Annotated in this window: 101 protein-coding genes and 4 pseudogenes (1 of these 105 cut by a window edge); 45 read left to right on the top strand and 60 right to left on the bottom strand. The window is 71.3% G+C overall.

Translation table 11 applies throughout. The features are described 5' to 3' along the window. From AB0I68_RS06380 to AB0I68_RS06365, 4 genes and pseudogenes are all read left to right on the top strand, one after another. On the top strand, positions 1–67 hold the final stretch of the coding sequence (locus AB0I68_RS06380; protein ID WP_363176040.1) for a transketolase C-terminal domain-containing protein. It extends 410 nt beyond the left edge of the window; the window shows 67 of its 477 coding nt (coding positions 411–477); its start codon lies off the left edge, out of view; its stop codon occupies positions 65–67. After that, positions 64–1,329 carry a 3-phosphoshikimate 1-carboxyvinyltransferase gene (aroA, locus tag AB0I68_RS06375; protein ID WP_363176039.1) on the top strand — a complete coding sequence of 422 codons (1,266 nt, stop codon included), beginning with the start codon at positions 64–66 and terminating at the stop codon, positions 1,327–1,329. The genes AB0I68_RS06380 and aroA overlap by 4 nt, the downstream gene beginning before the upstream one ends. A gap of 25 nt (positions 1,330–1,354) precedes the next feature. Then, complete coding sequence (locus AB0I68_RS06370) at positions 1,355–2,563, top strand: 3-hydroxybenzoate 6-monooxygenase (RefSeq protein ID WP_363176038.1); 1,209 nt, start codon at positions 1,355–1,357, stop codon at positions 2,561–2,563. A gap of 94 nt (positions 2,564–2,657) precedes the next feature. After that, positions 2,658–2,929, top strand: a pseudogene (locus AB0I68_RS06365) (DUF4291 family protein); the annotation flags it as partial. 47 nt (positions 2,930–2,976) lie between these two features. On the opposite strand, the gene AB0I68_RS06360 reads toward AB0I68_RS06365, so the two are convergent. Beyond that, positions 2,977–3,918 (bottom strand): NADP-dependent oxidoreductase, encoded by a 942-nt coding sequence (locus AB0I68_RS06360; protein ID WP_363176037.1) that lies wholly within the window; start codon positions 3,916–3,918, stop codon positions 2,977–2,979. Positions 3,919–4,036: 118 nt separating this feature from the next. On the opposite strand from AB0I68_RS06360, the gene AB0I68_RS06355 reads away from it, so the two are divergent. Both AB0I68_RS06355 and AB0I68_RS06350 read left to right on the top strand, forming a co-directional pair. After that, a complete protein-coding gene (locus tag AB0I68_RS06355) occupies positions 4,037–5,041 on the top strand; it encodes an aldo/keto reductase (protein ID WP_363176036.1) in 1,005 nt (334 codons plus the stop codon). A gap of 2 nt (positions 5,042–5,043) precedes the next feature. Beyond that, complete coding sequence (locus AB0I68_RS06350) at positions 5,044–5,898, top strand: arylamine N-acetyltransferase (protein ID WP_363176035.1); 855 nt, start codon at positions 5,044–5,046, stop codon at positions 5,896–5,898. A 183-nt stretch (positions 5,899–6,081) separates the two neighbouring features. On the opposite strand, the gene AB0I68_RS06345 is transcribed toward AB0I68_RS06350, so the two are convergent. The 5 genes from AB0I68_RS06345 to AB0I68_RS06325 all read right to left on the bottom strand — a co-directional run bounded on the left by AB0I68_RS06345 (position 6,082) and on the right by AB0I68_RS06325 (position 12,026). Further along, the gene (locus AB0I68_RS06345; protein ID WP_363176034.1) at positions 6,082–6,582 is read right to left on the bottom strand and encodes a hypothetical protein; all 501 of its coding nucleotides are present in this window, start codon (positions 6,580–6,582) and stop codon (positions 6,082–6,084) included. Between the two features lie 176 nt (positions 6,583–6,758). Then, positions 6,759–7,601 carry an arylamine N-acetyltransferase gene (locus AB0I68_RS06340; RefSeq protein ID WP_363176032.1) on the bottom strand — a complete coding sequence of 281 codons (843 nt, stop codon included), beginning with the start codon at positions 7,599–7,601 and terminating at the stop codon, positions 6,759–6,761. Further along, complete coding sequence (locus AB0I68_RS06335) at positions 7,598–9,001, bottom strand: FAD-binding oxidoreductase (protein WP_363176031.1); 1,404 nt, start codon at positions 8,999–9,001, stop codon at positions 7,598–7,600. Before AB0I68_RS06335 ends, AB0I68_RS06340 begins: the two co-directional genes overlap by 4 nt. 29 nt (positions 9,002–9,030) lie before the next feature. Then, positions 9,031–10,245, bottom strand: coding sequence for an MFS transporter (locus tag AB0I68_RS06330; protein ID WP_363176030.1), 1,215 nt, complete (start codon positions 10,243–10,245; stop codon positions 9,031–9,033). Positions 10,246–10,319: 74 nt separating this feature from the next. Next, complete coding sequence (locus AB0I68_RS06325) at positions 10,320–12,026, bottom strand: carboxylesterase family protein (protein WP_363176029.1); 1,707 nt, start codon at positions 12,024–12,026, stop codon at positions 10,320–10,322. 251 nt (positions 12,027–12,277) lie between these two features. On the opposite strand from AB0I68_RS06325, the gene AB0I68_RS06320 reads away from it, so the two are divergent. From AB0I68_RS06320 to AB0I68_RS06305, 4 genes are all read left to right on the top strand, one after another. Then, positions 12,278–13,069: an arylamine N-acetyltransferase gene (locus AB0I68_RS06320; protein ID WP_363176028.1), complete on the top strand. Its 792-nt coding sequence runs from the start codon at positions 12,278–12,280 to the stop codon at positions 13,067–13,069. Positions 13,070–13,176: 107 nt separating this feature from the next. After that, positions 13,177–14,280, top strand: coding sequence for a phenazine antibiotic biosynthesis protein (locus AB0I68_RS06315; RefSeq protein WP_363176027.1), 1,104 nt, complete (start codon positions 13,177–13,179; stop codon positions 14,278–14,280). Next, positions 14,280–15,653 (top strand): aldehyde dehydrogenase family protein, encoded by a 1,374-nt coding sequence (locus AB0I68_RS06310; RefSeq protein WP_363176026.1) that lies wholly within the window; start codon positions 14,280–14,282, stop codon positions 15,651–15,653. The genes AB0I68_RS06315 and AB0I68_RS06310 overlap by 1 nt, the downstream gene beginning before the upstream one ends. Before the next feature lie 171 nt (positions 15,654–15,824). After that, a complete protein-coding gene (locus AB0I68_RS06305) occupies positions 15,825–17,039 on the top strand; it encodes an acyltransferase (protein ID WP_363176025.1) in 1,215 nt (404 codons plus the stop codon). A 128-nt stretch (positions 17,040–17,167) separates the two neighbouring features. Here AB0I68_RS06305 and AB0I68_RS06300 read toward each other — a convergent pair whose 3' ends face one another. The 9 genes from AB0I68_RS06300 to AB0I68_RS06260 all read right to left on the bottom strand — a co-directional run bounded on the left by AB0I68_RS06300 (position 17,168) and on the right by AB0I68_RS06260 (position 30,487). Then, on the bottom strand, positions 17,168–18,388 hold the full coding sequence (locus AB0I68_RS06300) for an FAD-dependent oxidoreductase (protein ID WP_363176024.1): 1,221 nt from the start codon (positions 18,386–18,388) through the stop codon (positions 17,168–17,170). After that, positions 18,385–20,004 (bottom strand): FAD-dependent oxidoreductase, encoded by a 1,620-nt coding sequence (locus tag AB0I68_RS06295; RefSeq protein ID WP_363176022.1) that lies wholly within the window; start codon positions 20,002–20,004, stop codon positions 18,385–18,387. Before AB0I68_RS06295 ends, AB0I68_RS06300 begins: the two co-directional genes overlap by 4 nt. Then, positions 20,001–22,124, bottom strand: coding sequence for a molybdopterin oxidoreductase family protein (locus AB0I68_RS06290; protein WP_363176020.1), 2,124 nt, complete (start codon positions 22,122–22,124; stop codon positions 20,001–20,003). The genes AB0I68_RS06295 and AB0I68_RS06290 overlap by 4 nt, the downstream gene beginning before the upstream one ends. Next, positions 22,117–23,499 carry a nitrate/nitrite transporter gene (locus tag AB0I68_RS06285; RefSeq protein WP_363176019.1) on the bottom strand — a complete coding sequence of 461 codons (1,383 nt, stop codon included), beginning with the start codon at positions 23,497–23,499 and terminating at the stop codon, positions 22,117–22,119. Before AB0I68_RS06285 ends, AB0I68_RS06290 begins: the two co-directional genes overlap by 8 nt. Positions 23,500–23,568: 69 nt before the next feature. Continuing rightward, positions 23,569–25,065, bottom strand: coding sequence for a lyase family protein (locus AB0I68_RS06280; protein ID WP_363176018.1), 1,497 nt, complete (start codon positions 25,063–25,065; stop codon positions 23,569–23,571). Further along, positions 25,062–27,050 (bottom strand): FAD/NAD(P)-binding protein, encoded by a 1,989-nt coding sequence (locus AB0I68_RS06275; protein WP_363176017.1) that lies wholly within the window; start codon positions 27,048–27,050, stop codon positions 25,062–25,064. Before AB0I68_RS06275 ends, AB0I68_RS06280 begins: the two co-directional genes overlap by 4 nt. Further along, positions 27,047–28,252, bottom strand: coding sequence for an FAD-dependent oxidoreductase (locus AB0I68_RS06270; protein ID WP_363176016.1), 1,206 nt, complete (start codon positions 28,250–28,252; stop codon positions 27,047–27,049). Before AB0I68_RS06270 ends, AB0I68_RS06275 begins: the two co-directional genes overlap by 4 nt. Further along, positions 28,252–29,871, bottom strand: coding sequence for an AMP-binding protein (locus tag AB0I68_RS06265; RefSeq protein WP_363176015.1), 1,620 nt, complete (start codon positions 29,869–29,871; stop codon positions 28,252–28,254). Before AB0I68_RS06265 ends, AB0I68_RS06270 begins: the two co-directional genes overlap by 1 nt. 64 nt (positions 29,872–29,935) lie before the next feature. Further along, positions 29,936–30,487 carry an SRPBCC family protein gene (locus AB0I68_RS06260; RefSeq protein WP_363176014.1) on the bottom strand — a complete coding sequence of 184 codons (552 nt, stop codon included), beginning with the start codon at positions 30,485–30,487 and terminating at the stop codon, positions 29,936–29,938. Positions 30,488–30,675: 188 nt separating this feature from the next. Here AB0I68_RS06260 and AB0I68_RS06255 point away from each other — a divergent pair, with 188 nt between their 5' ends. Then, entirely contained in the window at positions 30,676–31,332 is a 657-nt protein-coding gene (locus tag AB0I68_RS06255) for a TetR/AcrR family transcriptional regulator (RefSeq protein ID WP_363176013.1), read from the top strand. A 338-nt stretch (positions 31,333–31,670) separates the two neighbouring features. Continuing rightward, the gene (locus tag AB0I68_RS06250) at positions 31,671–32,201 is read left to right on the top strand and encodes a hypothetical protein (RefSeq protein WP_363176012.1); all 531 of its coding nucleotides are present in this window, start codon (positions 31,671–31,673) and stop codon (positions 32,199–32,201) included. 401 nt (positions 32,202–32,602) lie between these two features. Here AB0I68_RS06250 and AB0I68_RS06245 read toward each other — a convergent pair whose 3' ends face one another. Continuing rightward, entirely contained in the window at positions 32,603–32,809 is a 207-nt protein-coding gene (locus AB0I68_RS06245; protein WP_363176011.1) for a hypothetical protein, read from the bottom strand. A 143-nt stretch (positions 32,810–32,952) separates the two neighbouring features. Then, entirely contained in the window at positions 32,953–33,864 is a 912-nt protein-coding gene (locus AB0I68_RS06240) for a pirin family protein (protein ID WP_363176010.1), read from the bottom strand. 272 nt (positions 33,865–34,136) lie between these two features. Here AB0I68_RS06240 and AB0I68_RS06235 point away from each other — a divergent pair, with 272 nt between their 5' ends. The 8 genes from AB0I68_RS06235 (at position 34,137) to AB0I68_RS06200 (ending at position 43,477) form a co-directional block, all read left to right on the top strand. After that, a complete protein-coding gene (locus AB0I68_RS06235; protein ID WP_363176009.1) occupies positions 34,137–34,715 on the top strand; it encodes an NADPH-dependent FMN reductase in 579 nt (192 codons plus the stop codon). 215 nt (positions 34,716–34,930) lie between these two features. Continuing rightward, positions 34,931–36,001, top strand: coding sequence for an NADPH:quinone reductase (locus AB0I68_RS06230; protein WP_363176008.1), 1,071 nt, complete (start codon positions 34,931–34,933; stop codon positions 35,999–36,001). Between the two features lie 54 nt (positions 36,002–36,055). After that, positions 36,056–37,567, top strand: coding sequence for an MFS transporter (locus tag AB0I68_RS06225; protein ID WP_363176007.1), 1,512 nt, complete (start codon positions 36,056–36,058; stop codon positions 37,565–37,567). A gap of 282 nt (positions 37,568–37,849) precedes the next feature. Further along, positions 37,850–38,920 (top strand): hypothetical protein, encoded by a 1,071-nt coding sequence (locus AB0I68_RS06220; protein ID WP_363176006.1) that lies wholly within the window; start codon positions 37,850–37,852, stop codon positions 38,918–38,920. Between the two features lie 176 nt (positions 38,921–39,096). After that, complete coding sequence (locus AB0I68_RS06215) at positions 39,097–40,995, top strand: C1 family peptidase (RefSeq protein ID WP_363176005.1); 1,899 nt, start codon at positions 39,097–39,099, stop codon at positions 40,993–40,995. 18 nt (positions 40,996–41,013) lie between these two features. Beyond that, on the top strand, positions 41,014–41,343 hold the full coding sequence (locus AB0I68_RS06210) for a protease inhibitor I42 family protein (RefSeq protein ID WP_363176004.1): 330 nt from the start codon (positions 41,014–41,016) through the stop codon (positions 41,341–41,343). Positions 41,344–41,492: 149 nt separating this feature from the next. Next, on the top strand, positions 41,493–42,170 hold the full coding sequence (locus AB0I68_RS06205) for a GntR family transcriptional regulator (protein ID WP_363176003.1): 678 nt from the start codon (positions 41,493–41,495) through the stop codon (positions 42,168–42,170). Continuing rightward, complete coding sequence (locus tag AB0I68_RS06200; RefSeq protein WP_363176002.1) at positions 42,167–43,477, top strand: MFS transporter; 1,311 nt, start codon at positions 42,167–42,169, stop codon at positions 43,475–43,477. Before AB0I68_RS06205 ends, AB0I68_RS06200 begins: the two co-directional genes overlap by 4 nt. A gap of 168 nt (positions 43,478–43,645) precedes the next feature. Here the strand turns inward: AB0I68_RS06200 and AB0I68_RS06195 are convergent, their stop codons facing one another. Together AB0I68_RS06195 and AB0I68_RS06190 are read right to left on the bottom strand one after the other, a co-directional pair. Next, positions 43,646–44,650 (bottom strand): helix-turn-helix domain-containing protein, encoded by a 1,005-nt coding sequence (locus AB0I68_RS06195; protein WP_363176001.1) that lies wholly within the window; start codon positions 44,648–44,650, stop codon positions 43,646–43,648. A gap of 121 nt (positions 44,651–44,771) precedes the next feature. Then, positions 44,772–45,602, bottom strand: coding sequence for a maleylpyruvate isomerase family mycothiol-dependent enzyme (locus AB0I68_RS06190; RefSeq protein WP_363176000.1), 831 nt, complete (start codon positions 45,600–45,602; stop codon positions 44,772–44,774). Positions 45,603–45,751: 149 nt separating this feature from the next. Here AB0I68_RS06190 and AB0I68_RS06185 point away from each other — a divergent pair, with 149 nt between their 5' ends. The 3 genes from AB0I68_RS06185 (at position 45,752) to AB0I68_RS06175 (ending at position 48,090) form a co-directional block, all read left to right on the top strand. Next, positions 45,752–46,531, top strand: coding sequence for a carbon-nitrogen family hydrolase (locus AB0I68_RS06185; protein ID WP_363175999.1), 780 nt, complete (start codon positions 45,752–45,754; stop codon positions 46,529–46,531). A 205-nt stretch (positions 46,532–46,736) separates the two neighbouring features. After that, positions 46,737–47,540, top strand: coding sequence for a hypothetical protein (locus tag AB0I68_RS06180; RefSeq protein WP_363175998.1), 804 nt, complete (start codon positions 46,737–46,739; stop codon positions 47,538–47,540). 28 nt (positions 47,541–47,568) lie between these two features. Next, on the top strand, positions 47,569–48,090 hold the full coding sequence (locus tag AB0I68_RS06175) for a DUF4240 domain-containing protein (RefSeq protein ID WP_363175997.1): 522 nt from the start codon (positions 47,569–47,571) through the stop codon (positions 48,088–48,090). Here the strand turns inward: AB0I68_RS06175 and AB0I68_RS06170 are convergent. Further along, positions 48,087–48,641, bottom strand: a complete 555-nt coding sequence (locus AB0I68_RS06170; protein ID WP_363175996.1) for a Uma2 family endonuclease — start codon at positions 48,639–48,641, stop codon at positions 48,087–48,089. The two genes, AB0I68_RS06175 and AB0I68_RS06170, sit on opposite strands and share 4 nt — an antisense overlap. Before the next feature lie 151 nt (positions 48,642–48,792). On the opposite strand from AB0I68_RS06170, the gene AB0I68_RS06165 reads away from it, so the two are divergent. After that, positions 48,793–50,631 carry an NHL domain-containing thioredoxin family protein gene (locus AB0I68_RS06165; RefSeq protein WP_363175995.1) on the top strand — a complete coding sequence of 613 codons (1,839 nt, stop codon included), beginning with the start codon at positions 48,793–48,795 and terminating at the stop codon, positions 50,629–50,631. A 42-nt stretch (positions 50,632–50,673) separates the two neighbouring features. On the opposite strand, the gene AB0I68_RS06160 is transcribed toward AB0I68_RS06165, so the two are convergent. The 9 genes from AB0I68_RS06160 to AB0I68_RS06120 form a co-directional block, all read right to left on the bottom strand. After that, positions 50,674–51,792, bottom strand: coding sequence for an SMP-30/gluconolactonase/LRE family protein (locus AB0I68_RS06160; protein ID WP_363175994.1), 1,119 nt, complete (start codon positions 51,790–51,792; stop codon positions 50,674–50,676). A 163-nt stretch (positions 51,793–51,955) separates the two neighbouring features. Then, on the bottom strand, positions 51,956–53,248 hold the full coding sequence (locus AB0I68_RS06155; protein WP_363175993.1) for a M18 family aminopeptidase: 1,293 nt from the start codon (positions 53,246–53,248) through the stop codon (positions 51,956–51,958). Positions 53,249–53,349: 101 nt separating this feature from the next. Next, the gene (locus AB0I68_RS06150) at positions 53,350–54,099 is read right to left on the bottom strand and encodes a hypothetical protein (protein WP_363175992.1); all 750 of its coding nucleotides are present in this window, start codon (positions 54,097–54,099) and stop codon (positions 53,350–53,352) included. 415 nt (positions 54,100–54,514) lie between these two features. Further along, positions 54,515–56,341, bottom strand: a complete 1,827-nt coding sequence (locus AB0I68_RS06145) for an acyl-CoA dehydrogenase (RefSeq protein ID WP_363175991.1) — start codon at positions 56,339–56,341, stop codon at positions 54,515–54,517. A gap of 152 nt (positions 56,342–56,493) precedes the next feature. Continuing rightward, positions 56,494–56,934 (bottom strand): hypothetical protein, encoded by a 441-nt coding sequence (locus AB0I68_RS06140; RefSeq protein ID WP_363175990.1) that lies wholly within the window; start codon positions 56,932–56,934, stop codon positions 56,494–56,496. A gap of 61 nt (positions 56,935–56,995) precedes the next feature. Then, a complete protein-coding gene (locus AB0I68_RS06135) occupies positions 56,996–58,765 on the bottom strand; it encodes an alpha/beta hydrolase (protein ID WP_363175989.1) in 1,770 nt (589 codons plus the stop codon). 7 nt (positions 58,766–58,772) lie between these two features. Next, on the bottom strand, positions 58,773–59,216 hold the full coding sequence (locus tag AB0I68_RS06130) for a hypothetical protein (RefSeq protein ID WP_363175988.1): 444 nt from the start codon (positions 59,214–59,216) through the stop codon (positions 58,773–58,775). Positions 59,217–59,281: 65 nt separating this feature from the next. Further along, on the bottom strand, positions 59,282–59,656 hold the full coding sequence (locus tag AB0I68_RS06125) for an ATP-binding protein (RefSeq protein WP_363175987.1): 375 nt from the start codon (positions 59,654–59,656) through the stop codon (positions 59,282–59,284). Next, entirely contained in the window at positions 59,653–59,862 is a 210-nt protein-coding gene (locus AB0I68_RS06120; protein WP_363175986.1) for a hypothetical protein, read from the bottom strand. Before AB0I68_RS06120 ends, AB0I68_RS06125 begins: the two co-directional genes overlap by 4 nt. 122 nt (positions 59,863–59,984) lie before the next feature. Between AB0I68_RS06120 and AB0I68_RS06115 the strand changes: the two genes are divergently transcribed. The 4 genes from AB0I68_RS06115 to AB0I68_RS06100 all read left to right on the top strand — a co-directional run bounded on the left by AB0I68_RS06115 (position 59,985) and on the right by AB0I68_RS06100 (position 62,748). Then, entirely contained in the window at positions 59,985–60,836 is an 852-nt protein-coding gene (locus AB0I68_RS06115) for a helix-turn-helix transcriptional regulator (RefSeq protein ID WP_363175985.1), read from the top strand. Continuing rightward, entirely contained in the window at positions 60,817–61,098 is a 282-nt protein-coding gene (locus tag AB0I68_RS06110; RefSeq protein WP_363175984.1) for a DUF397 domain-containing protein, read from the top strand. Before AB0I68_RS06115 ends, AB0I68_RS06110 begins: the two co-directional genes overlap by 20 nt. A gap of 48 nt (positions 61,099–61,146) precedes the next feature. Further along, positions 61,147–61,611 carry an SseB family protein gene (locus AB0I68_RS06105; RefSeq protein ID WP_363175983.1) on the top strand — a complete coding sequence of 155 codons (465 nt, stop codon included), beginning with the start codon at positions 61,147–61,149 and terminating at the stop codon, positions 61,609–61,611. A 150-nt stretch (positions 61,612–61,761) separates the two neighbouring features. Beyond that, positions 61,762–62,748 (top strand): pirin family protein, encoded by a 987-nt coding sequence (locus tag AB0I68_RS06100; RefSeq protein WP_363175982.1) that lies wholly within the window; start codon positions 61,762–61,764, stop codon positions 62,746–62,748. Positions 62,749–63,004: 256 nt separating this feature from the next. Here the strand turns inward: AB0I68_RS06100 and AB0I68_RS06095 are convergent. Then, positions 63,005–63,369 (bottom strand): annotated as a pseudogene (locus AB0I68_RS06095) (phosphatase); the annotation flags it as partial. Between the two features lie 115 nt (positions 63,370–63,484). Between AB0I68_RS06095 and aspS the strand changes: the two are divergent. Further along, positions 63,485–65,302, top strand: a complete 1,818-nt coding sequence (gene aspS, locus AB0I68_RS06090) for an aspartate--tRNA ligase (protein ID WP_363175981.1) — start codon at positions 63,485–63,487, stop codon at positions 65,300–65,302. A gap of 83 nt (positions 65,303–65,385) precedes the next feature. On the opposite strand, the gene AB0I68_RS06085 is transcribed toward aspS, so the two are convergent. From AB0I68_RS06085 to AB0I68_RS06065, 5 genes are all read right to left on the bottom strand, one after another. Next, positions 65,386–67,146, bottom strand: a complete 1,761-nt coding sequence (locus tag AB0I68_RS06085) for a VWA domain-containing protein (protein WP_363175980.1) — start codon at positions 67,144–67,146, stop codon at positions 65,386–65,388. Positions 67,147–67,562: 416 nt separating this feature from the next. Continuing rightward, complete coding sequence (locus AB0I68_RS06080) at positions 67,563–68,855, bottom strand: HAMP domain-containing sensor histidine kinase (RefSeq protein ID WP_363175979.1); 1,293 nt, start codon at positions 68,853–68,855, stop codon at positions 67,563–67,565. Positions 68,856–68,870: 15 nt separating this feature from the next. Next, positions 68,871–69,590, bottom strand: coding sequence for a hypothetical protein (locus AB0I68_RS06075; protein WP_363175978.1), 720 nt, complete (start codon positions 69,588–69,590; stop codon positions 68,871–68,873). Between the two features lie 91 nt (positions 69,591–69,681). Next, a complete protein-coding gene (locus tag AB0I68_RS06070; RefSeq protein ID WP_363175977.1) occupies positions 69,682–71,679 on the bottom strand; it encodes an FUSC family protein in 1,998 nt (665 codons plus the stop codon). Between the two features lie 109 nt (positions 71,680–71,788). After that, positions 71,789–72,616: a hypothetical protein gene (locus AB0I68_RS06065; RefSeq protein ID WP_363175976.1), complete on the bottom strand. Its 828-nt coding sequence runs from the start codon at positions 72,614–72,616 to the stop codon at positions 71,789–71,791. 257 nt (positions 72,617–72,873) lie between these two features. On the opposite strand from AB0I68_RS06065, the gene AB0I68_RS06060 reads away from it, so the two are divergent. Beyond that, positions 72,874–73,278, top strand: a complete 405-nt coding sequence (locus tag AB0I68_RS06060; protein ID WP_363175975.1) for a hypothetical protein — start codon at positions 72,874–72,876, stop codon at positions 73,276–73,278. Between the two features lie 63 nt (positions 73,279–73,341). Here the strand turns inward: AB0I68_RS06060 and AB0I68_RS06055 are convergent, their stop codons facing one another. The 7 genes from AB0I68_RS06055 to AB0I68_RS06025 all read right to left on the bottom strand — a co-directional run bounded on the left by AB0I68_RS06055 (position 73,342) and on the right by AB0I68_RS06025 (position 76,929). Beyond that, entirely contained in the window at positions 73,342–73,527 is a 186-nt protein-coding gene (locus AB0I68_RS06055; RefSeq protein WP_363175974.1) for a hypothetical protein, read from the bottom strand. Between the two features lie 59 nt (positions 73,528–73,586). Beyond that, positions 73,587–73,970 (bottom strand): hypothetical protein, encoded by a 384-nt coding sequence (locus AB0I68_RS06050; RefSeq protein WP_363175973.1) that lies wholly within the window; start codon positions 73,968–73,970, stop codon positions 73,587–73,589. Positions 73,971–74,111: 141 nt separating this feature from the next. Then, on the bottom strand, positions 74,112–74,693 hold the full coding sequence (locus tag AB0I68_RS06045; protein ID WP_363175972.1) for a class F sortase: 582 nt from the start codon (positions 74,691–74,693) through the stop codon (positions 74,112–74,114). Between the two features lie 295 nt (positions 74,694–74,988). Next, entirely contained in the window at positions 74,989–75,642 is a 654-nt protein-coding gene (locus AB0I68_RS06040; RefSeq protein WP_363175971.1) for a hypothetical protein, read from the bottom strand. 21 nt (positions 75,643–75,663) lie between these two features. Further along, a complete protein-coding gene (locus AB0I68_RS06035; protein ID WP_363175970.1) occupies positions 75,664–75,909 on the bottom strand; it encodes a hypothetical protein in 246 nt (81 codons plus the stop codon). A gap of 21 nt (positions 75,910–75,930) precedes the next feature. After that, the gene (locus AB0I68_RS06030) at positions 75,931–76,686 is read right to left on the bottom strand and encodes a CbtA family protein (RefSeq protein WP_363175969.1); all 756 of its coding nucleotides are present in this window, start codon (positions 76,684–76,686) and stop codon (positions 75,931–75,933) included. A gap of 30 nt (positions 76,687–76,716) precedes the next feature. Further along, on the bottom strand, positions 76,717–76,929 hold the full coding sequence (locus AB0I68_RS06025; RefSeq protein ID WP_363175968.1) for a CbtB-domain containing protein: 213 nt from the start codon (positions 76,927–76,929) through the stop codon (positions 76,717–76,719). A gap of 219 nt (positions 76,930–77,148) precedes the next feature. Between AB0I68_RS06025 and AB0I68_RS06020 the strand changes: the two genes are divergently transcribed. Continuing rightward, positions 77,149–77,610, top strand: coding sequence for a histidine phosphatase family protein (locus AB0I68_RS06020; RefSeq protein ID WP_363175967.1), 462 nt, complete (start codon positions 77,149–77,151; stop codon positions 77,608–77,610). A gap of 90 nt (positions 77,611–77,700) precedes the next feature. On the opposite strand, the gene pucL is transcribed toward AB0I68_RS06020, so the two are convergent. After that, positions 77,701–78,645, bottom strand: a complete 945-nt coding sequence (gene pucL / locus AB0I68_RS06015) for a factor-independent urate hydroxylase (protein ID WP_363175966.1) — start codon at positions 78,643–78,645, stop codon at positions 77,701–77,703. A 287-nt stretch (positions 78,646–78,932) separates the two neighbouring features. Next, positions 78,933–80,285 carry an aspartate aminotransferase family protein gene (locus tag AB0I68_RS06010; RefSeq protein ID WP_363175965.1) on the bottom strand — a complete coding sequence of 451 codons (1,353 nt, stop codon included), beginning with the start codon at positions 80,283–80,285 and terminating at the stop codon, positions 78,933–78,935. A gap of 368 nt (positions 80,286–80,653) precedes the next feature. Here AB0I68_RS06010 and AB0I68_RS06005 point away from each other — a divergent pair, with 368 nt between their 5' ends. The 3 genes from AB0I68_RS06005 (at position 80,654) to AB0I68_RS05995 (ending at position 84,493) form a co-directional block, all read left to right on the top strand. Next, positions 80,654–81,553 carry a sigma-70 family RNA polymerase sigma factor gene (locus AB0I68_RS06005; RefSeq protein WP_363175964.1) on the top strand — a complete coding sequence of 300 codons (900 nt, stop codon included), beginning with the start codon at positions 80,654–80,656 and terminating at the stop codon, positions 81,551–81,553. A gap of 449 nt (positions 81,554–82,002) precedes the next feature. Continuing rightward, positions 82,003–83,511: an APC family permease gene (locus AB0I68_RS06000; protein WP_363175963.1), complete on the top strand. Its 1,509-nt coding sequence runs from the start codon at positions 82,003–82,005 to the stop codon at positions 83,509–83,511. A 37-nt stretch (positions 83,512–83,548) separates the two neighbouring features. Beyond that, positions 83,549–84,493, top strand: a complete 945-nt coding sequence (locus tag AB0I68_RS05995; protein ID WP_363175962.1) for a hypothetical protein — start codon at positions 83,549–83,551, stop codon at positions 84,491–84,493. Between the two features lie 264 nt (positions 84,494–84,757). On the opposite strand, the gene AB0I68_RS05990 is transcribed toward AB0I68_RS05995, so the two are convergent. The 4 genes from AB0I68_RS05990 to AB0I68_RS05975 form a co-directional block, all read right to left on the bottom strand. Beyond that, the gene (locus AB0I68_RS05990) at positions 84,758–85,213 is read right to left on the bottom strand and encodes a helix-turn-helix transcriptional regulator (RefSeq protein WP_363175961.1); all 456 of its coding nucleotides are present in this window, start codon (positions 85,211–85,213) and stop codon (positions 84,758–84,760) included. Positions 85,214–85,244: 31 nt separating this feature from the next. Beyond that, positions 85,245–85,655 (bottom strand): VOC family protein, encoded by a 411-nt coding sequence (locus AB0I68_RS05985; RefSeq protein ID WP_363175960.1) that lies wholly within the window; start codon positions 85,653–85,655, stop codon positions 85,245–85,247. A gap of 153 nt (positions 85,656–85,808) precedes the next feature. Continuing rightward, positions 85,809–86,342, bottom strand: a complete 534-nt coding sequence (locus AB0I68_RS05980; RefSeq protein WP_363175959.1) for a GNAT family N-acetyltransferase — start codon at positions 86,340–86,342, stop codon at positions 85,809–85,811. A 454-nt stretch (positions 86,343–86,796) separates the two neighbouring features. Then, positions 86,797–88,428 carry an FAD-dependent oxidoreductase gene (locus AB0I68_RS05975; protein WP_363175958.1) on the bottom strand — a complete coding sequence of 544 codons (1,632 nt, stop codon included), beginning with the start codon at positions 88,426–88,428 and terminating at the stop codon, positions 86,797–86,799. Positions 88,429–88,476: 48 nt separating this feature from the next. On the opposite strand from AB0I68_RS05975, the gene AB0I68_RS05970 reads away from it, so the two are divergent. Together AB0I68_RS05970 and AB0I68_RS05965 are read left to right on the top strand one after the other, a co-directional pair. After that, a complete protein-coding gene (locus AB0I68_RS05970) occupies positions 88,477–89,148 on the top strand; it encodes a TetR/AcrR family transcriptional regulator (RefSeq protein ID WP_363175957.1) in 672 nt (223 codons plus the stop codon). Between the two features lie 394 nt (positions 89,149–89,542). Next, entirely contained in the window at positions 89,543–90,817 is a 1,275-nt protein-coding gene (locus AB0I68_RS05965) for a PP2C family protein-serine/threonine phosphatase (RefSeq protein ID WP_363175956.1), read from the top strand. A gap of 120 nt (positions 90,818–90,937) precedes the next feature. Here AB0I68_RS05965 and AB0I68_RS05960 read toward each other — a convergent pair whose 3' ends face one another. The 4 genes from AB0I68_RS05960 to AB0I68_RS05945 all read right to left on the bottom strand — a co-directional run bounded on the left by AB0I68_RS05960 (position 90,938) and on the right by AB0I68_RS05945 (position 93,620). Next, on the bottom strand, positions 90,938–91,276 hold the full coding sequence (locus tag AB0I68_RS05960; protein WP_363175955.1) for a MerR family transcriptional regulator: 339 nt from the start codon (positions 91,274–91,276) through the stop codon (positions 90,938–90,940). Between the two features lie 904 nt (positions 91,277–92,180). Further along, the gene (locus tag AB0I68_RS05955; RefSeq protein WP_363175954.1) at positions 92,181–92,627 is read right to left on the bottom strand and encodes a DUF2267 domain-containing protein; all 447 of its coding nucleotides are present in this window, start codon (positions 92,625–92,627) and stop codon (positions 92,181–92,183) included. A 64-nt stretch (positions 92,628–92,691) separates the two neighbouring features. Continuing rightward, positions 92,692–93,087, bottom strand: a complete 396-nt coding sequence (locus tag AB0I68_RS05950; protein ID WP_363175953.1) for a DUF2267 domain-containing protein — start codon at positions 93,085–93,087, stop codon at positions 92,692–92,694. Between the two features lie 98 nt (positions 93,088–93,185). Continuing rightward, positions 93,186–93,620, bottom strand: coding sequence for an Hsp20/alpha crystallin family protein (locus tag AB0I68_RS05945; protein ID WP_363175952.1), 435 nt, complete (start codon positions 93,618–93,620; stop codon positions 93,186–93,188). Between the two features lie 130 nt (positions 93,621–93,750). Between AB0I68_RS05945 and AB0I68_RS05940 the strand changes: the two genes are divergently transcribed. Continuing rightward, positions 93,751–94,419 carry an HSP18 transcriptional regulator gene (locus AB0I68_RS05940; RefSeq protein WP_363175951.1) on the top strand — a complete coding sequence of 223 codons (669 nt, stop codon included), beginning with the start codon at positions 93,751–93,753 and terminating at the stop codon, positions 94,417–94,419. Between the two features lie 247 nt (positions 94,420–94,666). Here the strand turns inward: AB0I68_RS05940 and AB0I68_RS05935 are convergent, their stop codons facing one another. The 8 genes and pseudogenes from AB0I68_RS05935 to AB0I68_RS05900 form a co-directional block, all read right to left on the bottom strand. Next, complete coding sequence (locus tag AB0I68_RS05935; RefSeq protein ID WP_030242128.1) at positions 94,667–94,870, bottom strand: cold-shock protein; 204 nt, start codon at positions 94,868–94,870, stop codon at positions 94,667–94,669. A 247-nt stretch (positions 94,871–95,117) separates the two neighbouring features. Further along, positions 95,118–95,276: pseudogene (locus AB0I68_RS05930) on the bottom strand (MerR family transcriptional regulator); the annotation flags it as partial. Positions 95,277–95,507: 231 nt separating this feature from the next. Further along, the gene (locus AB0I68_RS05925) at positions 95,508–95,819 is read right to left on the bottom strand and encodes an SCO5918 family protein (RefSeq protein ID WP_363175950.1); all 312 of its coding nucleotides are present in this window, start codon (positions 95,817–95,819) and stop codon (positions 95,508–95,510) included. A 52-nt stretch (positions 95,820–95,871) separates the two neighbouring features. Next, positions 95,872–96,276, bottom strand: a complete 405-nt coding sequence (locus AB0I68_RS05920; RefSeq protein ID WP_363175949.1) for a CBS domain-containing protein — start codon at positions 96,274–96,276, stop codon at positions 95,872–95,874. Positions 96,277–96,322: 46 nt separating this feature from the next. Continuing rightward, positions 96,323–97,873, bottom strand: coding sequence for a DEAD/DEAH box helicase (locus tag AB0I68_RS05915; protein WP_363175948.1), 1,551 nt, complete (start codon positions 97,871–97,873; stop codon positions 96,323–96,325). A 309-nt stretch (positions 97,874–98,182) separates the two neighbouring features. Next, positions 98,183–98,386: a cold-shock protein gene (locus AB0I68_RS05910; protein ID WP_363175946.1), complete on the bottom strand. Its 204-nt coding sequence runs from the start codon at positions 98,384–98,386 to the stop codon at positions 98,183–98,185. A gap of 1,029 nt (positions 98,387–99,415) precedes the next feature. After that, on the bottom strand, positions 99,416–99,946 hold the full coding sequence (locus AB0I68_RS05905) for a DUF1772 domain-containing protein (RefSeq protein ID WP_363175945.1): 531 nt from the start codon (positions 99,944–99,946) through the stop codon (positions 99,416–99,418). A gap of 5 nt (positions 99,947–99,951) precedes the next feature. After that, the gene (locus tag AB0I68_RS05900; RefSeq protein WP_363175944.1) at positions 99,952–100,605 is read right to left on the bottom strand and encodes a maleylpyruvate isomerase family mycothiol-dependent enzyme; all 654 of its coding nucleotides are present in this window, start codon (positions 100,603–100,605) and stop codon (positions 99,952–99,954) included. Positions 100,606–100,675: 70 nt separating this feature from the next. Here AB0I68_RS05900 and AB0I68_RS05895 point away from each other — a divergent pair, with 70 nt between their 5' ends. The 8 genes and pseudogenes from AB0I68_RS05895 (at position 100,676) to AB0I68_RS05860 (ending at position 111,927) form a co-directional block, all read left to right on the top strand. Beyond that, complete coding sequence (locus AB0I68_RS05895) at positions 100,676–101,590, top strand: LysR family transcriptional regulator (protein WP_363175943.1); 915 nt, start codon at positions 100,676–100,678, stop codon at positions 101,588–101,590. A 599-nt stretch (positions 101,591–102,189) separates the two neighbouring features. Next, positions 102,190–102,594 carry a hypothetical protein gene (locus AB0I68_RS05890; protein WP_363175942.1) on the top strand — a complete coding sequence of 135 codons (405 nt, stop codon included), beginning with the start codon at positions 102,190–102,192 and terminating at the stop codon, positions 102,592–102,594. A gap of 6 nt (positions 102,595–102,600) precedes the next feature. Continuing rightward, on the top strand, positions 102,601–105,141 hold the full coding sequence (locus AB0I68_RS05885) for an Hsp70 family protein (protein ID WP_363175941.1): 2,541 nt from the start codon (positions 102,601–102,603) through the stop codon (positions 105,139–105,141). Positions 105,142–105,431: 290 nt separating this feature from the next. Then, positions 105,432–105,881 (top strand): helix-turn-helix domain-containing protein, encoded by a 450-nt coding sequence (locus AB0I68_RS05880; RefSeq protein ID WP_363175940.1) that lies wholly within the window; start codon positions 105,432–105,434, stop codon positions 105,879–105,881. Positions 105,882–106,037: 156 nt separating this feature from the next. Further along, positions 106,038–106,487 (top strand): hypothetical protein, encoded by a 450-nt coding sequence (locus tag AB0I68_RS05875; RefSeq protein WP_363176115.1) that lies wholly within the window; start codon positions 106,038–106,040, stop codon positions 106,485–106,487. 819 nt (positions 106,488–107,306) lie between these two features. Further along, positions 107,307–107,675, top strand: a complete 369-nt coding sequence (locus tag AB0I68_RS05870) for a hypothetical protein (protein ID WP_363175939.1) — start codon at positions 107,307–107,309, stop codon at positions 107,673–107,675. 269 nt (positions 107,676–107,944) lie between these two features. Beyond that, positions 107,945–109,657: pseudogene (locus AB0I68_RS05865) on the top strand (DUF6531 domain-containing protein); the annotation flags it as partial. Between the two features lie 122 nt (positions 109,658–109,779). After that, positions 109,780–111,927, top strand: a complete 2,148-nt coding sequence (locus tag AB0I68_RS05860; RefSeq protein WP_363175938.1) for an RHS repeat-associated core domain-containing protein — start codon at positions 109,780–109,782, stop codon at positions 111,925–111,927. Positions 111,928–112,716: the final 789 nt, after the last annotated feature.

Genomic DNA, 112,716 nt, shown 5'->3' with positions numbered 1-112,716 from the left:
CGCCGCGCGGGTCGCCGCCACCGCCCGGGCCGGCCTGGCCCGCGCCGGACACCGGGAGAGCGCGTGAACAGGGCCGTGCCGACCGCCCGGATCCCGGGCTCGAAGAGCATCACCAACCGGGCGCTGCTGCTGGCCGCCGCGGCCGACGGGGTCTCGCTGCTGCGGGCCCCGCTGGTCAGCGAGGACACCGTCGCCTTCCGGGAGGCCCTGGCCGGCTTCGGCGTCCCCGTCGTGGAGGGCGACGACGGCTGGAAGGTCACCGGCAGCGGGCGCGCCCCGGCCGCCGGCGCCGCGGTGTGGTGCGAGGACGCGGGCACCGCGGCCCGGTTCCTGCCGCCGTTCGCGGCGGCCGGCGCCGGCGAGTTCACCTTCGACGGCACCGACCAGCTGCGCGCCCGGCCGCTGCGGCCCCTCGCCGAGGCGCTGGGCCGGCTCGGCGCGGACGCACGGGTCACCGAGCCCGTCGGCGGACTGCCGCTGACCGTCGCCGCCCGGGGCCTGACCGGTGGCGAGCTGACCGTGGACGCCTCGCTCAGCAGCCAGTACCTCACCGGACTGCTGATGGCGGGACCGCTGATGCGGCAGCCGCTGACCGTGCGGAGCGAGGGGCTGGTCAGCCGGCCGTACATCGCCATGACGCAGGCGCTGATGCGCCATTTCGGCGCGTACGTGGACGAGTTCGAGGGCGGCGCGATCCAGGTGCTGCCCAGCGGCTACCGGGCCGCCGAACTCGACATCGAACCCGACGCCTCCACCGCCTCGTACTTCTTCGCGGCGGCCGCCGTCACCGGGACCACCGTCACCGTGCCCGGCCTCGGCCGCGGCAGTGTCCAGGGCGACCTCGGCTTCGTGGAGGTGCTGCGCCGGGCGGGCGCCCGGGTGGAGATCGCCGACGGGGCGACCACCGTCACCGGAACGGGGCCGCTGCGCGGCGGCTTCGCCGTAGACATGGGCGACATCTCCGACACCTTCATGACCCTCGCCGCGGTGGCCCCGCTCGCCGACGCGCCCGTCACCGTGCACGGCATCGGCCACGCGCGGCTCAAGGAGTCCGACCGGATCGCCGCGGTCGAGGAGAACCTGCGGGCCCTCGGGATCCGCACCGAGTCCGGACCGGACTGGCTCACCGTTCACCCGGGCCGCCCCACGGCCGCCCGGATCGCCTGCCGCCGGGACCACCGGATCGCCATGGCGTTCTCGGTACTGGGCCTGCGCGTCCCCGGCATCACGCTCGACGACCCGTCCTGTGTCGGCAAGACCTTCCCCGGCTTCCACGCCGAACTGGAACGGCTCTTCCCGGCCCACCGCTCGGGCACCCACAGTCACTGACAACGAAAGGGATGTGAGAACCCCCATGGCCGACATACTCATCGCCGGCGGTGGCATCGGCGGCCTCGCCGCGGCGCTCGGGCTCGCGAAGCGTGGACACCAGGTCACCGTCCTGGAGCGCAGGGACGTCTTCACCGAGGTCGGCGCGGGCATCCAGCTCGGCCCGAACGCCTTCCACGCGCTCGACCTGCTGGGCGTGGGCCAGGAGGTCCGCGACCGCGCCGTCTTCATCGACGAGCTGCGCTTCATGGACGGCACGACCGGCGAGAAGGTCGCCGCGATGCCGGTGAAGGAGACCTACCGGGTCCGGTTCGGCAACCCGTACGCCGTCGTCCACCGCGTCGACCTGTACCTGCCGCTCCTCGAGGCCGCCCGCCGCCACCCCGGCATCGAGCTGCTGGGCCGCCACCACGTGGTGGCGTACGAGCAGAAGGCGGGCGCGGTCTGCGCCGTCCTCGCCGACGGCCGGCACATCACGGGCGACGCGCTGATCGGGGCGGACGGACTGCACTCCGCGATCCGGCAGCAGATGGTGGGCGACGGGTCCCCGCGGGTCTCCGGGCACACCATCTACCGCTCGGTGATCCCGATGGAGGAGGTGCCCGAGGAGCTGCGGTGGAACACCGTCACCCTGTGGGCCGGCCCGAAGTGGCACTTCGTCCACTACCCGATCGCGGGCGGCGAGCACTTCAACCTGGCCGCGACCCGGGACGACGGCGCCACGGAGGCCGTGGCGGGCGCGCCGGCCGAGCACGGGCACGTGGTGAACTCCTTCCCCGAACTGTCGGGTGCCGCACGCCGGTTGCTGGAGCTGGGCCGGGACTGGAAGTCCTGGGTGCTGTGCGACCGCGACCCGGTCGACCGCTGGACGGAGGGCCGGGTGGCGCTGCTGGGCGACGCCGCGCACCCGATGCTCCAGTACGCCGCGCAGGGCGCCTGCCAGGCCGTCGAGGACGCGGTGCTGCTGAGCGGGCTGCTGGACGACTGCCCGGTCGATTTCGAGCAGCGGCTGGAGAAGTACAACGCGGCGCGGCGCGAGCGGACCGCGCAGGTGCAGCTGGTGGCCCGGGAGATGGGGCGACAGCTCTACCACGCGGCGGGCGACGCGCGGGTCGAGCGCAACGCGATGCTGGCGTCCCTGTCGGCCGACGACATGTACGACAAGGTGGCCTGGCTGCACGGCGCGTACGACTTCGAGGCCGAAGCGGCCGGTCGAGCGGGCGGCGCCGGCTGATCACGCGAGGGGGCACGGACATCCCGTGCCCCCGCCGCGCGGCGCCGGGAAAACGGCTCGCGGCGCGGTCGGGGCGGCGGGCAGGGTGCGGTGCATGCCGCCGCCGTACGAGGTTCGCGCCCACTACGACGCCCGGATGATCCTGGTTTACCAGGCGTACCCGCCCGCCGTGGCGGCCCCTGCCCTGGAGGCCGGCCGGTTCGTGGCGCCGCGCCGTTCTCCTTCCACCGCATGACCTGGATCAAGCCGTCGTTCCTGTGGCTGATGCACCGCGGCAACTGGGCCCGGAAGTCCGGCCGGGAACGCATCCTCGCCGTACGGATCACCCGGGAGGGATGGGAAGAGGCCCTCTCCCGGGCCGTTCTGCCGCACCGCCCGCAAGGGGGCGGTGCGGCGGCGCTGTCCGGGCCGGGTCAGACCGTGAGGACGATCTTGCCGGTGGTGTGGCGGGACTCGCCGAGTTCGTGGGCCTTGCGGACGTCCTGGAGGGGGAAGGTCTCCGCGATCAGGGGGCGCAGCCGGCCCGTGTCCACGAGGGTGGCCAGTTCCTGCAGGACCATGTGGTCGGGGGCCACGTTGACCGTGATGGCGCGGACGCCCGCCGCGGTCGCCTTCGCCGTGATCTCCTCGATCCCGAGGGGGTTCGTCACGCCGATGTAGAGCCCGCCGGGGCGCAGGGTGCGCAGGGAGCGGTCCTCGTACTCGCCGCCGACCAGGTCGAGTACGACGTCCACGTCCCCGACGGCTTCGGTGAAGTCCTGCGCCGTGTAGTCGATCAGCTCGTCCGCGCCCAGCTCGCGCAGGAGCTCGTGCTTGGCCGCGCTGGCCGTGCCGATGACGTACGCGCCGCGGGACTTGGCGATCTGGACGGCCAGGTGACCGACGCCGCCGGCCGCCGCGTGGATCAGCACCCGCTGGCCCGCCTGGATGTCCGCGCCGTCGACAAGGGCCTGCCAGGCGGTCGAGCCGGCGAGCGGCAGGGCGGCCGAGGAGACGTGGTCGAGGCTGCCCGGCTTGCGCGCGAAGTGGCGCGCGGGCGCGGCGACGTACTCCGAGTACCCGGCTGCCTCGTCGGGGAAGGAGGGGAGGCCGAAGACCTCGTCGCCGACCTTGAACCGGTTCTCGCCCGCCGCGACCGCCACGACGGTGCCGGAGACGTCCCAGCCGACGCCGAACGGCGGGGTCATCCACAGTCCGAATGCACGGATCTTCCAGTCGATGGGATTGACGCCGGCGGCGTGGGTCTTTACCAGAATTCCCGCGGCGCCGGGAATGGGGAGCGGGGAATCCGTCAGGTTCAGTACTTCGGTGCCGCCGAGGGAGTCCTGGCGGACCGTACGCATGGTTTCTGTCATGCATTCAATGATCGCAACTCGCGCAGCCGAATCCCCGTCGATATTTGGCCATTCGCGACCTGACAGACGGGCCCGGAATGGTTTTTGCGCCGAAGGCGGCTGCTGAATGCTGGGGTATATGACTCAGCTGCGTTCACTTGGTTCGGCCGGCCCTGAGGTTTCCGCTCTCGGCCTCGGCCTGATGTCCATGTCCGACTTCTACGGCCCTGCCGACCGGGCCGAGGGAGTCGCCACCGCGCACGCCGCCATCGACGCCGGGATCACCCTCCTCGACACCGGCGACTTCTACGGCAGCGGCCACAACGAGCTCCTCCTGCGCGAGGTGCTGCAGAGCCACGACCGCGAGCAGCTCACCCTCAGCGTCAAGTTCGGCGTCCTGCGCGACCCGTCCGGCGGCATCCTCGGCGTCGACTGCCGTCCCGAGGCCGTGAAGAACTCCCTCGCCCAGACCCTGCAGCGGCTCGGCACGGACTACGTGGACGTCTACCGCCCCGCGCGCCTCGACCCGGCGGTGCCGATCGAGGAGACCATCGGCGCCATCAAGGAAATGGTGGAGGCCGGCCACGTCCGGCACATCGGCCTCTCCGAGATCGGCGCGGAGACCCTTCGCCGGGCCTCCGCCGTGCACCCCATCTCCGACCTCCAGATCGAGTACTCGCTGCTCTCCCGCTCCATCGAGGACGAGATCCTGCCGACCGCGCGCGAGCTCGGCACCGCCGTCACCGCGTACGGGGTGCTCGCCCGCGGCCTGCTGTCCGGCCGCTGGAACCACCAGCGCGCCGCCGCCTCCGACGACGGCCGCAGCAACTTCCCGCGTTTCAGCGGCGAGAACCTCGACCGCAACCTGCAGCTGGTCGCGGCCCTGGGCAAGGTGGCCGAGGCCAAGGGCGTCACCACCTCGCAGCTGGCGATCGGCTGGGCCATGGCGCAGGGCGCCGACATCGTCCCCGTCGTCGGCTCCCGCCGCCGCGACCAGCTCACCGAGGCGCTCGGCGCGCTGTCCCTCGAGCTGACCGCCGAGGACGTCGCCGAGATCGAGCGGGCCGTCCCCGCCGAGGAGGTCGCCGGTACGCGCTTCGACGCCGAGGGCATGGCCATGCTCGACAGCGAGAAGAAGGGCTGAGCATGAGGCCCATCGGCAGCGCCGCCCAGTGGCAGGCCGACCGCCTCGACGTCCCGGCGTACCTGGACCGCCTGGGCATCACCGGGCCGCTGGAGCCGGACGCGCAGACCCTGCGCCGGCTGCACCGGGCGCACGCCCTGACCATCCCGTTCGAGAACCTCGACATCCTGCTGGGGCGGGGCATCGACCTCGACGTGGACGCCATGCAGTCCAAGCTCCTGCGCAGCAGGCGCGGCGGGTACTGCTACGAGCACAACATGCTCTTCGCGGTCCTGCTGGAGCGGCTCGGGTACGAGGTCACGCGGCTGTACGCGCGGCCGCTCCTGGACGCGCCCAAGCCGCTGCCCCGGACCCACCTGGTGCTGAGCGTGGCCGTGGGCGAGGAGACGTACCTCGCCGACGTCGGCTTCGGCGACGAGGGCCCGCTGGAGCCGGTCCTCGTCTGCGACGGGATCGTCTGCGACCAGAGCGGCTGGGTGTACCGGCTGGCCCGCGTGGAAGGCACCGACAAGGAGTGGGTGCTCTCGCTGAAGCGGGGCGACGGCTGGTTCCCCCTGTACTGGTACGCCACGGAGGGGCACCACCACATCGACTGCGTGGTGGCGAACTACTTCATCTCCACGCACTCCAGCTCGCCGTTCACCGGCCGCGTCTTCCTGGAGCGGATCGCCGAGGACTGGCGGCTGAACCTCAACCACCGCAAGCTCACGCTGACCCGGGCCGACGGCACCGTCGAGGTCCGGTACGTGGTGGACGGGGAGGTGCGCGAGCTGCTGGCCAAGCAGTTCGAGATCGAGCTGACCGAGGAGGAGAGCGCGGTGGTCGTCGCCGCGCTGCCGGCCCCCGAGTCCTCCTGAGCCCCTGTACGGCCCCCGCGGGGCCCGTGGCGCGCACCCCGCGGCCGGTGCGTACCGCGGGCCCCGTTCCGTATGCCGTGCGGACGTCCGTACGCCACAAAGCCGTACGGGCCCGGCGGGGGTGGCCGGGCCCGTACGGGGGACGCCGAGGGGGCGGAGCGCGGTGCGGGGGGAGTGCGGGGGTCAGCGGGGCTGGACGGCGATGCGGGTGGCCTTGCCGGTGGAGGCGCCGCTGGTGACGAAGGAGCCGTCCAGGTTCTCGATGGCGAAGGCGAAGTCGAAGTTGGCGGTGTTCTTGCCCGTCACCGTGATGTTGGCCTTGAAGGTGATGGTGGAGGCGGCCTTGCCGTCCGCGCCGATCAGGAAGGCGACGTCGGTGTCGGAGTAGGTGCCGCAGCCGGTCTGGCGCCACTCGCCGTGCGAGGCGGTCGTGGTGTTGTTCGGCGAGGTGAAGTTGACGACGCCGGCGGTGGCGGTGGCACTGCCGTAGTAGCTGCCGAGGAAGGTGTCGTGGGTGTTGTCGTCGACGACCTTCCAGCTGCCCGGCAGGGTGTAGCAGCCGCTGCCGCCCTCGACGGCGGCGTTCGCCGAACCCGAGACGGCCGTGGCGGTGGCGAGCGCGGCGATACCCGCGAAAACTCCGGCCTTGATACGGGTGCTCTTGCGCATGTGATTCTCTCCCATGGAATTGGTGTTAATTCCTGCAATTCCTATGATGGCGCGGTGAATTCGGGGGAGGTATGGACCAGGTGTCGATCCGTCAGGTCGGCTCGATGTGGTCGACATGGCAGAAAACCCCCGTGCCGCACGCGAAAACGTGCGGCACGGGGGCCTGATCCTCAGCGGAAGAAAAAGGGAATTCAGTCGATCTGCATGACGATGCGGATCGCCGGGTCGACGTCCGGCTGCTTCGGCATCGCGGCCGGGTCGATGACGAGGCCGAAGTCCTCCTCGTACGCGGCGCGCAGGGCGGCGTCGTCCGCCAGCTCCACCGTCACGGTGCCGTTCTCGTCCGTACGCGTCAGCTCCCGGCCGTTGACGGTGACCCGGCCGGTCTCGTTCTGGATCGAGCAGATCAGATTGTGCAGGAACACCGAGTCCGGCGCCGTGCGGTACCACCACAGGGTCGGGTAGAAGTCCTCGATCCGCACCGGCCGCTCGTCGAGCCGGTACTGGACGTCCCCGTTCAAATGGACCTGGAGGAAGCCCTCCTCCTCCCGGACCACCCGGAAATCGCCGTGCGGGTCCTTCTGGACCTCCGCAGTGCCGGTCTCCAGCGGGAACCGGCTGCTCTTGCCGAAGCCCACGTCGATCAGCCAGTCCCGGTCCTCCAGGTGCACGCGCAGCGCCAGGTGGCACAGCGGGGCGCCGTACTCTCCGCCGAGGAAGACCTGGCCGGCGAGGATCTCCACGGAGAAGCCGAGTGCCTCCAGAAGGTGCCCGAAGGCGGGGTTCAGCTCGTAGCAGCCGCCGCCGCGCCGGCGGGTGACGATCTTCTCGTGGAGGAACTCCCGCTCGAGGCTGAGCTCGGCCCCCTCGACGTGGTAGTCGATGTTCTCGAAGGGCACCGACAGCACGTGGCGCTCCTGGAGGTGCCGCAGGGCGTGGATGTCGGCCTTCTCGGGCCGGCGCGCGCCGATGCGCTCCAGGTACGCGTCCACCATCGCATCGCTGAGCATGGTCTTCGTCTTCTCCTCTGTCATCGGGACCACCCGGTCGGCGGGATGTTGTGGTTCACCCGGAACACGTTCTGCGGGTCGTACGCGTCCTTGACCGCGACGAGCCGGGCGTACGTCGCCTCGTCGTACGCCGAGCGAAGGTGCTCGGGCGTGCTCTCCAGGGCGCTGATGAAGCTGAGGAACGGGCCGCCGATGCGCCACGGTTCCATCGCCTCGATCAGCCGCTCCTGGAACTCCCGTACGTCCTGGATGTGTTCGGGCCAGACCGGCGCCCCCGCGAACAGCGTGTACGCGGTCTCGCGGTGCGGCAGGGCGTTGGGGTGCTCCGGCTGCCGGCCCAGCGCACCGCCCAGGTGGCGCAGCTCGATGCCGGGGCGGACCGCGTCCGCCCCCTCCTTGATCAGCGGCAGCAGGGTGTCGACGGCCGCGTCGTCGAGCTCCCGGATCCGGGTGGAGCGCTCGTAGTACACGAACGGGACGGTCGGGTCCATGTTGATCTCGGCGACCCGGGTGTACGGCATGTCCGCGACGGTGTCGAGGACGGCCGGCGCGATCTCCCGCAGCGGGCGCACGAGCTCCTCGCCTTCCGCGACCGGCCCGTTGAAGGCGATCCGGATGTGCGCGAGGAAGCGGCCGCGGACCGGCTCCGGCAGCACGTCGATGTCGGGGAAGCGCATCACGGCGATGGAGGACTGCATCGCGTCGGGGACGGTCCGCGTCCAGTCGCGCCAGGTGCGCAGGATCTCGTCGATGTGCTCGCCGGGCAGGAACAGGCCGCCGCCGTAGAGCCGGGCGACGGGGAAGAGGCCGATCTCGATGGAGGTGACCACGCCGAAGTTGCCCTTGCCGCCGCGCAGCGCCCAGAACAGGTCCGGGTGCTCCTCGGGGGACACGAACCGCAGTTCGCCGTCCGCGGTGACCAGGTCGATGCTCTTCACGTGGTCGGCGGAGTAGCCGTACGAGCGGCCGAGCGGGCCGAGGCCGCCGCCGAGGGTGTACGACACCACGCCGACGCCGGGGGAGGCGCCGTTGAGCGGGGCCAGGCCGAAGGCCGCGGCCTCCTCGATGACCCGGCTCCACTGGACGCCGGGCTCGATGCGGGCGGTGCGGCCGCGCGGGTCGATCCGTACGCCGTCGAGGTTGCGGGTGTTGATCAGCAGGGCGCCGTCGGCGGGCAGCGCGACGCCGTGCCCGGTGGCCTGGACCGCGACCGCGATGCCGCGGCGGGCGGCGAAGCGCACGGAGGCGAGGATGTCGGCGGTGCCGTCGGCCAGGACCACCGCGGCGGGCCGGGCGTCCGGCAGGATCCGGTTGAAGCCGAGCGCCTCTTCCCTGTACGCGTCGGTGCCGGGCAGCAGCAGCGGCCCGCGCAGCTCGGAGGCGAGCGCGGCGAGGTCGTCGGTGGTGACGGCGGTGGTGGTCACGGAGGAGGTTCCTTTCGCTGACGGGGTGCTCACCGGGCGGTCTTGCCGGCGGTGCGCAGGCTCGGGAGGGTGAGCGCGGTGAGCAGCACCACGACGCCGCCCAGCCAGGCCACGGTGATCAGCTCTACCTGGTCGACGATCAGACCGCCGACGAGCGCGCCGAGCGCGATGGCCAGGTTGAAGACCGAGACCCACAGGGCCGAGGCGGCCTCCATGGCGTCGGGCGCGGACTTGAGCATCCAGGTCTGCAGGCTGACGGAGACACCGCCGAAGGCGAGGCCCCACAGGATCAGCAGGGCGATGCCGCCGGCCTGGCTCTTGCCGAGGAGCGGGAAGAGCAGCATCGAGGCGGCCAGCAGGGCGATGATGACGGCCATGGTGCGGCCCAGGTTCTTCGCGACGGCCGCGCCGGCGACGAAGTTGCCGATGATGCCGGCGACACCGAAGCCCAGCAGCAGGACGCTGATCAGGTCCTCGTCGATGCCGGAGACCTGCTGGAGCATCGGGCTGACGTACGTGTACGCGGCGAGGTGACCGGTGACGATGAGGGCGGTGGCGATGATGCCGGAGCGGACGCCGCGGTTGGCGAACTGACCGATCAGCTCGCGCACGCTGACGGGCCGGGTGGCGGGCAGCGAGGGCAGCAGGACCAGCAGGGCGACGAGGACCGCGAAGGCCAGGACCCCGAGCGTGGCGAAGGCGGTGCGCCAGCCGGCCAGACCGCCGATCAGGGTGCCGGTGGGTACGCCGAGGACGTTGGCGGCGGCGACGCCGCCGAAGATGAGCGCGGTCGCCCGGGGGATCGCCGCAGGCTGCACCAGCCGGAAGGCGAGACCGCCCGCGACGGCCCAGAAACCGCCGATGGTGATGCCGACCAGCACGCGCGAGGCGAGCAGGATCCCGAAGCTGGGCGCGAGGACGGTGACCAGGTTGGCGACCGCCATCACGGTCATCAGGGCGACGAGCAGGAAGCGGCGGTCCATGCGGCCGACGACCACCGGGATCAGCGGCGCGGACAGCGCCGCGACGAGGCCGGGCACGGTCACCATGAGGCCGGCCGTTCCCTCGGAGACGTGCAGGGCGCCGCCGACCGACGTGAGCAGCCCGATGGGCAGCTGCTCGGCGGTGACCAGGGTGAAGATGCCGACGGCGACGGAGACGACGGCCAACCAGCTCTTCAGGGACGTACTTTCCGGCGCCTGCGCCGGTGCGGCGGTCTCGGCGGGTGTTTCGAGTGTTGCCATGACAAGAACCTCATTCGTGTCTCTGGGGGCGGGGGCCGCCCCGCCGGGAGGCGGCAGGGCGGCCGCGGGGCAGGTCAGGTGCGGGGGACCCAGCCGGACTCGTCCCAGAACCGCAGCTGGCGGAGCTTCGAGGTGGTGGCGATCTCCGCGACCTGCTCACCGCCGAGGACCAGCGTGCTGGGGCGCTCGGGATCGAAGACCGGCCATGCGGGTGCACTCCCCCAGCTACCGCTGGGGGTACCCCCAGCACCGGTGGGCACGCCGTCGCGGGCGAAGGCGGCCACCAGGTCCATGAAGGTCTCGGAGACGGCGCGCTCGTGCGGTCCGTCGTGGAACAGCGGTACGGTCTCCGGCACCGGGTAGGTGGCGGAGACCGCCGCGGGGTCGCCGTACGTGCCGAACAGGAACGGCGAGGTCGCCTCGTGCGGGGTGCCGTGGTGGGGCGGCCGTACGGGGTACGCGAACTCCATGACGTACTGCGGCGAGCGGCCGTGGCGGGCGTGCCGTTCGGACAGCCGCATGATCTGGTAGCGGAACAGCGCGTCGCCCCAGATCTCCGTCCACAGCGACAGCGGGTCCTGCGCGAGCCCGTCGGCCTCGGCCGCCTCGCGGTAGGCGGATATGCAGGCGTCGGCGAGCTCGTACGGAACCTTGTCCATTCCCTTCTCCAGTACGCCGCGCACGGCTTCGCGGAGCTCGGCCGCGTCGGCGGGCGGCGGGGTGGGGGTGGGCTGCGGGGGGCAGGGGCCGGTGTAGAACGAGCCCTCGGTGCGGGCGTGGACGGCCAGGACCGGCACCTCGGGGGTGGGCAGTTCGTAGTCGAAGGCGCTCATCCAGCGGCCGTCGACGACAGGGCCGCGGAATTCGCGGCCGCTGCCGACCTCGCGCTCGCCGGGCAGGCCGCCGAACACCTCCTCCCAGGCGCCCATCACGTCGGCCGCGGGGACGTCCCGCAGGCCCGGCACCGTCGTGCCGAGCCGGCGCGCGACGGACTCGTACGCCTGGCGGGAGTCGGCGGGGGACAGCGAGGTGGACGGCTCCCACACGTGGCAGGCGCTGATCGGGACGATGCGGCGGATGATGCCGCGCAGCTCGGGCAGGAGGGCGAGCTGCCAGGTGCTCGCCCCGCCGGCGGAGGTGCCGGCGACGGTGATGTTGCCGGGGTCGCCCCCGAAGGCCGGCGCGTTCTCGTGGACCCAGCGCAGCAGTGCCGCCTGGTCCTGGAGACCCCAGTTGGCGAAGTGGCCGGTGTCCGGGTCGGTGAACTCCTCGTGCAGGCCGAAGCCGAGTGCGCCGAGGCGGTAGTTGAAGGTGACGACGACGAGGTCGCCGCGGTCGGCGAGGCGGGCGCCGTCGTAGACGGGCAGGCTGCCGCCGCCGACCATCCAGCCGCCGCCGTGGATGTAGACCAGCACCGGCTTGGCACCCCCGGCGCCGCCCTCGCCCCCACCCTCGGCGTCGCCGTCCGTGGCGGGCGCGGCGGGTGTGGCGGGCGTCCAGACGTTGGCGTACAGGGAGTCCTCGGCGCTGCCGGGGATGATCGGCTGGAGCGACTCGGGGGCGAAGGCCGTGGCGTCGCGCACCCCGCTCCACGGCGCGGCCGGCCGGGGCGAGGCGAAGCGCAGGTCACCGACCGGCGGCGCGGCGTACGGGATGCCGCGGAAGACGGACAGCCGTCCGGAGCGCTCCCCGGCGATCACGCCGGTGCTGGTGTGCGCGAGCACGGATCCGGCCGCGGCATCGTTTTCTGGCGAAGGGCTGTGGGCGGCAGAGGTGGCCATTGCCGTGTGTTCTCCATCGTCGTCGACGGGCGGTCAGTCACGCCGACTCCACGGCGCCCATTCGAACCGAATGTGCCGCGTCGGATGACTCTGGAGCATCCGATGCTGGTAACCGCGCGAGAACCCCGCAACAAGCGGCAGGGCACTGTGTCAGGTGCCGGATTGTCCGTCAGATCGATTCGGAAACGACCGGTTGCCGTGTATTTTCATTCGGCGTACGCTGCCGGGTTCGAATCGTCAAGGAGAATGCGATGCTGGACGAAGCAGGAGTGGCCGAATACCTCGAGCGGATCGGCGCGAAAAGGCCTGGGAAAGCCGATCTCGAAGGCCTGCGCCACCTTCAGGAACGGCATGTCCTCTCGGTGCCCTTCGAAAACATCGACTACCACCTCGACCGCGAGATCCGCCTCGGCGAGCAGGTTGTCGACAAGATCGTGCGACAGCGGCGCGGGGGCGGCTGCTACGAGGTGAACTCGGCCTTCGCGGTCCTGCTGGACGCCCTCGGGTACCAGGTCGAGATCCTGCCGGGCCGGGTCTACCGGCCGGACGGGCTGGGGCCGGCGATGTGCCATCTCGCGCTGCGGGTGACCCTGGACGAGCCCTGGCTGGTCGACGCCGGATTCGGCCGCAACAGCCGCCACCCGCTCCGCTTCGCCACCGCTGACGTGCAGCGGGACCCGCACGGCGAGTACCGGATCGCGGCAGCCGGGGCCGGCGGGTTCGACGTGGCCCTGGAGGGGGGCCCGCTCTACCGGATCGACGACCGCCCCTGCCGCCTCGAGGACTTCGGGCCCACCCTGTGGTGGTGGCGCAGCAGCCCCGACTCGCCGTTCCTCCAGGAGGTGTTCTGCTCGCTGCCGCTCGCGGACGGCCGGGTCACGCTGAAGGGGAAGCGCCTGGTCAGGGTCGAGGGCGGGGTGCGCACGACCGAGCGGCTGGAGAGCGACGAGGAGGTCCTGGCCGCGTACCGCACCCACTTCGGAATGCTGCTCGACGAACTCCCGCAGACGGCGGCCCACACCGCACCGTCGGGATCCGGCTGACCTGACACAGACAGTTGACGGACTCACCCGAATAACGTGGACCGGCTCCTCTGGCCAGGCGCACGATGCGAAGAGTACGGCGTTACTCCGTACCCGGAAGGAGCATTGTGTCCATCGTTGATCCCTTGCTGGAATTTCCACTCGACACCCAGCCGGACCCCGACGAATTCCTGCGCGCCGCCCTGCGGTGGCATTTCTCCCCGGAAACGGGTTCGCCGTTCTGGCTGGAACGCGCAGGAACTCTCGGGTTCGATCCACTGACCGACATCGGCGGATTCGCCGACCTCGACAAGTTTCCCAATCTCGCCAACGAACTGCGCCACGTACGGGCCGAGGACCTCATACCCCGCGGCTACGGGGAGCACCCCGAGGTCGTGGGCGTCTACGAGAGCGGCGGCACCACCGGCGCCCCCAAGCGCATCGTCCTGCTCCAGGAGTGGCTGGACCGGCTGCTCACCTGGAGCAGCGCCCAGCTGGACCGCCACGGCGTCCCGCAGAACGTGAACTGGCTGGTCGTCGCCCCGACCGGGCCCCACATGGTCGGTGACGTGATCAAGCGGCAGACCGCCTTCCGCGGCGGCCTCGCCTTCACCGTCGACCTCGACCCGCGCTGGGTCAAGAAGCTCATCTCCGACGGCAAGGGCGCCGAGGCCGGCGCGTACGCCGAACACATCGTCGACCAGGTCGCCTTCCTGCTCCAGACCCAGGACATCGGCGTCCTGATGTGCACGCCGCCGGTCCTGGAGCGCCTCGCCCGCCGCGACGACCTCGCCAAGCTGATCGACGAGAAGGTCAAGGCGATCAACTGGGTCGGTACCCAGATGGACGCCGACACCCGCTACCTGTACCGCACCGAGGTCTTCCCCAAGGCCCACCTGTACAGCGGCTACGGCTCGACGATGATCCTCGGCAACGCCAGCGAGCGCCCGGGCCTCTCCGACGACGACCCGTGCATCTACGACCCGTTCTCCCCCCACATGGTCTTCGACGTGGTCGACCCCGGGACCCGCGAGACCGTCCCGTACGGCGAGCGCGGCCAGGTCGTCATGCACCACATCAGCAAGAGCCTGTTCATGCCGAACAACCTGGAGCGCGACTACGCGACCCGCGTGCCCGGCCCCGAGGGCATCTGGCAGCTCGGGGACTCCGTGGCGGACATCGCGCCGGTCCGGGAGTTCGACAACGAGACCGTCATCGAAGGGGTCTATTAATGAGTGCCGGCCTGATCACGCTGGACGCGCTCGGGCCCGCCGGACCGTTCCGCGCGCGCAAGCGCACGACCGTCGCCGATGTCACGGGCCGGCCGGTCGCCGAACTCAGCCTGGTCCCGAAGCTGTTCGTGACCCGCGCGATGGACGCCCTGCGCAAGGCCGATGCGATGCCGGCCGGCGAGCGGACGGCGGCGCTGGCCCGCGCCGGGAGGATCTTCGCCGAGGAGACGATCGACGGGCTGTCGTTCGCCGAGTACGAGCACACGGTCGCCCGCGTCTCCGGTGTGCCCCTCGGCGTCGTGCAGGCCGCGACCGCCGCCATCATCGAGGCGACCGAGCAGTCCCGGTTCGCCGCGTACCAGGCCCGGCCGACCGGCGCGGTGGACGACTGGCGCGCCGAGGAGACCCGCAGCGGCAGCGCCGTGTGGACCCGGCGCGGCGACGTGTTCGCCGTGCACGCCGCGGGCAACCACCCCGGCCCGCACTCGCTGTGGGTCGAGGCCCTCGCCCTCGGCTACCGGGTCGCGGTGCGGCCCTCGCGCCGCGAGCCGTTCACCCCGCACCGGCTGATCTCGGCGCTGCGGGCCGCCGGCTTCGGCAATGACCAGGTCGTGCTGCTGCCCACGGACTACGACGCGGCGGACGAGATCCTGCGCAGCGCCGACTACGGCCTCGTGTACGGCGGCGACGACGTGGTGCGCAAGTACGCGGGCACCAACGTGCTGCCGCAGGGCCCCGGCCGCTCCAAGATGCTGGTCCCGGCCGGTGTCGACTGGCGCGACCACCTCGACACCATCGTGGACTCCATCAGCCACCAGGGCGGTGTGGCCTGTATCAACGCCACCACCGTGCTCGTCGACGGAGACCCGGCGCCGCTCGCGCAGGCCATCGCCGAGCGCCTGGCCACGATCCCCAGCCTGCCCCCGGAGGACGCGAAGGCGGTCCTCGCGGTGCAGCCGGTGGAGGGGGCGCGGGCGATCGAGAAGTTCCTGCTCGCCAAGGCGGCCGGGACCACGGCGCACCTCGGCGGCGACGGCATCGTGGAGGAGCTCGGCGACGGCAGCGCCGTACTGCGCCCGGCCGTGCACCGGCTGGAGCGGCCGGACGCCGAGCAGGCCGGCATCGAACTGCCCTTCCCCTGCGTGTGGGTGGCCCCCTGGTCGCCCGCCGACGGGATCGGGCCGCTGCGCAACTCGCTGGTGCTGACCGCTTTCACCGAGGACGAGGCGCTGATCGACGCGCTGCTCCAGGAGCCCACCATCAGCAACGTCTACCTGGGCGACCACCCGACGTACTGGATCAGGCCGGGCGTTCCGCACGACGGCTACCTCGGCGAGTTCCTGATGCGGACCAAGACCGTCATCCGCGACTGACCACCCGGCGGGTCCGGGCCGCGGCCGCTGTGGTGGCCGCCGCGGCCCGGACCCGCGTACGCACAGGCCGCCCGTTCTTCCCTTCACCCGTCACACCCGTCACCCGTCACCCGTCACCCGTCACCCGTCACCCTCACCGTCGCCCTTCGCCCGAACAGGAGCATTGTTGTCATGTCCATGAATGGAATGGTCGGTTCCAGACCTGTGAGACCGCCGCGGCTCCCCTCGCTGACCGGACTCCGCTTCCCCGCGGCCCTGCTGGTCTTCTTCTTCCACGCCTCCCTCGGAGTGCCGTGGATCCGGCTCTTCGAGGACGACACCGCGAACGACGCGTTCGCGAAGTACGCCTCGCAGGCCGGCGCCCTCGGCGTCACCTTCTTCTTCGTGCTCAGCGGCTTCGTCCTGACCTGGTCGGCCCGCGACCAGGACACGATGCGGGCCTTCTGGCGCCGCCGTTTCGTCAAGATCTACCCGAACTACGTGATCACCTGGGCGCTCGCGCTGCTCACGTTCGCGGCCGTCATGACGAAGCCCTGGCAGGCCGTGGTCAACCTGCTCATGGTGCAGGTGTGGGTGCCGGACTTCGCCACCAACTTCAGCGTGGACCCGCCCAGCTGGTCCCTGGGCGCCGAGGCGATCTTCTACCTCGCCTTCCCGGCGCTGTTCCTGCTCATCAAGAAGATCGACCCGGCGCGGCTGAAGTACTGGATCGGCGGCGTCACCGCGGCCGTCTTCCTCACCCCGACGCTGACCTACGCGGTCATCCCGGGCGGCGGCATGCAGATGCCCGGCGCCGACGGCACCTCGACCGTGCAGTACTGGTTCGCGTACGTCCTGCCGCCCGTCCGGCTGCTCGACTTCGCCCTCGGCATCCTGGTCGCCCGCGCCGTGATGGCGGGCCGCTGGCGCAACATCGGCACGACCTGGTCCGCGCTGCTGCTGGCCGCGAGCTACGCCGTCGCGATGAACGTGGAGCACCTGTACGCCCAGCGCGCGGTCACCCTCGTCCCGATCGTGCTGCTGATCGCGGCCGTCGCCACGCGCGACGCGGAGAACAAGCCGACGCCGTTCAACAACCGGTTCATGATCTGGCTCGGTGAGATCTCCTTCGCCTTCTACCTGCTCCACTACATCGTCCTGGCCTACTCCCGGAAACTGCTCGGGGACCGGCTCTACCCGACCCCGGCCGGCATCGCGCTGATCGCCGCCCAGATCGTCGTCGCGGTGCTGCTGTCCTGGGCCCTGTACGCCTGGGTGGAGGCGCCGATCACGCGCCGCTTCTCCAGCTCGCGGAAGGCCAAGGCCGCGAAGGCCGCGGCGGCCGAGGCCGCCGCCACGGGCGCCGGCTCGTCCGACTCCGAGGGCCGCACCCTCGAGACCGTCTGACACACCGCCGCACTCCACCGCGCTCCACCGTACGGCCGCGCCGTCCCACCGGCGCCCCCGCCGCCGCGGCCCCGCCCTGCGCCGCCCTTCGGGTTCCCGGGACCCCGAAGGGCGGCATCTTCCGTCTCTCAGGCCGCGCCGGCCAGCAGCCGGTGCCCCGCCGCGGGCAGGCCCCGGCCGACGTACGGCCGCAGCTCGCCGTACGCGCCGGCGTCACCGACGAGGATGCCGCCGAGCAGGGTGCGGCAGTCCGCGTCCAGCACGAGCTTCGCGTACGTCCCCGCGGCCTCGTCCAGCCGGCTCAGCTCCACCGCACCCTCGGCGCCCGCATGGGCGTCGCCGAAGCTCGCCACGTCCACGCCGAGCAGCTTGAGCCGGGTGGACAGGTCCGCCTCCCCGAACGGTTCCCCGCCCAGGCCCAGCAGCTGCCGGGCGACGGAGGCCGCCATCCGGTAGCCCGGTGCGGCCAGCCCGTGGCAGCGCCCCGACACGGCCGCGCACTCGCCGATCGCCCAGATCCGCTCGTCCCGCGTCCGGCACAGCTCGTCGACCAGGAACCCGCCGCGTCCGCCCGTGGCCAGGCCCGCCGGTCCCGCGAGTTCGTCCCGCGGCCGCACTCCCGCGGAGAACACCACGACTGCCGCCTCGAGGGCGCTGCCGTCGGCCAGGACCACCGAGGCCACCCTGCCGTCCGGGCCCGCCTCGAGCGCCGCCGTCGCCACACCGCAGTGGATCCGCAGCCCCCGCTCCGCCACGCGCCGCCCGAGGACACCGCCGCCGGCCGCGTCCACCTGCAACGGCATCAGCCGCGGGGCGAGCTCCACCACGTGCGGCTCCATGCCGAGCAGCCGCAGCGCGTTCGCGGCCTCCAGGCCGAGCAGCCCGCCGCCGACCACCACGCCGGGGCGGCCCGGTACGGCGGCGGCGCGGATCGCGTCGAGGTCGCCGAGCGAGCGGTAGCCGAAGCAGCCGGGCAGGTCGCGGCCCGGCACGGGCGGGACGAACGGCCGCGAGCCGGTGGCCAGGACGAGCGCGTCGTACGCGACCACATCGCCGTCGGTGGTGGTCACGGTGCGCGCCGCCCGGTCCACGAAGGCCACGCCGGTGCTCAGCCGCAGCTCCAGCAGCGGGTCGTCCAGGAGGCCGGGCCCGGCCAGGGCGAGGTCCGCCGCGCTCCTGCCGTCGAGGTACGAGGAGAGCGCGACCCGGTCGTACGCGGGGTGCGGCTCCTCCCCGAGGACCACGATCCGCCAGAGCCCGGCGGTGTCCAGGGACCGCAGGTCGGCCACGAGCCGGTGTCCGGCCATGCCGTGCCCGGCGACGACGAGGGTACGAGCGGTATGGGTCATCGGTCCCCACTCCTTCCGGGCGTGCCGCCCTGGTCTTCGGCCGTGCGGGCCGGGTCTTCGGCGGTGCGGGCCGGGACTTCGGGCGTGCGGCCCTGGTCTTCGGCCGTGCGGCCCGGGTCTTCGGCGATGCGGGCCGGGTCTTCGGGCAAGCTGCCCGGGTCCTCGGGCGTGCGGGCCGGGGCCCGGGGCGGGGCGGCCCGGTCGTGCAGTGCCGCGGCCGGGGCGCTCGGGCCCTCGGGCCGGTCCTCGGCGCCCGCCGGGCGCGGGTGGCACAGCGCGCGGACGACGTCCGTGCAGCCCCCGCAGCCGGTGGTGGCCCGGGTCGCCGCGGCGACCTGCGCCACGTCGGCGGCGCCGGCCCGGCAGGCCTCGGTGACGGTGTGCTTGGTGACGTTGTTGCAGCGGCAGACCACCGCGTCGTCGGGGAGCTCGTCGGCCCCCGGCGCGGCCGGTGCGATGCCGAGCAGGAGCTCCAGCCGCCCCGTCGGCACCGGCAGGTCGAGCTGGTAGAGCCGGCTCACGGCGGCGATGGCCCGCGGCAGCCCCAGCAGCACCGCCTCGGTGATCCGCTGCCCGTGCAGGGTGAGCCGGGCGTACCGGCCGCGTGCCGGATCGGCGAACGCGACCACCTCCGCGCCCTCGGGGGCCGGCCCGCCCCGGCCCAGGCGGACGAGGTCGATGCCGGGCACCCGCAGCCGGGTGATCTGCCGGGTGCCGAGGTGGCGTACCGGGGCGCCCGTGAGCTGCCGGGCCAGCGACTCCGCCTGCGCCCAGGCGGGTTCGAGGTGCCCGGCGGCGTCCCCCGGGTGCTCGGCGCAGTCGCCGATGGCGTGGATGTGCGGGTCGTCGGTGCGCAGCAGCCCGTCGACGACCACACCGGTGCGGACGGTGAGACCGGCCCGGCGGGCGAGCCCGGTCTCGGGGACGGCGCCGGTGCACAGCAGCAGGGTGTCGGCGGCGAGGACCCGGCCGTCGTCGAGGGTGAGCTTGCCGGCGCAGTACGCGGCGGCCGTGCGGCCGGTGTGGACCTCGATCCCGAGGCCTTCCAGGCTCCGGGCGAGCAGCGCGCCCGCGGCGGCGTCCAGGTGCCGGTCCAGGAGGTGCGGGCCGCGGTGGACGAGGGCCACCTCGTGCCCCGCCCGGCGCAGCGCGGCGGCCGCCTCGACCGCGAGGGGCCCGCCGCCGACGACGACGGCGGCCCCCCGGGGTTCGGCGGCGCACCGCTCGGCATCGGCGAGGGTCCGCAGCGCCGTTGCACCACCGGCCGGCAGGCCCGGGATGCGGGGGACGGCCGCGCGGGACCCGGTGGCCAGGACCAGCGTGTCGTAGCGGTGCACGAAGCCGTCGTCCCCGTACGCAAGGCGCCGCGCGCGGTCGATCCGGGTCACGGTGACCCCGGTGTGCAGGCGGGTGCCCGCGGGCAGCGCGGGCAGGGCGAGGGCGGTGGCCGGCAGCGTCCCGTCCAGGACGGAGCCCAGCAGCGCCCGGTGGTACGGGGCCTGCGGCTCGGCGCCGAGCACGCTCACGCCGCTCCGGTGTCCGTGGTGGTGCAGCCGCTCCGCGAACCGCTGCGCGGCGGGGCCGCCGCCGACCACCAGCACCTCGCCCGCGCTCACGGCCCCACCTCCGCCGCGGGCTCGGTCACGGGCTCGATCCGCACCGCGCACACCTTGAACTCGGGCATCTTGCTGCGCGGGTCGAGCGCCGCGCTCGTGATCAGGTTGGCCCGGCCCGCCCCGGCGAAGTGGAACGGCAGGAACACCGTGTCCGTCCGCAGCGAGGGGACCAGCCGGACCCGGGCGAGGGTGCTGCCGCGGGCCGAACTGACCCGGGCCGCCCCGCCGTCGACCAGCCCGTACCGCCCGGCCGTGTCGGGGTGCACCTCCACGAAGGCCTCCGGCGCGGCCGCGGCCAGCTCCGGGACCCGGCGGGTCTGCGCACCCGACTGGTACTGGGCGAGCACCCGCCCGGTCGTGGCGTACAGCGGGAACGCGGCATCGGGCGTCTCGGCGCCGTCGCGGTGCTCGACCTCGGCGAACCGGGCCAGCCCGTCCGGGTGGGCGAAGGCGTCGAGGAACAGCCGCGGGGTGCCGGGGTGCGCCGCCGCGCCGTCGGCGGACTGGTTCTCGAGGGGCTGGGGGCACGGCCAGTACAGCGCCTCGCCCGCGTCGAGCCGCTCGTAGCTGATCCCGGAGTAGTCGGCGCGCCCGCCGCGCGAGGCCCGCCGCAGCTCCTCGAAGACCTCGCGCGGCGCGGTCGCGAAGCGGCCTGCGGGCTGGCCGAGCCGGACCGCGAGGCCGTGCAGCACCTCCAGGTCGCTGCGTGCCTCGCCGGGCGGGGACAGCAGCCGCCGGCGGCGCAGCACCCGGCCCTCGAGGTTGGTCATCGTGCCCTCCTCCTCGGCCCACTGGGTCACGGGGAGGACGACGTCCGCCAGCTGCGCGGTCTCGGAGGGTACGAAGTCGGCCACCACCAGCAGGTCCAGGGACTTCAGCCGCTCCCCGATCCGGGCCGCGTGCGGCGCCGAGACCACCGGGTTCGAGCCGAAGACGAGCAGGGCGCGCGGCCCGCCGGCCGTGCCGAGCGCGTCGAGGAGTTCGTACGCGCTGCGGCCCGGGCCCGGCAGCGCGTCGGGCTCCACCCCCCACACCGCGGCGACGTGGGCGCGCGCGGCGGGGTCGGTCAGCATCCGGTAGCCGGGCAGCTGGTCGGCCTTCTGGCCGTGCTCGCGCCCGCCCTGGCCGTTGCCCTGGCCGGTCAGGCAGCCGTAGCCGCTGCCCTCGCGGCCGGGCAGGCCGAGGATGAGGGCGAGGTTGATGAACGCGGCGACCGTGTCGGTGCCCTTGCTGTGCTGCTCGGCGCCGCGCCCGGTCAGTACGTACGCCCGCTCCGCGCCGGCCAGCAGCCGGACCGCCTCGCGCATGTCGGCGACCGGGACGCCGGTGACCCGCTCCACCCGCTCGGGCCACCAGGCGGCGGCCCGCGCCCAGGCGGCGTCGAAGCCGGTGGTGCGCTTGTTCAGGTAGCCCCGGTCCGCGCGGCCCTCGACGACGGCGAGGTGGAACAGGCCGAGGGCGAGGGCGAGGTCGGTGCCGGGCGTCGGCTGGAGGTGCAGGGCGGCGCCCTCGGCGGTGGGGGTGCGCCGCGGGTCGATGACGATCAGGCGCGCCCGGTCGAGGTGGCGCATCAGCGGCGGCATGGTCTCGGCCGGGTTGGCCCCGGCGAGCAGGATCACGTCCGCGTCGCCGAGGTCGGTGACGGGGAACGGCAGGCCCCGGTCGAGCCCGAAGGCCGCCGAGCCGGCGGCCGCCGCCGAGGACATGCAGAACCGGCCGTTGTAGTCGATCTGGCTGGTGCCCAGTGCGACGCGGGCGAACTTGCCGAGCTGGTAGGCCTTTTCGTTGGTGAGCCCGCCCCCGCCGAACACGCCCACCGCGTCGGGTCCGTGCGCGGCGCGGATCTCCCGCAGCCGGGCGGCGATCGTGTCGAGCGCCTCCTCCCAGGTGGCGGGGGCGAGCCGGCCGTCCGCGCCGCGCACCAGGGGCCGGGTGAGCCGCCCCGGGGTGTCCAGCAGCGCGGGCGCCGTCCAGCCCTTCTGGCACAACCCGCCCTGGTTCACCGGGAACGGGGTCGGCTCGACGGCCGTACGGCCCGCGTCGTGCGTGAGCCGCGTACCGCACTGCAGCGCGCAGTACGGGCAGTGGGTGACGACCCCGGATGCGGTGGTCTCAGACACGGGAGGCCCCGGTCCGCACGCGCTCCGGCGCGCTCTCGGCGGCCGGCCGCCTGCGCAGGTAGACCGCCCAGGTGACCAGTACGCACACCAGGTAGAAGCCGAGGAAGGCGACGAAGGCGGGCTCGCCGGATGCGGAGGCGCCGCTGTACGCGCTGCGGAAGACCAGGTTGACCCCGACCCCGCCGAGGGCGCCCACCGCGCCCGCGATGCCGATGACCGCGCCCGACAGCCTGCGGGCCCGGGCGAAGGCGGCCCTCGCGTCGTGGCCGGAGGTGACCGCCTCCTCCGCCTGGCGGGCGAAGACGGCCGGGATCATCTTGTACGTCGAGCCGTTGCCGATGCCGGTCAGCACGAACAGGGCGGTGAACCCGGCGACGAAGAGCCCGTACGAGCCCTGCGCCGAGGCGAGCAGCAGCACTGCGGTGCCCGCCGCCATCGCGCAGAACGTCAGCAGCGTGACCCGGGCCCCGCCCCACCGGTCGGACAGCAGACCGCCCACCGGCCGGAACAGCGAGCCGAGCAGCGGCCCGAGGAAGGTGTACGAGGCGGACTCGAGCGGGGTGGCGCCGAACTGGCTCTGCAGCACCAGCCCGAAGGCGAAGCCGTAGCCGATGAACGAGCCGAAGGTGCCGACGTAGAGGAGCGAGATCCACCAGGTGTGCGGGTTGCGGGCGGCCTCGCGCTGGGCGCCGGGGGCGCTGCGTACGGCCGCGAAGTTGTCCATCTTCAGCGCGGCGAGCAGCGAGGCCGCCACGATGAGGGGGAGGTAGACGGCGATGACGTACGCGGGGTGGGTGCTGCCCGCGGTGGCGATGACGAGCAGGCCGATCAGCTGGATCGCGGCGACCCCGAGGTTCCCGCCGCCCGCGTTGATGCCGAGGGCCCAGCCCTGGAGGCGTTGCGGGAAGAGGGCGGTGATGTTGGTCATCGAGGAGGCGAAGTTGCCGCCGCCGACTCCGCCGGCGGCGCCGATCAGCAGGAACACCCACAGCGGGGTCCCGGGGCGCTGCACGAAGTACAGGGCGGCGAGGGTGGGGACGAGCAGGACGGCCGAGGCGAACGCGGTCCAGTTGCGGCCGCCGAAGCGGGTCACGGCGTAGCTGTAGGGGAGCCGGAGGGCGGCGCCGACCAGGGTGGGGACGACGACGAGCAGGAACTTCTGGGAGGGGGTGAAGCCCAGGCCGATCGCGGGTGACATGAAGAGCACCAGGACCGACCACATGCTCCACACCGAGAAGCCGATGTGCTCGGAGAGGACGGAGAGGATCAGGTTGCGGCGGGCGGTCTGCTTGCCGGAGCGCTGCCAGAACTCCTCGTTCTCGGGGTCCCAGTCCTCGATCCAGCGTCGGGTGGCGGGCCGTGCGGGCGGCGTCATGGCTCCTCGGCTTTCTGTTCGGCGACTGACCCTATGAACTATACAGTTCAGTTCAGTTGACCTCAATGGTCAGTTCGGCCACGTCAGCGCCCGGTCCACCAGCACCCCCGCGCCCCCGGTGTACGTACCGGGATCGCACAGCCGCGCCAGCTCGTCCGTGCTCCGGCGCCCCTTGAACGCGGGCTCCTCGGCGAGCAGTTCGTACAGGGGCCGCCCGCTCTCCTCGGCCGCGGCCGAGACCCGGGTCAGCAGCTGCTTCGCCGCCGCCTTGCCCAACTCCGGTGCGAGCACGGCCGCGATCCGCTCGGAGACCACCTGGCTGCCGGTCAGCAGCAGGTTGGCCCGCATCCGTTCCGGCCGGGCGGTCAGGCCTTCGGCGAGCTCGACCGCGGTGTGGGCGGCGCCGCCGACCAGCCGCAGGGACTCGCGCAGCAGCTGCCATTCGGCGTGCCAGGCCCCGGCCGAGCGCTCGTCCTCCGAGATCAGGCACTGCACGAGCCCGGTGGCGAGGACCGGGACCTGGAGGGCGGCGCTGCGCAGCAGCGTGCTCAGGACCGGATTGCGCTTGTGGGGCATGGCCGAGGAGCTGCCGCGGCCGGCCACGGCGGGCTCGGCGACCTCGGCGACCTCCGTCCGGGCCAGGTTCTGCACGTCGACCGCGATCTTCCCGAGGGCGCCGGCGGTGAAGGCGAGCGCGGCGGCGAGATCGGCGATCGGCGTGCGCAGGACGTGCCAGGGCAGTGCGGGGCGGGCGAGTCCGGTCTCGGCGGCGAAGGCCCCGACCAGGTCGTCCAGGTACGCGCCGGGGTCGAGCGGGCGGTCCGCGCCGTCGATCCGGGCGTATTCGAGGTAGCCGGCCAGCGTTCCGGCCGCGCCGCCGAGCGACACCGGCAGCCCGCCGTCCTGCACCTGGGCCAGGCGCCGGTCGGCGTCCAGGACCAGCCGGCGCCAGCCGGCCGCCTTCAGCCCGAAGGTGGTGGGTACGGCCTGGAGGGCCAGCGTGCGGCCCGCCATCGCCGTGTCCCGGTGCGCGCCGGCCAGCCGGGCCAGGGCCTCGGCGGTGCGGGCCAGATCGGCCCGGATCAGCTTCAGGGTCCGGTCGGCCACCAGCATGGCGCCGGTGTCGAAGATGTCCTGGCTGGTGGAGCCGCGGTGCACGTACTCGGCGGCTCCGGTGCCCTGCGCGTCCTGCTCCGAGACCACCCGGGTCAGCGCCTGCACCAGGCCGACCACCGGGTTCGCGGTCTCCCGGGCGGCCAGGGCCAGGGCCCGCAGATCGAGGTGCTCGGCGCGGGCCGCCCGGGTGATGGCCTCCGCGGCGGCCTCGGGGAGGGTGCCGAGTCCGGCCTGGGCCCGGGCGAGAGCGGCCTCGGCGTCGAGCATGGCCTGGAGCCAGGCCAGGTCGCAGACGGCCTCCTCGGCGGGGGTGCCGGCCCGTACCGGCGACAGCAGCCCCGCGTCGGTGAGCGTGTCCTGCGGCGCCCGGCCCGTACCGGCCGTGCTCGTACCGGCGGTGCTCGTACCGGCCGTGTTCGTACCGGCCGTGTTCGTACCGGCGGTGCTCATACCAGGACCCCGGTGAGGTCGGTCTCGGTCGGCAGCGGCGCGACACCGCTCGGGACCACGCTCGCCGCCGGGAGGGCCAGCACCGAGCGGGCGATGGCATCGGAGTCGCCGAGGGTGACCGAGTCGACGCCCGGGCGGATGCCGGCCGCGGTGACCCAGTGCACGGACTCGGTGGGCACCCCGTACGCGAACCGGCGCGGGTGGGCCCGGCCGCGGGCGTCGAGCAGCCGGTACGGGCGCTCGGTGACGGCGAGGCCGCCCGACTCGTAGCTGGTGCCGTCGGAGCCGGCGATCCGGTACGTGGTGCACTGCTCGGTGTCGAGCAGGTGGCGCAGCAGCGGGTCGTCGGTGCGCCGCAGGTCGGGCTCGGGCAGCCGGGCCTCGATCAGGACGGTGGCGCGGACCGCGGGGCCGGGGACGGTGCGGGACTGGGCGACGAAGGTCGCGTCGTCGCCGGCGGCGGTGTCGACGCGGATCTCGGTCCCCGGACCGGTCAGGACGAGCACCCCGGCGTCGATGAGCGCGATCATCTCCTCGATGCGGGAGGCCGGCGGGCCGATGGAGAGGAAGGCGTTGAGCGGCGTGTACCAGCCTTCCAGGTCGTCGCGGTGCGAATCGCCGTCCAGTCCGCCGTGGTCGACGGCGAGGCGGATCTCGTTGCGCAGGTCGCGCATCACGTCCAGGGCCGCCTTGAGCGGGCCGCTGAGGTTGCCGGCCCTGGCCTCCGCGACGTCCTTGGCCAGGTACGCGACCAGCCAGTCCCGGAACTCCTCGCGGCTGGTGAACTCGCGGTCGCCGTACGGGCGGGAGAGCTTCTCCCAGTCCCAGCGCTGCTCGTCCTCGATGCCGTAGACGTCCAGCAGCGAGCCCCGGTCCTGCGCCGAGTCCAGCGACAGGTACCGCTTGGTGAATCCCTCGCGCTCGGCGCCGCGGCCGCGGGCCTCCAGGAGGGTGCCGTAGTACACGCTCTCCGTCTCGCGGGAGATGAGCGGCCACAGGTCCGCGGAGAAGCTGATGCGCTCGCCGTCCTCGGAGCGGCGGCGCATCTCGGCGATCCGCTGCGGGGTGAGCAGGCGGGGCAGGTAGCGGCCGTACGCGCCCTTCTCGTTCTCGCCGCGGGCGTGGTAGGGGATCCCGCGCCGCGAACTGGCGTACAGCGTGGGCTCGTTGCCGGAGGGCCGGTAGACGAGGCGGCCGTCCTCGGCGCGGACGAAGGTGCCGCCGCGGCCGGCGGTGAAGAGCGCCATGTGGTCGAAGAAGTTCAGGCCGAGCCCGCGCAGCAGGACGTTCTCGCCGGGCTTCACGACGTTCAGGTTCAGGTCCGCCGGGTTGGCGGGCGTGACGTACGTGAGGTGGTGGATCCGGGCGAGGCTCGCCGTCTTCGCCTCGCGGGGGGTCAGCCGGGCCGGTACGTGGCCCTGCGCCATCACGATCGCGTCGAGCGCGTTGAGCCGGGTGCCGTTCTCGAGGCGGACGCCCTGCTGCCCGCCGGTGGTGCCGTGCGTGTCGGCCATGGCCACGGCCCGGGAGCGGTGCACCTCGACGGTGACGTGGGCGGGGGCGCCGCGCACGACCCGCTCGAAGGTGGCGCGCAGGTAGCTGCCGTAGAAGGCGCGGCTGGGGTACGTGTTCGGGCCCAAGCGGCGGGCCTCGGCGACGGTCGCCCCGTCCGCGGCGCCGGACTCGGCGACGCCCTTGGCCCACTCGTACAGGCTCGGGCCCGGCTCGATCGGGCCCTCGGTGCGGACGCTGTCGTCGGTGTAGATGGTGATCTGGGAGGCGACCGTGTTCATCAGCAGGTGCTGGGACTGGTCGGACCGCCAGACCTGGCCGGCGCCCGGCGCCGACGGGTCGACCATGTGGACGGTGACCGCGGAGTGCGAGGGGTTCCCGCGCTCGTTGGCGCACAGGCGCTCCAGGACGGAGAGGCCGCGCGGGCCGGCTCCGATGATGGCCACCTGGTGCTGTCCCTGGTTCTGGTTCATCGCTGCTCTCCGTTCGGGGCGGTGTTCTCGTCGAGGGTGCGGGCGCCGTGCATCCAGGCCACGTAGTCGTGGAGCTGGTCGGGGGAGTACGAGGACAGCTGGTCGTTGCGGGCCGAGGCGGCGGCTCCGGAGGTGTGCCAGAGCTTGATGCTCTCCCGGGCGAGGAGCTGGATCCGGGCGGTGCGCTCGCGCCGCTCGGCGTTGAACTTCACGAAGCGCTCAGGGAGTTCACCGGCGCCGCAGTCGAGCAGGTCGCCCAGGATCACGGCGTCCTCGAGGCCCTGGCAGGCGCCCTGCGCCACGTAGTGGAGCATCGGGTGGGCGGCGTCGCCGAGCAGGGCGACCCGGCCGTCGGTCCAGGTGTCGACCGGGTCCCGGTCGACCAGGACCCAGGACTTCCAGCCCTCGCCGAGGGCGAGCAGGCGCTGCGCGTCCTCACCGAGGGAGGCGAACTCGCGGCGGATGTCGCCCGGGGAGGCGGGGACCCCGGCGAGCGTCTCGGCCGCCTTGTTGTCGCTGCTGGCCGCGAGGTTGAGGTACTTGCCGCCGGCGATCGGGTAGTGCACGAAGTGGCAGTGGGGCCCGGTCCACCAGGTCACCGAGGTGAGGTGGCGCAGCTCCTCGGGGACCTGCTCCATCGGGATGACGGCGCGGTAGACGGTGATCCCGGAGTTGCGGGGTGCGCCGTCGCCGACGAGCTGGGCGCGGATCGCGGAGTGGATGCCGTCGGCGCCGATCAGGGCGTCGCCGGTGATCCGCTTGCCGTCCTCCAGGAGGACCGAGGCGCCGGTCGCGTCCTGCTCGTACCCGACGGCGGTGGCGGCGCTGCGCAGTTCGATGGAGTCGCTGGCCTGGCAGGCTTCGAGCAGCTTGGTGTGCAGCTCGGCGCGGTGGACGACGGCGTACGGGTTGCCGAACCGCTCGCGGTAGCGCTCGGTCAGGTCCATGCTGACCACGTGCCGGCCGGTGACCCCGTCCATGAACCGGAGCTCGTCCATCTGTACGGCGGTGGCGCGGACGGCGTCTCCGAGGCCGAGGCGGTCGAGGGCGTGCAGGCCGTTGGGCGCGAGCTGGATGCCGGCGCCGATCTCGGCGAATTCGGGGGCGCGTTCCAGGACGAGGACCCGGTGTCCCCGGCGGGCGGTGGCGAGGGCGGTGGCCAGCCCGCCGATCCCGCCGCCGACGATGATCAGCTTCGACATCAGACGTTCTCCTCGATGCGGTCGGCGGTAGCGGTGGCGCCGGCGGTGGCGGTTGCGGTGGCGCCGGCGGTGAGCAGCCGGGCGAGCTCCAGCCGCTTGATCTTGGTGGTGGCGGTCTGCGGCAGTTCGGACTGGCGCCACTGGACGGGCTCGGCCATCGGCGGCAGTCCGGCGACGGCGGTCTTCCAGGCCTCGGGGTCGAGGGGCCTGTCGTCCTTGGTGCAGACGACGGGGACGGCGCGGCCGCTCTCGTCGGGGATGATGATGACCTCGGCGAGCTCGTCCAGCCGGGTGAAGAGGGTGTCCTCGGCGGCGAGGGTGGAGCCGAAGCCCTCGATCAGGTCGACCTCGCGGTCGAGCAGGTGCACGCAGCCCCACTTGGTGCGGTAGCCGACGTCGCCCATGCGCCACCAGCCGTCGTTGACCTGCTTGTCGTAACGTTCCTGCTCGCCGAGGTAGGTGACGATCCGGCCGTCGCTCTTGACCTCGATGAAGCCCGGGTTGGTCTCGGAGGGCGGCAGCCCGTTGCGGCTGACGACGCGGACGTCGGTCATGCCGGGGAAGGGCATCCCCACGCAGCGGCCGTCGGCGTCGAGCCCGCGGCGCTTGGAGAAGGAGCGGGCGACGGCCGGGCCGATCTCGCTCTGCCCGTACAGCTGGCCGAAGACCGGGGCCTTGCGCTTCGTCGCCTTGAGCAGCCGCTGCACGGTGCGCGGGTGGATGGCGTCGAAGGTGCTGCTGAAGAGCTTCACGTTCGCCAGGGGCCCGCGGGGGTCGTCGGCCAGTTCCTCCCACTCCATGAAGGAGTTGGGGTGGGCCTCGAGGATGCCGGGGCGCAGCCGGGCGAAGAGGTCGGCGGCCTGCCGGGGGTCGGAGTCGGCGAGGACGACGATCGGGAAGCCGCGGAAGAGGGAGATGGCGAGGGCGGTGATGAGCCGCGAGTGGACGAAGGAGACGTGCATGGCGATGGTCTCGCGGCCCGGTATGAGCGGCTTGGTGATCGCGGCCTGCGGGCGGTAGCGCGCCTGGAGGGTGGCGCCGGTGTGGACGGCGAGCTTGGGGGTGCCGGTGGTGCCGGAGGTGTGCGTGATCAGGGTCGGGTGCTCGGGCGGCATGGTCACGGCGGGGACCCGGGGGACCCCGGCGAGCGAGGCGAGTTCGGTGGCCTCCCGGTAGCTGCCGGAGGTGAGCAGGACCTGCTCGGCCTCCTGGAAGACCGAGGCGGGCAGCTCCGTCTCCAGCTTGTCCTGGTCGGTGAGCAGGTAGGGCTGGTCGGTACGGCGTACGAGTTCGGCGACGGTCTCGCCGTCGAGTTTCGGCGACAGCAGCACCGGGACGGCGCCGATGCGGGCCACCGCGCAGGCCAGCAGGGTGATGTCGAAGCCGTCGGACTTGTAGACGACGACCCGGCGGCCGGGGCGGACCTTCGCGGCCCAGAGCCGGGATGCGAAATCGTCGATCAGGTCGGCGACCTCGGCCACGGTCGCCCGGCGCCCCAGGGCCGGGGCTATGTCCAGGTCGTGATCGAGGATCACGACGTTCGTCGGGTGCTTTCTCGCGGCCCGCTCGAAGAGCGTCCCGAGCCGGATTCCCTTGTTCCCGATGCGCTGCAGAATCATCGCCCAGCCCTTTCCCACGTAAGTTGCAATGACGATCGGTGACGATCAGTGACGAACCGGAAGCTCAGGAGCCGGTACCGGCGAGGCCGGCCTCGATGACGACCTTGATGCGCGCAAGGGTCGCGGCGAGATCGCCGGCCACCTTCTCGCCCCACTCGGCGAAGAACTGCTGCTTGCGGTCCTCGTCCATCTCGGCGGTGATGCCGCGGATCCCCTCGGTGGCGGAGCCCATCCGGAAGTGGTGGGCGAGGAGGCTGCCCTTGCCGTCCGCCTCGATGGAGAAGCCCCAGACGCTGTCCTGCTTCTCGCCGGAGCTGTTGTGCATGGCCCACTGGAAGGTCCGGCCGGGCTCGGCGGCGACGACTTCGGCGAACGTCGTCCACTTGCCGCGTACCACCGGTGCCCAGGAGACGACGTCCTCGCTGCGCTCGTTCTCGCCGCGGAACACCGAGCCGACCGCGCCGGGGGCGCCGGTGGCCCATTCCCCGCCGAGGCACTCGGCGCTCCACTCGCCGCTGCGGGCCAGGTCGCTGACGACGGCGTAGACCTCGGCCGGCGCGGCGGTGACGTGGATCTGGGCTCGCGACCGGAAGAGGGGAGTCTGGGTGTCGCTCATGGATTGACCTCCTATTGCCTGAACTGTCTTCAACTGCTGTCTCGTCTGCTGTCTTCAACTGCGCTGCCCGGCGCCGTGTTTGGCGTCTTCAGCTAGATGAACCATACAGTTCAGTTCAACTGAACGCAACGGTACAGTTCAGTTGAGTCCTAGACTGGGCCCGCACCTTCGAGGAGACAGGGATCGACATGACCGCAAGGATCAGCGCCAACGAAGCACGGCAGGCCGTTCCCACCGGGGCGCGCGCAGCGCGCAAGCGCGAGGCCATCCTGGAGGCGGCGCGCACGGTGTTCCTCCGCGAGGGCTTCGGGGCCGGAGTGGACCAGCTCGCCGCCGAGGCCGGCGTCTCGAAGGTCACCATCTACAACCACTTCGGCAGCAAGGAGAACCTGTTCAACGCCGTGATCGGGCAGACGCTCGACGAGGCTTTGGAGGTGGCCCAGTCGGTGATCCAGGCCAGGCTCGCCGAGTCGGACGACGTCCGCACCGACCTGCTGGAGGCCTGCCGCACCTGGGTCGCGGGCCTCACCACCCCGGAGGTGCTGGCGCTGCGCAACGTGATCGCAGGCGAACGCCACCGCTTCCCGGAACTCGGAGCCACCTGGCAGGAGGAGGGCCCCGGCCGCCAGCACGCGGCCCTGGCCACGGCCCTGCGCCGCCTCGACGACCGCGGCCTCCTGCGCATCCCGGACATGGAACTGGCCGTCCTCCAGCTCTCGGGCCTGGTCCTCTCCCCGCACCTGGTCTACGGCGCCTACGGCACGGCCCTGGACGAGGACCTGGCGGAACGCCTCGTCCAGGGCGGCGTGGACATGTTCCTCCACCAGTACGGCGTGAACCTGTAGGGCCCGCCGTTCGGATCATCCGGTCGTTGAAGGGGCCGCCGACCGGGGAGGCGGCGCGGCACCGATTCCCCCGCCCGGGCTCTCGGAGGGTGTTCCGCGAGAATTCAGCGGCTCTCGTAGCGGTTGAGGGCGGCTTCTCCGGTGCTCGGCTTCACGAGGTGGCCGACGCGCGGTGTGCTGGTGGGCGTTGGCGGACGTCTTCAAAGCGTCGCAAAATGCCTCTAAGCCGTCAATCCCAATGGGAATAGGGCGAGTTGCGTGAGCCCCGGGCGGGGTGCGCAACCGGCACGCACGTACCGTTGCGGCATACCAGCGGCACATGGAGGGCGGTCCGGGACGTGAACGAGGCACAGGACGGGGGCGAAAGCGGCCGGGACGGCCGCCTCCGGCGTGCGGGGCTGGCCAGCGGTTCGGTGACGGCGCTCGTCGCGGTGGCGGCGGTCGTCCCCTTGGGGCTGATGGCCGACCTGCCTTGGTGGGCGGTGACGGCCGCGGCCTTGCTGACAGCGGGGTTCGCCTTCTGGACCGGGGCCCGGATCGGCCGGCGGGAAAGCATCCAGGACCAGGCCTTGGAGCCCGGGGAGACGGTGGTCGGCACCTACGCCGTCCGCCCCCCGTACACCGACCACACACCCCCCGCAGCGCATGAGGGGCCTCAATACCAACTCCGCTTGACCACCCGCGGCATCCAGATGTGGGAGCGCTCCGTCCTGCTGTGGCGGCACCCGTGGCCGGAACTCCGCGTGATCGCCGACGGCCCGCGGCTGCGCATCCACCACCAGGGTCAGGAGGTCGGCGCGATGCTGCTGGAGCAGCCCGGTGCCGTACAGGAGATCCACCTCGCCGCAAGGCGGCGCGGGGCCGCCTGAAGCAGGCCGACTAAAAACGTGACAAAACACCCTCTCAAGGCTTCGCGATGCTGCGCCGGGGCAATCTCACCCGCCGCTGCCGTGGTGTGCGCGCTGGCGCGGAAGACTTCGGCAATGGCTCACTGGACCAGGTCCGTGTGCGGATGATCCGGGGACTCCGGGCAGACGTAGAGCTGTAGGTGATTGCCCCCGGAGACCTGGACCCCGGGCGAGTTCACCACGCCGGAGTGGGCGACCGCGGCGATGGCTTGGTCTTCGTACGGGACCCAACTGCGGTAGCCGGAGTGTCATTCCTTCGACTCGGACAGTGGGCGTACCGATCCCCGTACGGCCGGCGCCGGGAGCTTCACCGGCGGTCCGCCGCGCAGTCGCCGAAGGGCCGGGCCCGTGGCGGGCCGGACTCAGTGCACGGCCAGCCAGGTGATCCCGCCGGCGCAGGCCGCGGCGCCGGCGGCCAGGGCGAAAGGCTTGGAGTGGCGCAGGGTGTACGCCAGGAGCACGGCGGTGAGGAGGACGGCCAGCGTGCCGATCACGCTGCGCAACAACCCCTGGCTGTAGGCGAATTCCTCGAAGTGGCGGATGAGCCACACACCCCAGACAAACCGCATGGCGCCTCCCCCTCGTGATCTTGATGAGCGTATCCCGGGCCGGCGGGGCCACCGGCGCGATCCGGCCAGGCCGGGCGGGAAGACAACGGGGGCACCCGCCGGTGTGCGGCGGTGTGCCCCCCGTTGTGTCTGCTGTGCAGGGATCAGTTCTCGTAGCGGCCCAGGCGGTCCGCCGCGTAGTCGTCGAAGGCCTGGTCGATCTCCTCGGGGGTGTTCATCACGAACGGGCCGCTGCGGAAGACCGGTTCGCCGATCGGCTCGCCCGTCAGGAAGAGGAGGTCGGCGCCGACCGGGCCGCCCTCGACCAGGACCGTGTCGCCGTCGTCTCCGAGGACCGCCAGTTCGCCGTTGGCCAGCTCGCTCGAGGCGACCTTGCCGCTGCCGGACAGCGCGTAGACCGCCGCGTTGCGGCCCGTCGGCGCCGGGAGCTGCGCGCTCGCGCCCGGGGCGAGGGAGGCGTGGACGACCGTCACCGGGACCTGGGTGTCGAAGGGGCCGGTCACGCCGAGCGCCGAGCCCGCGATGACCTTGAACCAGGAGCCGTCCAGGTTCCGGACCACCGGGATCTGCGCCGCGCCGTGGTTCTGGGTGCGCGGGCGCAGTCCCTTGAGGGCGGCCGGCAGGTTCACCCAGATCTGCAGGTTGTGCTGGAGGCCCCCGGCCGCGCGGAAGGCGTCGGTCGGCTGGGCCGAGTGCACCACGCCCGCGCCCGCCGTCAGCCACTGCACGGCCCCGGGCGGTACGACCCCGCGGTTGCCGGTGGAGTCCGCGTACTCGATGTCGCCCTCCAGTACGTACGCGATGGTCTCGAAGCCGCGGTGCGGGTGGTCGGGGGCACCCTTGGGCTCGCCCGGGCCGAGGTCCACCGGGCCGACCTGGTCGACCATCAGGAACGGGTCCAGCTGTGGGATCCGCGGCGTGGGGAAGGGGCGGCGGACCGGGAAGCCCTCGCCCTCCAGGGTGTGTACCGGCTGGAGTACGTCGATCACCGAACGGATCGCGGTGGCGGTGGCGATGGCGGTGGCGGTCTCGGTGACGGAACCCTGCGTGGTCATGATGCCTTCTCTCGTCGTCGGCGGTCGTCGCTCTCCGGTCGAATGAACCATACAGTTCAGTTCAGTTCGATGTCAGTTATACCGGGAGGGGCCGTCCTGGATCAAGTCCTGCGCACCAACCCGCCCGCGGATAGATGACAGATACCGCCGACCGCCGTTGTCGGTGCATCACGTGCGCGGACAGACTCCTGCTCATTCACCGACGCTCACCTCGCAGGGGCGTGCCGGATACGGCATTCGCTGCGCATGTCACCTTTGCGGAAGGACAGTTCATGCCCGAGCTCAAGATCCTGGCCATCTCCGGCAGCCTGCGCGGCGCCTCGTACAACAGCGCCCTCGTGCGCGCCGCCCAGAAGTTCGCCCCCGGTGACCTGGCCATCGAGATCTACGAGGGCCTGCGCGACATCCCGCCCTACGACACCGACCACGACGTCGAGCCGGCGCCGGTCGCGGTGGCCGACCTGCGTCGCCGCATCGCCGAGGCGGACGGCATCTTCATCGCCACCCCCGAGTACAACTACGGGATCCCCGGTGTCCTGAAGAACGCCCTCGACTGGGCGAGCCGCCCGGCCCTCGACTCCTCGCTGACCGGCAAGCCGGTCGCGATCGCCGGCGCCGCGCAGACCAACTTCGGCACCGTGCGCGCCCAGCTCGCGCTGCGTCAGATGTTCCTGTGGACGGACTCCAAGGTCGTCGGCAAGCCCGAGCTCATGATCTTCCGCGCCCAGGAGCGCTTCGACGAGGCCGGCAACCTGACCGACGAGACCGCCATCGAGATCCTGCAGGGGCTGCTCTCCGCCCTCGGTACGAAGATCCGCGAGACCCGCGCCAACGCCGACGCCAAGCTCTGATCCGTCGGCTGTCCCCGGGCTGATCCGCCGGCTGACCCGTCGGCTGACCCGCCCCACCGGCCGGAGCCGCCAGCTCCTGCTCGATCCCCCCTCTCCGAAGGGCCGCTTACACCCCCGTAGCGGCCCTTCGGCCTTTCCCGGATCCCGCCCGGGGAGTTGACGAAGCCTTCCCGGCGCGGTGCGCGAACCCCGGGAGCCCTTGCGAGGATCGCCTCATGCGTGCAGCTTTCATCGAGGAACTGGGCCCCGCCGAGAACATCCGCTACGGCGAGATCGCCCCTCCGGACCCCGGCCCGACGGATGTCCTGGTCGAGGTCGAGGCGGTGTCCGTCAACCCGGTGGACACCTTCGTGCGGTCCGGGATCTTCCGCACCCCCGTCGAGTTCCCGTTCGTGATCGGCCGCGACCTGGTGGGCACCGTCGTCCGCGCCGGCGCCGGTGCGGCCGGCTTCGCCCCCGGGGACCGCGTCTGGTGCAACAGCCTCGGCCACGGCGGCCGCCAGGGCGCCGCCGCCGAACGGGCCGTGGTCCCGGTCGACCGCCTGTACCGGCTGCCCGCCGCCGTGGACGCCGCCGAGGCCGTCGCGGTCGTGCACCCGGCCGGCACCGCGTACCTCGCCCTGTTCACCCACGGCCGGGTCCGCCCCGGCGAGACCGTGCTCGTCGCCGGCGCCGCCGGGAACGTGGGCAGCGCCCTGATCGTCATGGCCGTCGAAGCCGGCGCCCGGGTCGTCGCCACCGCCGCCGCGCGCGACGCCGAGCACTGCCGCGCGCTCGGCGCCGAAGCCGTCCTCGACTACCAGGACCCCGAACTGATCGCCCGTGTCCGCGAGGTCAGCCCGCAGGGCATCGACGTCCACATCGACACCTCGGGCACGAACGACCTGGCCGCCGCCGTCGAGCTCCTCGCCCCCCGCGGGCGGATCGTGCTCCTCGCCGGCGCCCGCTCCCGGCCCGTCCTGCCGGCCGGTCCGCTCTACATGAAGGACGGCTCCCTCGTCGGCTTCGTGATCTCGCACGCCACCGCGGCCGAACTCGCCGAGGCCGCCGGGTCGATCAACCGCCTGCTGGCCAACGGCAAGCTGCGCGCGCGCTCCGTCGAGCGGGTCCCCCTGTCGGAGGCGGCCCGTACGCACCGGCGCATCGAGGACGGTGAACTGCACGGCAGCCGCGTGGTGTTGCTGCCGGAGCAGTCGAAGCAGTCGGAGCAGCCGAAGGAGCCGGAGCAGTCGGAGCAGTCGGAGCAGCCGAAGGAGCCGACGGAGCCGACGGAGTCCGTGACCTGACGGACTGGCCCGCCGGCGCCTTCCGCCGCTGACGGCGGCTGCCAGACTCGCGGCATGGACGATTCCCCAGAGGCCCGGGCCCAGGCCCTGGCCGCCCCGCGGAACACCTGGGCGCGGTTCGCGATCCTCGGCGCCGTGCAGCTCATGCTCAACGCCTCGGTGTCGGTGACGTTCGCCGCCGGTCCGGCCATGCAGCGGGAACTCGGCCTGAGCCGGATCGACCTCATCCTCGACAGCGCCGCGTACGGCCTGGCGTTCAGCGGGCTGCTGCTGCTCGGCGGGCGGCTCACCGACCGGATCGGGCAGCGCCGGCTGTTCACCCGGGGAACGGCCCTGTTCGCCGCCGCCTCGCTCGCCGCGGCGCTGGCCCCCACCTCCCACACCGTCCTCGCCGCCCGCTTCCTCCAGGGCTGCGGGGCCGCTTTCGCCGCCCCCGCGGCCATGGCCCTGCTCCGGGCCGTCTTCCCCGAGGGCAAGGCCAGGGCCGCCGCCCTGGCCCGCTGGGGTCTGCTGGCCAGCCTCGGTGCCGCCGTGGGCATCGTGCTCAGCGGGGCGCTCGTCGCCTGGCTGACCTGGCGGTGGAGCTTCGGACTGCTCGCCGCCGCGGCCCTGGCCGTGCTGGCCCTCACCCCCCGGTCGCTGCCGGCCGGGCCCGCGCCCGTACGGGTCCCCGTGGATCTCCTCGGCGCGGTGCTCGGCACCCTCGCGCTCTCCACCCTCGGCTACGGCTTCGTGATGGTCGGCCCGCACGGCTGGGCCGCGGCGCAGGTCCTCGCCCCGCTCGCGCTCGGCGCGGTCCTGCTCGCCGTGTTCGTCTCGGCCCAGCGGCGCGTACGGGCCCCCCTGCTGCCGCCCGGCTTCCTCGCCTCGCGCTACCGCGCCACCGCCCTGGTCTGCGCGCTGCTCGGCCCGGCGATCGGCGCGAGCACCGCCTTCCTGCTGGCCCTCTACTTCCAGCAGGTACGCGGCTATTCGGCGCTGCAGAACGCGCTGGCCTTCATCCCGTACAGCGCGATGCTGCTCGGAGTCGGCTTCGTCGCGGGCCGGATCGTCGCCCGCCACGGCATCCGCGCGGTGGCGGTCGGGGGCCTGGCGGTCATCGCCGCCGGCCTCTTCCTGATCGGCGGCGTGGGGCTGCGTACGGGCTCGACGCCGTGCGTGCTGGCGGGCCTGGTCATCCTGTCGGCCGGTATCGGCACGCTGATGTCGGCCGCGGTGCCGGGTGCCGTCAGCGGGGTCCCGGAGGAGCAGTCCGCCCTGGCCGGGGCGGTGGTCAACACGGCCATCCTGGCCGGGCCGACCATCAGCCTCGCCCTGATCACCTCGGCCGCCGACGCCCGGACGGCCTCCCTGCTGGCCGCCGGGGACCCGGCGGCCGCGACGGGCGGGTACGCGTTCGCCTTCGAGGCGGCCTGCGCGGTGTTCGTGCTGGCCATCGGCCTGGCCGTGTACGGGCTGGCGCCCGGCCGGCGGGGCCGCCGGGGCGGCACGAGCGGCCATGCCGGCCATGCTGCCGGCCCGAGGACCGCCGAGCGGCAGGCAGAGCACTCCTCCACTCCGGCCTGACCAAGGGGGGCAGGCCGGGGTGGAGGTCCCGACACCCGTGGCGGTCACTCAGGGTGATGTCATCACGAGAGTGCAGCACGCCTGGAGAGTGAAGCGATCCGTGCAGATCACAGCGCTGGATGCGGCGGTTTCGGGGCGTTTCTCCGGGGTGTGCGCACCGGCCTCCGGTTGCCGGATGTGACGGAGTGGCCGTGAGTGGACAGGGGCAAGTCCCGTGCCCCACGACATGTCCCGTGTCCCACGTCCCATGTCACCACTCTGCCTCTGAACAGGAGAGCGATCTTGTACCGCATCACCCGCTACACCCTCCCCGCCGCCCTCTGCGTGACGCTGCTGACCGCGTCCCCCGGTCTGGCCGGGGCGGCCAACGCCCTCGCCGGGCCGTCGGCGCCCGTGGCGAAGAAGTCCCTCCCCGGTGCCGAGGCGCTGACCGCGCAGGTGGAGTCCCTGGGCTCCGCAGGCAGCCTGATCACGCCCGTCACCAACTTCCTCGGGGAGGTCCTGAAGTCGCCGGACGGGAAGCTCCCGGAGGCGACCCTGGCCGCGCACAAGCAGAAGATCGACGCGGCGCTCGCGGGCATGAAGAAGACGTTCGCGGCGGCTGCCCCGGCCGCCCCGGCCGCGCCCACCGCACCCGAGTCCGCCGCCAAGCCTCCGGCCGCCCTCCCGGCGACCCCGGTGCTCCTGCCGAAGCGGCCCGCGGCAGCGGAGCCGAACCCTCCGGCGGACGTGGCCAAGCCTCCTGCTGAGGCAGTGAAGCCCCCGGCCGAGGCCGCCAAGCCGCCCGCCGAGGCTGCGAAGCCTCCGGCCGAGGCCGCGAAGCCCCCGGCCGAGGCCGCCAAGCCGCCCGCCGAGGCGGTGAAGCCCCCGGTCGAAGCGGTGAAGCCCCCGGCCGAGGTGGCCAAGCCGCCCGCCGAGGCCGCCAAGCCCCCGGCCATGGTGGCCAAGCCCCCGGCCATGGTGGCCAAGCCCCCGGCCGTGGTGAAGCCCCCGGCCGAGGCGGCGAAGCCCCCGGTCGAGGCCGCGAAGCCTCCGGCCCAAGCGGCCAAGCCGCCCGCCGAGGCCGGCAAGCCCGTCACGCTCCCGGCCGCGGTCCCTGCCGTCGCCCCCGTCGCCGCGCGGGCCAGGGCCGGTGCCCCCCTGGACCTCGTCGCCGCCGCGGTCGACCACCTCAAGGCATCCGTCGACGAGGTCGCCAAGGCGGCCGGCCCCTGCGGCTGCACGACCGACGCCAAGGCCAAGGCCACGGACGTCGTGAACGACCTGGGCGCCACCGTGGCCGCCCTGTTCACCGGCCTCGGCGTGCCCGGCATGCCGGCCGCCGCCCCGGCCCCCGCTCCGGACCCGGCCTAGTAAGCCCCGCATCAAGCCCGTCCGCCCCCGGCGTCCCTCCGACGCCGGGGGCGGACGGGCGACCGCGTACGACCCCCCGTGCGACCGCGCGACCTTGCGAACACCCTTGACGCGCCCCGCCGCCCGGTGGACGCTCCCGGATCTCGCATCCGAACGGTTGCAGCTGGGGGGCCGGTATGCCGGAGCAGTCTGTCGAGTCTGTCCAGACGGTGGGGGAGCTGCGCGCGCAGCTCGTGGAGCACGGAGCGCGCTGGTCCGTCATCGAGCATCTCGCCGACGAGGAGGCCGTGCCCCGGCCCTCGCTCGGCATGGAACCCGGGGCGAACCTCACGCCCGCCGACGAGATCGGCGCCATCGACCTGCGGGGGCTCATCGGGCACGAGAGCGGCAATCCGCACCTCACCCGGCGCCGGGCCGCCCACGGGCTGCTGCCCGACACGCAAGGGCCGGCCGCCGGAGCCCGCCCCGCCGCCGTCGACTGGCGCAGCCGCTGGGGCTGGCCCTGGATCACCAGGGTCAAGGACCAGAACCCGTGCGGCTCCTGCTGGGCCTTCGGGGCCGCGGGCCTCGTCGAGTCCATGGCCCGTATCGAGCACGGCGTCTGGGCGGAGCGGTCCGAGGGGGACGTCCACGACGGCCTGAAGTTCACCTGCGGCCAGGGCTCCAACCCCGAGACCGCCCTCGACTGGATCAAAGCCAACGGCGGCCTCGCCGACCCGGACTGCTGGCCCTACTCCCCGCCCCCGTCCACCGTCCCCGCCGACCGCCGCGACGCGTGGCGCGCCGAGTACACCCCCAGCTGGGACCGGTCCGGCCGTACCGTCCGGATCACCGACTACGTCCGCCTCGGCGACGTGGAGCAGCAGAAGGTCTGGCTCGACACCGTCGGCCCGCTGACCGCCTGCTTCGACGTGTACGACGACTTCTTCGGCCTCGGCTCCGGCGTCTACCACCGCACCAGCGACCACCTCGCGGGCGGCCACTGCGTGCTGATCGTCGGCTACGACGACGCCGCGGGCTGCTGGCTGTTCAAGAACTCCTGGGGGCCGGGCTACCACGTCGGCGGGTACGGGCGGATCGCCTACGGCGAAGTCAAGATCGACTACTGGGCCAAGTGCGGCCTGCGCGGCACCAACATCGACCCGTGGAGCAAGCGCCGGCTGCACGCCGGCAACGTCTACGAGAGCGGCAACGGCCGCGCCCACCGCAACTTCGAGATGCTCGCCACCGCCGGCGGCGGCCGCCTCCAGCACTGGTGGCGCGAGGGCGACGCCCCCTTCCCGTGGGCCCGTGCCCAGAGCTACGCGAACGACGCCTCCGGCCAGCCCGCCTTCACCGGGACCACGTACAACCGGAACATGGAGTCCCTGCACGTGACCACCGGCGGCCGGCTGCGCCACTGGTTCTACGAGCAGTCCGGCGGGGCCTGGCGCGACGGCGGCGCGTTCGGGCCGGGCGACGCCGCGATCGGCTCGACCCCGGCGTTCATCCAGAGCGACTACGGGAAGCCGGGCAACTTCGAGGTGGTCGTCCGCACCGCCGACGGCCGGCTCAACCACTGGTGGCGGATCAACGGCGCCCCCTGGACCTGGAACGACGGCGGCCGCTTCGCCTCCGGCATCGCCCATTTCGGGCCCGCCCTGGTCCAGACCCGCAGCCGCCACCTCGACCTCGTCGCCACCCGTACGGACGGCCGGATGCAGCTGTGGTGGCGCGACGACCCGAACGGCTTCGCCTGGCGCCCGGGGGAGGTCTTCGGCAGCGGGATCACCTCCGCGCCCTGCCTGATCGAGGCGCAGTACGGGGCGGCCGACGAGGACACCGCCGGAAACTACGAGCTCTGCGCGGTCGCCGCCGGCGGGTGCATCGAGCACTGGTGGCGGGGCAACGCCTCCGGCTCCGCCTGGAGCCGCAGCGCCGTCTTCGGCCACGACGCGCTCGCCGTCACCGGGATGCTCCAGGGCAGTTTCGGGTTCAACCTGGAGGTCATCGTCCTGCGCACGGACCGGCAGCTGCAGCACTACTGGCGGGACCGGGCAGGCTGGCACGAGGGGCCGGTGATCGGCCCCGCCTGAGCGGGGAGGTCGTCGCGGGTGGAAGTACGCAAGGTCGCCCTCGGCGCCGGTGAGTCGTACGAGCTGCGGCTCACCGGGCGCGGGGCGCGCGGGTACGTGTGGACCTGGCAGGTCACCGGGGATGCGGACGCCGTGTCCGTGAGCGAGACCCCGCCGCCGCCCGTGGAGGTCCTCCCCGGCGCCCCGCTGGAGCGGACGTACGTGGTCCGCGGCCGCTGCCCGGGCGGGCGGGCCCGGATCCGCTTCGCGCAGATCCGCCCGCCCTACCCGCAGGAGGCCCCGTACGACGAGTTCGTGCTGGAGGTGGAGGTCACCGGCGCGGCCCGGGGCGCGGCCCCCGCGCCCTGAGGGCCCGGTGCCGTACGGCCTCCGGCGGGCCCCGTACGTCCTGCGGTTGGACGAAGCCCGGGTGCGTCGTTCGGTCCAGCGGCGCGGGGCGGCGGTCCACATCCCGGACGGGGCGACCGGTGCACACTTCATGTATCTATCCTGTGCGCATGCCGTCCGCCGCGCCGCCCGCCCCGACCGCCGTCACTGCCACCGTCACCGCCGCCGAACGCGTCTACCGGCACGTCAAGCAGGCCGTACTGGTGGACCGCCGCTACGAGGGCGGCACCCTCCTCACCGAGGGCGAACTCGCCGACGCCGTCGGGGTGTCCCGTACGCCGGTCCGCGAGGCACTGCTGCGGCTGGAGACCGAGGGGCTGCTGAAGCTCTACCCGAAGAAGGGCGCGCTCGTGCTGCCGGTCTCCGCGCAGGAGATCACCGACGTACTCGAAACCCGGCTGCTGGTCGAGGAGTTCACCGTACGCAGGGCCGTGCCCGCCTCGCCCGGCCTGCTGGAGCGGCTCGCCGGGCTGCTGGAGGAGCAGCGCCGGCACGCAGCCGAGGGCGACCTCGCCGCGATGATGGCCGCCGACCGGGGCTTCCACGCCGAGATCGTGCGCAACGCCGGCAACCAGATCCTGAGCCGGCTGTACGACCAGCTCCGCGACCGGCAGCTGCGGATGGGCGTGGCCCTGCTGCACGCCCATCCCGAGCGGGTCGAGCGGACGCTGGCCGAGCACGCGGAGATCCTGGACGCGCTGCGGGCCGGGGACGCGCAGACCGCGGCCGCCGCGGTACGGGGCCACGTGGGCCGGGTCGAGGCGCTGGTGCGGGGGCCGGGCCGGTGACGGGGCAGGTCGTCTTCAGGGATCCTCCGGGCGGCCGGAAAGCGGTGGCCGTCTGGTCCATCGGCGTCGCCGTCTACTTCGTCGCGGTGATCTTCCGTACCAGCCTGGGCGTGGCCGGACTCGAGGCGGCGGACCGCTTCCACGTGGGCGCCTCCGCCCTCTCGGCCTTCTCGCTCCTCCAACTCCTGGTCTACGCGGGCATGCAGATACCCGTCGGCCTGCTGGTGGACCGGCTCGGCACCAAGAAGGTGCTGACGCTGGGCGCGGTCCTCTTCACGGCCGGCCAGATCGGCTTCGCGCTCTCGCCCTCGTACGGGATGGCCCTCGCGGCGCGCGCCCTGCTGGGCTGCGGCGACGCCATGACCTTCATCTCCGTCCTGCGGCTGGGCACCCGGTGGTTCCCGGCCCGGCGCGGCCCGCTGATGGCACAGCTGGCCGGCCTGGTCGGCATGGCCGGCAACCTGGTCTCCACGCTGGTGCTGGCCCCCGTCCTGCACGGGGTCGGCTGGATCCCGGCCTTCGCGGGCAGTGCGGTGGCGGGCCTCATCGTCCTTGTTCCGCTCGTCCTCTTCCTGCGGGACCACCCGGAGGGTTACGAGCCGCCGCCGGCACCGCCGGGGGGCGGGGGCTTCGTACGCCGCCAGATCCGCGACTCCTGGCGGGAACCGGGCACCCGGCTCGGCCTGTGGGTGCACTTCACCACGCAGTTCCCGGCGATGGTGTTCCTGCTGCTGTGGGGCATGCCGTTCCTCGTCGAGGACCAGGGGCTGGCGCGGACCACCGCGGCCGGGCTGCTGACGCTGGTGGTGGCCTCCCACATGGGCTTCGGCCTCGTCTACGGCCAGCTCATCGGCCGCCGCCAGGCGGCCCGGATCCCGCTGGCGCTCGGCACGGTCGCCCTCACGGCGGTGCTGTGGGCCTCGGTCCTGGCCTGCTCCGGCGCGCACGCCCCGATGTGGCTCCTCGTCACGCTGTGCGTGGTGCTCGGCACGTGCGGCCCGGCCTCGATGATCGGCTTCGACTTCGCCCGCCCCGCGAACCCGGCGGAACGCCAGGGCACCGCGTCGGGCATCACCAACATGGGCGGCTTCCTCGCCTCGATGACGACCCTGCTGGCGATGGGCCTCCTGCTGGACGCCACCGGCGACAACTACCGGATCGCCTTCTCGTCGGTCTTCGCGGTGGAACTCCTGGGCCTGACCCAGATCCTCCGCCTGCGCCCCCAGGCCCTGCAGGTGGAACGCACCCGCCTCCAGGCCGCCCCGGCCCGGCACCCGTCGGACTCCCCCAGCCCGGCCCCGGCCTGACCCGGCACCCCGGAGGCCTACGCCGCGGCGCTTGCGCGGCGGCACGGCACCGAAGCCGGTTCGGCCCCCGCCGCGGCCGGGCGGGACAGACCCCCGTCCTTTCCCGCCCGGCCGTCGCAAGGTCGCAGGCTTGCGGCCGGCGGTTGCCGAGCCTATGGCCGGATACGGTCAGGCCCGTTTGCCCTCCGCGCACATCTCGTTGATGTTGCGCGCAAGGGCCTCCTGCACCGCCTGGTGGCGCAGCTCGCTGGGGCTGGCCCCGTATGCCTCGCGGAACACCCGGCTGAAGACCGCGGCATTGCTGAACCCCCAGCGCCCGGCCACCACGTGGACGGGCCGGGTCAGCAGCGCGGGGTCGGACAGCTCGGCCCGGCACCGTTCCAGGCGCCGTCGCCGGATTCCGGCCGCGACCGTCTCCCCCCGCTCCCGGAAGAGCAGCTGCAGGCGGCGCAGCGACATGCTGTGCCGGGCCGCGACGGCCGCCGGGGTCAGCTCCGGGTCGCCGAGGTTGTGGCCGATGAAGGTGTCGATCTGCTCCAGCAGGGCGCTCTTGCGGGCCTGCGCCGTCAGCTGTTCCGCGGCGCCGAGCTGCCCGGCGAGGCAGGTGCCGACCAGGTCGAGGGCGGTGTGGCCGAGCCGTTCGAGCTCGGCGGGCCCGCAGTCCGCGCCGTGCGCGGCCAGGCCGCGCAGGTACTGGGAGACGATCGCCCCGAAGCCGTGGCGGCCGGGGATGCGCTGCGCGAGGAGCCGGTCGACGCGGTCGGTCCGCAGCGGCATCGCGGAGCGCGGGAAGGACAGGATCACGGCGTTGACCCGGCCGCCGTCCTCCGGGGCGCAGGACTCGAAGGGGTGCCAGGTGTCCCAGAGCACCATGTCCCCGTTGAAGAAGCCCGATTCGTTGCCGTTCTGGGAGAGGTGCATCCGGCCGCGGGTCACCAGCCCCAGCTGGTACTGCTCCGGGTCGCTGCTCCGGATGTGCGCGGGCGTGCGCCGGCCGCGCAGCGGCTCGTACGCGAACTTCGACACCTGCACCGGACCCAGGTCCAGCACGGAGACCTCCGCCTGGAAGTCGGCCGCGTGCTCACTGCTGATCGACGTGGGCACCAGCTCCTGCGCCACCATGTCGGAGAACCACTCGAACCGCTCCGCCGCCGGTACGGCAGCGGACGACACCTTCGACCACACTTCGAAAGACCCCTCTGCGAACGTTGCGCCCGAAGCAGGGGACGTGCGATCGGCCCGTACCGGTTCTCGTCCGGACGGGATCCCGACGGCAGGGGGGGCCTGCGGCCGGCTACGGGGTCACGGCGAAGTTCGCCAGGATCGCCTCGGCGAGCTCCGCATCGCCCTCGACCTTCACCCGGTCGGCCACCGTGCCCGGCCGGACCCGCCCCGCCGCCAGCCGGACGTACGTCTCCCAGTCCGTCGTCAGCGTCACCGCCGGCCCGAGCGAGGGCGCCTTGTCGATCGTCCCGCGTCCCTCGGCGTCCACGCGCACCGTCCGCATGAACTCCACCGGGCCGTGCACGTCGAGGATCACCGCCGAGTTCGCCGGGGCCCCCGCCAGCTTCGCGACGACCTTCGGCAGCCCGGCGAGCAGGATGTCCCGCGCCACGTACGCCCCCGGCGAGTCCCAGTTCCCCGGCACGCCCAGCGCCGCCCGCAGGTCCTGCTCGTGGATCCACACGTCGAACGCCCGCAGCCGCAGCGCGAACTCCAGCGTCACCTGGTCGCCCAGCGGCCCGCGCACCATCGTGGCCGGATCCCGCTTCTCGTTGCGCAGCTGCCGCGACCGCCGGATGATCGTGTACTCGAGCTCCGAGGTCATCTCCGGCGCGGTGTGGTGGCGCCGGACGTCGACCTGCACCTCCATGTACCGGCTGAATTCGTCGACCACGTGCCGCAGATCCCTCGCGACGGTGTGGATCGGCCGCGGATCCCCCAGCTGCTCGCACTCGATGCCGATGATGTGTGACACCACATCACGGACGGACCAGCCGGGACACGGTGTCGCCCGGTTCCACTCGCCCTCCGCCAGGGGGAGGACCAGCTCGGATATCGCCTCGATGGAGTGCGTCCACGCGTCGGCATAGGGCTGGAGGCTGGGATGCGGCTGGACGGTCAACGGGACCCCTCGCGTGCTGTTCAGTGGCGCGTTTTCTGGAAGCGTGTGGACTGCTTCCAAAACTACGCTGCCGGTGAGCACCCCGGCAGTGCTTTCGTGTGACGATCGTAGGCCCGAGTTGACGGCTTGAATGCCAGGACGGTGGTACTGTGCGCGCCTCGCTGATCCAAATCGCGGTGACCGACGGGGAGTCGGTCACTTCCCGACGTGCCCGGGTGGCCGATCTCGTACGGGATCAGGCCGGCACGGATCTGGTCGTCCTGCCCGAATTGTGGACGGTGGGTGCCTTCGCCTACGAGCAGTTCGAGACCGAAGCCGAGCCGCTGGACGGGCCGACGTACGAGGCGATGTCCAAGGCGGCGCGCGACGCCGGGGTCTGGCTGCACGCCGGTTCGGTCGTGGAGCGCGCCGGCGACGGCTCGCTCTACAACACCGCCCTCGTCCTCTCCCCGTCCGGCGAGCTGGCCGCCACGTACCGCAAGATCCACCGCTTCGGCTTCGACCAGGGCGAGGCCGTGCTGATGACGGCCGGCGACTCCCTGACCACCGTGACCCTGCCGGAGCAGACCCTCGGCATCGCCACCTGCTACGACCTGCGCTTCCCCGAGCTGTTCCGCGGCCTGGTCGACGCCGGGGCCACCACGATGGTCGTGGCCGCGGGCTGGCCGGCCCGCCGCCGGGGCCACTGGACCCTGCTGAACCGGGCGCGGGCCGTCGAGGACCAGTCGTACGTCCTCGCCTGCGGGCTGGCCGGTACGCACGCGGGCGTCGAGCAGGCCGGGCACAGCCTGGTGGTGGACCCCTGGGGCGAGGTCCTGGCCGAGGCGGGCCCCGGCGAGGACGTCCTCACCGTAGACCTGGACCCGGCGAAGGTCGCCGAGACCCGCGACCAGTTTCCGGCCCTCAAGGACCGCCGCCTGGGCCGCTAGAAACCCTGGCCCGGAGGCGCCCCGCGCACCTCCGGGGCGCCTCCGGGCCACCCGGGGCACCCGAAGGAGCGCAGCGCCTTCCCGCCGACGAGGAAGGCGTGCCTCCCGTCCTCGTCCTCGATCCGGCAGTCGTCTCCGAGGGCCGGCGCTTTGTCCCGAACCGGGTGTTTCATGCCCGGACCGATGCCCGCGATAGGTTGCCGCCATGCCTCTGCTCTACGTGACCGACCTGGCGTACCCGGCGCGCGGCCGCCGGTACTGCGACGAGGACATCCTCCTCACCTCGCGCCTGCGCGAGCACTTCCCGCTGGCCCTGTGCCACCCGCTGGACGCGGCGGGCATGACGGCGGGCTTCGACGCGGTGATCGTCCGCAACAGCGGACCGGTCCTGCACTACCAGGAGGCGTACGACTCCTTCCGCGCGGCAGCCCTCGCCGCCGGCACCCGCGTCTACAACCCGCTCACGGGCCGCGGCGACATGGCGGGCAAGCAGTACCTCCTCGACCTCACGACCGCCGGCTACCCGGTGATCCCCACGATCGACGACCCCGCGGACCTCGCCCTGCTCCCCTCGGTGCCCTCGTACGTGGTGAAGCCCAAGCAGGGCGCGGACTCGATAGGCCTGACCTTCACCCCGCACCCGGCCGGACCGGCGGGCGAGAACCTCATCCAGCCGCGCATCGACTTCGCGTACGAGGTGTCCTTCTACTTCGTCGACGACGCCTTCCAGTACGCCCTCCACGCCCCGGACCCGGCCCGCCGCTGGGAACTCGCGCCGTACGAGGCGACGCCGGCGGACCTCGCCTTCGCCCGCAGCTTCATCGAGTGGAACACCCTGTCGCACGGCATCCAGCGGGTGGACGCCTGCCGCGCCCCCTCGGGCGAGCTCCTCCTGGTCGAGCTCGAGGACCTGAACCCGTACCTCTCCTTGGACCTCGTGGCGCCGCAGACCCGGGAGGCCTTCATCACCGCTCTCACCGAATCCCTCCACTCCTTCCTCACCGCGTGATGTCAGAGGGGGATGCCAGGCTTCCCCCATGGACAAGCACACGTTCTGGAAGCTGATCGAGACGGCCCGGTCGGAGGCCGAACCGGACCAGGTGGCGGCGCGCGCCTCGGAGTTGCTGGCGCGCTGCCCGGAGGCCGAGATAGCCGCGGCCCAGCAGGTCCTGTGGGATCTGCTGGCGGAGTCCTACCGCAGCCCTCTGTGGGCCGCGGCCTACGTGATCAACGGCGGCTGCTCGGACGACGGCTTCGACTACTTCCGCGGCTGGCTCCTGACCCAGGGCGAGGAGGCCTTCGCCCGCGCCCTGGCCGACCCCGACTCCCTCGCGGACCACCCCGCGGTCCGCGAGGCGGCGGCCGAGGGCCTGGAGCTGTGGGACGAGGAGGCCCTCTCGATCGCGTGGACGGCGTACGAATCGGCCACGGGCCGCGAACTGCCGTCGGACTCCTTCACGATCAGCTACCCGTCGCTGGACCCGGCCTGGGACTTCGACTTCGACGACACGGCGGAAACCTCCACGCGCCTGCCCCGCCTGAGCGCCCTCTTCGACTAGAGCCCGCTGGTGTCGAGGTCGAGACCGAAGGGCGCCGGGAGCCGAACGGTCTCCCCGAACGGGTGCGGCCCGTCGACCTCGGTGTAACCGAGCCGCCCGGGCCCGGAGAACAGCGTGACGGTTTTGTCGAGCCGGTCGACCAGCAGGTACAGCGGCGCACCGTACTCGGCGTACCGCTTGCGCTTGACGCCCCGATCGGTCTCGGCGTTCGACTCCGAGGTCACCTCGACGATCAGCAGTGTTTGATCGGGAAGCAGGGCCCCGCCACCCTTCGCCAGATCTTTCGGAGCCACGGCAAGGTCGGGAACGTACCAGTTCGCCGAGCCCGGGAGGTCGAGATTGCCGGAGCCGGTCACGCAACCGAGATCCCGTACCCGCGGCTTGATCTGGTCGCGGATCTCCTCGGCGGCGTTCTCGTGATCCCAGTTCGGTGTCACGTTGTCGACGACCCCCTCAACGATCTCCGTGCGGTCCCCGACCCAGTGCTGGATGGCGTACTTCAGCGCGTGCTCGGGATCGATGCCCTCGCCGTAGTCGTGCGCGGTGGTCATTCCGGACGCCTCCTCCGTTGCCTGCAGCCAGAGTCCCACGGCGCCCGCCCGGCCGTCGTCACCCCCACGGGTGGCATATGCCGGGCGGGCGGCGGACGGCGCTTCGTACGGCCGTGATCGGGCGTTCACGGGCGGATGGCAAGCTTGAAGGATGAACGATGCCGCCCCGGCGCCCACCCCCGCGCCCCGCCGACGTGCCCGTGTCCGTGCCCCCGAGCTGATCGGCAAGGGTGGCTGGCTCAACACCGGCGGCAAAGAGCTCACCCTCGCCGACCTGCGAGGTAAGTGCGTTGTTGTTGATTTTTGGACCTTCTGCTGCATCAACTGCCTGCACGTCCTCGACGAGCTGCGCGAGCTGGAGGAGAAGCACCGCGACACCGTCGTGATCATCGGGGTGCACTCGCCGAAGTTCGTGCACGAGGCCGAGCACGCGGCCGTCGTCGACGCCGTCGAGCGGTACGAGGTGCACCACCCCGTGCTCGACGATCCCGAGCTGGCCACCTGGAAGCAGTACGCCGTACGGGCCTGGCCGACGCTCGTCGTGATCGACCCCGAGGGGTACATCGTCGCGCAGCACGCCGGTGAGGGGCACGCGCACGCCATCGCGCGGCTCGTGGAGGAGCTCGAGGCCGAGCACGAGGCCAAGGGGACGCTGCGGCGCGGCGACGGGCCGTACGTGGCGCCCGAGCCGGTGGCGACCGACCTGCGGTTCCCCGGGAAGGCGCTCGTGCTGCCGTCCGGGAACCTGCTCGTGTCGGACTCGACGCGGCACCAGCTCGTGGAGCTGGCCGCCGATGGCGAGAGCGTCGTACGACGCATCGGCAGCGGGGAGCGCGGCTTCACCGCCGACAGCTTCAGCGAGCCCCAAGGGCTGGCGTTGCTGCCCGACGGGTCCGTCGTCGTCGCCGACACCGTCAACCACGCGCTGCGCCGCTTCGATCCCGGGACGGGCGCCGTCGAGACCGTCGCCGGGACCGGGCGGCAGTGGTGGCAGGGGTCCCCGGCCTCCGGGCCGGCCCTGGAAGTGGACCTGTCCTCGCCGTGGGACGTGGCCTGGTGGCAGGGCAAGGTGTGGATCGCCATGGCGGGCGTGCACCAGCTGTGGACCTGGGACCCGCAGACCGGGACCGTGGCCGTCGCCGCGGGGACGACCAGCGAGGGCCTGCACGACGGGCCCGCCCTCGAGGCCTGGCTCGCGCAGCCGTCCGGGCTCGCGGCCGCCGGGGACCGGCTGTGGATCGCCGACTCCGAGAACAGCGCCCTGCGGTACGTGGAGCCCGACGGTGCGGGGTACGCCGTCCGGACCGCCGTCGGGACCGGCCTGTTCGACTTCGGGCACCGGGACGGCGACGCCGGCCAGGCGCTGCTCCAGCACCCGCTCGGGGTGACCGCGCTGCCCGACGGCTCGGTCGCGGTGTGCGACACGTACAACCACGCGCTGCGCCGCTTCGACCCGGCGACCGGCCAGGTCTCCACGCTGGCCACCGATCTGCGGGAGCCCAGCGACGCCGTGCTGGCCGGCGAGGACATCGTGGTCGTCGAGTCGGCCCGGCACCGGCTGACCCGGCTGCGGCTGCCGGAGGAGGCGGTCCGGGTCGACGCCGTCGCCCACCGCACGCGGCGGGCCGCCACCGAGGTCGCCCCGGGCACGCTCCGGCTCGACGTGGTGTTCCAGGCGCCGACCGGGCAGAAGCTCGACACCCGCTACGGGCCTTCGACGCGGCTGCTGGTCTCCTCGACCCCGCCGGAGCTCCTGGCGGAGGGCGAGGGGGCCGGGACGGACCTGTTCCGGGAGCTGGCCCTGAACCCGGACATCGCCCAGGGCGTCCTGCACGTCTCCGCCATGGCGGCGTCGTGCGACGACGACCCGGCGAACGAGTACCCGGCCTGCCACGTGCACCAGCAGGACTGGGGTGTGCCGGTGACCGTCACCCCTGAGGGCGTGAGCCGGCTGCCCCTCGTCCTCGCCGGACTCGACGACAGGGCGTAGGGGCGTCCGGCCGGGGCCCGCTGTGGGCCCCGGCCGGACGGCTCAGTCCTCGTGCTTCCCGTGCTTCCCGTGCTTCCCGTGGTCCTCGTGGTCCTCGTGGTCCTCCTGGTTCTCGTTCCTTTCGACGTCGGCGACCAGCAGGTTCGGGTCGATGCCCGTGAGGAAGGCGCCGCTGGGGACGTAGACCTTGTGGTGGCGGACCGCCACCGAGGTGGGCCCGGACAGTCCGTCCTTCCCGGAAAGCACGACGGTGTGGGTGCCGTCGGGCTGGACCAGGGCGAGCTCGCTGTCGGCGTCGTTCAGCGCGGCGAGCACCTTCTCGCCGTGCCCGGCGAACGCGAAGTCGTCGATCCCCGTCAGCCCGGTGGCGTGCGTCCTGATCATCCCCGCGGACCCGTCCTCCTCGACCGGGATCCGCAGCAGCGTGCCCCGGTCGTAGTTCGACACCCAGACCGCGTGGTTGCGTACCTTGATGCCGTTCGCGCCGATGAACGTGGCCGGCTCGAGCGCGGCGCCGGTGGCCCAGGCCGTCGCCTGGGGGCGTTCTTCGTCCAGCGGGATGCGCCACACCGTGCCGAGGACGGAGTCGGCGGCGTAGAGCAGCCCGCGGTGCCCGTCGAGGGCGAGGCCGTTGGCGAAGCCGTTCGGCCGCAGGTCGACGAGCTTTTCGACCTCGCCGTCCGGGGTGATCCGGTAGATGCCGGTCTCGATCGTTCCCGTGTTGTACGCGACGTAGAGCGTTCCGTCGTGGGTGCGGACGATCCCGCTCACGACGGCGGCGCCGACGAGGGGGGTCTTCGGTTCCGTGACGGCGGGCAGCGTCGCGAGGACCCGTCTGCCGCCGTGCCTGTCGACCCGCACCACCTGGCGGGCGAAGGCGAAGGTCAGATCGGCGGAGCCGTCGGGCTCCAGGGCGATGTTCTCCGGCGTCTCGCCGGCCTTGAAGTCGAAGTGCGCGACGATCCGCGGGTCCGTCAGGGAGAACCAGGACTTCGGCGCCGTCGGCGGCGTCGGCGTGCCGGCTGCGACCACGCCCGCGGCGGGGGCGGACGCGAGCACGGCGAGGGCGATGCCCACGGCGAGGGCGACGCCCACGGCTCCGGCGATACGCGGCATACGGAGTCTGCGGGCCATTCGGGGCATGCGGAGCAGGCGGAGCACGGGACTCTCCTTGTCGGCCGGGCGTGAGGAGTCCAGCACAACATGACGGAGTGTCACCATCGGTTCATCACACCGCGACGCCCCTCAGATCGACCCACCCGGCCGAAGCCCGCGCCGCCTGCCGAGACCCGGCAGGCGGTGCGGCGCGGACCGTACGGCGGCGTCAGCCCTCCAGGAAGGCCACCAGCGCGTTCGCGAGCAGGTACGGGTCGTCCGCACCGCACAGTTCGCGGGCGCTGTGCATCGAGAGGATCGCGACGCCGATGTCCACCGTCTGGATCCCGTGGCGGGCGGCCGTGATCGGGCCGATCGTCGTGCCACAGGGCATCGAGTTGTTCGAGACGAAGGTCTGCCACGGCACGCCGGCCCGCTCGCACGCCGCCGCGAACACCGCGCGCCCGCTGCCGTCCGTCGCGTACCGCTGGTTGACGTTGACCTTCAGGATCGGGCCGCCGTTGGCGCGCGGGTGGTGCGAGGGGTCGTGCCGCTCCGCGTAGTTGGGGTGCACGGCGTGGCCGGTGTCCGAGGACAGGCAGATGGTGCCCGCGAAGGCCCGTGCGCGGTCCTCGTACGTGCCGCCGCGCGAGAAGACGGAACGTTCCAGCACGTTCCCCAGCAGCGGGCCGTCCGCGCCCGTGTCCGACTGCGAGCCGTTCTCCTCGTGGTCGAAGGCGGCCAGGACCGGGATGTGGTCCAGCTTGTCGGCGGTCGAGGCGGCGGCCAGCGCCGCGATGCCCGCGTGCACCGAGATCAGGTTGTCCATCCGCGGGCCGGCCACGAGCTCGTGGTCGCGCCCCAGGTACGACGGCGGCTCGATCGAGTGGACCATCAGGTCCCAGCCGGCCACCGAGCCCTGCGCCAGGCCCTCTTCCTCCTCCAGGAAGGCGATGAGGTCGCCCTCCTGGACCTCGCCCAGGCCCCAGATCGGCTGCATGTGGCGCTGCTTGTCGAGCTTGAGGCCGTCGCTGTTGACCGACCGGTCGAGGTGGACGGCCAGTTGCGGGACGCGCAGCAGCGCGCGGTCCACGTTCACCAGCCGCTCGCTGCCGTCGCGCAGGCTCAGCCGGCCCGCCAGGCCCAGGTCCCGGTCCAGCCAGGTGTTGAGCAGGGTGCCGCCGTAGATCTCGACGGCGATCTGCCGCCAGCCCTGCGAGCCCGTGTCAGGCAGCGGCTTGACCCGCAGGTTGGGGGAGTCGGTGTGCGCGCCGACGATCCGGAACGGGGTGTGCGCGGTCGCGCCCTCCGGGACGAACCAGGCGATGAGCGCTCCGCCCCGGAGGACGAACCGGCCTCCGCTGCCCGAGTCCCAGGCGTCCGTTTCCGACAACTGCCTGAAGCCTGCCTTCTCCAGCCGCTCGGCCGCGTTGGCCACGGCGTGGTACGGCGACGGACTGGCCGTCAGAAAGGTCATCAGATCGTCGGTGTGTCCGCGGTCGAAGCGGGCGGGAGAGCTCATGTGGTTCACCTTAACGACGGTCGTGTTCGCCATGTTCGGACTGCGGCGGATAGCCGAAACGCCGGGGTTGCGGGCTGTGTGGTCCGCTTCCCGGCGGCTCTTCAGCCCGGCGGGCGCTCGAATCGGCGCTGCAGCTGCCTGCGTTCGCCCCGGCGGATGCGCGGGAGCATCTCCGGGGCCGCCGCGGAGCGCTGCGCGCGTCTCTTGCGCCCGGCGCAGAAGATACAGGCCTCACCGGGTGGCGCGTCCGGATCGATGGGTGCGCCGGGGTGCTCGGAGCAGCCGGAGGCGTTGCGGGGCCGGGACAGTTCGCGGGCCACGATGAACGCCCGGTGGAGATCGTCCGCGATGCCTACGAATTCCTCGGCGGGGGAGGAGAAGCCCAGGTGGAAGCGGCGGTCCTCGACGGTGCGGAGGTGGTCGCGCAGGGCCTGCAGGGTGTACGGGGGGTCGGGCACGGGATAGCCCAGCCGGCGCTGCTCCCCGGCGGGCGGGGCGGCGGCGGCCGCGCGGGCGCCGCGGACGCCCTGGGCGCGCAGCCCGAGGCGGCGCCGGTCGTTGCAGATCAGGCAGCGGCCCCAGCCGTCGGGCGCCTCGGGGTCGAGGGCCCCGTTGGGGTGCTCGGAGCAGCCGGTGTAGCTCTTGGCGGGGGCGAGCCCGGCCGCGGTCTGGAAGGCGGTGTAGAGGGCGTCGGCGACGGCCTCGTACTCCGCGGGGTGGGCGCCGTCGTACAGCTCCCGCAGATGGTCGCCGAGGCTGCCCAGGGCAGCCTGCAGCTCCTTGAGGGCGTACGGCCGCCCGGTCGGGACGGAGTACCCCCTGCTGTTGCCGTGCTGCTCTGCTGGGCTCATATCGAAAGCGTCCCATGGACTGCTGACAACTGGGGAATGCCGGTGCCCTGCGGGCGGCCCGCGGAGCCGGTTCCGGGCCCCGGTTCCGGGCCTACGGCGGGCCCGCCACCGGTGCCGGGCCCGTGGGCCCGGCCGGGGACCGGGGTGCCGAGGCCCCGCGTGCCGACGTCGCGGTCCGCGGGGCCGCCTCCGGCGGCGTGCTCGGGCGCCGCAGGCGCGGCCACCGCGGGCCGTGACCCCGTACGGCACCGCGGACCGTGACCCCGTACAGCACCGCGGCCGTGACCCCGTACGGCGTCGGTCGGCTCCCCGTACGCCGACGGCCGGGCCCTCGTGTGGGAGGGCCCGGCCGTCGTGCGGATGCGATGCCGTGCACGGCTGTGCGGCCGCCGATGCGGCGCAGCCGGCCGGCAGGCTAGAACGCGGCTTCGTCGAGCTCCATCAGGGTGTTGTCGACGGCCTCGGCCAGCGTGCGGGCGACCGAGACGTTCGGCAGGACCTGCGAGGCGAAGAACTTCGCGGCCGCGATCTTGCCCGTGTAGAAGGGGACGTCCTTCGAGGAGGCGGTCGCCAGCTTCTCGGCGGCCACGGCCGCGCCCTTGAGCAGCAGGTATCCGACGACCACGTCACCGGACGCCATCAGCAGGCGGGTGGTGTTCTGGCCGACCTTGTAGATGTTCTTGACGTCCTCGCCGGTGGCGGTGAGGTCGACGATCATCTGGCCGACGATGGCCTCGAGGTCGACCGCGGCCTTGGCGAGCGCGTCGCGGGCGCCGGCGAGCTCCTCGCCGCCGGCGGCCTCGGACAGGAACTTCTTGATCGTCTCGGAGAGGACGTTCAGCGAGGCACCCTGGTCGCGGACGATCTTCCGGAAGAAGAAGTCCTGGCCCTGGATCGCCGTGGTGCCCTCGTAGAGGGTGTCGATCTTGGCGTCCCGGATGTACTGCTCGATCGGGTATTCCTGGAGGTAACCGGAACCGCCGAAGGTCTGCAGGGACTGCGCGAGCTGCTCGTACGAGCGCTCCGAGCCGTAGCCCTTCACGATCGGCAGGAGCAGGTCGTTCAGGCCGATCTCGGCGGAGGCGTCCTCGCCCGCGGCCTGCTTGAGCTGGATCGCGTCCTGGACGGAGGCGGTGTACAGGACGAGGGCGCGCATGCCCTCGGCGTACGCCTTCTGCGTCATCAGCGAGCGGCGCACGTCGGGGTGGTGCGTGATGGTGACCTTGGGCGCGGACTTGTCCATGAAGTTCGCGAGGTCCTGGCCCTGCACGCGCTCCTTGGCGTACTCCAGGGCGTTCAGGTAGCCGGTCGAGAGCGTCGCGATGGCCTTCGTGCCGACCATCATGCGGGCGAACTCGATGATCATGAACATCTGGCGGATGCCGTCGTGCTTGTCGCCGATCAGCCAGCCCTTGGCGGGGTGCTGGTCGCCGAAGGTCATCTCGCACGTGTTGGAGGCCTTGAGGCCCATCTTGTGCTCGACGTTCGTCGCGTAGACGCCGTTGCGCTCGCCCAGCTCGCCGGTCTCCCAGTCGAAGTGGAACTTCGGGACCAGGAAGAGGGACAGGCCCTTGGTGCCCGGGCCGTGGCCCTCGGGGCGGGCGAGGACGTAGTGGAGGATGTTCTCCTCCATGTCGTGCTCACCGGACGTGATGAAGCGCTTCACGCCCTCGATGTGCCAGGAGCCGTCCTCCTGCTGGATGGCCTTGGTGCGGCCGGCGCCGACGTCCGAACCGGCGTCCGGCTCGGTGAGGACCATGGTGGAGCCCCAGCGCTTCTCGACCGCTATCTGCGCGACCTTCTTCTGCGCCTCGTTGCCCTCTTCGAAGAGGATGCCGGCGAACGCCGGGCCCGAGGAGTACATCCAGATGGCCGGGTTCGAGCCGAGCAGCAGCTCCGCGTAGGCCCAGATGAGGGAGCGGGGCGAGGTGGTGCCGCCGATCTCCTCGGGCAGGCCGAGACGCCAGTACTCGGAGTCCATGAAGGCTTCGTAGCTCTTCTTGAAGGACGCCGGGACCGGCGCGGTGTTGGTGGCCGGGTCGAAGACCGGCGGGTTGCGGTCGGCGTCCGCGAAGGATTCGGCCAGCTCGTTCTCGGCGAGGCGGGCGATCTCGGACAGCACGCTCTTGGCGGTCTCGGTGTCCATCTCGCCGAACGGGCCGGTGCCGTACAGCTTGTCGCGGCCGAGCACCTCGAAGAGGTTGAACTCGATGTCGCGGAGATTCGACTTGTAGTGCCCCATGGCGACGGCTCCGTTAAGGCTCGGGGAGACAGGTTCCTCGTACATACCAATCGGTAACAACATGATGCTACCCACGGGTAATAACCTGCAACCCCTGGCAGCTGGACTGTGACACTGCTCTCTAGTGGGGCGGGCGGGGCGGGCGGGGCGGCTCAGTCCTCGGGCTTGCTCTGGAAGCAGGTGGAGACGACGGTGACGGCGAGGACCGAGGTCTCGCCCTTGGCCCGTTCGTCAAGCAGCCGGATCTCTGCTGAGAGGTGTCCGTCATTCGAGTTCGCGACGATCGTCGGGGTCTTCGCGGCACTTCCGTCCGGGCCGTCCTTGACTATGGTCCAGCCGTTCTCCGGGAATGCTTTCCGCATCCGGTCCATGGCCTTCTCCATTTCCTCCACCGGGACGTCGTACACGCTCCACGGGTGATGGGCCTGGTTTACTTTTCCGGCTGGCCTGCCGTTGGTGCATTCCAGCAAGGTGGCCCTCGCGCGGGTCACTTTTCCGTCCAGGGCCAGCAGATCCAGGATCCGGCTGGAGGCTTTCTCCGTTTCCGCCTGCACCACCTTGGCGTCGAGCTTTTTCGCCGCTGGCTTGTTCATTTCTGCGCATCCTGTGAGGAGTATGCATGCCAAGAAGGCGTGCCCGGCCAATTTAATTCGCTTATTCAAGAACGGTCCTGTCGTATTTTCCGGTGATGACGGCTGCCTGGTTCCGTAGGCTGACCGGATCGTCCCAAAAGTCGCCGTGACTCGAGGCGTCACTCTTCATGATGTTCCCGCCGAAGTCTTCGTCCGTGGGAATCGTCCAGGCGTCGCCGAGCCCGACCAGCCTCCCGCCCTGCCGCACGATGATGTCGTCGCTGCCGCCGCCCATCGCCCACACGTGGCCGGGCTTGAGGCCAAGGTCCTCTGCGCGGTGCACCTGCATTCCCGGGCTGCCGATGGCGATGATGTCGTCCGCCATGGCCCCGTCCCGCCAGCTGCCGGACTGTGTCGCCACGCCGACCACCGTGCTGCCGTAGCTGTGACCCATGACGGTGGTGTGGGACGTGGTTCCGGTCGCTTCTCGGTGGGCAGCCTGCTGGCCCTGCATGAACTGCTGCAGTGTGGGTCCGCCCTCCGCTGCATACGTGGGGGCCACTGCTTGGGGGATGTCGTTCGGGGCGTTGTAGTCGAACCAGGTGATGGTGGATATCTTCGCGTCCGGCTTCGTGCGGTTGCTTTCATCCCAGAGCTTTTCGCTACGCAAGAGGTCCTTGTCAATAGCCTCCAGCCTTGTCTTAGTGCCGGGCACGTACATGGACATATGGTCCGCCGTGTCGGGATTTCCGTTGGCGAGGATGACCCGGCCGTCATCGAGCTCCGGGTTGAACTTCAGTAGGTAGGCCTCCGGGAGGTTGCTGCCGGCCGGGCGATCGAAGCGCTTCTCGATGGCCGCCATGCCCTTCAGGCGCCCTTCGATTTCTGCTTTCTTCCCCGGGTAAGTGGCATTCCAATCAAGCCATTCCTTGCTGTACGCCATGTCGCCGCGAGCGCCTTGGTTCACGAACTTCGGTGAGGGCTCGGCAGGGATGGCGTTGAGGTCGGCCTCGTACTGGGCCTTCGTCTCGGCGAGGATCATGCGGTTGGCGTCGTCGCGTACGGCGGCCGGGATGCCGTCGAGGGCGCCGATCGAGGCCGGGTACAGGGTGGCGTACTCGTCGCGTAGTTCCTGGCTCAGGCCCTTCCACCACGAGGCGTTCTGCTCGGGGGTCCTGTCCTTGGGGATTTTGTCGGCGTTCAGGTACTTCCCTGCCGCCTGCTGGACGTCCCTGGTGTCCTGAGCGGCGTCCAGGAGGTCCGCCGCTTCGACCTTCAGCCCAGGCCCTGCCTTGAGCTTGCGCAGCACGGCCGCGTACCGGCTGTCGATCTCGGCGGCTTCGCGCACCGCGCCCGCGATCTTCTCGGCTATCTCCTCCGCACGGCCCTTGTTCAGGTCGGCGCCGCCCTCGCCCCGGCCCGGCAGGAGAGGTACGGGCGCTCCGGGGGTGGCCGTGCCGGTGCCTGATGCGGGCGCCTGGAGAAAGGACGGAGTGGCGGGGTATTCGACCGAGCCGTCGGGGTGGACGGTGAACTTCAGGTTCTCGGCGTCTTCCAGGGCCTGCTTGAGTTTCCGCTGCGGGGCGGCCAGCTCGGCGGCGAGTCCGTTGAGGGCGGTGCGGATCAGTCCGCATTCGGTGTGCAGGTACTGGTAGTTGCGGCTGAGGCCTTCCAGGTTCGCGATGGCCGATGATGCCGCCATGCCGGTCTGGGAGTCGCGGATCTTGGCGAGTATCTCGTTGTCGACGCGGTCCTTGTCGGCGTTGGCGCGGGTGCTGCCCTTGCCCCAGCCGTCCGCCGCGTCCTCGTACTCCGAAAGCTTCACGTCGCGCAGTTGCTGCCAGCTGGGCATGCCGGCATCAGCCTCGGTTCTTCGACTGGCCGACGACGGCTTCGGAGAAGGTCTGCCGGACGGCGATGTCCCGCTCGCCGAAATCCCGGCCGGCGGTCTTGAGTGAGCCGTTCAGCCGCCCGCACTCGTCGCGTACGGCGGTGAGGCGAGTCGTCCAGGTGCCGAGGATCTCGGTCAGGGCCGCGGTGGAGGAGAAACCTCCCGTGGCGCCGGAGACGCCTTCGTTCGCCGTCGCCAGCTCCGTCACGGCAGTGGCGGAGGAGGTACGCAGAGCTCCCGCGATGTTCCCGGCGCTGGTCCAGGGCCCCTGCGAGGCCTGGAGATCGGGGCCGCCACCGCTACCGCCCGAAGACGGGCCGGCGGACGCGAGGGTCATCCGGGGTCCGGATCCGGCCCCGGGCCCCCGCCCGTCCTCGCCGAACACCGCCTGCCATTTCGCGTTGAGTGCCATGTGGTCCAGTCCCCCCGTACCGCCATCGATTCGCGCCTTGGCGAACGTAACAACGGCGCGAGGGCTCACACCTGAGTACGGGTACTCAACTCGCACCAGACGGTTTTGCTGTGAGGCCCTTGCAGCACTCCCCAGCGGGTCGATACGGCGGCCAGCAGGGCGAGGCCGCGCCCGGACTCGTCGGCGTCGGCCGCCCGGCGCAGCACGGGCCACGCGTGCGGATCGGGGTCGGTGAGCTCGACCCGCGTACGGGTTGCCCTTCCGGTGATCCGCAGGGTGACGGGCGTGCCTTCGCCGAGGTGGGTGATCACGTTGGTCAGCAGCTCGCTCACGCAGAGCTGCACCTCGGGACAGGCCGACCCGAGGTGCTCCCGCACGGCGAGCCGAAGCTCCGGCACCGCCTTCGGCACGGCGAGCAGCCCGACGGTGAACGGCCTCACCGGGCGACCCGGAGCGCGGCGGCCAGGCGGGTGGCGGTGTCGACGTTGCAGTTGCCGAGGGCGAGGAGGGGAGGGGTCCGGTACGTGCTCGCGTAAGAGGGGAGATGGAGGTCGAGGGAGGGCAGCGTGATCCCGTGCGCGGCGAGGGCGGCGCGGAGCTGGGTGAGGGCCTCGATGGCCTCGCGGTCGGCGGCGTGGTCGCTCATGGGGGGATTCCGTTCCTGTGCGGACTGACTGTGACGAACCGCTCACAGCCTGGCGCGGCGCGGCGTAGCGTGAGAAGGGTTTCCGGTTGCGCTGGGCAAGTGGCAAATGGCGGTGGTGGGTTGTGCCTCCTCGTAAGGATCCGGACGCGTCGGCGAATGTGCCGTCGTTCTACGGTGCTGAGCTGCGCTACAAGCGGGAGGCTGCCGGGCTCACGCTGGAGCAGCTTGCGGAGGGCAGCTTCCGGGGCGTCCCGTTCCTGAGCCAGATCGAGCGCGGAGAGCGCCGGATGCCGCTGGATCTGGCCCGGCACGTGGACGGGACGCTGGGGACGGACGGCTTTTTCGAGCGGCGCTGTGAAGATGCGCGCAGGGCGAAGCAGTCGGGGCATGCGGAGTACTTCGCGGACGTGGCGGAGATGGAGCCGTACGCCGAGACCATCGAGGAATGGGCGCCGATGCTCGTCCCGGGGCTGTTGCAGACGGCCGCCTACGCGCGGGCCCTCGTCCGGGCCGCGATGCCCCGGGCCTTCGACAGCGAGGTGGAGAAGAAGGTAGACGCACGTATGGCACGGGCCCGGCTGTTCCAGAGGGAACGGCCCCCAGCCCTCTGGGTGATTCTTGACGAGTCGTTGATCCGGCGGCGCGTGGTGGCCGCAGAGCCGATGGCCGAGCTGCTGGAGCACATCGCGAACGTGGTCAGAACCACTCGCTCCATTTTGCAGATCGTTCCGGAAACGGCCGCAGCCCACCCGTTCATGATGGGTATGGCCAAGGTGATGACCTTCGTGGACGCGCCTCCAGTCGTTTACACCGAGAGCCTGCACAGCGGCCAACTCATCGACTATCCGGCCCTCGTGAAGGACTACCGCAGGTCGTACGATCTACTCAGGGCTGCCGCGCTGTCTCCTGAGGCGTCCCTGGCGAGGATCGAAGCAGCTGCAGAGGACTTCCGACATGGCAAGCACCGACATTGACCTGATCTCCGCCCGCTGGCGCAAGAGCAGCTACAGCAACGGCACCGGCGGGGACTGCGTCGAGATCGCCGAGGCGTTCCCCGGCGCCGCCCGCTGGCGTAAGAGCAGCTACAGCAACGGCAGTGGCGGGGAGTGCGTCGAGGTGGCCGACGGCCTCGCCGGGCTGGTCCCCGTGCGGGACTCCAAGGTCGAGGGCGGGCCCGTCCTCGTGGTGTCGGCGGCGGCCTGGGTGCCCTTCGTCGCCGCCGTCAAGGCCGGCTGACCGGAACTCGGCCCCCTGGGCCCCCCGGGCCTCGGTAGGCTGTCGGGCATGTACGGCTACGACCAGAACGTGAGCGCGGGGCAGCAGCAGTACGCCGCGCAGCCGCCGCCGCAGCAGAGCTACGCGCAGCAGCCGCCGCTGTACCCCGAGCCGTCTCCCCCGTCCCTCGCGGACGCGGTACGCGCCTTCACGACCGGGTCGCTGTCCGCCGAGGACTTCCAGCAGATCTTCGCCACATCGAAGGTCTACTGCCCGCGCGGCGAGACCCCGGGCTTCCTGGCGCTGCACAACACGCAGCAGCCGGTGATCCCCATGTTCACCACGCTCAAGGAGCTCCGCCGGTACGCCGGCAAGGAGTCCAAGTACTTCGTGATCACCGGCGCCGAGGTGATCGACCTGCTGCCGACCGGGTACGGCTTCGTCCTCGACATGGAGGGCGACCACCGGATGGTCTTCGACGCGAAGGCCGTCGAGCAGATGGTCGACTTCGCGATGCGCCGCATGTATGGCTAGACGCCATTGCTGCGCAGACGGCTAGACGTCATGGGCGCTGGTGAGCGGCTTCGGGCCCCGGGGGAATTCCCCCGGGGCCCTTTCTGTTCTGTGGGGTGTGGCAAGAAGTTCGAGTTTCAACTAAACTCGACGCAGAAGGAGGCTCCGACCATGCCTGCAGTGACTGTGGAGAACCCGTTGACGCTCCCCCGCGTCGCCGAGCCCGCCCAGGAGACGCCCGCCCGCAAGGTGCTGGCCGTCACGACCGCCCCTGGTGGGTTCGAGGGCGAGGGGTTCCCGGTGCGCCGCGCGTTCGCCGGGATCAACTACCAGCACCTCGACCCGTTCATCATGATGGACCAGATGGGCGAGGTGGAGTACGCGCCGGGCGAGCCCAAGGGCACCCCCTGGCACCCGCACCGCGGCTTCGAGACCGTCACGTACCTGATCGACGGAACCTTCGTCCACCAGGACAGCAACGGCGGCGGCGGAGTCATCAACGGCGGTGACACCCAGTGGATGACCGCCGGCTCCGGCCTCCTGCACATCGAGGCCCCGCCGGAGTCCCTCGTGGTGTCCGGCGGCCTCTTCCACGGCCTCCAGCTGTGGGTGAACCTCCCCGCCTCCGACAAGATGATGCCCCCGCGCTACCAGGACATCGGCGGCGGCCAGGTCCAGCTGCTGTCCACCCCCGACGGCGGCGCCCTGCTCCGCGTGATCGCCGGTGACCTGGACGGCCACGCGGGCCCCGGCATCACCCACACCCCGATCACGATGATCCACGCGACCGTCACCCCGGGCGCGCAGGTCACGCTCCCCTGGCGTGAGGACTTCAACGCCCTCGCGTACGTCATGGCGGGCCGCGGCAGTGTCGGCACCGACCGGCGGCCGGTCCACACCGGTCAGACGGCGGTCTTCGGCGACGGCGGCTCGATCACGGTGCGGGCGGACGAGTCCCAGGACTCCAACACCCCGGACCTGGAGGTCATCCTCCTCGGCGGGCGCCCCATCCGGGAGCCGATGGCGCACTACGGGCCGTTCGTCATGAACAGCCGGCAGGAGCTCCAGCAGGCCTTCGACGACTTCCAGGCGGGCCGGCTGGGGACCATCCCCACCACCGCCCGGGAGCGCACGAAGTCGGCGGAGCAGCACTCCTGACGGCGCAGCACCGTCAGTCGGCGCAGGGCCTGCGCCGACTGCTGCGGGAGGCCGGCCGCGCCGGATACAGCCCGGCCGGGATCCCGGTGACCGGTCCGGTCAACGGCGCCACGGCGACGGTGAGCGGCGACGGCACCGGGGTCCGTCGCGCGGCGCCGGCACCCCGGCCACGCTCCGTCGAGCGCGCCCGCCCGGGCGCCCGCGGCACCGGGGAAGGCGAGGGGCACCCGCCGGGCGAGGCTGAAAACCCCCGTTGCTCCGGCTCCGCGATCTTCTGGATGGTGCGATCAGCTCGCAGTCGGCGCGACCGCCGGCGGAGCGGTTCTCGGGGGGTTCGGAGCGGCTGCGTACGGTCCGCAGCACCCGCCCGTCCCCGTCCGTGATCCGCAGCCGGGCCTCCGCAAGGGTGCCCTCGGCCACCGCGAGATTGACGATGCCGTTGATCTCGTTCCAGTCCACCGGGTGAAACCGCGACCGCACGGCGACCTCCGGCAGCCCGAGGAGCCGGGCGGCCTCGCCGTCGAGGGTGACCGTCCCGGAGGCGTGGTCCCCTCGCCACAGGCCCGTCGCGATGGCGGCCGGGACGTTCTCGGCGCGCCCCCGGTCATCTATACGGGTCATCCCCCTGGCGTGCCTGTTCACGGGGGCTGCCGGGCATGCCAGCGCGGTCCCCGGCCCGGACGGTAACCTTGTGACGGTTGAATCCACCCTGGTATCGCGAAGAACTGGATGACTGATGCATCGGTACAGGTCCCACACCTGCGGCGAGCTCCGCGCCTCTGACGTCAACGCCGACGTCCGGCTGAGCGGCTGGCTGCACAACCGTCGAGACCTGGGCGGCATCCTCTTCATCGATCTGCGCGACCACTACGGCATCACGCAGCTCGTCGCCCGCCCCGGCACCCCGGCCGCCGAGGTCCTGGACAAGCTCTCCAAGGAGACCGTCGTCCGCGTCGACGGCAAGGTCGTCTCCCGCGGCGCCGAGAACATCAACCCCGAGCTGCCCACCGGCGAGATCGAGATCGAGGCTGTTGAGGTCGAGGTGCTCGGCGCGGCCGCCCCGCTGCCCTTCACCATCAACACCGACGACGGTGTGAACGAGGAGCGGCGCCTGGAGTACCGCTTCCTCGACCTGCGCCGCGAGCGCATGCACCGCAACATCATGCTGCGCTCGGCCGTCATCGCGTCGATCCGCTCCAAGATGGTGGCCCTCGGCTTCAACGAGATGGCGACCCCGATCCTCACCGCGACCTCCCCCGAGGGCGCGCGTGACTTCGTCGTCCCGTCCCGCCTGAACCCGGGCAAGTTCTACGCCCTGCCGCAGGCCCCGCAGCAGTTCAAGCAGCTGCTGATGATCTCGGGCTTCGACCGGTACTTCCAGATCGCGCCCTGCTTCCGCGACGAGGACGCCCGCGCCGACCGCTCGCCGGGCGAGTTCTACCAGCTCGACGTCGAGATGTCCTTCGTCGAGCAGGAGGACGTCTTCCAGCCGATCGAGCGCCTGATGACCGAGCTCTTCACCGAGTTCGGCAACGGCCGCGAGGTCACTTCCCCGTTCCCGCGGATCCCGTTCCGCGAGTCGATGCTGAAGTACGGCAACGACAAGCCCGACCTGCGCGCCAAGCTGGAGCTCGTCGACATCACCGACGTCTTCGAGGGCTCGGAGTTCAAGGCGTTCGCCGGCAAGCACGTGCGTGCGCTGGCCGTCCCGGACACCGCCGCGCAGCCGCGCAAGTTCTTCGACGGCCTGGGCGAGTACGCGATCTCGCTGGGCGCCAAGGGCCTGGCGTGGGTCCGCGTGGGCGAGGACGGTTCGCTGACCGGCCCGATCGCCAAGTTCCTCACCGAGGAGAACGTCAAGGTCCTCACCGAGCGTCTGGGCCTGGTCCCCGGCCACGCCGTGTTCTTCGGCGCGGGCGAGTTCGACGAGGTCTCCAAGATCATGGGCCCGGTCCGGGTCGAGGCCGCCAAGCGCGCCGGCCAGTTCGAGGAGAACGTCTTCCGGTTCTGCTGGATCGTCGACTTCCCGATGTACGAGAAGGACGAGGAGACCGGCCGGATCGACTTCTCCCACAACCCCTTCTCCATGCCGCAGGGCGGCATGAAGGACCTCGAGGAGAAGGACCCGCTCGACATCCTGGCCTGGCAGTACGACATCGTCTGCAACGGCATCGAGCTGTCCTCCGGCGCCATCCGCAACCACGAGCCCGAGGTCATGCTGAAGGCCTTCGAGATCGCCGGTTACGAGGCCGAGACCGTCGAGCGCGAGTTCGCCGGCATGCTGCGCGCCTTCCGCCTCGGCGCCCCGCCGCACGGCGGCATCGCCCCGGGCGTGGACCGCATCGTGATGCTGCTCGCCGACGAGCCGAACATCCGCGAGACCATCGCCTTCCCGCTGAACGGCAACGCTCAGGACCTGATGATGGGTGCGCCCACGGTCCTGGAGGAGTCCCGCCTGCGCGAGCTGAACATCGCCCTGCGCAAGCCGGTGGAGACGAAGCCGGCGGGGGCCAAGCCGGTCGCCGAGGCCGTCCACCCGGACGCCGCCCGGTAACCGCGGGCAGGTATGACGAAGGGCCCGGGATCCAGTGGATCCCGGGCCCTTCGTCATACGTACGGTACGGGCGAGGCCGGGGCTCAGAAGCTCTGGAGCAGGCCCTTGAGCAGCGCGGCGGAGGTCAGCTCGGTGGGGGCGGGACCGGCGTGGAAGAAGCCGGCGTTCTCGGCGTCCAGCTTGCGCAGGAAGTCGAAGGCCTTGGCGTCGTGGTCGCCGAAGGCGACGAACTGCCAGTGCACGCCGGGTGCGGAGGAGGCGGCGTCGGCGAGGGCCTGCTTGGCGGGCCGGACGCTGTCGGGGGCCCCGTCGGTCTGGAACACCACGAGGGCGCGGTGGTCGCCGCCGTCCTTCCGGTAGCGCTCGATGACCTGCTCCACCGCGCGGTGGTAGCTGGTCCGGCCCATGTGCCCGAGTTCGGCGTGGCGGGCCTCGACCCAGGCGCCGTCGTGGGCGTCGAGGGTCAGGTCGGCGGTGCCGTCCACGTCCGTGGAGAAGAACACGGTGTGCACGGTCGCCTCGTCGTCGAGGTGGGCGGCGAGAGCCAGGGCGTGGTCCGCGAGGTGCTGGGCGCTGCCGTCCTTGTAGAACGGGCGCATCGACCCGGACCGGTCCAGGACCAGGTACACCTTGGCCCGCGCACCGGTCTTGCCCTTGCCCCGCAGCACCTGCCCGGCGGCCTTGTAGGCCCCGGCCACCTCGGGCGCCCGCCGCTTCACGGCGGCCGGCGCATGAGCGGGCCCCTCACCGACGCCGACCTCGTCCACCGCCAGGGGGCTCTCGCCCTCGGCCGCGACGACGGCCTCATCGACCTCGACCTCGGCCGCGGGCTCCGCCGCAGGGGTTTCGGCCTCGGCCGCGATGACCTCGGCTTCGGGCTGTACCTCGGCCACCGGCTCCGTGACGGCCTCGTCAGCGGGCTCCGCGGTGGAGGCCTCTGCCTCGGCCGCCAGGGGCTCGGCCACGACCTCTTGGGCCGCCTCCGGCGCGGGCGTCTCGGCCTCGGCCGCAACCACCTCGGCCGCCGGCTCGGTGATGACCTCTTCCGGCTCGGCCACGACCTCGGGCTCCACCACGGCCTCGGCTGCGACCTCGGCCACGACCTCGGCCACAACCTCGGCTGCGGGCTCGGCCACGACCTCGGCCACGACCTCGGCTGCGGGCTCGGCCACAACCTCAGCCACGGCCTCGGCCATGACCTCAGCTACGACCTCGGGCTCCACCACGGGCTCGGCCACAACCTCAGCCACGACCTCGGGCTCAACCGCCGGCTCGGCGATCGGCTCCGCCGCAGGGGTTTCGGCCTCGGCCGCGACGGCCTCGGTTTCGGGCTGTACCTCGGCCACCGGCTCGGCGACGGCTTCGTCAACGGGCTCCGCGGTGGGGGCCTCTGCCTCGACCTCGGCCGCAACCACCTCGGCCGCCGGCTCGGTGATGACCTCTTCCGGCTCGGCCTCGGCCACGACCTCGGGCTCCACCACGGGCTCGGCCTCGGCTACAACCTCGGGCTCGGGCTCCACCTCGGGCTCGGCCACGACCTCGGGCTCAACCGTCGGTTCGGCCGCAGCCTCGGCGACGGGCTCAACCGCCGGCTCGGCGGCCGGTTCGGCAGCGGGGGCCGCTGCCGGCCCGCCCTGGGCCGCCGCAGGCATGGGGCGGCGGGCCTCCGGGACCGTCGGGTCCGGGGCCAGGGCGGTGAGAAGGGTCCCCGGTTCACGGTCCCGCGGAGCGGACTGCGGGGGAACCGTCGGATTGTCGAAGGACGCCGCGACCAAGTCGGCCGCCACGTCCAGGGGGGTCCGTTCCGCCTGGCTCGGGACGGCTGCCGAAGTGGCGTCCGTCATCTCCGGAACCGGCTCGGCAGACCGTCCGAACACCTTGCGCAACAAGCTCCGAATACCCATGGGCCAGGCCTTTCGCATGAGTGCGTGCGTCATTTGTCCGTGCTGCGCGGTTGATCCCTGCCCAGAGTGGACACGTAAGGTTATCGGCCGCCTGGCTGGAACTTCGGCAGGGGCGCCCTTCGTGGCGCCCGGCCCGCCCAGCACACACCCCATCTTGCCGAACTCCCGCGCCGACCTGCCCGGTTCACCGGTCGTTCATCGCGCCGCCGCCGCATCGGCGCAACCCGCACCTGCCGTCGCCGCTGGATCCGACCGGCAGGACGTCGGCGCGATGCTGCGCTCCGCCGCCGTCGTCACGGTCGCCACCGCCGCCTGCCCAGGGCGCCGCCTGAAACACCCCCACGCTTATGGGTGTTTCACCGGACATCTCCGTATGTCAGCCGTCCGACGGGAAGCCTGAGCGTGGTCACCGCCCCGCCATCGGGTGCGTTGGCGAAGCTCAGGGCGATCTCCAGTACCGCCGCCTGGCCGGCCGCGATCGTCAGGCCCAGCCCGTGGCCCCGGCCGCGGCCCGGGTCCCCGGTGCGGAACCGCTGCGGGCCCTGCTCGATCAGCTCGGGCGGGTAACCGGGCCCGTGGTCGCGCACGATCACCACCGGGCCCTCGACGGTCACCTCGACCGGCGGTTCCCCGTGCTTGTCGGCGTTGACCAGCAGATTGGCCAGGATCCGGTCCAGCCGCCGCCGGTCGGTGAGCACCACCGTGTCCCGGATCACCCGTACCGAGGCCTCCAGGCGGGTCGCCGCGACGGCCCGCTGCACCGCCCGGCCCAGTTCCACCCGGGCCAGGTCGGCGTGTTCGACGCCGGAGTCCAGCCGGGAGATCTCCAGCAGGTCCTCGGTGAGCAGGTGCAGGGCCTTGAGCCGGTCGTTGATCATTTCCTTGGGGCGGCCCTGCGGCAGCAGGGCGGCCGCGGCGAGCGAGCCGGTGAGCGGGGTGCGCAGCTCGTGCGCGACGTCCGCGGTGAACCGCTTCTCCGCCTCGATCCGCTTCTGGAGGGACCCGGCCATCGAGTCGAGTGCCCGCGCCACGTCCCGTACCTCGTCGTGGTAGCGGGGCGGGCGCCGGCTGCCGTCGTCGTCCCTGCCGTGCGGGCCGTCCTCCTCGGCGGGGAAGCCCACGCGCGCGTCCAGGTCGCCGGCGCTGATCCGGCGGGCCACCGCAGCGGTGGTCGTCAGCCGCCGGCTGATCCGGTGGGCGAGGAACACGCCGGCCAGCGCGACCACACCGGCCGCGATCGCCGAGGAGACGAGGATCGCGGTGTCGATGTCCCGCAGCCGGTGGCGGGTGCTCTCGTACGGGATCCAGACGGCGAGTGCCTTGTCGTCGGCGGGGGCGGCGGCCCACATGACGGGGGTGCCGTCGCGCTCGCCGACCATGCTGCCGGTCAGGCCGCGTGCGACCAGTTTCCGCAGCGGCCCGGGCAGGTCGGGCGGGTCGAGGGAGAGGTTCACGTCGCCGTGGGCGGTGCCGTACTGGTAGTGGCCGAGGGCGTGGTCCAGCTCCCGGTCGACGTCCTTGCGCACCTCCCCGACGATCTGCCGGGCGACCACGTTGTGCACCAGGACGCCGAGCGCCGCCGCGACCGCGCACCACACCGCCGTGATGGTCAGGGCGATCTTCCAGCGCAGACTGCTCATGACCCGCATCGCGGCCCGGCCCCTTCAGCCCCTGCTCGTGGAGCACGGGATGGCGCTGTCCTTCGTCCCGGCGCATTCGTCGAGGGTGAGCTGGGAAAGGTTCATGATCCCGGCCTTCGGGTCCCACGCGTAGTCGGAGACGGAGACCTTCTCCGGGTTCGAGGTCGGCTCGCGGACCGCCAGGTGCTCGGCGGCCACCTCCACGCCCTCCAGCACCCCGCGCCGGGCAAGGATCCGGGCGATCGACCCGTCGTCGCGGACGGTGTAGACGCGCAGCTCGCTGACCCGGCCGTCGATGTCCAGGGCGGTGATCAGCTCGTCCCGGCCGTCGCCCGTCACGTCGTGCAGGACCGCGGGCCGCACCGGGCAGTGCGGACCTCCGTCCACAGCCTGTGTGCACCGTGCGAGCCGCTGCACGGCCCGGGGGTCGACGAGGAGCCCGGTCCCGCGGTCCTGGGCGGTGGCGGAGGTGATGTCGGCCCGTACGACCTCCACCGCGTTCACGCCCCGCATGCCGGCGTTCGCGACCTTGGGCAGCCCCGGGACCACGGCGGCTTTGCCGGCCTGCTGTCCCGGGCCGGGCGGGTCCGGGTGGATGTTCTCCCACAGGGTCTGCGGGGCGTGCGCCGTGCCCAGGTCGCCGTCGTTGCGCGGCCCCTCCACATCGGCGCACCCGGCCGCCGCCGCGAGGACGGCGGCGAGGACTGGGACCGCTGCGCGGCCGCGCGGGGAGAGGGGCCTCATGCACCGATGCTCTCCCGCCCCGGCCGCTCGGGCCCGGTCCCGGGGCCATTAGGGCGACGGGCGCCGCGGGTCCCTGAGGGGCGGTCGCCCGTCAGTGGTCCGCGGAGGCGATCGCGCGGGCCGCCGCGACCTCCTGGCGTACCGGGGCCAGGACGGAGGTCTCGTCCCCGGGCCGCGGGGCGGCGGGCCGCAGCTGGGCCGGGGTCCGGGCGCTGCGCACGCCCTCGGCGAGGGCGCGCAGGTCGGTGATGACGGTCGTCACCTCCTCGGCGCGCGGGGCTTCGGCGCCGTGGTTGACCCGGACCCGGGCGGCGGTGGTCGCGTCCACGATCCGCTCGACGGCGACGACCAGCGGCCACCACGCGGCGGCCCGCGCCCCCGTCGGCGGAGGCTCGGTCAGCGCCCGCTGGAACTCGCTCCGTACGCCCGACAGGTCCCGGTAGATGCGCCGCCGGGCCTGCAGCCGGGCGGTCCGGGCGGCCTGTCGCCCGGCCTCCGTGTCCGGATGGCCCCCGAACGCCCGCTCCATGTACCGGGCCGCATCGTCCACGGTGTCGGCGAGCCGGTCGCCGATCCGGGTGCGCCAGCTCTCGGGCCACAGCAGATAGCCGAAGACCAGCGTGATGGCGCAGCCGATCAGGCTGTCCAGCAGCCGGGGCCGGATCAGGTCGAAGCCCTGGTGGTTGAGGAGGTCGGAGAGCAGCAGGATCACCGGGGTGATCGCGGCGGTCTGGAAGGCGTATCCCTTGGCGGAGAACGCCGGGATCAGCGCGGCGAGTACCACCATCACCGGCACGTCCCACCAGCCGCGCGGCACCTCGGAGAGCACGGCGGCGGCGACGACCAGCCCGGCCGCCGTGCCCAGGGCGCGCAGCAGGGCCCGGGAGAACACCGAGCCGAAGTCGGGCTTGAGGACGAAGGTGACGGTCAGCGCGACCCAGTAGGACCGCTCGACCGGCACCAGGGAGACCAGTGACTGGGCGAGCCCGATGCACAGGGCGAGGCGCAGCCCGTACCGCCAGGAGGCCCCGGACAGCATCATGTCGCGCACGGCCCGCCGGGCCCGGACCGTCAGCGCGGCGGGGCGGCCGAGCCGGTCGCCGATGTGGTGCAGGTCCGGGTCGGGCTGCTGCACGATGGCCGCGGCATGCCGCAGGGCCGCGTCGAGGGCCCGTTCGGCGGGGGTGTGCGGTGCGGGCAGCTCCGGTACGGGCGTTTTGGTGCGGCCTTGTTCCACGGCCTGTGCCAGTTCCCGTACGGCCGCCGGGATCTCGGGCGGCAGCGGTCTGCCGCGCAGGTGCATGGCGGGCGCGGCCTCGACCAGCGGGATCACCACGTTCAGCTGGGCCAGCATCCGTACGAGCGAGGGATTGCGGCCGTGCACCCGGGCACGGCGGCCCAGTACCAGGTCGTAGGCCTGGTTCAGGGCTTGGGTGACCTGTCGGCGGCGCTCGTCGTAGTCCGGTCCGCCCGCGGCTTCCAGGGCGTCTGCGAGGGCCCGGTAGGTGGCCGCCACGGCGACGCGCTCGGGCTGGCGCCCGCGCAGCGGCCAGGCCAGCAGGGTCAGCAGGAGGACGAACAGCCCGCCCGCGCTGAGCAGCAGCGGGGCCGTCCACCAGGGCCGGGGGAGCGGCAGGCCGGCGCCGACCACGGCGTTGAGGAGGAGCAGCAGTCCGGACACGGAGGCGACCGTGCCGATCGAGGAGATCATCCCGGAGACGAGGGCGATCAGGGTGAGGGCGCCGACGGCGAGCCAGCCGTGGCCGAAGACCAGGGTGCCCAGGGTGACTCCGACCGCGCCGAAGAGCTGCGGCACGGCGATGTTCAGGATCCGCATCCGGTAGGCGTCGGCGGTGTCGCCGATGACCCCGGACAGGGCGCCCATCGAGGCGAGGGCCCCGTACTCGGGCTCGTTCAGGGCGAAGCCGACGGCGAGCGGGGTGGCCATCGCGACGCCCGCGCGCGCGGCGGCGGCCCAGGGGATCGGGGCGCTGCTCGGCCGCAGCCCTTCGAGCAGCCAGGCAGGCGGAGCCAGCGGACGGTGCCGGGGTCGCCCGGACGGTATCTGTTCGGTGCGTTCGGTGCTCATTCAGCTTCCGTGCGGCCGCTCGGGAATCGGTTCTTCTGCGCTGTTCCGTGGTCTTGCGTTCTTCTTGAGTTCTTCTGGGCCGTTCTGCGCGTGTTGGTACCTTCCGAGCTTATGGGGTGCGGCGCAGTCGGCCCGCCAGCCAGGCGGCGAATGCGGCGGCGAGCCCGATCGCCAGAATCACCCAGGCGGTGCTGCGCAGGAACGCGGTGAGCGCGTCGTACACCGCCGCGGCGGCCGTCCGGTCGATGTCGGCCGGCAGATCGTCCAGGGTGAGCCGGCGGCAGACGGCCACCGCGATCCACAGCAGTACGGCGCCGACGGCGACCCCCAGACCGGTGGCGATCACGGCACGGCGCCGGTGGACGGCGACGCCGATCGCCGCCGTGGCCAGCACCACGGTCAGCACGGGAAGCCAGATGCCGGCGATCTGCAGCATGCGGAAGCCCTTCCGGAGCGCGCCGAGGTTGTCGTACTCCATGACCCTCACCGATACGTGGGTCACCGGGATGCGGTCGGCGAACGGCACCCCGTCCGCTACGAGTTCCCCTTTGACCTGCTCGATGACGGGCGCGAGGTCGATGGTGACGGCATTGCCGTCGCCGGTGGTGAGCGCCTGGAGGAATGCGGCGTGCGCGGCGCGGTTGGCCGCGTCCCAGGCGGTGCGGTAGGCCGGGGTGCCGGCGAAGGAGCGCAGGGCCTCGCCGAGCAGGGCGTCGACCCCGCCCTGGAAGGGGCCGGCGTCGATCTGCCCGGAGAGGGCGCGGCCTGCCTGGGTGACGACGACGCCCTGGACGGCCGCGTTGCCGGCCAGCGGGGACATGGCGGCGGTGTACCGGTCGGCGTTGCCCAGCTCGCGGTCGGCCCAGTACGCGACGGCGCTCGCGGGCACGAGGACGGTCACGAGTACGACGAGTACCGCCGAGAGGAAGGTGCGCACGTCACCAGGGAAAGCCGGGACGGTGCGGGGCGCGAGCCGTGCTGCTGCGGGCGGGTGGCGGGCGCCCGGGTGAGGGGGCCGTGGTGCGCCGTGGCGCGTGGCGCCCTTGTGCCGGCCGGTACGGCTCCGAGGAGAGTGGCCACGTCGTCTGGAGCCGGAGATCCTGCTCAAGCGCCGCTGATCCGCTGATCCACTGATCCACTTGCCGGTCGGGGGCGGCGGGTGTGCCCTGGATGGTGGGAGAGAGGAGCCCTGTCATGGCACACGCGGCACCCACCGTCTCGAGGTGGCACGGGCAGGCGGCCGGCACCGAGAACCCGAGCAGGGGCCAGCTGATCCGGGCACTGCTCCTCGGACTGGTCTACGGCGTCTGGGCGGCCTTCATGAAGCGCGACACGGGCCCGGTCGACGCGGCGAACGTCTTCTACGGGATCCTGTGCGGCGTCCTCTTCGCCGCGATCATGTTCACCCTCGCTCGCGTCGGACCACGGCTGATGCGGGAGCTGCACGCCGCGGCGTACGGCGCGTTCGGCGGGATCGCCGTGGGTTACCTGTACAGCCTGGCCGACCACACGATCCTCCGCTCTTCCTGGGTGGGACTGCTCAGTGGCATCGGCGTCGGGCTGGCGGCGTTCTACCGCTACTACACGCGCGAGCCCTGAGCCGGAAGCCGAAACGGGCGCCGGTTCCCGCACGGGAACCGGCGCCTCTCCGTGCCCCGGGTCTCAGTCCTCGGCCGAGGACTCGGAACCGGTGGCCGAGCCGGCCACGGCGGCCACGGCGGCCCCGGCGGCGCCTCGGGCGTCCTCGCCATCGGCCCCACGGCCCGGGGACTTCGGGGCCGGCGGGGTGCAGCGGGTGACCTCGGCGCGGAGCATGGCGTTCAGGGCGGCGTACGGGTCGATGGGCATGCCGGAAACCTCACGGTGTTCGGGGGTGTGTGGGCGGTACGCGCTGCTGCTCGGCCCTCTCAGCAGCGCAGGACCACATCCCGCACCGTCCCCGCGGACAGCATGGGCCCGGCCGTCCCGTACGAGTCGGCGCGCACCGCCTCACCGGCGTGTTTCACGTGAAACACCGGCCGCGGCAGCTGCCGTACACCCGGCAGCCCGCGCACGGCCAGGCGTACGGCGATCCGTACTTCGGGATCCGCGGCCGGATCGGACTCCCCTTCGGCGGGGGTGCCCGGCTCGCTCGGCGCACCGGAGCCGGTGCGCTCGGCCGCGGCGGCGGCCGCCGCGGCCGTCGTGGCCGTCGTGGCGGCGGGACCGGCCGCGAACAGGCAGAGCAGCACGACACAGGCCGCCGAAAGGGCCCTGGCCAGTGCCGTCCGTGCATGCCGTGTCCCGCTCATGCGAGGGGTCTGCCCCGACACGCCGGCCAACTCCCCGACCGGACCGCAGAAGCCCCCGACCGGGGGACGAAGACACCCCCCTCGGCTGACAGAAGCCGAGGGGGGTGCCGGCGTGCGGGGCGGTCGGGGGCGCCGGCGGCGTCAGCCGGTGCGGTGCTGGCCCGTCAGCCGGGCCAGGACCGTGGTCTCGCCGCTGATCAGCCGCAGTTGGGCCCGCCCGGGCCGCTGGCCGCGGCCGCTCACCCCGGTGGGTGAGACCCGGTCGACGGTGAAGACGGCGGTACGGCGGTCCGCGCGCGGGATCTCGATGGTCAGCCCCCGCCGCAGCTCGGCGAGACGCAGGTCGGCGGTGGTGACCACGGCGGTGCCGGCTGAGCCGGGGGCCGGGCTGTCGTGGTCCCAGGAGGTCTCGGCCCCGTCCCCGCCCAGCGGCAGGTCGACCCCGAGGCTCGCGATGTGCAGCCGCAGCGGCCGCGCGGCCCGCATGGGCGTGAGGGCGGTGGCCCGCGCGGGTCGGGCCCCCCTGCCCGGGATGTGCTGCCCGGCGTGCTCCAGCTGCTCGACGAGCCGGCGGTGGCCGGACAGGCCCAGCGCGCGGGAGGGCAGCGCGTCGGCGGCGGTGGCCGCCGTGGGCCGCCCGCCCTCCGTACTCCGCAACATCCCTATACCGGCGCCCAGCAGAGCCACTGTCAGCACGCCGACCACCCACTTGGCGCGGGGCATGGAATTCCCTCCTGGTCCGATTCCCCGGCTCAGGCAGCCGGGTCTCCTGAGAGCAGTGGAACCCCTCGCTGCCCGTCAGTACCGGTACAACGTCGAAGACCGATGACGCGTCACAGGCATGTCGATGCCACGGCCCGGACGTCTTCGCAGTTGGTGGCGGGTGAACCGGCCGTGTTCCGAGGATTGCGGGAGATACGGCCGAACGGGTGGCACGGGCCGAACGGGCGGCACGGATCGAACGAGTTGAACGGGTCGAACGAGTTGAACGAGTTGAACGGAGGGGACGGCGCGCCGGCTAGCGCGGCCGCGCACCCCCGCCCGGTTCGCTGAGGATCAGCTCGGCCATCCTCAGCAGGCGCCGGACGTACGTGTGTGCCGCGTCGTGCGGGTACAGCAGCGAGGTCCACCGGCGCAGGCCCGGCAGGCAGTCCGCGACCAGGTCGAGCCGGTGGCGGTCCAGGCGGCCGCCGGCCGCGAGGTACGAGGAGACGTGCCCGCACACCACGAGGTCGAGACCGAGGGCCATGGCCGCCCCCGCCGCCTCGGCCGGCAGTTCGGGAAACGGTCCGGCATGTGCGCGCCAGAGCCGGGCGACTTCGTGGACCGCCGCCCCGTGACCGTCGGGACCGGGCCAGCGAGGCCCCCGGAAGAACGCCGCGTCGGCGGCCGAGGGGCGCTGCCGGTGCAGGATCCGCTTCTCCTCGCGCCGCCGTTCGGCGAACGCGGCGCGCTCGGCGATCCCCGCGTCGCGGCTCGATTCGAGCTTCTCCAGTGCCCGCAGCAGGGCGTCCCCGTCCCGGTCCAGGTCCCCGGCGGTGCCGAGGTAGGACCAGGTCGCCTGGAATCCGAAGGGCTTGAACAGCACGATGGCGCTGCGCAGTGCGCTCCGCCGGTGGGCGTGCGGCAGCGTGTGGTCCCGCACCCGCCGGGCGTACACGGTGAAGCTCATGGGCCCGGCCCTACGAGGCCCTCAGAAGACCACGAACGCAGCCGCCGCCGCCCCCATGAGGGCGGCGGCGAGGTGCACGGCCGGGTGGCCGTGGTCGCCGAACCAGAGGTGGCGGGCCAGGCCGCCGAGGGCGGCCAGGGCCGTGATGATGCCGACCTGGGCCAGCAGCGTGACGGCGGTGAAAGGGGCCAGGAGCAGCAGAACGGTGCTGAGCCAGAACGGGACGGCGCCCGTCCAGCCGCGCCATTCCCAGATCGCCGTCTGCATGTACCACCGGCCCCCTCATCGTCAGCTCGCGGGCTGTACAGCCTCCTTGGGCGCAGCGGCCGGGACAAGGGACCGTTCGGCTAGAAAACCGAAGGCCAGGCCGAAAGTCGACCACATCGCGACCTGGATGGCCAGGGTCGCGAGGCGGAACTGCCAGATCAGGGTGGCCGGGAAGTCCGCCGGGACCTCGTTGATGCCGGGCAGGGACGCGTAGGCGATGGCGACCGCCGCGACGAAGCCGACGGAGGCGACGACCGACGCGTTCCAGTTCCCGAGCCGGGGCGCCAGGCGCCGGCCCAGGATGAGCGCGCCCGCGGACAGCAGCGCGCTCAGCGCGATCATCAGGACGTAGAGGGTGGTCCTCCGGACGACGGTGTCGGGGTCCCCGACGGCCGGCGGATTGGACGGGTACTTGAGGAACGGCACCAGGTTGAGGGTGACGAACAGGCCGCCCGAGACCAGCAGTGCCGTGGCCCGCGGGCCGAAGCGGCCGATGCGGCCCAGGGCGTAGCAGAACACGAGCGCGGCGATACCGCCGAGCGCGACTCCGTACAGGAGCGTGCCGGTGCCGAGGCCGGCCGTGGCCTGGAGGGCCCGGCTGACCGGGGCCATCTCCTCGCCGTGGTCGTGGCCGGCGGAGGCCGCCTCCTCGATGGCGATCGCCGCGTCGACCTTGGACTCACCGAGGACGTACGCGACGAGGAAGGCGGCCACACCTGCGAGCAGACCGGCCAGCATGCCCCGGACCAAAAGGACGCGGGGGGAAATGGAGTTCATGCGTCGGTTCTTCCCTTGCAGAGAGGGAGATCAGTGGCAGGGGAAGCCGAGGAGGTGGCGACCGTCGTGCATCCACTCGTGGACGGTGTTGCCCTCGAAGAGCGCGGTGGCGCCCTGCTCGGCACCGACGAGGTAGAGCAGGACCAGCATGAGTACGCCGACGAACAGCGCCCAGGGGGCGAGCGCGGAGAGCGAAATCGGGGCGACGGCAGGGGCCGTCGTGGGCACGGCGGAGTGGGCCATGGCAGAACCTCCAGAGGGAACACGCGTCCCGGTCAGTGGTGCTCGCGACGACATGGCGGGTCTGACTTTCCCTCCCCCTCCGGGAGGATTCACAGTGGCGCGACCGTGCCGGATTTTCACCGGTGCTTCCGTCATACCGTCGTCTTTTTTGGTTGTCGTCCGAGACCGTACCGCGTTTAGGCTCCCCTTATGAAGAGCGCCGTGGTACGAGTTCAGTTCGTGAGACGCCCGTTCGACGAGGTTTCGCGGCAGGCGCGCTTCGGCCACGGCGACCTCTGCCCGGGGTACGAGGGCCTGCGCGGCCCGGACACGGGGGTGTGGGCCGGGCGGACTCTGGGCGAGGTCTCCACCGAGGATCCGGCCGCCGTGCAGCGGTGGCTGACGGACCCCGACTACGCGCCGCCCGGCGGGGAGTCCGTCACCGCGCTGATCGCCCGCGTCGGCGCCGCCCTCGCCGGGCTGGCCGCGGGCACGCATCGCGCCGTCGTCGACCAGGCCGTCGTACGGGCGGCCGTGGTGTACGCGCTGGAGCTGCCGGCCGCCGCGTTCTGGCGCCTCGACGTACGGCCGGACACGGTGACCACCCTCACCGGGCGGCTCGGGCGTTGGAACCTCCAGGTCGGGCAGCCGGTGGAGAGGCAGCCGGAGGCAGCGGAGGGACCCGCGGACGGGACCAGCTGACAGGACCAGCTGACGGGGCAGCAGAACGGCCCGGACCCCCGCGACGCGGTCCGGGCCGAACCGGTGCAAGAGGCAGGAAGACGTCGGCCGCTACGCGGTGATCCAGTCGCTCGTCGCGATCACCGGCTGCACGCCGTCGCGGTGGACGGTGCCCTCGATCAGGCCGTACATCCGGTCCGCCGCGAAGTAGACCTCGTTGTCGTTCTTGAGGCCGAAGGGCTCCAGGTCGACGAGGAAGTGGTGCTTGTTGGGGAGGTTGAGGCGTACCTCGTTGACCCGCGGGCAGTTGTCGAGCACCCGCTCGGCCATCTGGTTCAGGGTCTGCTGGAGCGAGTACGAGTAGGTCTCGGCGAAGGCTTCCAGCATGTTCTTGCGGACCTTCTTGTACGACTGGTCCCAGTCGAACGCGGCGTCGTCGGCGGCCAGCGCCGAGTGCGCCCAGCGCGCGGTGACCTTGGTCGCCAGGATGCGGTCGTACGCCTCCTGGAGCGTCGTGTACTTGTCCTTGATGTAGCCGTGGAACTCGGAGTTCGTCGAGTTCATCACGGTGAGGTCCTTCAGGCCCGAGATGACCTGCAGGCCGGTCGTCTCGCTGTACGTGATCTGCGCGGTACGCACCTCCTGGCCCTTGCGGACGAAGGAGTGCTGCTCCTTGCGCGTCGGTACCGGGATCCGCTCCCAGGCGTACTCCTCGATCCGGATCTGCGCCTCGCGGATCGGCGACTGCGAGGAGACGAAGTGCTTCGCGAGCAGGATGCCGAAGGCCTCGGGGGAGGCGATGCCGTGCTCCTTGCCGAAGGCGTACACCGTGTTCTTGGTGGTGTCGGTCGGCAGGCAGTTGGCGTTGTCGCCGGTCAGGTGGACGTCGCGGAACTCGCCGCGGAGCGCGACCGAGACGTTGAGGTCGCGGATCTCGTGCCAGGATCCTCCCCCGGACTCCGTCCGGGAGGTGCCCCCATGGCCCTTGCGGGTGACCTTGACGATGCGGTTCTCGGCCTTGCCGTACTGGTTCTGCGCCAGGACGTGCTTGCTCATGGTGTCTTCCTTCGGTGCCTCGGGAACACGGAGTCCGGTGGTCTGGATCCCGTACGCCCGGCGTCCAGCGCCCGCCCCCGACCGCAGGACGTCCCGCTCCCCGCCGTTCGGCCCCGAGGGGCCGCCCCGGGACTGACGTGCATCCCGGTCCGTAGGTGCTGCTTCGGATTGCACCATGCGCGAGGGGCCATGTTCCCCGTACAGATCATCCGAATACCGGCACCCACGGATTGGGCGACCCCACAGACCCGCAGGTCACAGCCCCGCATCCGTGCAGCGAACCGGGCTCACGCCATGTGCGCGTCCGCTACCGACAGGGCCTCGTCGAGGATCGCCAGGCCCTTGGCCACGTCCTCCGGGGTGATGTTGCAGGGCGGCGCGATGTGGATGCGGTTGCCCGCGGTCAGCGGCCACAGCCCGCCCTTCTTGCAGGCGGCCCCGAACGCGGCCATCGGCGCGTTGTCCGCCCCGGAGGCGTTGTACGGGACGAGCGGCTCGCGCGTCTGCCGGTCCCGTACGAGCTCCAGGGCCCAGAACGTGCCCAGACCGCGGACCTCCCCGACCGAGGGGTGCTTCCCGGCGAGGGCGCGCAGGCCCGGCCCCAGCAGCTCCGCGCCGGTGCGGGCGGACTGCTCGACGATGCCCTCCTCCTCCATGACGTTGATCGTCGCCACGGCGGCGGCACAGGCCAGCACGTGCCCGGAGTACGTCAGCCCGCCCGGGTAGGGCCGGCGGGCGAAGGTCTCGGCGATGGCGGCCGAGATGGCGACCCCGCCGAGCGGCACGTATCCGCTGGTCACGCCCTTGGCGAAGCAGATCAGATCGGGGGTGACGCCCCAGTGCTCGGAGGCGAACCACGTCCCGGTGCGGCCGAAGCCGACCATGATCTCGTCGAGGATGAACACGATGCCGAAGCGGTCGCAGAGCTCGCGGACGCCCGCCAGGTAGCCGTCCGGGTGCACGAGCACGCCGGGGGCGCCGCCGACGGTCTCCAGGATGACCGCGGCGATGGACTGCGGGCCCTCGAAGACGATGGTGTCCTCGAGGTGGCGCAGGGCTCGCTCGCACTCCTCGGCCTCGGTGGCCGCGTAGAAGGGCGAGCGGTAGGCGAAGGGCCCCCAGAAGTGCACGACGCCGGCGGTCGCGCTGTCGTTGCCGAAGCGGCGGGCGTCACCGGTCAGGTTGATCGCCGTGGAGGTGGCCCCGTGGTACGAGCGGTACGCGGACAGCACCTTGGGCCGGCCGGTGTGCAGCCGGGCCATGCGTACGGCGTTCTCGACGGCCTCGGCGCCGGCGTTGGTGAAGAAGATCTTGTCGAGGTCGCCCGGGGTGCGCTCGGCGATCAGCCGGGCCGCCTCCGAGCGGACGTCGACGGCGAAGCCGGGCGCGACGGTGCAGAGTTTGGCCGCCTGCTCCTGGACGGCCGCCGTCACCTTGGGGTGCTGGTAGCCGATGTTGGTGTAGACGAGGGCGCTCGAGAAGTCGAGGTAGCGGTTGCCCTGGTAGTCCCAGAAGTACGAGCCCTCGGCCCCGGCCACGGCGAGCGGGTCGATGAGTTCCTGCGCCGACCAGGAGTGGAAGACGTGCTTCCGGTCGGCGTCTTTCACGGCGGCGAGCGCGTGGGCAGCTTCTGCGTTCATGTCCTGAGCGTAGTTGTCCATGATGTGGACCCCTGGGAGGGCCGGGACCCCGGCCGCCGCGTCCGGGCGCGCTCCTGGGACCGGTCCGGTGGCGGATCGGGTCCGGAAGGGGCTGTCGGCGATCTGCCGGCGGCCGCTCAAGAGCGTGTCCGCGCGGCCGCTCATGGTGACGGCGTCACGAAGGCGCGACCATGGCGCGAGCGGGCGATCGGTCTCCGGTTCGCCGAGCCCGGCGGGTACGAGCGGACGGCCCGCGCTCTTCGTATGGCTTATGGGCCGTCAGTACGGCGAAACCTCCAGGGCAGTTGGCGCATGATCCGGTTAACGTCCATGCGTGTATTGACGATTGCGACGCGAGGACGTGACAGGTGAGCGAACAGGACACCCTGGCCCGGCGCTTCGAGGAGCACCGCCCTCAGCTGCGGGCCGTGGCCTACCGCATGCTGGGCTCGATCAGCGAGTCCGAGGACGCCGTACAGGAGGCGTGGCTGAAGCTGAGCCGCTCGGACGTCACCGCCGTGGAGAATCTGGGCGGCTGGCTGACCACCGTGGTCGGCCGGGTGTGCCTGGACATGCTGCGGTCGCGCAGCACGCGGCGCGAGGATCCGCTGCAGGACCGGGACGGGTACGTCCGGCTGCCCGACCCGGTCGTCACCGGGCTCGCCGGCATCGATCCGGAGCACGAGGTTCTCGTCGCCGACTCCGTGGGCATCGCCCTGCTGGTGGTCCTGGAGACCCTGGCTCCCGCCGAGCGGCTCGCCTTCGTCCTGCACGACCTGTTCGCGGTGCCCTTCGACGAGATCGCCCCGGTCCTCGGCCGTACCGCCGCCTCCACCCGGCAGCTCGCCAGCCGCGCCCGCCGCCGCGTCCAGGGGGCGGCGCCCACCCCGGACGCCGACCTGGTGCGCACCCGGGAGGTCGTGGAGGCCTTCCTCGCCGCCTCGCGGGGCGGGGACCTGGAAGCGCTCGTCGACCTCCTCGACCCCGATGTCGTGGCCCGCTCCGACGGCGGCACGCTGCGCCCCAGCGTGGTCCGGCGCGGTGCGACGGACGTCGCCTCGCAGGCGATCACCTTCGCCCGGTTCGCCGCGGCATCCCCCCACCCGGTCTTCGTCAACGGCGTCCCCGGGGTGCTCGCGATGGCGGAGGGCAGGCCGCTGTCACTCATGGCGTTCACCGTCAAGGACGGCAAAATCATCGCGCTCGACATCCTCACCGACCCGGAGCGCCTCGCGCGGATCGACCTGGGGTCCGTCCTGGGCGACTGACCCGCACACGCCGAACCGGGCCGGTTCCGGTCTTCTTGAGGATCACCAGCGAATCCTCGGTGGACTGGGAAAGCTTGCATTGATTCGAATATCAATAACCGGCTTGATCGTCAGTATCTTTGCCCGAACCCTTGCGCTTCCTGGGCGGCTTGGGCAGGATCTGGTTCCTGTTCAGCCGCCCGGTTGTGCGAACCGCAACCGGGTCGGCTCACCGAGGGCCGGGAACGCCACCGCGAAGCCGCCCGAATTCCGACGCGCCGGGCATCCCCGCGATCTGCCCCCTCCCCATTCCCCTCCCCGCCCCATTCCCCTCCCCTTTTTCTTCTTCCGGCATCCCCTTCCGGTATCCCCTTTCCACCCGCCTCCGCCCGCCCGACACATGGCGCGGGTGTCCGAGGCGAACGCCCGCGCAGTCGGCCCGCCGGTACGCCTCCAGGAAAGACGTGATCGTGAACAAGCACTCTGGTGCCGGAGGGAGTCTGCGGGCCGACGCGCTGGGCACGTTCGACTCCGTCGTGATGGCCGTGGCGGGCTGCGGCCCTGCCTACACCATCGCGGGCACCTTCCCCGCGCTGATAGCCGCCGTCGGTGTCGCCGGACCGGCCGTCCTCCTGTACTGCGCCCTCCCCGTCCTCGGCATCGCCCTCGCCTTCCGCCACCTGGGCCGGCTCGACCCGAACGCGGGCGCCTCGTACTCCTGGACGGGCCGGTCGCTGCACCCCTTCCTCGGGTTCCTCAGCGGCTGGGCGCTCGTCGTCTCCGCCACCGTGTTCATGGCCTCCACCGCCCTGCCGGCCGGCGCCGCGACGCTGTCCCTCTTCGGGTCCGGGGCGCCCGGCCACACCGCCCTGGCCACGGCCGTCGGCGCGGGCTGGTTCCTGCTCATGGCCGGCGTCGTGATGTACGGCGCCCGGATCAGCGCCCACGCCCAGACCGCCATCACCGGGGCGCAGCTCGTACTGCTCCTGGCCTTCGCCGTCACCGCCCTGTCCAAGGACGGCAACGTGGCGGACTTCTCCCTCTCCTGGTTCGGCTTCAGCCACTTCGACGGCCAACACCACTTCGTGACCGGCGCGTTGATCGCCGTGTTCGCCTACTGGGGCTGGGACGTGACCGGCAACCTCGGAGAGGAGACCCGGGGCGGGCGGCGCAGCTCGGGATTCGGCGGGGTGATCGGCGTCGTGACGTGCTTCGCCCTGTTCGTCGTCTTCACCCTCTCCGTCAACATCCTCGTCGGCACCGACGTGGTACGGCAGAACCCCGAGTCCTTCCTCACCGTCCTCGGCGACGCGGTCTGGCCGGGCTGGGGCGGCCGGCTGCTGGTCCTCGCGGTGCTGCTCTCCACCGTCGCCACGCTGGAGACCTCGCTCATCCAGGCCACCCGCACCCTGTTCTCCATGGGCCGCGACCGCACCCTCCCCCCGGTGTTCGGCCGCATCCACCCCCGCCGGCAGACGCCGTGGACCGCCACCCTGGTCGTCGCGGGCGTCGCGCTCGCCTTCACCATCGCGGTCAACACCGGCTCCGGCGCGGGTCCCGGCTCCGGGGCGCGGCTGCTCGCCGACGCGGTCAGCGGTGTGGGCCTGCTGATCTGCTTCTACTACGGCCTCGCCGCGTTCTCCGCCGTCGTGGTCCACCGCAAGCAGCTGTTCGCGTCCGCGGGGAACCTGCTCCTCATCGGCCTGTGGCCGCTGTGCGGCGGGCTGTTCATGGTGTGGATCTTCGTGCAGTCGGTGACCGAGCTGAACGCCCTCGCCCTCGGCATCGGGCTCGGCACACTCGTGCTGGGCGTCGTGCCGATGCTGAGGTACCGGCGGCGCGGCCGCTCGTACTACGAGCCGGTCCCGCTGGACCCCGAACGTGCCCGGGCCGTGGACGCCTCGTACGGAGTCACCGACTCCGAACCCTCCTCCCGGGGCGGCTCCGGCCGGCCCGAGGAACTTCTCACCGACTTCTGATCCGATGGTCCGCTGATCCGAGGAGGGTCCTGTCCGTATGGCCATGGCCTGGAAACGCCGCCGCCCCACGGCGGCACCGCACTACGATCCGGCATTCGGCGACAAGGCCCTGTCGGAAGCCTGCCAGGACGTCGCCGTCGGCCGCTGGCAGGGCCTGCGCGACCTGCTCGCGGCCGGTGCGCCCCGTGACTGGGACCGGCGCAGCCACCGGATCCGGCTGCTGGCCAACTCCGCCGCGGACCGGCGGGTCGTGGAGGCCTGGCAGGCCTCCGAGCCCGACAGCCCCGACGCGGTCGTGCTGCGCGCGGACATCGAGGTGATGCGGATGTTCGCGGTCGCCCGCCGCGGGACGATGCCGGCCGTGAACCGCCTCGACTGGACCGCCCGGATCTGCCTGCACGCCTCCGAGGTCGCCCCGGAGGACCCCCATCCGTGGGTCTCGCTCGTCACCCTGGCGCGGCTGTACGAGGGCGGGCACGCGGCCATGGGGCGGTGGTGGCAGGAGCTCTGCGCCCGCGACCCGTACCACCGGGAGGCGCACCACCAGGGGCTGCGCTACATGTCCGCCCGCTGGCACGGCTCGCACGGCCAGGCGTACAACTTCGCGCGGGACCGCGCGGCCGCCGCCCCGCTGGGCTCGCCCCTCGCGGTCCTGCCGCAGGTGGCCCGGGCGGAGCAGTACCGCCACCGGGCGGAGAGCGAGGGCAGGAACACCCTGGACCTGCTGCACCACTGGAGCGGTGACGCGGGACTGTGGGACCTGCGTACGACGATGGAGCGCTGGATCGGATCCCGTACCACCCCGCAGGCCCAGGACGTGGCCGACCTCAATCACCTGGCCCACGGCCTGGTCCACGCCGACATGCTCACGGAGGCGGCCACGGTCTTCGACCTCCTGGACGGCCGCGCCACCCGGATCCCGTGGGCGTACACCGGCGACCCGGAGGAGCAATACGTCCGCTGGCGCGCCCGCGCCCGCTGACCACCGCAATGACCCCGGGCCCGCACGGCTCGGCCGTGCCCTCCCCGGGCCCGGCCACAGCCGCCACCGCGGCCGTCCTTGCGCACACTGAACCATGCCGTCCCCACCGTCTCCCGTGCTCAGGGCCAGGAGGGCCGGCAGTTCGGCGAGTACCCTTCTTCGCGGACGTGGCGACCTTCCAGATCGTCCCCTCCGGGCCCGTACGACGCCGCCGTTCGGCGGCCGTGGGACCGGCCGCCTCGAGGGTGACGGATGCGAGGGAGTTCATGTCCGTCGCGCTGGTTCCGGCTCGGTCGCCGGTGCTTCTCGATTCCTGACGGGTCTGGTGACCTGCTTGGCCACGCACGACGGCATCCCCGCCGCACCGTCCGCCGCCCGGCGCCGGAAGATGCTGGGCGGCATGCCGACCAGCTCGGTGAAGCGGGTGCTGAAGGTGCCCAGCGACGAGCAGCCGACGGCGAAGCACACCTCGGTGACGCTGAGGTCGCCACGACGCAGCAGCGCCATCGCGCGCTCGATGCGCCGCGTCATGAGATAGGAGTACGGCGACTCACCGTAGGCCAGCCGGAATTGGCGGCTCAGGTGTCCGGCCGACATGTTCACGCCGCGGGCGAGCGCCTCGACGTCCAGCGGCTGCTCGTACTCCCGGTCGATCCGGTCGCGCACGCGGCGCAGTCGCGCGAGGTCGCTCAGGCGCTGCGCCGCGGTCAGTGCGCTCATCCAGGCAGGGTGACACATATGGGGACTCCGCTCAGCGAAGTTCTTGGATGCGGATCAGGTTGCCCGCGGGGTCGCGGAAGGCGCAGTCGCGCATGCCGTACGGCTGCTCGGTCGGCTCTTGGACGACCTCGGCGTCCGTGGCCTGCACCTTCTCGAAGGTGCCGTCGAGGTCCGGGGTGGCCAGCAGGATCCAGCCGTAGGTGCCCTTGGCCATCATCTCGACGATGGTGCGGCGCTCGTCCTCGGTGACCCCGGGGTCGGCGGCCGGCGGCGCCAGGAGGATGGACGTGCCGGGCTGGCCGACGGGGCCGACCGTGATCCAGCGCATCTTGCCCTGACCGACGTCGCTGCGGACCTCGAAGCCGAGGGCGTCGCGGTAGAAGGCCACGGCGGCGTCCGGGTCGTCATGCGGGAGGGCGGTCGTGTGAATGGTGATGTCCATGACCATCACGCTAGCTGCGGGGCGTTCGCCGGTGCTTCTCGATTCCTGACCGGTCCGACCGGGCCGCCCTTTCCGCCGCGCACGACGGCATTTCCGTACCTCCCCCGCCCGGCCGGCTGCGTGCCGGAGGGGCGCGCCCGGCCCGGGCGGGTGTCAGCGGCCGGAGGTGCTCCAGCGGGTCTCGCCGTCGACCAGCGTGTCGGATGCGGTCAGGCCGAGGGCCCGGGCGACGCCCGCGGACGCGGCGTGCTCCGGGTGGACGTACGCGGCCAGGGCCGACACCTGATGGGAGCTCAGCCATGCGGCCATGGCCTGGGCCCCCTCGCGGGCGTAGCCCCGGCCCTGGTGTTCGACCCCTGTCACCCAGGCGAGCGAGGCTTCAAGTCCGCCGCTTTCCGTCCGGTACAGGGTCGCTTGAACCGTTCCGACCAGCCGGCCGTCCTCCACCCGGCGCAGCATCCAGTTCAGCCAGCCCTGGCTTCCGTCCGGCGACCGGCCCGGGGACTGACGGGCGTACCTGGCCTGCAGTTCCTCGAGCGAGCTCGGCTCCCCGCCCGTCCAGGTGTGCAGCCGGACGTCGTCGAGGACCGGGAAGGCCTCCTGCGCGTGCTCGGTGCGCAGGGGTTCAAGCGAGAGCCGAGGCGTCCTCAGCTGATCCGCGACCGGCCAATGAGTGGACGAAGTCATCCGGGAACACTAGTCGTCCTGGTGCGCACCACCACCACATTGATCCGGTCGGACCACCGACCGCATGAGGAGGCTCGGATGACCAGGCTCAGATGACCACCGAGACCGCAGATCTGTTCCTGGCCGACCCGCTGCTCGACGCCGAGCTCGGCGCGGCGGCTCTGGAGGCAACCTGGCCGCGGACACGCCCTGGGCGGCCGGGGGCACGGTGCGGACGTCGACCGGCCTGCGGCTGCCGCCCCTACCCCGCCCCCGCCGGGCCATCGGAGACTTCATGGCCTTGACCCTTCTGCGCCGGGAACCGCGGATCGGCCGCTTCGAAGACCACACAGGGCTGGAATCCCGCCCGCGCGCAGGCGCGGTCAAGAGTGGATGGCGGCGTTTCGCCGACCCCCGCGTGGCAGCGGTGTCCGGCGGTCGTGTGGCCGGGCTGGCCACCGCACGCTTCCCCGCATCAACAGGCCGCGGCCGATTCGCTCGTCCGCGCAGCACGGTCCGGCGCTCCGAACCACTGCGACAGGGCGTCGGCGAGCCGGTCCCCCGTACCCGCCGTATCCCCCGTACCCGCCGTGTCCGACGCGTCCCCGGCGCCGGCCGCCCAGGCGGTGAATCCGTCGGGGCGTACGAGCAGCCCGGCCAGCTCCGGTCTGCCGGGGCAGGCGGCGGTGGCGACGCGCACCCGCTCGCCGTACCCCTCGGCCTCCGCCCTGAGCCCCGCGTCGTCGGCGAGATCGAGCAGCAATCCCCGCCCGTCGTGGAGCAGGTCCGCGAGGCGCGTCCCGTCGGCGAGTTCGAGGTCCGGGGCGCTGCGGCCGACCAGTGGATGGCTACCGGGGAGGTCGTACCGATGCGAAACCCCGGAGATCTTCTTGGCGAAGTACGTGGTGCCGGCGACCGACTCGGTCAGCTCGGCGACAACGCCGCGCAGGGCGCGGGCCTGCGGTTCGGGCCGCATCAACGCGACCTGTGCCCGGGTCCATTCGAGCACCCAGGCCCCGATCGGGTGCCGTTCGGCCGCGTACGAGTCCAGCAGCCCTTCCGGTGCCCGGCCGCGTACGACCGCAGCGAGCTTCCAGCCGAGATTCATCGCATCGCCGATGCCGAGGTTCAGCCCCTGGCCGCCGAAGGGTGAGTGGACGTGCGCAGCGTCGCCCGCCAGGAGGACCCGGCCCGCGCGGTAGTCGGCCGCCTGGCGCGCGTTGTCGGTGAAGCGGGTGGCGGTGCGCACGCCGGTGATCGTGACCTCCGCCCCGGAAACGTGTCGCAGACTCGCCTGCAACTCCTCTGCGGTGACTGCCGCTTCCCGGTCGGCCGGCGGCCCGTCGAACTCGACCGTGAGGATGCGACCGGGCATCGGCCCGTGAACGTACGTCCCGGTGTCCGTGTGGTTCCAGCCGGGCCGGAGGGCTTCGGACCCGGTCATCTCGACGAGTGCCTGGTGACCGGTGATCTGCGGATCCGTACCGGGGAAGGCGAACCCGGCGAGCTTGCGGACCGTGCTGCGGCCGCCGTCGCAGCCCACGAGCCAGTTCGCGCGCATCTTCTCGGCCCACCCGTCGGCTACCCGGGCCACGCGGACCTCGATCCCGCCGTCGTCCTCGTCGAACCCCGTCAACTCCGTGCCGCTGTGCAGCTCGACGCCGAGCTGCCGGGCGCGCTCGGTGAGCAGCCGTTCAACCTCCTGCTGGGGTATGAGGCTGACCCCTCCAGCGGGACCGGCGTTCATGAAGTCCGAGTCGGTCGCGTCCAGCAGTTCCCCGCGCAGCATGATCCCGGCGAAGTGCCCGGCGAACTTGGACGGCTTGTGAGGAAGCTGTCCGTTCGCCTGCGTCCCCCGTTGTGCGCGTACGAACGCCTGGAACCGCTCGACGGAGCGCTGCTGCACCTCGGCCAGCGCGGGCAGCATGCCGCGCCGGTAGAAGGCTTCGGCGGTCGACGTGTTGATCGCCCCCGCCTTGATGGTCTGATCCACTTCGGTGCGGCGCTCGACGACCGCCACGCTTGCGCCACCGAGCCGGAGCTCGCAGGCGAGCATCAGTCCGACCGGGCCGCCTCCGGCCACCACTACGTCAAAGTCCGAGTCCATGGAGCTCACTATAGTCACTAAAACTTTAGAGTCGCTATAATGTTCTTTATGACCGAGGAAACTGAGAGGCATGGCTCCGGAGAGCCCGTGGCCGACCAGGCGTTGACATTGCGCGAGCGCAAGAAGCGCGAGACGCGGCAACGGATCTCCGACGAGGCGACGATGCTGTTCGCGGAGCGCGGCTTCGACCAGGTGACCGTGGCGGAGATCGCCAAGGCCGCTCATGTCTCCACGATGACGGTCTTCAACCACTTCCCCCGCAAGGAGGACCTCTTCCTGGACCGGATCCCCGAAGCCGTCGAGCTCTTCACGGCTGCGGTGCGAAACCGTCCGGCCGGCGAGTCCCCCCTGGCAGCTCTGCGCGCTCTGCTGCTCCAACTCCTGGACCAGCGCCATCCACTGGCGGCGGTGAGCGACGATTTCCCGTACTTCTGGCGCGTCGTGCTGGACTCGCCCGCCCTGCGGGCGCGGGCGCGCGAAGGCGTCGAGGAGGTGGAGGAGGCGCTGGGGGACGCGATGGCCGAGACTGCCCCCCGCGGTGACGGCCCCGACCCCCGCCTCGCGGCGGCGCTGACCGTCGCCGCGTACCGAGCCGTCTACGTCACCACAGCCCGACGCCTGCTCGCGGGCGAGCGCGCGGCCGACGTGGCCGACGACCATCGGTCGCGCGTGCAGGGTGCATTCGACGTGCTGGAGCGTGCACTTCTCGCGGCGCGCTGACGGTCTGTGACCTGGGCCCCGCGCAACCGTGTGCCCCGAAATTCCGGGCGGCGAACCATGCTGTTGGCCGTGCGGCGTCGAGCGGGCATAAGACCGGTGCCTGCTGTTCGGGTGATCCGGTCAGGCAGCACGGCCTTCGCGGCCGGTAGCAGGCACCCGGTCTGCGGGTCCTCGGGCAATGTGGGCACCGGGTCGGTCCGGTAAGTCTCTCGGACGTGCGCCGGACGTGCGCCGGAGGCGTGCCGGGCGTGGCCGCAGGCCCGTGATCCGTCCATGTTTCGGCGCGTTGGCGCGGTCGTGCTGACGATCACCTTGGCCTCGGACGGCCCCGCGAGAGGCGGGGAGCAGCTCTTGCGGCGAGTGCGACTACTGCCTTCTGGGAAGGGGAGAGGCCATGCCACCCACTGAGGAGCGGGATCCCGGCGTCCAGCAGTGGCGCGCCGACTGCGAGCGGGAGGCAGAGGTAGACCTCGCCGGCGCGCTCTCGGCAGCGGAAGCCGCCGCCCCGGTCGAGTCTCTGGACGTTGTCGCGCGCATGCTCCGGGACCGTCTGCACGCGGGCACGGTCTCGTTCCTGATCGTGGACTTCAACGGAACTTCGGTGGTACGGCTCGGTGCGGCCGACGACGTCAAGTCCGACGAGCCCCCCGAACGCATTGCTCTTCCTGGAACCCTCTACGGGGACGTGGTGCGGACACAGCGGCCGGCCGTGCAGCGGGAGGGCGCCGGACCGGTCAGGGTTGTCGCACCCGTCACCAACCGCGGCGACGCGATCGGCCTGCTGGAGCTTTTCCTCCCTGATCACCCGGATGAGGATGCGATGAGGCAGATCAGTGCCACCGCGCATGCCTTGGCCTACATCGTCATCGCGAACCGGTCCTTCACCGATGTCTACCAGTGGGGCCGCCGTACGCGGCCCCTGAACCTGGCGGCCGAGATCCAGCACCGGCTCCTTCCCACCTCGCTGGCATGTGAGGCGGCCCAGTTCACGGTCGCCGGAGCGCTGGAACCGGCGACGCACGTCGGCGGCGACACCTTCGACTACGTCGTTGATCGGGACACCATGCAGCTCTCCGTCACCGATGCCATGGGCCACGACGTGGAAGCCGCGCTCCTGGCCACCCTGGCCGTGGGTGCGCTCCGCAGGGCCAGGCGTGCCGGCGCCGAGCTCGACGAGCAGGCTCTCGAGGCCAACCAGGCAGTCTTCGACAACGGCCGGCGGGGCTTCGTCACCGGGCAGCTGCTGCACGCCAGCCTGCTCGACGGGGCCACTGAGTTCGTCAACGCGGGACACCCCTGGCCGCTGCGCCTGAGGCACGGGAGGATCGAGGAGATCGTTCCCGAAGTGGATCTACCGTTCGGTATCCACCGTCGTGCCGCCTATCGGGTGCAGCGGCTGGACCTGCGGCCGGGTGACCGGCTTGTCATGCTGACCGACGGCATGCTCGAGCGCCGCGCTGTGGAGGTCGACCTGCCCTCCCTGATCGTGCGCACGGGCGATCTCCACCCCCGCGAGGCCTCCCGGGCCCTGGTCGCAGAGGTGCTGCGCGCCCACGGCGGCCGTCTCCAGGACGACGCCACGGTGATGTGCCTGGACTGGCACGGCACCCACCAGGACAAGCGCAGCGCTGACGCCGGGGCGGACCTCACAGAAGCATCAAGTGCCTGAATAGCACTCCGTCCAAACCGGCTTGCAACGACGACCGGACGGTGACGGTCGAAACGGGGTGGTGGCGCTGACGCCGCCCCTTGGGCGCGGCCCGCCCATACCGGCCGGGCACCGCTCACCTCAGGCCGAGGCCGGCGGGTCGGACGATTCGGCGGCGCGGCGGTATTCCGCGTTGATGCGCTGGGCTTCCTCAAGCTGGTCTTCGAGGATGATGATGCGGCAGGCGGCCTCGATGGGGGTGCCCTGGTCGACGAGTTCCCGGGCCCGGGCGGCGATGCGCAGCTGGTAGCGGGAGTAGCGGCGGTGTCCGCCCTCGGAGCGCAGCGGGGTGATGAGGCGGGCTTCGCCGATGGCGCGGAGGAAGCCCTGGGTGGTGCCGAGTATTTCGGCGGCCCGGCCCATCGTGTAGGCGGGGTAGTCGTCGTCGTCGAGACGGCCGAACGAATCGTCTGCTGTCATTGAACCTCTCTCATGGAACGCGTGGAGGGGCCCTGGTGCCATATGACACCAGGGCCCCGAAGGAACTACTACACCATCTGCCGACCCTAGTCCTGCGCCGGCCTTCTGTTTCCGCCGACCCGGCCACGATGCTGCCGGGAGTACGGGGATCGCGGTTGCTTGACCGGAGACCACCTCACTATCGATGTCCTGCGGTACCCGGGCTCAGACTTCCGCCCGGGCGATCCTGATGGCGCTCGGTTCCTCCGTTCTTCCCTCGGTGATCAACTACTTGTTAAACGGGGACTGCGAACTGCGAACTGCTGGCACTGCTCCTACTGCGAACTCTCAGTGACCTCACATGGCGCCACTCTTCGGCAGCCAGCCCCGTCGCCCGTCCTGCGTCTGCTCTGGCTTGGAACCCCACTGCCGAACTTCCCGGTGCGCGCGCCCGCAGCCGACGCCTTCACCGAGGTGCTGCTCACTACTTCACTGCTGGGTACTGCGAACTGCACTTACATGTACTGCCACTGCGTCAACTGCGGTACTGCTCACGGCGGCCCCTGATCATTGCGGGCCACCCGGTCCGGTCGTCAGCCCCGTTGCCTTCCTGCAACAACCCTGGCTTCGGAACTCCACCACCGGACCGTCCTGCGCACTGCAACTGCGGATACTGCTGCCCGGCAGTTCGTCTCTGCCAGGCCCTGCTGTCTCTCTGGGCTACGAGAGAAACCATAACCACGACACAGCTCAATGTCTACTCCGGCCGTCATAGATTTTCGCGTGGCGGGTGATGAGGTAATCGGCCTCGAGCACCCGGTCGAACCGTGCGTGCCTCATCGACGGTCAGGCCAATGTGCGCACGGAGCCGGGACCGTGGTAGCGGCCCCGGCCCCGTTGCGTGTCCGCGCCCAGTCGGCTCCGATCAGGCGACGGTGCGCTGAGGCCGGTGCAGTTGCGCCTGCCCGAAGAGGAGTGCGTAGTCGTCGGGGAGCCGCTGGAGGATGCGGGCGAGGAGGTCGTGTCCGGCGAGTGCGGTGACGGCGGCGAGGACGGCGCCGGTGTCCCAGCGGGCGATGGCTGGGCTGCAGTCGCTTCGTGAGGCCATGTCTTTGATGAAACCCCAGCCGGTGAGGTTTTCGGTGTCGGGGATCTGGGCGGTCAAGGTGAGAGCAGCCTCGACGGGCAGGCACTGCGCGAGGTCGACGCGCTCCTTGCCGGTCAGTTGGCGGCCGAGGGCGGCAAGGACCTGGTGGACGGCTTCCGCGGCGCGTTCGCGAGTGGGGTAGGCGCCTTCGTAGCGCACGCGTTCCAGCATCTGTTCGAACGTCACGGCGGGTGTGGACCGGTTCGCTCGTGGCTGGTCGTACATGGCTGCGCGTGCCTTTCTCTGCGAAGGGTCCGGCCGAGGGCCGAGGGCCGAGGGCCGGGGGTGGTCAGGTGGGCTGGGGGTGGCCGAAGAGGAGGCCGTAGCCGGGTGGTAGCTGGAGGAGGATCTCGCGGGTGAGGGCATCGCCCGCGGTGGCGGCTGCTGTGGACAGGACGGCGCCGATGTCCCACAGGGCCGTCTTCTCGGTGGCGCCCTCGATCCAGGCGGCGGTCGCACGGACGAACCGTTCCGGTGAGAGCGGCTCCGCCGCCTGTAGCGGGTTGAGGAGGATCAGGGCGTACGTCTCCGGGAGTCGGGCGGCGAGCTTGGCCCGTACGGTTCCCACCAGGTGTGCGCCGAGCAGGGCCAGGACGACGCGGGCAACCCGGTCGGCTTCCTCCGTGGTCGCGTACTCGCCGCGTTCCCGGACATGGGTCAGGAACGACTCCCTGCGTATCGACATCACGTCACCTCCGGTGAAGGGGTGAAGGGTGCGGAGGGCGGGTGCCGGAGGGGGAAATCAGCTCTCCCGCCCTCCGCGACCGGCTGAGGGGGGACGGTTCAGTCGGAGATCTGCTTGCGGCCGGATCCGGCGCTGATGCTGACCTTGCGGGGCTTGGCGCGCTCGGCGATCGGGATGCGCAGGGTCAGGACACCCGCGTCGTAGTCGGCCTGGATGCGCTCGGTGTCGAGGGTGTCTGCGAGGACGATCTGGCGGGAGAAGACGCCCAGGGGCCTCTCGGAGAGCTCCATCGTCACGGAGTCGGCCTTGGCGACCGGGCGGCGCTCCGCCTTCACGGTCAGCATGTTCCGCTCGACGTCGATGTCGATCGCCTCGGTGCTCACACCGGGCAGGTCGAAGGCGATCACGTACTCGTCGCCCTCGCGGTAGGCGTCCATCGGCATCACCGACGGCTTCGACCAGGTCCCGGACGTACCCGACAGCTGCTGGACGATGCGGTCCATCTCGCGGAACGGGTCAGTGCGCATCAACATCGCGAAACACCTCCAAGTTGGTTCAGGCAGAAACTGCCAATGCGCTTCAACGTGTTTCCGTTGTAGCATGTCATCGAAGCGATGACAAGCAAGGCGTCATCTGGAGGATGACAGAGCGACGGAGAGTCCCTTGAACGAAGCCGCCACGCCGGCCGCACCGGTCCCCTTCCGCGCCGCCGCCGCGGCGCTGGAAGCCATCAACCAGTCCGTGAAGGACGCGCAGCGATCCTCCGCCCGGACGCCGATCACCGCGGAGCCACCCGCTGCCGACGCGGGCCCGCACCCGGCCCTGGCGGCCCTGCTGATGCTGCGTGAGATCCGCGAGCAGCTCGCCGGCTGGGAGAGCGGGCTGATCGAAACCGCCCGCGGACAGGGTGCGAGCTGGGCCGACCTCGCCGGCCCCCTCGGGGTCGCCAGCCGCCAGGCCGCCGAACGCCGCTACCTGCGGCTGCGCCCCGGCACCCCCGGCTCCACCGGAGAAGAGCGTGTCCAGGCCACCCGCGACACACGCGCCGCCGAACGCACCGTCACCGCCTGGGCCCGCGACAACGCCGCAGACCTGCGCCGCCTCGCCGGCCAGATCACCGCCCTCACCGACCTCCCCGACGCCGCCGCGGCGGCCGTCGGCGAACTGAACCGGGCCCTCGCCGACAACGACGCAGCCCGCCTCATCCGGCCCCTGGCCGATACCCGGCCTCACCTGCGCCCCGCGGACTCGGCCCTCGTCGATCACCTGGACGCCATGACCCGGCACACCGACCACCTCCGCCAGGACAGCCACGACCGGCGCAGCACCTGACCTCGCATACGCACCGCACCGCACCGCACCGCACCGCACCGTGCCGACGCCGCGCAGCCGCGCTGGTCGTGCCCCGGCATGGACAAGATCAGGGCCGCGCAGCAACAGCTGCGCGGCCCTGATCGGTATGCCTCGGACCCCGCCGACATCGCAGGCGTCCGCTGTTCTGGTCGAGCGGCACGTGAAGCGGCAGAGGCAGCCTCACGTGCCGGTCTCGGTGCCCACGGGTGGGGTGGGGTGGTGAAGGTCAGGCCGGGGTGATGTTCTCGGCCTGGGGGCCCTTCTGGCCCTGGGTGACGTCGAAGGTCACGGCCTGGCCTTCCTGGAGCTCGCGGAAGCCCGAGGAGTTGATCGCAGAGTAGTGGGCGAAGACGTCCGGGCCGCCACCGTCCTGGGCGATGAAGCCGAAGCCCTTCTCCGCGTTGAACCACTTCACAGTTCCCGTAGCCATATCCATGCCTCCCAGTCGATGAACGCCTCCCACAACGTGCGGAAGGCGGAGGTGATCGCCCTGGTTCCTGCGGCACAGCACAGCAAAACACCCACGCCGAGGCGTGGGCAAAGGGGAACTTCCGAACCACGACAGCTGACGCAGACGCTACACGCCCGCAACGGGCTGTCACCAGAGGGAAGGGGCGTGTCACGACCCCGACACGGGCGGGTGGGCGTGCCCGCCGAGAGCAGCGGGCCCGCCTGCCTCAGGCCGCAGTCCGTGTATGCGCCTTGGCCGCTGCGCGACGGTACTCGGCATTGACGCGCTGCGCTTCCTCGAGCCGGACTTCGAGCAGCACGATGCGGCAGGCGGCCTCGATGGGGGTGCCCTGGTCGACGAGTTCGCGTGCGCGGGCGGCGATGCGCGTTCCATGGGGCCCGCATCCTGCAGGGCACAGTGGGGATCCCGGAGACGGGTGGGACGTACCGCGTCTCGATCGCGGATGCCAGCGCCTGGACCGTGGGCGACTTCAGCTACTCCGACCACTGACCCTGCGCCGCGTAGAGAAAGCCGTCGGTACGCAGGAGGCCCGACCGGCACGTGCCGGTCGGGCCCTCGTCGCTGTGTCCGTGTCGGCTCGCGCCGGGCCCGTCGGTCAGACGGTAACGGGATGCCCGAGCAGTGCGGCTGCCTTCTGGAGCGGGCTGAGGTCGCGCGTGGGGGCTGCGGCCTTGGGAAGGCCGTGGCAGGTGAACCCGAGCTGGGTCATGGCCCGGAGGACCTCACCGGCGCTGAAGTCACGGCGGTCCTGGCGGGTGATGACCTGGCCGACCTGCTTGACGGGGTAGGTACGGCGCCCGATGATCACGGACTCGCCGGTGGCCTGCTCGGGCTTGATGCCCTTCATCGATTCCAGGACGCCGCTTTTGGTCAGGTCGAACGGGAAGCGGGCGATGACGCAGCGCATGATGCCTCACAAGGGGAAGAGGTGAATGGTCCGAACCGCGCGGTGAGGTCGTTCAGTGGGCAAGGGCGAGGACGCCCAGAGCGCCGCCTTGCTCATCGACGACGGGCAGGGCGTCGAGCCGGCGGTAGCGCATCGCGTGCTCGGCCTCGGCCAGCATGGTCATGGACGAGGCGAACGGCCCGCGGTCGGCGAGGACGTCACGCAGCCGGACCCGGTCCGTGTACGCGTCACCGTCGCGGACGGCGGCGAGCCGGGCCTGGGTGACCAGTCCGGTGCACAGGCCGTCGTTGTCGCAGACGAGCAGATGTCCGGCGCGGGCACTGACCATGACGGACAGGGCCACCTCGACCGTCATGTCATCACAGACCTGTGGCCCGGCCGCCTCCATGGCGTTGTCCACGGTCTGGGCCACGGGGTCGGCACTTGCCGAGCGGGGCTGCATCTGGACCAGCGTCACAACGTGCCTCCTGCAGAGATGGGTCGGTTTCCTGATCACGGGGCTGTCAGGCCGCCGCATCGAAGGCCGACTGCCGCACGCTGACGCGCCGGGCAGCCGCTCCGGGGCTGCGTCGACCGCGCGAGGCTGCGCGCCGCTTGGGCCGCTCGGACACCGGCGCCGTAATGGTTACGGGGATACCGGAAGGGGCCTGGGCGCCGGTGATGCGGTTCAGTGCTTCATCGCCGGAACGGACCTGGGTGGTCTGAGGGACGATGCCGGCGGCGGCCATGAGACGCGCCATGTCGCGGCGCTGGTTGGCGGTGACCAGGGTGACGACGCTGCCGGACTCGCCCGCGCGGGCAGTACGCCCACCACGGTGGAGGTAGTCCTTGTGGTCGGTCGGCGGGTCGACGTTCACGACGAGGTCGAGGTTGTCGACGTGGATGCCGCGGGCGGCGACGTTCGTGGCGACCAGGACGTTGACGTGCCCGGTCTTGAACTGGGCCAGGGTGCGGGTCCGCTGGGGCTGGGATTTACCTCCGTGGAGGGCGGCGGCGCGGACCCCACTGTTGAGGAGGTCCTGGGTGAGGCGGTCCACAGCGTGCTTGGTGTCCAGGAACATCATCACCCGGCCTTCACGCGCCGCGATCTCCGTCGTCATCCGCTGCTTGTCGGCGCCGTGGACGTGCAGGACGTGGTGCTCCATCGAGGTCACCGCACCCGCCGACGGGTCCACCGAGTGCACGACCGGGTCGGTCAGGTAGCGACGAACCAGCAGGTCGACGTTGCGGTCCAGGGTGGCGGAGAACAGCATCCGCTGACCCTCGGGACGCACCTGGTCCAGGAGCGCGGTGACCTGCGGCATGAAGCCCATGTCGGCCATCTGGTCGGCTTCGTCGAGGACGGTGATGCCCACCTGGTTCAGCCGGCAGTCCCCGCGGTCGATCAGGTCCTTGAGCCGTCCCGGCGTGGCGACGACGACCTCGGCACCGCCGCGCAGCGCGCCGGCCTGCCGCCCGATGGGCATGCCGCCGACGACCGTGGCCAGCCGCAGCTTGACCGAGCGGGCGTAGGGGGTGAGGGCGTCGGTGACCTGCTGGGCCAGCTCACGGGTCGGTACGAGGACCAGCGCGAGCGGCTGACGGGGCTCGGCACGCTGCCCGGCGGTGCGAGCCAGCAGCGCGAGGCCGAAGGCAAGGGTCTTGCCGGAGCCGGTGCGTCCGCGGCCGAGGGCGTCACGACCTGCGAGGGTGTTGGGCAGGGTGGCGCCCTGGATCGGGAAGGGCACGGTCACGCCTTGCGCGCCGAGGGCGGCCAGCAGTTCGGCCGGCATGTCGAGGTCGCCGAAGGCCTCGACTGCGGGCAGCGCGGGAGTGATGGTCTTCGGCAGGGCGAACTCGCCCTGTACCGCTGCGGGCCGTCGGCCGTAGCCGCCCGAGCGGCTCGAACCGCCCGAGCGGCTCGAACCGCCCGAACGGCTCGGGGCGGACGAGCGGCTCGGGGCGGACGAACCGAAGCGGCTGCCCCGCTCCGTACCGCCGGCAGCGCCGAAAGCGGGGCCGCCGTTACGGCTGCGGGTGCGAGAGGAACGGTCGTTCGTACGTGTGCGGTTCATTCAGAACCTTCCTTGATACGGCACGTATCAAGGAATTCCCGCAGCGGATACTTGGCGCAGGGAATCGCAAGAACGGGCCGAATGGAATGTGAAAGCGAATCTGTCCCTACAGGGATTCTGCAGGGGTGCAGGCGCTGAGATGAGATCGCGTCATGTGGGCGCGAATGCAGAAAAATCGAGTGGGCGAAGCTCTGAGGGCCTGCAACCCTGCATGCTTCGTCCCGCAGGTGACACCACTGCGGGAAATATGTGCAGCTGGGGCCCGCACCCCGAGGGATGCGGGCCCCAGCTGCGAAATGCGCGTCAGCGTCAGGCGGGAACGATGTTCTCGGCCGTCGGGCCCTTCTGGCCCTGCGCGATGTCGAAGGTGACCTTCTGGCCTTCCAGCAGCTCACGGAAGCCCTGGGCGGCGATGTTCGAGAAGTGGGCGAACACGTCCGGGCCGCCACCGTCCTGCTCGATGAAGCCGAAACCCTTGGCCGCGTTGAACCACTTCACGGTGCCAGATGCCATGTCAAATCTCCTTTGGGGCAGTGCGCCAGCATCCGCACTGTACGGACGCCGTGTCGCCGCGATGATGCCCCGCCGGAAAATGACCCGGAAATATGAAGCGCTTGAAGGTGGCACGGAGGCCGACTGGAGCGCTTGAAGTTTTTGGGTACCAAAACTGCAACCGAGATCGACAGTAGCACGCTGCAGCGGTTTGTGTGCGTAAATATCTCCACCGTGTGCGCTGCGGCAAAAACTCTCCCTGCGGGGCCCGTTAAATTCTCTGACCGCGGGGACAGATATTGATTCCCCCGAGTGCAGCGTTTTGGGAATAAGGCGTCCACCAGCTGCGACGTGCGCCGTCAGTCGGAACGTGAGCCTGCGGGCGTTTCCAGGAGCCCCCAGAGTGGCAGGCGCGTGGGCAGGGACTGAGTGGCAAAGGTGCTCCTGGCCTGCGGGAACGTCCTTTGAAGGCCTCCGGTGGTGGGCGCGGGCGAACCCGGTGGTGTCCGCTGTTGACCGCCCTTGCCGGCACGCTGTGGCACGGCCTCCGGCTCGGTGTGGCTCCTGCCGCACTCCGAGGCCGGGGCTTCCTCCGGCTCGATCAGCCTTCCGGAGTGCTTCACAGCGTCAATCGCAAGGCCGATTTGGGGGAACTCGCCAACCTGGGCATCGACCCTTCCGAACTGGGCGACCCCACCCCGGGTACGGCTCGCCGTCACACGCTCCCATCCGGCGGATGGTTCGAGACCCAGGCGCTGCCCCGGATGCGGCCCCGCCTCCTTGCAGCCGTCCTGGTCGTGCCGCCACCGCACCCACTGTGACGGCGAAGGCCCAGGTCGCTGACCTGGGCCTTCTTGCAAGAGCGGAGGAGGGGAATCGAACCCGCGCCATAAGCTCGGGACTCTATGGTGCGGAACGTGTCCGTATACCTCCTGACCTGCTGTAAGCGATCCGCGGAGGAGACTCCTGCGGCCTTTCTGTGCTCCGGTTCTGACCCCCTGTTGGCCGCCCCTGAGGGCACGGTTGGGGCACGCCCCTCATGGCGGTGCCTCACGGGGGCGAGAGGGCACGGACGGACTGCGAGCTGCCGCCGCTCACAGGGTCGCTGACGCCCGGAACGGCTACCGCAATCGGCCTCAGGGCGAGGCGGATAAGCAGAGCGAACGCGGTGAGGGCGGTGAGCGTGCGCAGGTCGTTGAAGAATTCCCAGCGCTGCAGGATCTCCGCGTGATCGACCGGTGGCGAGGTGAGCGCCCATTCCTTGATTCTTCCGTTGATCGGCACGTTGCCGAGCCGGGTTATCAGGAAGGAAGCGAGAGCAAGCAGACCTGCCGTACCCGAGATCAGCCGGGCGCGGCCGCGTGTCAGGGCTGCGAGAGTGAGGGAGCTCAGCGTCGACACGGCCATCGCGGCCTGCATGGTGATGCCGTTCATCTTCATCAGCTCGGCGTGGAAGGACAGGCGCATGTCGAGTGGTACCGCGTGGAAAGTGGGGACGAGGTTGACCGCGCCGTAGCCGAATGCGCCGGCGAGCAGACCCGTGGCGAGCAGGGCGAGCCCTTCGAGGAGCCGGATGCGCATGTTCGTCACCCTTGCGGGGCGACGAAGCGGTCGCGCGGTTCGCCGTGGAGGTGTCCTGGGGGGAGCCGTCGGCCGTAGGCGAGCAGGAGGAGGTCCTGCGCAGAGCCGGACAGGGGCGCTCCGGTACCGAAGGACCAGTCGAGGTCGTTGGCGCGGAGTTCGATGCCGGCCAGGTCGGCACCGAAGAATTTGACGGTCCTGGCGTTGATGCTCTCCAAGAGGATGCGCACGCGCTCCTCGGGTACCCGGCGGCTGAGGCCCAGCGCGACCGTGATGTCCAGGCCGTGGACCACGTCGTGGCCGAGGGCCGCCTCGATCCCGCCGACCGGCGGCTTCCAGGGATGATCCGCGTTGTCGTTGAGCAACGCGGCGAGGTCACGAGCCGAATGGGAAGCCGCGTCCTTACGGGCACATCGATCGGTCATCCGATGGAGGCTGCCTCGCGCTCTGATGAGCTCCCACGCCATCTTGGGGAGCGGGTACCGAAACCCCATTGTCATGTGGGCCGTGACTTCCCGTACTCGCCACCCCCCGCACAGGGTCGGCGCGTCCCACTCCTCGGCCGACAACTCGGCGAGCACGGCTGCCAGCTCCCGGCGTTCTGCTGCGATCGCGGACCTGATGTCCGCCGCTGGTCTCCGGTGCGTCGTGTTCCCCATGACCCAAGGCTCTCGGCAGCCTGGCCATAAGTCCAAGAGTTTGCATGTCTCGCAACTAGAATGATCAGTTATGGATATTCGCCAGCTGCGGTACTTCGTCACGGTCGCGGAGGAAGGCAACTTCACCCGCGCAGCCGCCCGTCTGCACCTGGCGCAGCCGGGGGTGAGTGCCCAAGTCCGGCAGCTGGAAAAGGAACTCGGCCACCCGCTGCTCGACCGCTCCGGCCGATCGGTGACCCTGACGGAGGTGGGTGAGGCCGTACTGCCGTACGCGCGGGCCGCGCTCACCGCCGTCGAAGCGGTACGGCAGACCGCGGACGAGTTCACCGGATTGCTGCGCGGTCACGTCACCCTCGGCCTTGTCTCAGGCGCAGCCGCGGCAGCCCACGAGTTCGACCTTGCCGCAGTACTGGCCGGTTTCCACAAGGACCACCCCCAGGTCGAGATCGCCCTGACCGAGGACACCTCGGAGCGGATGCTCACCGCGATGAATCGCGGGGAACTCGACATCGCCGTGATCGGACTCGCGGACGAGGAACCCCCACCGGGCATCTCCGTCCAGGTCCTGGTCGACGAACCGCTGGTCGCAGCCGTCTCCCCGGACGACCCCGCCCTCGCACCTCCGGACCGCACGAGCCTTCCGCTGGCCGAGCTGCGTGATCGCCCGCTGATCAGCCTGCCGCGTGGCACAGGGCTGCGCGGGGTGCTCGACCGCGCGTGCGCGCAGGCCGGGTTCCGGCCCCACATCGCCTTCGAGGCAGCCGCTCCGCTGTTCCTCGCTCAGCTCGCTGCCCGCGGTCTCGGCGTGGCGGTGGTTCCGGCCCTCCCTGCCGGCGCGGCGGCGGCTTTCGGGCTGCGGACGCTGGAGATCGCCGAACCGCAGCTACGCGGCCGGGTCGCTCTGGCCTGGCGGACGGACGGCCCTTCCAGTCCCGCAGCCACCACCTTCCTGGACCTGATGCGTACCGCCCTCAGCCCAACCTGACTGGCGGCAAAGGCGGTTGTGGCGCGCGAATGGCACGCGCGCCTGAACAGGTCTAGGCAATAAGCAAGCCCCAGGTCTGTGACCTGGGGCTCTACTGTGGAGCGGATGAGGGGAATCGAACCCGCGCTATAAGCTTGGGAATCACCCGGCACTTGACCTTGTGTATGGCCCCTGACCTGCGCGAATGTGCGGCGATGACCTCGTCCCGCCTGCTTCGTCGGACCCCTTGTCGACCGCTGTTTACCGCCCCTACTGGCACGTTGTGGCACGGCTCCCGAGAGGCGCCACGGGATATCGGCCTGGAGGGGCGTTGCGTGGCGCGTGATGTGGATCGGCGGGTGCCAGTCGGGTGTCGCTTGTCGTGCCGCCGCTCACGCAGTCTTTGTCGAGGTCTCCTCCCGGATCGGCGCGCGGTGGACCCGGGGAGCGAGCGGAGGAGCGGGGTCATCAGCAAGCCCGGCGGGGGTGGACGGATCTCTTGGGTGTCTCTCGCGCATCGTGCAGGAAGACGACACGGTTCTCGGACGCAAGGTCCGGCGACTGAGTCCATGCGTTCTCCCGCGCCAACTACTGCTTGGACATATAAAGTTGGCCTCTGCATGCACGAACGGGGAGGCGTTGTGGCAGTAGGGGGAATTCTCGTCGGGCTGATTCTCGACACCGGGCAGGACGAGGGGGATTACGTCGAGGAGCAGCTCCAGTACCTGCTGGCCGAACTGAGCCACCTGGACCTGGTAAGCATCGACCGTGTCCCCGCTTCTCTCCAGGCGCCGCCCGGCACCCGCAGTTCTGGCACCGTGGAGCTGGGTACCCTCCTGATCGGCCTGGGCGGCAGCGGCGCGTTGCTCCCCGTGCTTGTCGGACTCGCACAGGATTGGCTGAACCGCCGCCGGTCCGGCACGATCCGCATCCAGATCGGTGGCGACGAGATCGAGCTGTCCACGTCCTCTGACGAGATGCGGCTGCACGCCTTGGAGGAGTTTCTCCGACGCCACGAGGGGTGAATCATTGTGGCGAAGCGCGCCCTGATCATCGCGAACAGTCACTACGACGATGGCCATTTCGCCACGCTCCCGGCAGCCATCGCCGATGCGGCGGCGCTTACGCAGGTGCTCGGCGATCCACAGATCGGCGGATTCGACGTCGACGCGCTCGTTGACGTCCGACAGCGCACCGCGATGCGCGCGCTGGAGTCCTTCTTCGCCGGGGCCAAACCCGATGACCTCCTCCTTCTCCACCTGTCGCTGCATGGCTGGAAGGACTTGCGTAACCGGCTGCACTTCGTCATGGGTGATACCGAGCATGACTCTCTCGGCGCCACGGCCGTCTCCGCAGATGTGGTCGGCGACTGGATGAGTGAGAGCCGCTGCCGGAGCATCGTCGTCTTCCTCGACTGCTGCTACAGCGGAGCCTTCGCCTTGAACGGGCGACGCCGCGACAGTGGTGTGCCCACCGTCGATGTCGCCGAGCCCTTCGCGGGCAATGGCCGCGTCGTACTCACGGCCTCCACGGCCCTGCAGTATGCGTATGAGGGTGAGCGGGACGTCCGCTACAGCCGCCGCACGCCCGTCGAGCCCTCCGTCTTCACCTCGGCCGTGGTGAACGGGCTGCGTGACGGGTCCGCGGATCTGGACGGCGACGGGCTCGTGTCCGTCGATGAGCTCTACACCTACGTACACGAGCAGGTACGCCACCGAATCGCTGACCAGACGCCGACGCTCAGCGTCGATAGCGCACAGGGCACGATCTACGTGGCTCGTAGCCCCCGTCGCGGCGATCTCGACCGGCTGGCCGAGATGCGGTCCGCCATGCGCGAGGCTCAGGCCTGGAAGCGCGTCGGCTCCCTGCATCTGGTCGAACAGTTACTCGGCAGCGTGCATGGGCCGACCAGGGACGCAGCGCGAGCGGGGCTTCTCGGACTTGTCGCTGACAGGGACCGTGATGTCGCTCGGCGCGCACTGAAACTGTGGCATGGCCGGGGGCTTGGCGAGATCCCCGCACAACAGGGCCCGTCCCGCCCGAGGCAGTCTCGGCCGGACGCGCCCGCTCGCCCGTTCGTGGGCATCGACTTCGGTACGACGAACTCGGCGATCGGTGTCTTCGAGGGCGAGGACGTCCGCTTGATCCCCAACGCGGAGGGAGCGCTCACCACGCCGAGCCTGGTGGCCGTCACAGCCGAAGGGACGATCCTGGTGGGCACGGCCGCGAAGCGGCAGGCGATCACCAACCCCGATTTCACCGTCCGGTCGGTGAAGCTGAAGCTGGGCACTGACTGGAGTCTCACGCGCTACGGGGTGCGGCTGACGGCAGAGGATGCCGCGCGGCTGGTCCTCGCCCGTCTGCGGGAGGATGCCGAGGCCTACCTCGGAGGGCCGCTCGGTGCAGCGGTGCTGACGGTTCCTGCAAACTTCGGGCTGGACCAGCGGGCGGCGTTGGTCAGGGCCGGCGAAGAGGCGGGACTCCATGTCATTCGGATGGTCAACGAACCCACGGCTGCGGCAATGACGTATGGCCTGAACCGGGACGAGAGCACTGTACTGATCTTCGATCTCGGCGGGGGCACACTCGACGTCTCGCTCATAGAGGTCTCCGACAACGTCGTGGATGTGAAGGCGACCGCGGGCGACAACCACCTCGGCGGTGACGACTGGGACCTGCGGATCGTCAACCACATCGCGAGCTGCATACGGGAGCGGTACGGAGTCGACATATCCGTAGACGCCGCGGCGATGCAACGGCTGCAGGAAGCAGCGGAGACGGCGAAGACCGAACTTTCGGCGACACGCACTGCATCCCTTCGACTGCCCTACCTCGCCGCTCGTCCCCACGGACCGCTGCACCTCGACGAGCAGCTGACCCGTGAGGAGTTCGAGGCGTTCACCCAGGATCTACTGGAGCGCTGCCGGCGACCTGTCGATCAGGCCGTCAGCGACGCCGGGATCACGCTCTCCGACATCGACCGGGTCATCCTGACGGGCGGTGCCACCCGGATGCCGGCGGTGGGAGAACTGGTCCGCCGACTCACGGGTAACCGGGAACCCTACCGTGGCCTGATCCCGGAGGGGGTTGTCACCGGAGCCGCGCTCCAGGCCGGCGTGCTGTCCGGGGCCCAGAAGGACGTGTTCCTCCTGGACGCCTGTTCCTCGTCGATCGGAGTCGAGGTTCAGGGGGAGACCGTCGTGAGGCTGATCGAGCGGAACACCACGCTTCCGGTGGAACGTAGCGAAATCCTCTCGACGCACATGGACGATCAGCCGACAGCGGTCCTTCACTTCGTCGAGGGAGAGGAGGACGATCCGACGCGGAACAGGACACTGGCGGTCCTCACATTGCCGCTCGGGCTCACCCCTGGCGGTATTCCTCGGATTGAGGTCCGTGCCGATCTGGATACCAATGGTGTGCTGCACGTTACCGCCATGGACCGAGGCACTGGCGAGGTGACGACGGATGTGGCCAGCCACGCGACCATGAAGAGGGCCGCCGCTCTTGTCAGGTCACCCCGCTGGAGCGACCTGCGCAGACTTGCCCCTTCGCTGCCTGAGCGCTATTAGTGTCCTGCGCCACCTTCCGGCCCTGATCTGGCCGCCTCGTTGGCTCCTTTGCTGACCGCTGTTTACCGCCCCTATTGGCGCGCTGTGGCACGACTTCCCGTGCGAGTCAGGCGAGGCGCTGGCCCGGAGCGTGATCGCGTTGGCCGATGCGGGCGATGTCCAGCGCGGGCCAAAGCGACCTCGCCGCCTGTTTCGGGGGCGCGTCTTGTGCACGGTTGCCTGCCTCGGGCCGCCACGGTTACAGTTATTGCAGATGGTTGCTTCACTGGGGTAGTGGATGGGAGGCCGACATGGCTCGAACGAGCGTTCTGGCCCGTGCTGAAAAGGTCGAGCCGAACCCCTCGCATCAAGGTGCGCTCGCCGCGACCGCCCGGATGGCGCCGGAGCAGGTCGAGGTATTGGTCCGCACCCCTGATGGTGTCGAAATGGTGCTGCCAGCGGAGCTGGTCCGGGTTCTTCTCGCCTCAGCTGGCGAGCTGGCCCGGGGGCATGCCGTCACAGTGCTGGCGTCCGAGGTGCAGCTGTCGCCCACTGAGGCTGCTGAGCTTCTGGGCTTGTCTCGGCCGTTCGTTGCGCGCCTGCTTGATGCCGGTGACATCCCCTCGACGAATCTGCCCGGAAGTAGTCACCGCGTGGTGCGTCTCGCGGACGTCCTGGCGTTCCAGCAGCGGCGCGAGCGCCGTCGCGAGGGGCGCCGCCAGATCGCTGATGTGCTTGACGATGCCGGGTTGCCGTACTGATCGCGATGGCGCGGTATGTGTCGAAGGGGAGGAAGGGCGAACGTGGCGGCGCGGGTCTTCGTGGACACCAACGTCCTGTTTCCGTTCTCAGTGATGGACGTGATGCTGGCCCTCACGGAGGACTCCATCCACGAGATCGTGTGGTCCGAATGACTCCTGGCGGAGTGGGAACGGGTCATCGTCCGCGAGGGCAGACGTTCTGCGGACTCGGCTGCCGCTGTTACTCGCGCCATCCGGCGGTTCTTCTCCGACTGTGAGATCCCGGCAGCCGCTTACGCCCACCTTGTGGACGAGATGCCGGGTGATGACCCCGACGACCGGCACCACGCTGCGGCAGCGGTGGCCGCCGGGGCCGGCGCGCTCATCACGTGGAACCTTGGTGACTTCCCTGCCGACGACTTGGCGAAGCGCGGAGTGCAGGTGATCGACCCGGACGAGTATCTGTGCGGACTGTACGGAGAATTGCCGAGTGAGGTCGTGCAGGCCGTGGTCAGGCTGGCGGCAGAGAAGCGGAATCCGCCGGTCACGATTGCTGATGCCATCACCCGACTTGCGAAGGCCGGTGTGCCACGCTTCGCCGACCTCTTGGCCGGACATCTCGGGTAGCGCGCGGGGCGAGATGCCGTTCAGTGTCGGGCGCGAGGTGGTGCACGGGTGGTGCGCGGCTTCCGAATCGGCCTAGACGACGAAGCCCCAGGTCACTGACCTGGGGCTTCGTTCAAGAGCGGATGACGGGAATCGAACCCGCGCTACAAGCTTGGGAAGCTATGGCGCGCCGGGTATCTGTAAGGCGCCTGACCTGCGAAAACAGCCCGTCGAGCGAGCTGTTGCGAGGGTCTGCCGATACCCGTATGGACCGCTGTTCACCGCTCCGAAGGGCACGGATGGGGCACGTGTCTGCTGGCTTGGCGGGATGAGGCGCTTCCCCCGCTCGGTAGGCGGATGTGTCAAGGTTTCGACACTTCGCGGCGGGGCCCACGTCGCGCCCGCAATCGGGGAGTGTGGTGCTGCTGAGGGCCAGGTGCCCGCAAGCGCGTCGCCGCCGATGTGCTGCGCGAGGAACTGGGCCTCGACCTGAAATCGGCCGCCCTGCTCGTCGTCGACTGGGTGCCACCGTATGGGCCCTTGGGACGACCAGCTCTCGTTCATCTTCGAGGGCGGCACGCTGGATGAACAGACCATCGCGATGCTGCGCCCCCATGACGACGAGCTGGCCGAGGTCGTGTTCACCGGCGGAGAAGGCCGCCCGGCTACTCCGAGAGCGCCTGGCCCGACGGTTCACTGCCGCGGTCGCCCAACTCGGCACCGGATGCCCGGCATACCTCAGTGACGGCTATCCCGGCCGTACGAGCTTACGCAGAGCACCCCCTATTGGCTCCCTAAACTACGGTTGTGATTCGCAGTCGGTAATGGGGGAGGCTTCGCATGGGCGACGGCAATGACAGCGGCAAGATTCTGGACATCAAGACGGCCGACATCAAGTCGACGGCTCCGATCTTCCATACGCAGGGCAAGAACCTGAGCAAGGCGCTCACGACGCTCGTCACCACCCTCGACGGGCTCGGTAAGCCGTGGGGTGATGACGAGCAGGGCAAGGCATTCGGCGACGCCTACAGCCCCCAGCAGAAGGCCATCGAGAAGGCGGCCGGCACCCTCGTCCTCGGTCTGGTCAGCATTCACGAGGCGATGACCGACATGGCGGACGGGCACATCGACAACGACGAGTTGATCGCCGGGATGTTCACGAAGATGCAGCCGAAGGTCGGCGAAGGCTACGACGGGGAAGCCAAGTGAGCATTGAGGACGAGGCCAAGGACCTCCTGCTCACGCTGGGCCTGTGGTGGCCGGATGCCAATTCCGGCACCCTGCGGCACGCCGCCGATGCCTGGCGGACCTTCGCCGACGCCGTCGACGACGTACGTACGCCTGTCAACAACGCGGCCTCCTCGCTGATCACCAACAACACGGGTGAGGCGATAGAGGCGTTCGGGACCTTCTGGGGACGGTACGCCAAGGGCAACGACGCGGGCTGGCTCAGCGACCTCGCCAAGGCGTCCCGCCAGATGGCCGAGGCACTCGACAAGTTCGCCGGGGCCATCGACGACGCCATCAACAAACTCTGGACGCAGATCGGCATCGACGCCGCGGTCATCGTGGGCGGCATCGCGCTGGCCTTCTTCACGGCGGGCATCGCTGCCGGCGCCGCTGCCCTGGCCACCGAGGCCCTCATCGAATTCGGCGTCACGATGGGCGTCGCCGTCACCACCACCGTCGCCGAAATCGCCGCCGGCACGCTGGTCGCGGCGGCCTTCGGGAGCATGGAGTCGGTGACCATCGACCTCGCGGTCGCCCAGCCCCTGAAGATCGCCACGGGCATGCAGAAGGGCTTCAGCCTGGACGAGATCAACGCTGCGGCCAGGGACGGGATGATCTACGGCGGGGTGTTCGGAGCCGCCGGCGGCGTGACGAAGGCCGGTATCGAGGGCAGCTTGTTCGCCAAGACCGACGTCCCGCTCATGCTGCGGCCGCCCTCGCTCCGCCCCGACCTGGTGGAGATCGGGCCGGCCGCCCGGACGTGCAAGAGCACCCCGTGCGTGGGGGAACCCATCGACGTGGCGACCGGCGCCATGCTGATGACACAGACCGACCTCACACTCCCCGCCGGCCTCCCCCTGGTCTTCGAGCGCACCCACCTGTCCTCGTACCGCGGTGGAGTGTGCTTCGGCCCCACCTGGGTCTCCACCCTGGACGAGTGCCTTCAGATCGACGGGGAAGGAGTGGTGTTCGCCGCCTCGGACGGCATGCGCCTGGTCTACCCCGTGCCGCAGCCCGGCGAGCCCGTCCTGCCTGTCAAGGGCGCCCGCTGGCCGCTCGAATGGGACGGCAAGCCCGACGGCGTCATGACCATCACCGACCCGGACTCCGGAGTCGTCCGCACCTTCGGTACCCCCCTCCCTTCCGGCACCTTTGGTGTCTTCCACCTCCCGCTGGACAGCTGGCACGACCGCAACGGCGCTCGCATCGACATCGAGCGCACGCCCGATGGCATCCCCACGGCGCTCCGCCACTCCGGCGGCTACTACCTCGCCGTCGACACCCAGGGGCCGCGCATCACCGCCCTGCGCCTGCTGGACCAGGCTCCGTCGCGGTACGAGTCCTCGCCGGGCGAGGGCGCCGGTACGGTCGTCATGCGGTACGGCTACGACGAGGCGGGCAACCTCACCGAGGTCGTCAACTCCAGCGACGCACCACTGCGTTTCACTTACGACGCTGAAGCGCGGGTCACTTCCTGGACCGACCGCAACGGCACCTCCTTCGCCTACTTCTACGACGCCCGCGGCCGAGTCGAGCGCACCGAGGGCAGCGACGGCTTCCTCTCCGGCACCCTCGCCTACGACGACCAGGCGCACACCACCACCTACACCGACTCCCTCGGCCGCCGCTCCACCCACCGGTACAACTCCGCGGGCATGGTCGTCGAGGAGACCGATCCGCTCGGGCACACCACCCGCACGCAGTGGACAGCGAGGGGCGACAAACCCGTCTCGGTCACCGATCCGCTGGGCCGCACGACGCGCTACGCCTATGACGAGGATGGCAATCCCACTGAGCTCACCCTGCCGGACCAGTCCGTCGCCCGGGCCGCTTACAACGAGCTCGGCCGGCCGGTCGAGGTGGTCGAGCCCGGCGGCGCCGTCTGGCGGCACACCTACGACGAGCTCGGCAACTTGCTCACCACGACCGATCCTCTCGATACCGAAACGCGCTACACATACGACGAGTCGGGCCATCTGGCCACTGTCACCGACGCCCTGGGCCATACCCGCAGGGTCACGTCCGACGCGGCCGGTTCGGCCGCGTCGTCGAAGTGGTCGACCCCTTGGGCCGGACCAGCCGCATGGCCTGGACGACCGAAGGCAAGCCGACGTGGCGCGAGTACGCGGACGGCAGTCGGGAGTCCTGGACCTGGGACGGCGAGGGAAATCTGCTCACCCACACCGACCGGGCGGGCAATGTCACCCGCAACACCGCCACCCATTTCGACGTCCCGGCCAGCCGCACGGATCCGGACGGCGCGGAGTACACCTTCGGCTACGACACCGAACTCCGACTGACCGAAGTTTCCAACCCGCATGGTCTGAAATGGTCGTACACGTACGACGAGGCAGGCTGGCTGGCCGCCGAGACCGACTTCAACGGCCGGACGCTGACGTACACGCACGACGCGTCGGGCGCCCTGGTATCCCGCACGAACGGCGCGGGCGAAACGTTGCGCTTCACCAGGGATGAGCTGGGTCGCGTCATCGAACAGCGCACCGACTCAGGTGACGCCACCACGTATGCGTACGGCACATCGGGTCATCTGATCCACACGGCCAACGCGGACGCGGAGGTCTCCATCGAACGGGACGCCCTCGGCCGAACTCTCAAGGAAACGGTCAACGGGCGCACGACCTCCTACGCCTACGACGTGCTCGGCCGTGTCCTGCGGCGCACCACGCCGTCCGGTCTGAGTTCCGATTGGAGCTACGACCGGACCGGCCGCCCCGTCGGACTCACCACCGAGGCGGGCTCGCTGAGCTTCACCTATGACGCTTCCGGGCGCGAGACCGAGCGCCGTCTCGACGACGGTGTCACGCTCACCCAGAATTGGGACGTCGCCGACCGTCTCGTCGAGCAGAGCGTTCGGGGCCGTGCGGACGAGGCCGACCGCCTCGTCCAGCACCGCAGCTACGCCTATCGCGAGGATGGGTACCTCACCGAGATCCGTGAACTGACATCAGGCACACGTCGATTCGACCTTGACGCAATGGGTCGCGTCACGGGCGTGCGCGCCCATGGGTGGACGGAGACGTACGCCTACGACGCGTCAGGCAACCTCACCCATGCCGCGGCACCCGCCCACGAGTCCGCTGGCGCGCGCGAGTTCAGTGGCACTCTGATCAGCAATGCCGGTCGTACGGCCTACGAACACGACGCCCAGGGCCGCCTGATCCGCAAGTCCCGCAAGCTCCTCAACGGTCAGCGGTTGACGTGGACATACATCTGGAACGCGGAAGACCGCCTGACCGAGGCGGTGACACCGGCCGGCGAGCGCTGGCAGTACGCCTACGACCCGCTGGGCCGCCGGATATCCAAGCAACGCGTGGCGGACGACGGATCGAACGTCGATCGCACGGACTTCACCTGGGACGACACCCGTCTGGCCGAACGGCAGACGTCCCAAGGCCGCGCCACCACCTGGGACTACGCTCCTGGCACCCATCGCCCACTCACCCAGACCGATCACAAGCCGTTGATCCGTGAGGCGGGTGTATCCCTGTTGGCCAAACTGGCCCAGGACACATGCATCGACTACAGCACCCGCTTGTGCGCCGTCATCACGGACGCGATCGGCACGCCGACCGAATTGGTCACCGCTGAGGGGGAACTTCTCTGGCAGCGCCGCACCACCCTGTGGGGCACCGACTTCCCCGTGCCCACGGACAGCGCATCAGTGGACTGCCCGCTCCGCTTCCCGGGCCAGTACGCGGACACCGAAACGGGCCTGAACTACAACCACTTCCGCTACTACGACCCGGAGGCCGCCCGATATATCAGCGCGGATCCGTTGGGTCTGGAGCCTGCCCCCAATCCGAATGCCTACGTCCGGCATCCCGGTACGTGGTCAGATCCCCTGGGTCTGGCAGGCTGCGATCTGCAAGACATGGGCGGTGGCTGGTATCGCTCACCAGAGGGCCTTGACTATGGGCCCGGCTCCGCCGAGGGGCACCGAATCACCCACGTAATGCAGCACACCCAAGAGAACCCGGCGAAGCCTAACCATGGGGTGTTCGACACGGGCAGCAAGGGCGTGCTTGAGACGGTCGACGAGGCGTGGAGCAGGCGCGCCTTGGCCGTCTCGGTGAACCAGCAGGGTGCGCGCACCACCTATATCATCCCGATGGAACACCAAGTCGGGTTCAATCCTGGCGAGAAATATATTTCGATCACAGTCGAACACGGCAACGAAGTGATCACTGCTTTCCCGAGGAGTTGGAATTGATGGAGAAGGTGGCGTGTGTCCATTGCGGTCAGGATTGGGTGCGATGTTACAAGCGCAAGGATTCTGGCCAGATCTTCTTCATGTGTCCGGAGTGTGAATCCCTGTGGCTCAAGGAAGAGGATGTGCACGATGAGACGGACATGTACCTGAGTGAATTTCTTCTCACGGGAGACTCCGCGAAGGACTGGGAAGCGATCGTTCCTTGTGTCAAACCCATGGCCTGTGGCGACGGGGGTTAGCTGAAATTATCTTTGCTCGGTAGATCTGGCCAAATGTCGGGTGGCGGCCGGCGGGGGCCGGCCGGGCTCGGCCAGGACCTGTTCGGCTGGCTCTGGCAGAGCCTGACGCAGAGCGGTGGCCTGCTGCTGTTGGGACATCCGCCACGGGCGCGGGGTTTTTCCCCATGCCGGTACTGCTGGCCGCTGGAGGGGGTGGTTGCGGCTTCGGTTTTTGCATCCGGTGGGCGGGCGGCTCGTGGTCGGCCTACGGCGGGTGACGAGGTGGAAGTGCGCGGCGCCGGCGCGGGGTGGCCGTGAGCGGCGACTCCGGGCCCAATCCGAGGCTCCGTGAGGGCAGTTATGGCACGCGAATGGCACGCGGGCTCTGAGAGGTCTAGACAACAAACAAGCCCCAGGTCTGCGACCTGGGGCTTTGCAATGGAGCGGATGACGGGAATCGAACCCGCGCTATAAGAAGTGCGCGGCGCCGGCGCGGGGTGGCCGTGAGCGGCGACTCCGGGCCCAATCCGAGGCTCCGTGAGGGCAGTTATGGCACGCGAATGGCACGCGG

Origin of the sequence: Streptomyces sp. NPDC050448 (assembly GCF_040655295.1) — a bacterium.
Taxonomy (GTDB): domain Bacteria; phylum Actinomycetota; class Actinomycetes; order Streptomycetales; family Streptomycetaceae; genus Streptomyces.
The sequence above is the reverse complement of the archived record's forward strand: the minus strand, read 5'-3'. Positions and strand labels throughout refer to the sequence as shown.

What these genes read in the sequence shown, in the direction of transcription:
- AB0I68_RS06370 (WP_363176038.1), top strand. Translation starts at nt 1,355, where the DNA reads ATGGCCGACATACTCATCGCCGGCGGTGGCATCGGCGGCCTCGCCGCG.
- AB0I68_RS06360 (WP_363176037.1), bottom strand. Translation starts at nt 3,918, where the DNA reads ATGACAGAAACCATGCGTACGGTCCGCCAGGACTCCCTCGGCGGCACC.
- AB0I68_RS06355 (WP_363176036.1), top strand. Translation starts at nt 4,037, where the DNA reads ATGACTCAGCTGCGTTCACTTGGTTCGGCCGGCCCTGAGGTTTCCGCT.
- AB0I68_RS06350 (WP_363176035.1), top strand. Translation starts at nt 5,044, where the DNA reads ATGAGGCCCATCGGCAGCGCCGCCCAGTGGCAGGCCGACCGCCTCGAC.
- AB0I68_RS06345 (WP_363176034.1), bottom strand. Translation starts at nt 6,582, where the DNA reads ATGGGAGAGAATCACATGCGCAAGAGCACCCGTATCAAGGCCGGAGTT.
- AB0I68_RS06340 (WP_363176032.1), bottom strand. Translation starts at nt 7,601, where the DNA reads ATGACAGAGGAGAAGACGAAGACCATGCTCAGCGATGCGATGGTGGAC.
- AB0I68_RS06330 (WP_363176030.1), bottom strand. Translation starts at nt 10,245, where the DNA reads ATGGCAACACTCGAAACACCCGCCGAGACCGCCGCACCGGCGCAGGCG.
- AB0I68_RS06325 (WP_363176029.1), bottom strand. Translation starts at nt 12,026, where the DNA reads ATGGCCACCTCTGCCGCCCACAGCCCTTCGCCAGAAAACGATGCCGCG.
- AB0I68_RS06320 (WP_363176028.1), top strand. Translation starts at nt 12,278, where the DNA reads ATGCTGGACGAAGCAGGAGTGGCCGAATACCTCGAGCGGATCGGCGCG.
- AB0I68_RS06310 (WP_363176026.1), top strand. Translation starts at nt 14,280, where the DNA reads ATGAGTGCCGGCCTGATCACGCTGGACGCGCTCGGGCCCGCCGGACCG.
- AB0I68_RS06305 (WP_363176025.1), top strand. Translation starts at nt 15,825, where the DNA reads ATGTCCATGAATGGAATGGTCGGTTCCAGACCTGTGAGACCGCCGCGG.
- AB0I68_RS06300 (WP_363176024.1), bottom strand. Translation starts at nt 18,388, where the DNA reads ATGACCCATACCGCTCGTACCCTCGTCGTCGCCGGGCACGGCATGGCC.
- AB0I68_RS06285 (WP_363176019.1), bottom strand. Translation starts at nt 23,499, where the DNA reads ATGACGCCGCCCGCACGGCCCGCCACCCGACGCTGGATCGAGGACTGG.
- AB0I68_RS06280 (WP_363176018.1), bottom strand. Translation starts at nt 25,065, where the DNA reads ATGAGCACCGCCGGTACGAACACGGCCGGTACGAACACGGCCGGTACG.
- AB0I68_RS06275 (WP_363176017.1), bottom strand. Translation starts at nt 27,050, where the DNA reads ATGAACCAGAACCAGGGACAGCACCAGGTGGCCATCATCGGAGCCGGC.
- AB0I68_RS06270 (WP_363176016.1), bottom strand. Translation starts at nt 28,252, where the DNA reads ATGTCGAAGCTGATCATCGTCGGCGGCGGGATCGGCGGGCTGGCCACC.
- AB0I68_RS06265 (WP_363176015.1), bottom strand. Translation starts at nt 29,871, where the DNA reads ATGATTCTGCAGCGCATCGGGAACAAGGGAATCCGGCTCGGGACGCTC.
- AB0I68_RS06260 (WP_363176014.1), bottom strand. Translation starts at nt 30,487, where the DNA reads ATGAGCGACACCCAGACTCCCCTCTTCCGGTCGCGAGCCCAGATCCAC.
- AB0I68_RS06255 (WP_363176013.1), top strand. Translation starts at nt 30,676, where the DNA reads ATGACCGCAAGGATCAGCGCCAACGAAGCACGGCAGGCCGTTCCCACC.
- AB0I68_RS06245 (WP_363176011.1), bottom strand. Translation starts at nt 32,809, where the DNA reads ATGCGGTTTGTCTGGGGTGTGTGGCTCATCCGCCACTTCGAGGAATTC.
- AB0I68_RS06240 (WP_363176010.1), bottom strand. Translation starts at nt 33,864, where the DNA reads ATGACCACGCAGGGTTCCGTCACCGAGACCGCCACCGCCATCGCCACC.
- AB0I68_RS06235 (WP_363176009.1), top strand. Translation starts at nt 34,137, where the DNA reads ATGCCCGAGCTCAAGATCCTGGCCATCTCCGGCAGCCTGCGCGGCGCC.
- AB0I68_RS06230 (WP_363176008.1), top strand. Translation starts at nt 34,931, where the DNA reads ATGCGTGCAGCTTTCATCGAGGAACTGGGCCCCGCCGAGAACATCCGC.
- AB0I68_RS06225 (WP_363176007.1), top strand. Translation starts at nt 36,056, where the DNA reads ATGGACGATTCCCCAGAGGCCCGGGCCCAGGCCCTGGCCGCCCCGCGG.
- AB0I68_RS06215 (WP_363176005.1), top strand. Translation starts at nt 39,097, where the DNA reads ATGCCGGAGCAGTCTGTCGAGTCTGTCCAGACGGTGGGGGAGCTGCGC.
- AB0I68_RS06205 (WP_363176003.1), top strand. Translation starts at nt 41,493, where the DNA reads ATGCCGTCCGCCGCGCCGCCCGCCCCGACCGCCGTCACTGCCACCGTC.
- AB0I68_RS06180 (WP_363175998.1), top strand. Translation starts at nt 46,737, where the DNA reads ATGCCTCTGCTCTACGTGACCGACCTGGCGTACCCGGCGCGCGGCCGC.
- AB0I68_RS06175 (WP_363175997.1), top strand. Translation starts at nt 47,569, where the DNA reads ATGGACAAGCACACGTTCTGGAAGCTGATCGAGACGGCCCGGTCGGAG.
- AB0I68_RS06170 (WP_363175996.1), bottom strand. Translation starts at nt 48,641, where the DNA reads ATGACCACCGCGCACGACTACGGCGAGGGCATCGATCCCGAGCACGCG.
- AB0I68_RS06165 (WP_363175995.1), top strand. Translation starts at nt 48,793, where the DNA reads ATGAACGATGCCGCCCCGGCGCCCACCCCCGCGCCCCGCCGACGTGCC.
- AB0I68_RS06155 (WP_363175993.1), bottom strand. Translation starts at nt 53,248, where the DNA reads ATGAGCTCTCCCGCCCGCTTCGACCGCGGACACACCGACGATCTGATG.
- AB0I68_RS06150 (WP_363175992.1), bottom strand. Translation starts at nt 54,099, where the DNA reads ATGAGCCCAGCAGAGCAGCACGGCAACAGCAGGGGGTACTCCGTCCCG.
- AB0I68_RS06145 (WP_363175991.1), bottom strand. Translation starts at nt 56,341, where the DNA reads ATGGGGCACTACAAGTCGAATCTCCGCGACATCGAGTTCAACCTCTTC.
- AB0I68_RS06140 (WP_363175990.1), bottom strand. Translation starts at nt 56,934, where the DNA reads ATGAACAAGCCAGCGGCGAAAAAGCTCGACGCCAAGGTGGTGCAGGCG.
- AB0I68_RS06135 (WP_363175989.1), bottom strand. Translation starts at nt 58,765, where the DNA reads ATGCCCAGCTGGCAGCAACTGCGCGACGTGAAGCTTTCGGAGTACGAG.
- AB0I68_RS06130 (WP_363175988.1), bottom strand. Translation starts at nt 59,216, where the DNA reads ATGGCACTCAACGCGAAATGGCAGGCGGTGTTCGGCGAGGACGGGCGG.
- AB0I68_RS06120 (WP_363175986.1), bottom strand. Translation starts at nt 59,862, where the DNA reads ATGAGCGACCACGCCGCCGACCGCGAGGCCATCGAGGCCCTCACCCAG.
- AB0I68_RS06110 (WP_363175984.1), top strand. Translation starts at nt 60,817, where the DNA reads ATGGCAAGCACCGACATTGACCTGATCTCCGCCCGCTGGCGCAAGAGC.
- AB0I68_RS06105 (WP_363175983.1), top strand. Translation starts at nt 61,147, where the DNA reads ATGTACGGCTACGACCAGAACGTGAGCGCGGGGCAGCAGCAGTACGCC.
- AB0I68_RS06100 (WP_363175982.1), top strand. Translation starts at nt 61,762, where the DNA reads ATGCCTGCAGTGACTGTGGAGAACCCGTTGACGCTCCCCCGCGTCGCC.
- aspS (WP_363175981.1), top strand. Translation starts at nt 63,485, where the DNA reads ATGCATCGGTACAGGTCCCACACCTGCGGCGAGCTCCGCGCCTCTGAC.
- AB0I68_RS06085 (WP_363175980.1), bottom strand. Translation starts at nt 67,146, where the DNA reads ATGACGGACGCCACTTCGGCAGCCGTCCCGAGCCAGGCGGAACGGACC.
- AB0I68_RS06080 (WP_363175979.1), bottom strand. Translation starts at nt 68,855, where the DNA reads ATGCGGGTCATGAGCAGTCTGCGCTGGAAGATCGCCCTGACCATCACG.
- AB0I68_RS06075 (WP_363175978.1), bottom strand. Translation starts at nt 69,590, where the DNA reads ATGAGGCCCCTCTCCCCGCGCGGCCGCGCAGCGGTCCCAGTCCTCGCC.
- AB0I68_RS06070 (WP_363175977.1), bottom strand. Translation starts at nt 71,679, where the DNA reads ATGAGCACCGAACGCACCGAACAGATACCGTCCGGGCGACCCCGGCAC.
- AB0I68_RS06060 (WP_363175975.1), top strand. Translation starts at nt 72,874, where the DNA reads ATGGCACACGCGGCACCCACCGTCTCGAGGTGGCACGGGCAGGCGGCC.
- AB0I68_RS06055 (WP_363175974.1), bottom strand. Translation starts at nt 73,527, where the DNA reads ATGCCCATCGACCCGTACGCCGCCCTGAACGCCATGCTCCGCGCCGAG.
- AB0I68_RS06050 (WP_363175973.1), bottom strand. Translation starts at nt 73,970, where the DNA reads ATGAGCGGGACACGGCATGCACGGACGGCACTGGCCAGGGCCCTTTCG.
- AB0I68_RS06045 (WP_363175972.1), bottom strand. Translation starts at nt 74,693, where the DNA reads ATGCCCCGCGCCAAGTGGGTGGTCGGCGTGCTGACAGTGGCTCTGCTG.
- AB0I68_RS06040 (WP_363175971.1), bottom strand. Translation starts at nt 75,642, where the DNA reads ATGAGCTTCACCGTGTACGCCCGGCGGGTGCGGGACCACACGCTGCCG.
- AB0I68_RS06035 (WP_363175970.1), bottom strand. Translation starts at nt 75,909, where the DNA reads ATGCAGACGGCGATCTGGGAATGGCGCGGCTGGACGGGCGCCGTCCCG.
- AB0I68_RS06030 (WP_363175969.1), bottom strand. Translation starts at nt 76,686, where the DNA reads ATGAACTCCATTTCCCCCCGCGTCCTTTTGGTCCGGGGCATGCTGGCC.
- AB0I68_RS06025 (WP_363175968.1), bottom strand. Translation starts at nt 76,929, where the DNA reads ATGGCCCACTCCGCCGTGCCCACGACGGCCCCTGCCGTCGCCCCGATT.
- pucL (WP_363175966.1), bottom strand. Translation starts at nt 78,645, where the DNA reads ATGAGCAAGCACGTCCTGGCGCAGAACCAGTACGGCAAGGCCGAGAAC.
- AB0I68_RS06010 (WP_363175965.1), bottom strand. Translation starts at nt 80,285, where the DNA reads ATGAACGCAGAAGCTGCCCACGCGCTCGCCGCCGTGAAAGACGCCGAC.
- AB0I68_RS05995 (WP_363175962.1), top strand. Translation starts at nt 83,549, where the DNA reads ATGGCCATGGCCTGGAAACGCCGCCGCCCCACGGCGGCACCGCACTAC.
- AB0I68_RS05990 (WP_363175961.1), bottom strand. Translation starts at nt 85,213, where the DNA reads ATGAGCGCACTGACCGCGGCGCAGCGCCTGAGCGACCTCGCGCGACTG.
- AB0I68_RS05985 (WP_363175960.1), bottom strand. Translation starts at nt 85,655, where the DNA reads ATGGACATCACCATTCACACGACCGCCCTCCCGCATGACGACCCGGAC.
- AB0I68_RS05980 (WP_363175959.1), bottom strand. Translation starts at nt 86,342, where the DNA reads ATGACTTCGTCCACTCATTGGCCGGTCGCGGATCAGCTGAGGACGCCT.
- AB0I68_RS05975 (WP_363175958.1), bottom strand. Translation starts at nt 88,428, where the DNA reads ATGGACTCGGACTTTGACGTAGTGGTGGCCGGAGGCGGCCCGGTCGGA.
- AB0I68_RS05970 (WP_363175957.1), top strand. Translation starts at nt 88,477, where the DNA reads ATGACCGAGGAAACTGAGAGGCATGGCTCCGGAGAGCCCGTGGCCGAC.
- AB0I68_RS05965 (WP_363175956.1), top strand. Translation starts at nt 89,543, where the DNA reads ATGCCACCCACTGAGGAGCGGGATCCCGGCGTCCAGCAGTGGCGCGCC.
- AB0I68_RS05960 (WP_363175955.1), bottom strand. Translation starts at nt 91,276, where the DNA reads ATGACAGCAGACGATTCGTTCGGCCGTCTCGACGACGACGACTACCCC.
- AB0I68_RS05955 (WP_363175954.1), bottom strand. Translation starts at nt 92,627, where the DNA reads ATGTACGACCAGCCACGAGCGAACCGGTCCACACCCGCCGTGACGTTC.
- AB0I68_RS05950 (WP_363175953.1), bottom strand. Translation starts at nt 93,087, where the DNA reads ATGTCGATACGCAGGGAGTCGTTCCTGACCCATGTCCGGGAACGCGGC.
- AB0I68_RS05945 (WP_363175952.1), bottom strand. Translation starts at nt 93,620, where the DNA reads ATGTTGATGCGCACTGACCCGTTCCGCGAGATGGACCGCATCGTCCAG.
- AB0I68_RS05935 (WP_030242128.1), bottom strand. Translation starts at nt 94,870, where the DNA reads ATGGCTACGGGAACTGTGAAGTGGTTCAACGCGGAGAAGGGCTTCGGC.
- AB0I68_RS05925 (WP_363175950.1), bottom strand. Translation starts at nt 95,819, where the DNA reads ATGCGCTGCGTCATCGCCCGCTTCCCGTTCGACCTGACCAAAAGCGGC.
- AB0I68_RS05915 (WP_363175948.1), bottom strand. Translation starts at nt 97,873, where the DNA reads ATGAACCGCACACGTACGAACGACCGTTCCTCTCGCACCCGCAGCCGT.
- AB0I68_RS05910 (WP_363175946.1), bottom strand. Translation starts at nt 98,386, where the DNA reads ATGGCATCTGGCACCGTGAAGTGGTTCAACGCGGCCAAGGGTTTCGGC.
- AB0I68_RS05905 (WP_363175945.1), bottom strand. Translation starts at nt 99,946, where the DNA reads ATGCGCATCCGGCTCCTCGAAGGGCTCGCCCTGCTCGCCACGGGTCTG.
- AB0I68_RS05900 (WP_363175944.1), bottom strand. Translation starts at nt 100,605, where the DNA reads ATGGGGAACACGACGCACCGGAGACCAGCGGCGGACATCAGGTCCGCG.
- AB0I68_RS05895 (WP_363175943.1), top strand. Translation starts at nt 100,676, where the DNA reads ATGGATATTCGCCAGCTGCGGTACTTCGTCACGGTCGCGGAGGAAGGC.
- AB0I68_RS05890 (WP_363175942.1), top strand. Translation starts at nt 102,190, where the DNA reads ATGCACGAACGGGGAGGCGTTGTGGCAGTAGGGGGAATTCTCGTCGGG.
- AB0I68_RS05880 (WP_363175940.1), top strand. Translation starts at nt 105,432, where the DNA reads ATGGCTCGAACGAGCGTTCTGGCCCGTGCTGAAAAGGTCGAGCCGAAC.
- AB0I68_RS05870 (WP_363175939.1), top strand. Translation starts at nt 107,307, where the DNA reads ATGGGCGACGGCAATGACAGCGGCAAGATTCTGGACATCAAGACGGCC.
- AB0I68_RS05860 (WP_363175938.1), top strand. Translation starts at nt 109,780, where the DNA reads ATGGCCTGGACGACCGAAGGCAAGCCGACGTGGCGCGAGTACGCGGAC.